Source organism: Taklimakanibacter lacteus (assembly GCA_003576695.1).
GTDB classification, from domain to species: domain Bacteria; phylum Pseudomonadota; class Alphaproteobacteria; order Rhizobiales; family Aestuariivirgaceae; genus Taklimakanibacter; species Taklimakanibacter lacteus.
The window spans coordinates 1-115,343 of sequence record QOZQ01000001.1 but is presented as its reverse complement, the minus strand read 5'-3'; the positions used below and the strand labels follow the sequence as shown (position 1 = coordinate 115,343).

The following is a 115,343-nucleotide window of genomic DNA, read 5'->3' as shown; positions in this document are numbered from 1 at the left end:
GCCGCCAACAAGAAGCCGGTGAGCCCCGAAGCCAAGGCGGCGCTCGACGCGCTGCTCGCTGGCAAGTGACATTGAACAACGGGCGCGCGGCCCATCCCGCCACGCGCCCGTTTTCATATTGATCGATCAAAGCTCCGTCCGGACATCCCATAATTCGGGAAACAGCACCACCTCCAGCATGCGGCGCAAATAGGCGACGCCCGACGTGCCGCCGGTGCCGCGCTTGAAGCCGATGACGCGCTCGACCGTCGTCACATGATTGAAGCGCCAGCGGCGGAAGTAATCCTCGAAATCGACGAGCTTCTCGGCGAGCTCATAGAGCTCCCAATGCCGCGCCGGATCGCGATAGATCTCGGCCCAGGCCGCCTTGACGCTGTCATGACGCTCATAGGGCAGGGCCTTGTCGCGCTCGAGCACTGCCGAAGCGATGGCGAAGTCGCGCCGCGCCAGGAGTGCTATCGCCTCGTCATAGATACTGGGCTTGCGGCGGATGCCGTCGAGCCAGCCATGAAGGTCTTGCCTGTGCTCATGCGGCGCCAGCATCGCGACATTCTTGTTGCCGGCGAGATATTCGATGGCGCGGTACTGGTAGGACTGCAGGCCAGAGGACTGGCCGAGGCTTTCGCGAAACAGAGTGTATTCGGATGGCGTCATGGTGCGCAGCACATCCCAGGCCGAATTGAGCTGCTCCATGACGCGCGCCACCCGCGCCAGCATCTTGAAGGCGGGCTGCAGATTGCCCTCGGCAATGGCGCGTGACGCGGCGCTGAGCTCATGAATGGCGAGCTTCATCCACAGTTCCGATGTCTGATGCTGGATGATGAACAGCAACTCGTCATGCGCCTTCGACAGCGGCGCTTGCGCCGCCAATATCTTGTCGAGCTGCAGATAGTCGGCATAGGACATGCGGCGCGCGAAATCGGTGAGCGCCCCATCCTGCTTCGGATCGAAGGGCGCTTTCGTCATGTGACGGCCGCCCGCTTCTTGAATTCGGGCCGGTCCCACAGGCGCTCGGCCAGCACCTTCTCCAATATCCGCGCCGCATCCCACACATCGGTGAAGCCGATATAGAGCGGCGTCAGGCCGAAGCGGATGATGTCGGGAGCGCGGAAATCGCCGATCACGCCCTGCGCGATGAGCGCCTGCATCACCGCATAGCCGTCCTCGCAATGGAACGACACCTGGCTGCCGCGCTCATCCGCATTGCGGGGGCTCGCGAGCCTCAGCCCATGGCGGCCGCAGCGGCCCTCGACTTCCGCGATGAAGAGCTCGGCGAGTCGCACCGACTTGTCGCGCACCGTCTGCATGTCGACGCCCTCCCACACATCGAGGGCGCAATCCATGGCGATCATCGACAGGACGCCGGGCGTGCCCGCGCGCAGCCGGTCAATACCGCGCGCCGGACGATAATCCAGATCGAAGGCGAAGGGTGCGGCATGGCCCATCCAGCCGGCGAGCGAAGGCTCGACCTTGTCCTGGAGATCGGGCCTGACATAGGCGAAGGCCGGCGCGCCCGGCCCGCCATTGAGATATTTATAGCCGCAGCCCACCGCGAAATCGGCGTTGCCGCCGATCAGATCGACCGCAAAGGCGCCGGCCGAATGGCAGAGATCCCAGATCGCGAGGCCGCCTTTCTGATGCGCCCTGGCGATGAGCTTCTTCATGTCGTGCCTGCGCCCGGTGCGGTAGTCGACCTCGGTCAGCATCAGCACCGCGAGATCGTCATCGATGGCGGCCTCGACCGCCTCGGGCGCCACGACGCGCAATTCATCATTCCCGCCCAGCGCCTTGATGATGCCCTGCGCCACATAGAGATCGCTCGGAAAATTGCCGCTGTCGGAGAGGATGACTTTGCGTCCGGGCCTGAGCTTCAAGGCCGCGGTCAGCACTTTCACCAGATTGATCGAGGTCGAATCGGCGGCGATGACGCTGCCGGGCGGAGCGCCGATGAGCTTGCCGATCCGGTCGCCCAGGCTACGCGGCAGGTCGAACCAGCCATGCGCATTCCAGCCACGGATGAGGCTCTGTCCCCATTCCTCGCTCACCGCCCCGGCCAGGCGCTTCGCCACATGACGCGGCAGGGGGCCGAGCGAATTGCCGTCGAGATAGAGCGTCTTGTCGGGGATGATGAAGAGATCGCGCCTGGCGCGCAGCGGATCGGCTACGTCGAGCTCTTGAGCTTCCTGTCGCGAGATCATTTCTTCGCCTCTTCGTCCCTGAGCGCGAAGCGCTGCAATTTGCCGGTCTGGGTCTTGGGCAATGCCTCGCGGAACTCGATGCGGCGTGGATATTTATAAGGTGCGATTTCGTTCTTCACGTGATCCTGCAGGGTCTTGATCATTTGCGCGTCGCCCTCATGCCCGGCCCGCAGCACGATGAAGGCCTTCGGCACCATGCCGCGCTCCTCATCCGCCACCCCCACCACCGCGCACTCGGCCACTGCCGGATGGGTGAGCAGCGCATTCTCGATCTCGGGTCCCGAAATATTATAGCCGGCCGAGATGATCATGTCGTCGGAGCGCGCCTGATACCAGAAATAGCCCTCCTCATCCTCTGTGAAGGTATCGCCGGTGATGTTCCAGCCCTTCTCGACATAATTGCCCTGACGCGCATCGTCGAGATAGCGGCAGCCGATCGGTCCCTTGACGGCGAGACGGCCGGGCGTGCCGCGCGGCACTTCCCTGCCCTGCGCATCGACGATGCGGGCCTCATAGCCCGGCACCGGCAGGCCGGTCGATCCGGCACGGATCCTCTCTTCCGGCGCACCGATGAAGATATGCAGCATCTCGGTGGCCCCGATCCCATCCATGAGCTTGATTCCGGTACGGGCCAGCCAGGCATCGAACACCGCCTTGGGCAAGGTCTCGCCCGCCGAAACGCATTTGCGCAATGAGCGGCACGATTGCCGGCCGAGCTTCGCCAGCATGGCGCGATAGGCGGTGGGCGCGGTGAAGGTGATCGTCGCCTTGTGCCTGTCGATCGCCCCGATCAGGTCGTCGGGCGTCGCCTTCTCGAGCAGGATGGAGGCGGCGCCGACCCGCAGCGGAAAGATCACGAGCCCGCCCAGGCCGAAAGTGAAGGCAAGCGGCGGTGAGCCGATGAAGCGGTCGCTCTCATCCGCCTTCAGCACATGCCTGCCATAGCCATCGGCGATGAGCAGCACGTCGCGATGGAAATGCATCGTGCCCTTGGGCTCGCCGGTGGTGCCGGAGGTGAAGCCGATCAGACAGACATCATCGGCTGCCGTATCGAAGGCCATGAATTCGGGTGAAGCCTTCCGCATCAACGCCTCGAGCCCCTTGGCATCGGGACTGTTGAAATAGACGATGCGCTGCAATTCCGGCGCCAGGGCCTTTGCTTTCTCCATCTCATCGCCCAGCCGGGCGTCGCACAAAGCCAGCGCGATCCTGGCCTTGCTGATCGGATAGGCGAGCTCCCTGGCACGCAGCAGCGGCATGGTGGCGACCGCGATGCCGCCCGCCTTCATCACCGCCAGATAGGCGGCGACGAATTGCGGATTATTGGCCGAGCGCAACAGCACCCTGCCGCCGCTCTTCAGCCCCAGCTCCTTCACCAGCACATTGGCGATGCGGTTCACGCGCTCCGCCATGTCGCCATAGGTCACGGTCTCATAATCGGTGATCATGCAAGGCCGCTCACGCCAACCCCTGGCGAGCCAGCGGTCGAGCAATTCGCTCACGCAATTGAGACGGTCGGGATAACGGTATTCCGGACGGTCGAAGATCAGGTCGGGCCACTGTGTGGCGGGCGGCAGATGATCGCGGGCGAAGCTGTCTTCATAAGCGCTCGGAATCATTTCGGGTCCCCGCGGGTTAGTGCGAATGATCGCGCCGCGTATTACTTTAATTCTAAAGTAATGACTTTCAATGTCAATCGCGCTTCACCCGGCGATGCGTGGCGGCGATGCGCGCCACTTGCTCATAGATGCCGGTGAGCAGCTCGAAGGTGCGCGCCGCTTCCGACAGCCTTGTGTCGAAATCGGGCACGTTGGACAATGCCTGGACCAGGAGCGATTTGCGCACATTCGCATAATGGTCGGTGACCGCGACGCCGCGCTCGGTCGCCGAATAGGTGACACCGGCACGCCCGCTGCCCGAACGGCGCACCAGCCCCGCTTTGATCAGCTTGCGCAGGCTGTATTGGATATTGGGGATGTCGTCGCGATTGGTCATCCAGGCGAGATCCTTGATGCTCTTCGCCCGGTCATGCATGCGGATGATATGGAGCAGCGCGTTTTCCGGCCCGCTCAGCGCATGCTCGATCACCGAGCCCAGGCATTCCTGCTGCCAGCGGCCGAAACCCTCATAGGCCCGCATCAGCGAATATTCCGCTTCCGTCACCTCGATCTCGAAGGCCGTGTTGGCCAGGTGCCAGCGCCGGTCGAGGCCCTCGCCGCTTTTCTTTTCCGGCTTCTTCTTCTGCGCCATGGCGAGTCTGCTCCTGCTCCGGACCTGGAGGATGGCGCAAGCACGCAGGTTGCGTCCATATCGATTTTATAATAGATTTTCTATCATAAACTATAAACAAAACCAGGAGGAAGCCGGCAATGACACGCTCGCCCAACCGCATGTTCGACAAGGATCAGTTCCTGCTCGGCACCTTCGCCTCCAATTGCTCGAGCGGCATGACCGTCACCAAGGTCGCCGAGCGCTGGGACAACAGCTGGGAGAACAATCTGAAGCTGGCGCGCCTGCTCGATCAGGCCGGCATCGATTTCATGCTGCCGATCGCCCGCTGGATCGGCTATGGCGGCGAGACGAATTTCCATCACAACGTCCTGGAGACGATCACCTGGGCGGCGGGCCTTCTCGCCCACACGCAGGACATCACCGTCTTCGCCACCATTCATACCGCCGCCAATCATCCCGTGGTGTCGGCCAAGCAGCTCGCCACCATCGACCGTATCAGCAATGGCCGCATCGGCCTCAATATTGTGGCGGGCTGGAACAAGCCCGAATATGAGGCGCTGGGCCTGACGCTGCCCGACAAGCACGAGGTCCGCTACGGCTATGCGCAGGAATGGTTCGACATCGTCAAGGCGCTGTGGCGGGAGGAGAAGAGCTTCGACTGGAACGGCACCTATTTCCAGCTGAAGCAGGTTTTGGGCGAGCCGAAGCCCTTGAGCCCGCTGCCCATCATCAATGCGGCAGGCTCGGGCGAAGGCCGCAATTTCGCGACCCGTAACGCCCATTTCCTGTTCACCCCGGCCATCGATCTCGCCCGTTCGCGCGACGAGATCGCGCAGCTCAAGGAGCTTGGCCGCGGCAATGGCCGAGCCGTCGATGTCCTCACCTTCTCGCATGTCGTCTGCCGGCCGAGCGAGCAGGAAGCGAAGGATTATCTCGAGCATTTCGGCCGCGAGCATGCCGACTGGGAAGCGGTCGACAATCTGGTGCGCCTGCAATTCGCCCATGCGCATTCCTTCCCGCATGATCTCCTGGCCCTGATCCGCGACCGCATGGCGGCCGGGCATGGCGGCTTCCCGCTCGTCGGCACGCCCGAGCAGGTGGCGGATGGCCTCATCGCGCTGCATGAGGCAGGCTTCAAGGGAACGACACTGTCCTTTGTCGATTATGTCGAGGAATTCCCCTATTTCCGCGACACGGTGCTGCCGATCCTTGCCGACAAGGGCCTGAGGCGCGAGGATCTGCGGGTCGCTGCGGCATGAGGATGCTTTAGACTTGAAATAATTTTCGCTCCGCCCCTACTATCGCTGTATATTGTGAAAGCGATGGGAATGCCGGACCAGAAAGCACTTGTCACAGGCGGCAGCCGGGGTATCGGGCGCGCCATAGCCATGGGGCTCAGCGCCAAGGGCTATGATGTCACCATCATGGGCCGCTCAGGCGAAACGCTGGCCAAGGCCGTGAAGGACGGCGTCGCCCGCAACTCGCGCGCCGTTGATGTCACGGATGAGGCCGCCCTCAGCGCCGCCATTGCCGAGACCGGCCCCTATCATATCGTGGTCAACAATGCCGGTGCGGCCGAATCGGCGCCCTTCGCGGCGACGAAGCTCGATCTCCTCCGCCGCATGATGGCGGTGAATGTTGAGAGTGCTTTCACCGCGTCACGCGCGGCTCTGCCCGGCATGATGGCGCAGCCAAGCGGCCGCATCGTCAACATCGCCTCGATCGCCGGCCTCAAGGGCTATGCCTATGTCTCGGCCTATTGCGCCGCCAAGCATGCGCTCATCGGGCTGACGCGGGCGCTGGCGGCCGAGCTCATCAAGACGAAGATCACCGTCAATGCGATTTGCCCGGGCTATACCGACACCGATCTCATCGCCCGCGCCGCCGACCGGATCGCCGAGAAGACCGGCCTCAGCAGCGACAAGGCGATCGATCATTTCGCCAGCACCAATCCCTCGGGCCGCCTGATCACGCCGGAGGAAGTCGCCAATGCCGTGCTCTGGCTGTGCTCGGACGGGGCTTCCGCCGTGACCGGCCAGGCGATCACCGTGGCCGGAGGTGAGCTGTGAGCCATCCGGAAGAGCAGGACCCGGTCTGGATCGACGCCGAAACGACCGTATCGGCGCGGCCCGCCGATCACATCATGGAATTGCGCCTGTGGCTCAGGCTTTTCTCCTGCTCGCGGCTCATCGAGAACGACATCCGCCGCCATCTCATGTCCGAATTCGATTTCAGCCTGCCGCGCTTCGACATATTGGCGCAGCTCGACCGCAGCGATGAAGGCCTTGTGCTGGGCGAAGTGTCGAAGCGCCTGATGGTCTCGGCCGGCAATATCACCAGCCTGGTGGAAGGCCTGGTGAAATCGGGCCACATCACCCGCACCACGGCGAGCGGCGACCGCCGCGCCCAGGTCATCCGCCTCACCGACAAGGGCCGGCGCGAATTCCGCCGCATGGCCAGGGTCCACAGCGACTGGATCGCCAATTATTTCGAGCGCATGCCGCAAAAGGACATCGACAGGCTGATGGAGCTGCTCGCCACGCTCAAGGATTCGACAAGGCAGAGCATCATGGCGAGGCAGGAGACATGAACCGAAGTCACGCCATCCTTCCGCCCCTTGCCGCCTACAAGGCGCAGCATGTGCTGCTCACCGTCAGGAGCGGCGTTGCCGAGATCACCCTCAACCGGCCGGAGAAGAAGAACCCGCTCACTTTCGACTCCTATGACGAGCTCACCGCCATTTTCGCCGCCGCCCGCAAGGATGACAGCGTTCATGCTTTCGTGATCTCAGGGTCAGGCGGCAATTTCTCCTCCGGTGGCGATGTGTTCGAGATCATCGGGCCCTTGACCCGGATGAGCGTGCCGCAATTGCTGCGCTTCACCGAGATGACGGGCGATCTGGTCAAGGCGATGCGCGCCTGCCCGCAGCCGATCATTTCCGCCATCGACGGCATCTGCGCCGGTGCGGGCGCCATCATCGCCATGGCTTCCGACTTGAGGCTCGGCACCGAGGCGGCAAAGGTCGCCTTCCTGTTCAACCGCGTCGGCCTGGCCGGCTGCGACATGGGCGCTTGCGCCATGTTGCCGCGTTTGATCGGCCAGGGACGCGCCTCCGAACTGCTCTATACCGGTAGGTCGCTCGGCGGCGTCGAAGGCGAGCGTTGGGGCTTCTTCAACCGGCTCGTCGACCCGGCCTCCCTTCTCGATGAAGCCATGAAGCTGGCGCGCCAGCTCGCCGAAGGCCCGACCTTCGCCAATGGCGTGACCAAGCGGATGCTGCAGGCCGAATGGGCGATGAGCATCGATGATGCGGTCGAGGCGGAAGCCATCGCCCAGGCACTGTGCATGAAGACCGAGGATTTCCGCCGCGCCTATGAGGCTTTTGCGGCGAAGCAGAAGCCCGTCTTCAAGGGCGACTAGCGAATGGTGAATTCAAACAACCCCACAACCCTCACCCTGAGGTGCCCGGCGCAGCCGGGCCTCGAAGGGTGGCAGGCGGCAAAACCTCTGTGCCTGGATCATGCTTCGAGGCTCGCTTCGCTCGCACCTCAGCACGAGGGTATTATGTGATGGGTGACAAGAGCTTCCTTGCCTGGCCTTTTTTCGAAGAGAAGCATCGAGCGCTCGAGGTTGACGTCGCCGATTTCGCCAGGTCCATCGTGCCGGGTCTCGTCGATCATCACGATCCCGACGGCACCTGCCGGAAGCTGGTCAAGGCGCTGGGCGAGCACGGGCTGCTGCGCTATTCGGTGACGGCGCCTTATGGCGGGCTTGCCGAGAAATTCGATGTGCGCTCGCTCTGCCTCATCCGCGAGACGCTGAGCCATGCCGACGGGCTTGCCGATTTCGCTTTCGCCATGCAGGGCCTTGGCACCGGCCCCGTCACTTTATTCGGGACGGAGGAGCAGAAGCGCAAGTGGCTTCCGCCCATTGCCGAGGGCAAGGCGATCTCGGCCTTCGCGCTGTCCGAGCCGGACGCCGGGTCGGATGTCGCAGCCCTCGCCTGCGCCGCCCGGCCCGATGGCAACGCGCATGTGGTGATCGAGGGCGAGAAGACCTGGATTTCCAATGGCGGCATTGCCGATCGCTATGTCGTCTTCGCCCGCACCGGCGAGGCGCCGGGCGCCAGGGGCCTGAGCGCCTTCATGGTCGAGGCCGACACGCCGGGGCTCACCATTGCCGAGCGGCTAGAGACGATCTCGCCCCATCCCCTGGCGCGGCTGCGTTTCGAGAACTGCCGCATTCCCATCGAGAACCGCATCGGCAAGGCAGGCGACGGCTTCAAGATCGCCATGGCGACGCTCGATATCTTCCGCTCCACCGTCGGCGCCGCCGCTCTGGGCTTTGCACGCCGGGCACTTGATGAAGCGCTGGTGCATGTCGCGACAAGGCGCATGATGGGGGGCGTGCTCGCCGATCTGCAGATGGTTCAGGGCCAGCTCGCCGACATGGCGCTCGATGTCGATGCCTCGGCGCTCATGGTCTATCGCGCCGCCTGGACCAAGGACCAGGGGGCGGCGCGCATCACCCGCGAAGCCGCCATGGCGAAATACGCCGCCACCGAAGCGGCGCAGCGCGTGATCGACACGGCGGTGCAGCTTTTCGGCGGTCTCGGCGTCAAGTCGGGATCGCGGCCGGAGCAGCTCTATCGCGAGATCCGCGCCTTGCGCATCTATGAAGGGGCGAGCGCCGTTCAGAAGGTCATCATCGCCCGCTCGCTTCTTCCAAGCAAAACCTGACATTTGGAATCATTTAAGATCGCTCCATGCAAATCTGCATCCGACCCAGTTTCCGTCATCCCGGCGAAAGCCGGGATCCCCTGAATTCTTTCCAAGTCGGAAGGATTGCCCGCCTTGCGACAGTTTATTGGATCCCGGCTTTCGCCGGGATGACGAATGGACGGAGAGTATTCGCGCCCGACTCATGCTTCTGTCCTGCAATGGCGGGCACCACACCATGACGACACCGGTATCGCTCTCCCATGCGGATGGCATTGCGGTCATCACCATCGACAATCCGCCGGTCAATGCCGTATCGCAGGCGGTGCGGCAGGGCCTCGCCGATTCAATGGCGAAGATTGCGGCGGATGCCTCCATTCGCGGCATCATCCTCAGCTGCGCCGGCAGGACCTTCGTCGCCGGCGCCGATATCCGCGAATTCGGCAAGCCGCCGGCGCCGCCCATGCTGCGCGATGTGATCGCCGGCATCGAGGCGCTCGACAAACCTGTCGTCGCCGCCATTCATGGCACGGCGCTGGGCGGCGGCTTCGAGCTGGCGCTCGGCTGCCATTATCGCGTGATGCACAGAAGCGCTTTCGTGGGCTTGCCGGAGGTGACGCTCGGCATCATTCCGGGCGCCGGCGGTACGCAGCGCCTGCCGCGTCTCATCGGCATTCAAGCTTCGATCGACATGATCACCAGCGGGCGCCGTGTCGATGCGGCCGAAGCCTTGAAGCTCGGCATCGCCGATGCCGTGGCCGAAGGTGATCTCCTCGGCAGCGCCCGCAAGCTCCTGATGGAGAAGATCGCAGCGCCGATCCCGCGCCTTTCGGATCGCCCGCCGGCAGCCACGGCGCCTGAAATCTTTGCCAAAGCGCGCCAGCAGATCGCCACCCGCGCCCGCGGCCAGATCAGCCCGGTCAGCGCTCTCGATCTCCTGGCAGAGACCGCTCATATGGATTTTGCACAGGGCATGGCGCGCGAGGCGGAGATCTTCGCCGGATTGCGCAACTCCGGGCAGGCGCGGGCACTGCGCCACATCTTCTTCGCCGAACGCGAGATCGGCAAGATACCCGAGGCCGATGCCAGGCCTCTGCCGGTCGCGGGACTGGGTGTCGTAGGCGGCGGGCTCATGGGCACCGGCATTGCCGCTTCTGCCCTGCTCGCCGGCATGAACGTCACCTTGATCGAGCGCGACGCAGCTTCGGCGGAAGGCGCGAGGAACCGCGCCTTGGGCTTGCTCAAGGCTTCGGTCGAACGCGGCAAGCTCGCGCAGGCGGACTATGATGCCATCGCCGCGGGCCGTTTGCATGCCAGCGCCTCCTATGCCGATCTGGCCGAGGCGGATCTCGTCATCGAAGCCGCCTTCGAGGATCTCGCGGTCAAGCAGGCGATCTTCCGCGAGCTCGACAAGGTCGCGAAGCCGGAGGCGGTGCTCGCCACCAACACCTCCTATCTCGATGTCGGCGCCATCGCCGCCGTGACGGCGCGGCCGGAACGCGTCATCGGCCTGCATTTCTTCTCGCCCGCTCACATCATGAAATTGCTCGAGGTCGTGGTGCCGCCGAAAGCGCGACCCGAAGCCGTAGCGACCGGCTTCGCGCTGGGCCGCAGGCTGGGCAAGATCGCGGTCAGAGCCGGCGTCTGCGACGGCTTCATTGGCAACCGCATACTTTCCGCCTATCGCAAGCAGGCCGATTACCTGATCGAGGATGGGGCGGCGCCGGCTGAAGTGGATGCCGCCTTCAAGAATTTCGGGCTCCCCATGGGCGTGTTCGAGATGCAGGACATGGCGGGCCTCGATATCGGCTGGGCCAACCGCAGGGCGCTGGCGCCTCGCCGCGATCCACGCGAGCGCTATGTCGAGATCGGTGATCTCATCTGCGAGCGCGGCCATCTCGGCCGCAAGGCCGGTCGCGGCTATTACAACTATTCAGGCGGCGTGCCGGTACCCGATGACGAAGCCCTCGCCATCATCGCCGCCGAGCGCACGCGCAAGGGGATCGTATCGCGGTCCTTCACCTCGGATGAGATCATGGACCGCATCCTCCTCGCCATGATCAATGAAGGCGCGCGCATCCTGGATGAGGGCATTGCCCTGCGGTCCGGCGACATCGATGTGGTGATGGTCAATGGCTATGGCTTCCCGCGCTGGCGCGGCGGCCCGATGCACATGGCCGACGAGATGGGCCTGGCCGAAGTCCTGCGCCGCATCGAGGCGCTGGCCCGCGACGATACCTGGTTCTGGAAACCCTCGGGCCTATTGAAGCAGCTTGCCGACGCCAAGCGGAGATTCGCCGACAAGGGGTAGAGCCGCTATTCGACCATGAATCGCGAGCTGAAAGGCAGGCTTGCCGCGCCTACGGCCTTAGGCGACGGCGAGGATTTGCCGGCGACAACCATCACATTCGGCAGCAGCGCGCCAAGCTTCGCGCAGAGATCGCGACAGATATCCTCCGGAATATAGGAGGACAGGATCACGGTCTTGATCTCGACGAACTGCGCCAGGGCGGCGATCGATCCGCGCATGGAGTCAATGAGCTCATCCTCCCATCTCAGCAACGCTTCGCCATAATCCGGCCAGCTCAGCGGCCTGTCCCATATGGGCTCGGCGGGAAGGCGCCCGGCGATGACACGGCGTTCGAGCGCGCTCAGTCCAATGTCGAAGCTCAGGGGCGAATTGCCATTATAGATCTGGTGGTTGAGGACGAGCCGGCTGTGCAGCTCGTGCCCGAGATAGAAATAGAGGTGATCGGCATGAGGTTTCGCCGAACCGAACATGCTTTCGCCGGCCGCCGCCGCCGTGATGTCGTTTTGCACGAACACGGCATGGCCGATCTCCTTCTCGATCTCGTCCTGGAGCGCCGCATATTTGTGTTTCGATTCCGAGCGGCCGGCTACGAGGCCCGACCGCGACTCCGGCAGAGCCAGACCGATGCCCGCCAACCGATCCTGCGTTCCCTTGGGCAGGGCTTCGAGCGCACGCTGGATCGTCTCGAGGAATTCCGGATGATTGCTTTTGCTGTTGGGCTCAGGATTGGGCAGCGTCGCATGGAAGCGGATCGTCCCCACGAAATCGATGAGGACGATATGCGAGCGCTTGTTGCCGATGCTGATCCCGACCGAATAGGCGCCTTCCGGGTTGAGCGAGACGGGAGTCGTCGGTGGTCCGACGCGACCCTTCTGCGCCTTGCCCTTGACGACGAGCCCTTCCTGCTCGAGCGAGCGGACGAGGACCGAGACGGTCTGCGCCGAGAGGCCGGTGCTTTCGCCGATCTCGAGGCGGGTGATGCCGTTGTTCTGCAGCAGCAGCGACAGGAGCAGGCGCTCGTTATAGCTGCGCACGCTGGTGGCGTTCAGGCCCGCCGCCCGGTCCGCGATCCTGAGCGGGTTCGGCGGTGCAAATCGCATGTCAGGCATTCACGTCATCTCCAGACCTGCGAAATCCTGCCGATACGAGCCTGAACTCTTCAGCGCTCATGATCGCTCCATCCGATCGTTTCAACCTCATGCGCAAGGGCCACACCCAGCGCCTCATGCGCCTCCGCATTGATATGAAAGCCATCGAGCGGATCGCAGGTGATCACCGAGCCCGCATCGAAGAAATGCACTTCCAGCGAATCGGCCATGATCTCGAATTCAAGCGCCAGCCGCCTGGACTTCTCCGGAGCACCCGAGAAGATTGGCTCCCACTCCTTGATATCATCGAGCATCGGCGGTGGCGCGACGATCATCACTTCGGACACATGCCCGCCAGGCCCCGGCGCCAGCTCCTTGATATCATGGATCAGGCAGCCGATGCCCATGGCCACTTCGGAAGGCGGCTGCTGGAAGCGCGCCTTCAGGTCGTTGGTGCCGAGCATGATGATGACGAGATCGAGCGGCGCGTGGCTTTGCAGGCAGGGACGCAGATATCGCCGGCCGTTCTTGTGCACGCCTTCGATGGGATCGTCGCGGACCGTTGTGCGTCCGCTCAAGCCTTCTTCGATGACATACCATTTGGGGCCAAGCGCCCGGGCCAGCACGCCGGGCCAGCGCTGCGTCCAGCCATAACGGTCGAGTGGGGTGCCGCCGGGAATTTGTCCATGAGTGTTCGAATCTCCGAAGCAGAGAACCGTGCGCACCGCTGATCTCCAAGAAACTTCAGTAAAATCAATAGCTAGTGGACGCTCCCCGTCAACCGGAGCGCTGCTCTGACGATGCCACCCGGGGGGCAAGGGCGCAAGCTGCCAATTATTCATTCAACATGAATAACTATTGACAAGCCTTCAGACAACGTGTTTTCTGCCCCCGAACGTCACTCCGAAGAAGTTTTCCCAGCCGCGCCGGCACATCCAAAGCGATGTCCGGCGAAGGGGAAGATGTATCCAGAACAAGGCAGGGAGCGACGGCCTGAGGAAAAGCCCATGGGAGGACTGTCTATGAGAATCCTGATGAAATCCGTGGTCGCGGGCGCCCTGCTCGCCGCGACATTCCTGGCATCGCCGACTTTTGCCGAAGACGTCCATCTGATGGATGGCGTCACCGCGCGCCAGGGCGACAACCCCGCTATCGAAGCCGGCAAGTTCAGGAGGGACCCGCCCTGGGTCATCGGCATGAGTCATTTCGGTGTCAATGCCAATACCTGGACCGTGCAGGTCGCGCATGAAACCGAGGCGGCCGCGGCGAAGGACAAGCGGATCAGCAAGTTCATCCTGCTCGATGCCGGCTTCGACCAGAAGAAGCAGGTGGCCGATATCGAGGATCTGATCGCCCAGAAGGTCGACGCCATCATCGTGCAGCCCGTCACCTCGACCTCGGCCGATGCCAGCATCCGGAAGGCGGTCGCCGCCGGCATTCCGGTGATCCTGCATACCGGCCGCATCGAGACCGACGCCTTCACCACCGAGATCCAGGGCGGTGCCGAGCATTTCGGCAAGGTCATGGGTGACTTCCTGGTCAAGGAACTGGGCGGCAAAGGCAATATCTGGGTGCTGCGCGGTCTCGCCGGCCATCCCGAGGACACCAACCGTTATAATGGGCTGCTCCAGTCGCTCAAGGGCACCGACATCAAGATCATCGTCGAGGAGCATGGCGACTGGCAGTATGACAAGACCAAGAAGGTCTGCGAGACGCTTTATCTGAACAACCCGCAGGTCGACGGCATCTGGTCGTCGGGCGCCGATATGACGCGCGCCTGTGTCGATGTGTTCAAGCAGTTTGGCGCCCCCATCCCGCCGATCACCGGTGAAGGCAATAACGGCTTCTTCGGCCAGTGGATCAAGGACGGCTTCAAGTCGATCTCGGCCGAATACAGCCCCTCGCAGGGTGCCGCCGGCATTCGCGCCGCTGTCGCCCTGCTCGAAGGCAAGGAACTGAAGAAGCACTACGACTACAACCCCGACGGCTGGGATCTCGAGAAGGTCAAGACATACTATCGCGAGAATCTCTCGGCGAATGTGTGGTGGCCGTCTGAGCTGACGGAAGAGCAACTCAAGCAATATTACGCGGTGAAGTAAGTCATCGCCAACACTTCCCCTTCTCCCGCACGCCATGCGGGAGAAGGAAATCCGGATATGCATGGATAGCGCCATGGCCAGTCTCGTCGAAATGTCGGACATCTCGAAGACCTTTGGCGGCAGCGTCGCTTTGAAGGGCGTCTCGCTTGAGCTTATGCCGGGCACCGTCCATGCGCTGATGGGCGAGAATGGCGCCGGCAAATCGACATTGATGAAGATCCTTGCCGGCGTTCATCAGCCGGATGAAGGCGAGATCCGCCTGAAGGGTGAAACCGTCGCCTTTGCCCGGCCGAAGGATGCGATTGCGGCCGGCATCTCGACCGTATTCCAGGAACTTTCGCTCCTGCCCAATCTCACGATCGCCGAGAACATGTTTCTCGGCCGCGAACCGACCGGCTGGCTCCGCACCGTCGATTATCGGGGGATGAACCAGCTCGCCAGACGCGCGCTCGGCGAATTGGGGCTCGACCTCGATCCCGAAACGCTGGTCTCCGATCTCACCATCGCCGAGCGGCAATTCGTCGAGATCGCCCATGGCATCAAGGCCGAGGCAAACGTCTTCATTCTCGACGAGCCGACCGCCGCCCTCAATGCCGCCGATGTCGAGATGCTCAACCGGCAGATCCGGCGGCTGCGCGATGCCGGCAAGGCCATCGTCTATATCTCCCATCGCATGGAGGAGATCTTCGCGATCTGCGATACGGTGACCGTGCTCAAGGATGGCGAGCTCATCGGCACCAGAACCGTCGCCGAAGTGAAGCCCGGCCAGCTCATTGCGATGATGGTCGGCCGCGAGCTCAAGGATCTGTTCCCGCCGCGCGCCACCGCCTTCGGCGAGATTGTCGTCGATATAAGCGACTTCCGGATCGACAGCGCTTCGAAGCCTTTTTCGCTTTCGCTCCGCAAGGGCGAGATCATCGCTCTGGCGGGACTCGAGGGTCAGGGACAGCAAAAGCTGCTGCGAGCCCTGATCGGCCAGTTCCACCCAGTTGCCGGAACCGTGATCCTTGGCGGAACGAAGATCGCTCTGCCGGTTTCCGCCGCTTCCGGTATTCGCCAGCTCCAGGCCGCGCGCATCGGCTTTGTTCCCGAGGACCGCAAGGACGAAGGCCTGTTCCTCGGCCTGCCGATCAGCCACAACATCACCATGGCCCTGCATGCCGGCCAGCCGCAGCTGGCCCCGGCAAAGCCCTATCGGCGCGAGATCGCCGAGACATTGACAAGCCTGCAGGTGAAATCGGCCGGCGCCGAAGCGCTCGTCAGTTCATTGTCGGGCGGCAACCAGCAGAAGGTACTGCTCGGCCGCTATCTCGCCGCCGATATGAATGTCTTGCTTATCGAGGAGCCGACGCGTGGCGTCGATGTCGGCGCCAAGTCCGAGATATACAAACTGCTGCGGCGATTTGCAGCCAAAGGAGGCGCCGTGATCGTCCTGTCGCGCGAGACCATCGAGCTGATCGGCCTGTGCGACCGCATCTATGTCATGCACGCCAACACGCTGGTCGGCGAGATGCCGGCCGCCGAGGCAACCGAGCACAGGATCCTCGATGCCGCCCTCGTCGCCTGACCGTCTGACCGGCATGAAGCCGGCATATCTCAAGCTCCTCACCGGCCAGGGCACGCGCCAGGGCCTGTGGAGCCTGCCCCTGCTGATAGCACTTGCCATCGCTCTCGGCCTCAGCCTGACGGCGCAGCAATTCACCAGTGCCGACAATCTGTTCAACCTGATCACCCAGGCCATGCCGCTGATCATCACCGCGATCGGGCAGATGTTCGTCATCGTGATCGGCGGGCTCGATCTGTCCGTCGGCTCGGTGATCAGCTTCACGACCGCGATCCTGGCACTGGACGGCCCGGCCTACCTCCTGATTCCCGCCGTCTTCCTGCTGGCGGCTGCGATCGGCGCCATCAACGGCATTGTCATCACGAGATTGAATGTCCATCCGATCATTGCAACGCTGTCGATGCAATATGTCGTGCTCGGCATCACGCGCATCCTGCGTCCCGTATCGGGTGGGACAGTCCCGGATGTGGTCATCGCTTCCGTATCGGGTTCGCTTCTCGGCATTCCTCTGCCGGTCTTCTGGGGCATCGCGGTGCTGCTCGTGGCCTGGAAGGTTCTCCACGGTTCGCGTTTCGGACTCCACCTCTTCGCCATTGGTGGCGGCATCGCCGCGGGGATGGAGAAGGTGCCGCATAATTTCGGCGTCGCCGAGCGGCGCAACATCCTCCTCGCCTATGTCACCTGCTCCTGTTTCGCGGCCCTTGCCGGCATATTCCTGGCCGGTCGCATCGTCTCGGGCGATCCCAATGTCGGCCTTCTCTTCGAGCTCGACGCGATCACCGCTGTGGCGATCGGGGGCACGCAATTGTCGGGCGGGGTCGGCGCGCTGCATGGAACCGTGATCGGCGCACTGGTCATGGCTCTTCTCGCCAATGGCATGAATCTCACAAATGTCTCGCCCTTCATCCAGACGACGATCAAAGGCCTGATCCTGCTGCTCGTGGTCGGATTGCAGTCGCGCAAGCGGATGGGCTTGTGAGATGGCCGTGACTCTCGCCGACAAGGCATGGCAACGCATCCGGCGCATACCGCCGGCCTATTTCGTCTTCGCGATCCTGCTGGTCACGCTCGCGGTCCTGCGCCCGCATATGATGAATGCCAATATCCTTGGCATCTTCATCCGCCAGATCGTTCCTTTGGGCATCCTGGTCCTGGGCCAGCTCCTGGTCATGCGGGTGCGCAGTATCGACCTCTCGGGAGGCGGCATCATCCTGCTGATCAACTACTATATTTCCTCAGGCCTGTTTCCCGGCACGTCCATGGCCCTTTTCATCGCCATGGCGATCGCGACCGGCCTGATCATCGGCACCTTCAACGGCATCATGATCGCCAAGAGGCGCGTCTCGGCGGTGATCGTCACGCTGGCGGTGAGCATCGTGCTGGTCGGCTTCGTGCAGTATCTGTCCAGCGGCAAGCCGCCCGGCGACGTGCCCGCGATATTCGCCACGGCCTACAACACCAAGCTCGCCGGCGTGCCGACACCGGTCCTCCTGTGGATCGCGCTCACCATCCTGATGGCACTTTTCCTGTCGCGCATGGTCTTCGGACGCTTCGTGGCCTCGGTCGGCGAGAATCTGACGGCGGCGCATTTTTCCGGCGTGCCGGTCGAGCGGACGGTGATCGTCGCCCATATCCTGGCCGGGCTGATGGCGGCCATTGCCGCCTTGGTGCAGACTGCCTCGATCGCCGTGGGCAGCGTGCGTGTCGGCCTCGATCTGCCCATCCTGTCGGTGGCGGCGACCATCCTGGGTGGTGTCGTCTTCGGACGTGGCGAAGGCGGCGTTTGGGGGCCTTTCTTCGGCGTCCTGTCCTTCGCTTTGCTGTTCATTCTCATGACGACATTGGGTGTCGACGAACCCGGCAAGCTGATCATCCAGGGCCTCATCATCCTGTTGGCGGCAATCTTCTACGGGATGCGCATAGCGAAGCCCTGAACCAGACAAACTTGAAAGTCGAGGAGAAGACTATGGAGCAGAAATCGATACTTTGTTTCGGGGATTCATTGACCTGGGGCTGGATTCCCGTCGAGGACGGCTCGCCGACACTCCGTTATTCGTATGCCGAGCGCTGGACCGGCGCCATGGCGGCGCAACTGGGCGAGGGCTATCGCATCATCGAGGAAGGATTGAGCGCCCGCACCACGAGCCTCGATGATCCGAACGATGCCCGTTTGAATGGCAGCGCCTATTTGCCCTCCGCCATTGCGAGCCACTTGCCGCTCGACCTCGTCATCGTGCTGCTCGGCACCAACGACACGAAATCCTATTTCCGGCGCACGCCCTATGAGATCGCCATGGGCATGTCGAAACTGGTGGGCCAGATCCTCACCGGGGGTGGCGGCATCGGCACGCCTTATCCCGCACCCAAGGCGCTCGTCGTGGCGCCGCCGCCGCTGACCGACATGCCGCATCCCTATTTTCAAGGCATGTTCGAAGGCGGCACGGCCAAGACGAAGGGGCTCGCGCAGCAATATCGCGCCATGGCCGATTTCATGAAGGTGGATTTCCTGAATGCCGGCGACTTCATCACGACGGATGGCTGCGACGGCATCCACTTCACCGCCGGGAACAACAAGGATCTGGGCCATGCGATCGCCGACAAGGTGAGAGAGATCTTCAGCCGCGACCCGGCGAGGCAGGCAGCGTGAATGATCAACCTGCCCTCGGGTGAGAAATTAGATGTGTTCCTGGCGCCGGCATTGTGCGACATTGCCGTCATCGGGGCATTTCGGCGCTCGAGGGCTGGAGCATGCTCCCGCGACATGAAAGAGCGGAGACATGGTAAGCCGCACAGCCAGGGAATCCAAGGCGGAGTTGATCCATATCGCGGCAATGAAGATCGTCGCCGCCGAAAAGGCTCAGCTTCAATCGAAGACGGCTCGCTTGCGCAAATTGCGGCTGGCTCGCGAGACCGAGGAGAACAAGAAATCTCAAGAGGCGAAGTGACGCCCGATCGGCGCGTGGTGCGGAATTGGGGAACGATGATTGAACCTGTCGAGAAAGATATCGGTCGCGAAGTGCTCTTTACGGGCACGCGTCGGCGCGGGCCTGCCGCCAATATGGGCATCATCACCGGTTTCGATCTGCATTTCGTCTATGTGCGTTACGGCCAGCACACCACCTCCGAAGGCAATCGCCGTCAGGACCTCGAATGGGTGAAACGAGCCGCGCGCGAGCCTGCCGCCGCGAACTGAACCGGGGCCGGCTGTAATTGCTTGCATAGTCGCGGGATTGCGCCCATATAGGGTCCTTCGAGTTTCGGCCGCATTGATTATCGGTCACACGCACGGGGCAAACCCGGCGTCAACTGACGACCTCTCTCCTGAACATCGATCGTTTGAGCGGACGCGATGATGCGTTTCCGCAATACCCCTGCATTTGAAAGGTTATGAATCATGCCGGTAGGAACTGTTAAATTCTTCAATACCCAGAAAGGCTTTGGCTTCATTCAGCCCGAGGACGGGAGCAAGGACGTTTTCGTCCATATCAGCGCCGTCGAGCGCGCCAACCTGGGAACGCTCAGGGAAGGCCAGAAGGTCCAGTTTGAGTTGGTCACCGACCGCCGCACCGGCAAGGCCTCGGCAGACCATCTGGAACAGGCGGCCTAGAGCATCGGACCGAAAAGTGCGAAGCGGTTTTCGGATAATCCGATGCGCAAATCAAAGAGATAGAGCGCCGAGGCGATTCGATTAGAACGTCTGGCGCTCTAGCGCGATTTGGCAGAGCAGACCGCTTATGTGCCGGCTGTTCTGCCAGCCATCTTTCACTTTAGCCGGGAGGCCTTCATGCAAGTATTCGTCCGCGACAACAATGTCGACCAGGCGCTCAAGGTCCTGAAAAAGAAAATGCAGCGCGAGGGGGTCTTCCGGGAGATCAAGAAGCGTTCGGCTTACGAAAAACCGTCCGAACGGAAAGCGCGCGAGAAGGCCGAGGCGATACGCCGGATCAGGAAGCTTGCGCGCAAGAAAGCCCAGCGTGAGGGGCTGATCCCCATGCCCAAGCCCAAGGAAAAGCCGGCACGGCCGCCCCGCGACATCTTCCGCTCATCTCCATCAGGCAACGCCGCGCCGGCCGGGGACTTGCCGGCCAAGCCGCCGGCATGACCTGCACGCTCCATCAAATCGGCCGTCGGCCGGTTCGGTCACTGGGCGTCCAGGGCTTGCCCGGGAAAGCGACATGCCATGTATGATGTGTACCGCCATGTCGACAGAACGGACATTCGTCTGACGGTGCTGCAGGGAACCGGGCTGCCAAAAACGGCATCGGTTGCAAAGTGGCGGCTGCTCGCCAATCGCAAGGTGGTCCCGAGAATCATATCGGACGAGATTGCCCGGATCGGCTACTGCGTCACCAGACCGAAGAGTTAGCTCCGGCTGCGGAGGGACTTGGGATCGTAGGGTGAATCGGCGATCACCCGCGCCTTGCGCATCTCGCCCAGGATCGGCACTTCGAGCGGCGTGCCGATCTCGCTTAGATTGATGGGAAGAAGCGCGAAGGCCAGATCATAGCCCAGCGTGTGGGAGAAGCCGCCCGAGGTCACGCGGCCCACCAGCTGGCCCTTCTGATAGACGCCTTCATGGATGATCGAGCTGGCGCCCTGGCTTTCGATGGCGAGCATCGCGAGGCGCCTTGCAACGCCCTTCTCCTTCTGCCGGACAAGCGCGTCACGGCCGATGAAGTCGCCCTTGTCGAGCGCGATGAAGCGATCGATGCCGCTTTCCCAGGCGGAGAGTTCCGGATTGAGGTCGCGGAACATCGCCTTGTACGACTTTTCCAGCCGCAATGATTCAAGCGCATAGAGACCGACGGGCCTCAGCCCATGCGCCACGCCTGCCACCAATAACTGGTCGAGCAAATGGCGCTGGTAGCACAGCGGATGATAGAGCTCCCAGCCGAGCTCGCCCTCATAATTGACCCTGAGCAGGCGCACATCGCTGGCAAGCCCGACCGTGCCCGAGCGCACCGTGAACCAGGGGAAGGCTTCGTTGGAGAGATCGATTTCGGTCAGCGCCTGCAGCAGCTTCCGCGCATTCGGCCCGACAATGGTGAAGCAGCCGCGGTCATTGGTGACATTGCGCAGCTCGACACCGCCATCCGCCGGCAGGAGCTTCGACAGCTCGTCGAAATTCCAGCGCTCGGCGCGCGGCGTCGAGATGAGATAGAACCTGTCGGGAGCGAGACAGGCCACGACATATTCCGCCTGGACGCCGCCGGTCTTCGTCAGCTGGTGGCTGAGATTGACCCGGCCCGCTTGCGGCAGCCGGCTGGCGAGAATGCCGTCCAGCCATTGGCGCGCTTTGGGACCCGACACCTCGAACTTCGTCATCGGCGTCATCTCGACGAGACCGACGGCGTTTCGCACCGCGCGCACTTCCTCGCCGATATATTTGTCGTAATCCGTCCAGCGCCAGCTATAGGCGCCGTTGACCTCGACGCCTTTGGGTAGATACCAGTTGGGAAATTCCCAGCCATTGAGCACGCCCCATTGGGCGCCGAGCTCGCTCAGGCGGTCATAGGAGGGTGCGGTCTTCTGCGGGCGCGCCGCCGGCAGGCTTTCGCCCGGATAATGCAGCAGCGCATGCGTGCCCCAGGCCTCGCGGACTTTCTCTTTCGTCCAGTTCTTGTTGGCATAGTCGCCGAAGCGCCGCGGATCGAGATCGGACGTGTCGAGACTGTTGGCGCCTTCGACGATCCGCTCGGAGAGGTAATAGCCGATGGCGCCGCCCCACAGGATTCCGCCCGGCACGCCCTCGGCCAGCCAGACATTCCTGAGCCCCCAGGCCGGTCCCATCAAAGGCAGTTCGTCGGCGGTCATCTGGAATGGCCCGCGCACATTGGCCTTGATGCCGGCACGCCCCAGCGCCGGGAGCAATTCGACGGCGCGTTCCCAGTTCACCGAAACGGAATCGAAGTCCTCTTCCAGCAGATCGGCGCCGAACCATTCCGGCACCCCGTCCTCGGCGAAGAGCTTGAGCTTCTCGGTCCGCTCATAGGGACCGAACATCAGCCCGTCGCCTTCCTGCCTGATATAGCCTTCGACATCCTCATCGCGCAGGATCGGCATTTCGGGCTGGCCTTTCTGCTTGCGCTCGACCAGCTCCGGAACGGGCTCGGTGATCCAGTATTGATGGATGATCGGGATGGCCGGGATGTCGAGCCCCAGCAGCGCGCCGGTCTGGCGCGCATAATTCCCGGTCGCGCAGACGACATGCTCGCAGGTGATGTCGCCGCGATTGGTGGTGATCTTCCACTCGCCGCCGGGCGTCCGCTCGAAGCCTTTGACTTCCGTTTCGAGATAGACCTTGGCGCCGCGATCGCGCGCCCCCTTGGCCATGGCCTGCGTCACATCCGCCGGCGCGATATGACCGTCATCCGGATTGTAGAGCGCGGCGAGCATGTTCTCGCCGCCGATGAGCGGCCAGAGCTTGCGGGCCTCGGCGGGTGTCAGAAGCTCGGCCCGCGTGCCCTGCGCCTCGGCGACACCCATATAGCTCTTGAACTCATCGAGCCGGCCTTTCGTGTTCGCCAGGCGCAGCTGGCCGCACTTATGCCAGCCGACGCTCTGGCCGGTATCGGCCTCGAGGCCTTCATAGATCTCGATCGTCCTGGCGATCATCCGCCCGATATTGAAGTTCCGTGTATAGGACGGCACCAGCCCGGCCGCATGCCAGGTGGAGCCGGCGGTGAGCTGGGTGCGCTCGAGCAGAACCACATCCGTCCAGCCGCGCCTGGTGAGGCCATAAAGGATCCCGGCCCCGACACAGCCCCCGCCGACAACCACCACCCTTGCATGCTTCTGCATCTGCCTGTCCCTCTCTCAGCAGGGGTTCCTACAATTTCTGTACATCTATGTCTACAGACGAGCCGCCTTGTGATGTGGGGCAATCCGTGCGAATCAGGTGGGCATGCTGAAAAAATCCATGCGGCCGGCGCGCAGCACGCTCAAGGCGACCAGGGACGACTGGCTCAACCAGGCTCTCGCGACCCTCATCAGCGATGGGGTCGACGCCGTCCTGGTCCTGCCGCTGGCCAGGAAACTGAAGGTCTCGCGATCGAGCTTCTACTGGTATTTCAGGAACCGCAAGGACCTTCTGGACCATCTCCTCCAGCACTGGATGTCGACCAATACCTCGGCCATCATCGAGCACGCCGGCAGGCCCTCCAGGACGGCGGTGCAAGGCGTGCTGCATATTTTCGAGTGCTGGGTGAGCGAGACGACCTACAGCCCCCGTCTCGACATTGCGGTCCGCAACTGGGCGACAAAATCGAACGTGGTCAGGGCCTTGGTCGAAAAGGCCGACGATGCCCGGCTTGTCGCGATCAAGCAGATGTTTCAGCGCCATGGCTTTGATGAGGAGGATGCGTTTATTCGCGCCCGCATCCTGTACTATGTGCAGGTCGGCTACTATGCGCTCGAGCTCAAGGAAACCATGGAAGCACGCCTTTCGCATATAGAAGCCTATTTGCGGGCGTTCACCGGCGAGGAGCCGGCTCGGGCCGATGTCGATCGCTTTCGCAATTTCGTACAGGACGCCCTGGCGACACGCGCCCAGCGAAAGCGCCGACGAGGACGCTGACGATACTTCCCTCGGTCTTCATGCCGATTTGACACCCGTCGCCTCCTTCAAAGGTCGAGCTTGAACCGACACCCGGTTTTCTGTACATATGTGTTCAGAAGATCGGACTTCCAGCCGCGAGGGTGTCATGGACATAGCCGGACCCGACCACAAGCGCAGGAGAAGGCCGCGCCCGGGCGCCTCCGGCCGCATGACCGACTATACGCGGCTCGCAAATCCTTTCGATCCGATCCGTGTCTTCAGCGACGACCAGGTCGAGGCTATCCATCAGAACGCCTTGCGCATCCTCCAGGACATCGGCATGCGCGTGCTCCATATGGGCGGCAGGGCGCGGCTCAAGGCCGCCGGCGCCAGCGTCGATGAGGAGACGATGATCGTGCGCTTCGACAAGGGCCTGGTCGAAAGCGCGCTGGCGAGCGCCCCGCGCACCATCGAGCTCGCCGGTGGAACCGCGGCCAGGAATGTCACGCTGGGCGGGCGCAATGTGGCATTTCTCTCGGTCGCCGGCGCGCCCCATGCCAGCGATATCGACAATGGCAAGCGCCCGGGCACATTGGCCGATCTCGAGAATTTCGTGAGGCTGACCCAGAGCTTCCCCATCCTGCATATGCTTGCAGCGGTCATGGAGCCGCAGGATGTCCCGGTGCATCTGCGCCACTATGCGACGATGCGGGCCGCTCTCACCTTGAGCGACAAGGTGCCCTGGGTATTCTGCCGCGGCGCCGGCCAGGTGCGCGACAGTTTCGAGATGGTCCGCATCGCCCGCGGCCTGTCGCCGGATGAGTTTTCCCGCACGCCCTGCTGCTACACGGTTATCAACACGAACTCGCCGCTGCAGCTGGACGTTCCGATGACGCAAGGCCTCATCGATTTTGCCGAAGCGGGCCAGGTTCTCATTGCGACACCCTTCTGCCTGGCGGGCGCGATGGCGCCCATCACCATTGCGGGGGCGCTGTCGCTGCAGCATGCCGAGGCGCTCGCGGCGATAACCCTGTATCAGATCGTCCGTCCGGGCGCGCCGATCCTCTATGGCAGCTTTGCCTCCAATGTCGACATGCGCTCGGGCTCGCCCGCTTTCGGCACGCCCGAGCATGTCAAGACATCCTTCGGGGCGGGTCAGCTGGCGCGCCGCATCGGTCTTCCATGGCGGTCTTCCGCCGGAACCGCCTCCAATGCGCCCGATGTCCAGGCCGATTACGAAACGCAGATGAGCGTATGGGGCGCCGTCATGGCGGGTTGCAATGTCCTGCTGCACGGTGCCGGATGGTTGGAGGGCGGTCTCACGGCATCTTTCGAGAAACTGATCACCGATCTCGAGCTCCTGCAATCCTTCGCCGAAATGTTCCAGCCCGTATCCGCCGATGAAGACGATCTCGCCTTCGACGCCATTCGCGATGTCGGCCCTGGCGGCCATTTCTTCGCGACGCAGCACACGATGCAGCGTTACCAGACCGCGTTCTACGAGCCCCTCGTCTCCGACTGGTCGAATTTCGGCCGCTGGACCGAGACCGGCGCCAAGACCGCGACCGAACGCGCCAACCGGATCTGGAAGCAGAAGCTCGCCGATTTCGAAGCGCCGGGCCTCGACATCGCGGTGATTGACGCGTTGGATGATTTCATTGCAAGGCGGACCCGCGAAGGCGGCGCGCCGATCGATGCGTAGGACAACTTCAGAGCAACCCTTTCTCAACATCCCTCACGCTGAGGTGCCCGCCATAGGCGGGCCTCGAAGCGTCCCTCAGGATAGAGCGAGAATGCTGAAGCACACCCTTCGAGGCTCGCTGCACTCGCACCTCAGGGTGAGGATACTGAGCGATCTCGCCTCACCCTGCTCTAAGGAATAACCGCCGTCGCCTCGATCTCGACCAGCGCCTTCTCCTCGACGAGCCGCGTCACCTCGACCGTCGCCATGGCCGGATAATAGGGCCCGATGATCTCGCGATAGGCGCCCCCCAGGCCCTTGGGGTCGGCCAGATATTCTTTGACCGAGGTGACATACCAGGTGAGCCGCACCAGATGTTCGGGCCTGGCGCCCGCTTCCTTCAGCACCGCCTTTATATTGAGAAGCGTCTGGCGCACTTGCGGCACGAAGCCTTCCGCGAACACGCCCTCCTCGTTCCAGCCGACGAGCCCGCCCGTGAAGATCATGCGGCCTTGCGCCAATATGCCATTGGCATAGCCGCGAGGCCTCGGCCATCCCGGCGGCTGCAGGATGCGATGCAGCGGCGGCGCCGTATGTTTCTTGATATCGTTCATGTCATGCGTTCCCCTCATTCAGCGCATGACGTTTCGGCCGCGCCTTGGTCTGCAGTTCCATCTGCTTCTGCCGCAGCCGCTCCTGCTCGCGGAAGGCCTGGTTGCGGCCGGGCAGATATTGTTGCGGCCAGCTCTCATCCTTGGCGCCATACCAGGCCTGCGCCTGATGGGCGAAATAGGGATTCCACAGATGCGGCCTGGCCAGCGCCACCAGATCCGCGCGCCTGGTGTGAAGGATGGTGTTCACTTGCGCCGGCTCGGTGATGGCGCCCACCGCCATGGTCGCCATTTTCGGCACATTGCGGATCGCTTCCGCGAAAGGCACTTGATACATGCGGCCATAGACGGGCTTCTGGTCGGGCACGGTCTGGCCGGAGGACACATCGATGAGATCGCAGCCCGCATCGCGGAACTTCTCGGCGATCACGAAAAGATCGGCCTCGGCAATGCCGCCATCCCTCCAGTCCGATGCCGAGATGCGCACCGACATCGGACGCTCCTCGGGCCAGGCTTCGCGCATCGCGGCGAAGACTTCGAGCGGATAGCGCAGGCGGTTCTCGATCGAGCCGCCATACTCGTCGGCGCGCTTGTTGGTGAGCGGCGAGATGAAGGAGGCGAAGAGATAGCCATGCGCGCAATGGAGCTCGAGCATGTCGAAGCCGGCACGCGCGGCACGCTCCGTCGCCGATACGAACTCGGCCTTGATGCGCGCCATGCCGGCGCGGTCGAGCTCCGCCGGCAGGTCGCTGATCTTCTCGAAATAGGGAATGGGCGAAGCCGAGACGAGCGGCCAGTTGTCGCTCTCTTCCGCAATGGGATGATCGGCCTCTTCCCAGCCGAGCTGGGTCGAGCCCTTGCGGCCGGCGTGGCCGAGTTGCATGCAGATCTTCGCACTTGAATTCGCATGGACGAAATCGACGATGCGCTTCCACTGCGCCTCCTGATGGTCGCTCCACAGGCCGGTGCAGCCCAGGGTGATGCGCGCATCGGGCGAGGGACAGGTCATTTCGGCAAAGATGAGCCCCATGCCGCCCAGCGCATGCGAGCAATAATGCACGAAATGCCAGTCGGTGAGATTGCCCTCCCGGTCGGCCGAATATTGCGCCATCGGCGACATCACCACCCGGTTCGCCACTTCCATCTGGCGCAAGCGGAATTTGGTGAACATCGGTGTCGGGCGCGATGTGCGGTAGTCCAGGCCCGTCTCGCGGTAATAGCGCTCATACCACTCGTCATCCGCTTTCCTGACGAAGCCCGGATCGCGGATCAGCAGATTGTCATAGGTGATCGTCTTGGCACGGCACATCACCACCATGGCGAACTGCATCGGCTCCATGTCGAAGGAGCGCTTCATATGCTCGAACCAGGCCAGCGACACATCGGCATTGTGCTGGACGACCTGGCACGGCACGCGCCGCGCCGCATCATAGGCGGCGAAGGCCTTTTTCGGGCTGGCCGCGCCATGATCCACCACCGCGCAGGACAAGGCTATGGCGCATTCCATCGCAAGCTTGGTGCCGGAGCCGATGGAGAAATGCGCCGAGGCTTTGGCATCGCCGAGAAGCACGATGTTCTTGTGGCTCCAGTTCTCGCAGAAGATGCGCGGGAAGCGCCGCCAATGCGAACGGTTGAGAAGCAAAGGATGACCGTCGAGCTCTTGCGCGTAGAGCGCCTCGAGCTTGGCGCGCGAGTCCTCCTCGTCCGTCTCCGTGAAGCCATGGGCATGCCAGCAGGCCTCGTCCATTTCGAAGACCCAGGTCGATTTGCCTTTCTCATATTGATAGGTATGGGCGCAGACCACGCCATGCGGCGTCTGCTTGAAGAAGTAATTGAACTCGCCCATCGGCCGGGTCGAGCCCATCCAGCAGAAGCGGTTGGCCTTGACCGACACGGCCGGCTTGAAATGCTCCTTGTAGCGCTCGCGGATCACCGAATTGATGCCGTCCGCGGCCACCACGATATCGGCGGATGAGCAGAGCTGCTCGATCTCGTCCGGATCGATGCGCCGGCTGAAAGTGAGCGACACCCCTTCCTCGCGGCAGCGCGCATGCAGGAGCTTCAGCAAGGTGATGCGCGACAGGCCGCAGAAGCCGTTGCCGCCACAGCGGATCTCATTGTCCTTGTAGTGGATCGCCACGTCGTCCCAATAGGCGAATTTCTCGCGGATGCGGTCATAGGACGGGAGGTCATGCGACAGGAACTCATCGAGCGTGTCGTCGGAGAAGACGACACCGAATCCGAATGTGTCGTCATCCCGGTTCTGCTCGATGACCTCGATATCCCATTCGGGCTTCGCCTTCTTGGTCAGAAGGGCGAAATAGAGGCCGCCGGGGCCGCCGCCAATCACCTTGATCCGCATCGCTCAGCTCGCGCCCGGCTATTTCGCCGGGTCCTTGGGCGACCATAATACCGTGCCGCCATCCTTTTCATATGCCATGCCCTGTGGATAGCTGATGAGCTCGAACTGCAGGCCCCAGGGTGCCATGAAATAGAGGATGGACTGGCCGGCCGCCGGCCCCTGGTCGACCGGCAGCGGTCCCATCATGGTGCGTACATTATTGGCCTTCAAATAGTCGGCCGCGGCTTTGATGTCATCGACATAGAAGGCGATGTGATAGCCGCCGATATCGCTGTTCTTCGGCGTCGCCACCTTCTGGTCGGGCGATGAATATTGAAAGAGCTCGATATTGGAGCCATAGCCGCAGCGCACCAGCGAGATCTGCTCGATCTTGGCGCGCGGGTGAACATCGAGCAGGTCCTGCATGAAGGTTCCCTTGTCGTCGGAGAAGGGACCGAAGGTCATCGCATGCTGGCAGCCCAGCACATTGGTGAAGAAATCGAGCGCCTGCTTGATGTCGGGAACCGTGACGCCGGTATGGTCATGGCCGCGCATTCCAGGCAGCGATCCGGCGGTGGCGGGCGTGATGAGGCAGAAGGCAAGCGACAACGACGCGGCAAATCTCTTCAGCATGTTGCGTTCCTCAAGGACAGGCCGGTGCCGGGCCAAGGTCCGGTGTCTGCCGAGGGGCACCTGGAATTACTATAGAACTAAACTAATTTTGGGACAATGCTTTAGGTTTGAAGTAATCAGGGATCTCCCTCCCCCTTGCGGGGAGGGTAACCGCGCTCAAGCGCGCCTGCGCCCAGATCAGTCGTTCAGGCCCGGCCCGGCAATGGCAAAGGCGACGAGTCTTTCGACGCTGGTTTCTCCGGCCGATGCTCCGGCCACGATCCGATCGGCAATGTCCTGCCGTTCATACTCGCCGATATATCCTTTATCGGTGACGACCTGGGAGAAGGCCTGCCCCATCGCTTTCAATATATAGGGCTCTCGAATGTCGCATCTCATGGGCTAGCTCCATTACAGATGAGCTGACCGTCCCTGAGTGACACGCGGATTGAAGTCTTGCGCTTCCTGTCGGCAAAGACTGTCCACAACGCGTAACCCATCCTAATGCGCAGGCGATGAATTGGTTCCAAATTCCCGAAAGCTGGTAAATTTTCGCTCAAGAATCACATGCCGCAGCGGAAGAAGACCGACTAAAGACTCTCCACCGTCTTGAGCGCGCCGGCGAGCGCCGTGCCGTCCTCGTCCTTCAGCGCCGCATCGCGCAGGCGGCGCAGCCAGTCGGCGCCATCTTGCCGCTGCTCCAGCATCGGCAGCGCCGACAGCACCCGGTCATAGCGCGTGAGGCCGCGCGCATGCGTGTCGCTATAACCCTTGATCAGCCGGCGACAGCGCAGGATCTCGACGCCGAGATCATAGTTCAGGCGCGCGACCCGTTCCGTCTCGCCGAGCCAGCGTTCGAGATGGCCCTGCTCCACCTGGTGGCGCAGCAGCCTTCGGCGCAGGCGCGACAGGCCACCCAGCACATAGAGCGTCGCGAACCAGGAGACCTTGTCGGTGCGCACATGCCGGCCACGATTGACGATGCGGTCGAGCGCCTTGAACAGACGCGGCCTGACTTCGATGAAGCGGCCAAGTCGCGCCGGCAGCATGCCGCAGACCTCTTCCATACGCGGATGCATGAATTCGGTGATCTTGAGCACCTGCTCGTCGCGCACCCGGACCTCGTCGCGCACCCGATGGAAGCGCTCGCTCTGCGTCTTGATGCGCGCCACCCGGATCACATCGTCATAGGCCATCGCATTGGCGATATATTTGGCGGCTTCGCGCGTCAGCGCCCGGTCCTTGCCGTCACCGCCCAGATCATGATCGAGCGCCGAGATCCTCACCAGCCGGCCGAGATATTCCTCGCCATAGGCGAGATCCTGGAAGGCGATCACCTTGGCGAGACCGGCATGCGCCATGTCGCGCGCCTCCGCCGGCAGTTCGCCGTCGATGCGGGCGATGAGCTCGCGATACTGCCTTGTGAGCTTCTCAGGTCCCGTAGGCACGGGCGCAGCGCTGACCGGCTCGGCCCCGGCAGGCTCGGGGACAGGCGCCAGCGCCGCGTCATAGGCCTCGCGAAAAGCCCTGAGACTGGCGGCAATCCCCTTGCCGCCGCTCTTGATCGTCTCTTCGAAACTCTCCGGCGTGAAAGGCAGGACATCGGCCGCCGCCAGCGCGCCGAACAGGCTGGCCGAGATGACGCTGCCATTCTTCACCGCGATCGCCTCGAGATCGGCGGCGACGAAACGGCGCGCCGTTTTCCGCGCCGTCTCGATGACCTTGCCCGCATCGGCAATGCCGTTGCCCGATGCCACTTTTTCCGACACCGCATAGGCGCGGTGCGAGGAGGCGATGAGCGTGGTGCGCTCCGGCGTCACCAGGCCCCGCATCATGGCGCGCCCGGCTTCCATCAGCTCGGCCGCAATGACGATATCGACATCGCCCGGCGACGGCATCAGCGCCAGCACCGGCGTTCTGCCGCGATCGGGCACCATCTCGACATAATAGATGGTGGCACCGGTGCGCTGCGCCACGCCCGGCACCGAGGTCGCCTGGGCATACCAGCCATTCGTTTCGGCGAGATGCACGATCCAGTCCGAGACGACGCCGCCGCCCTGCCCACCGACCGCCAGGATGGCGAGCTTGATGATCTGGTTCTGGCGCGGCAGCTGCATGTTCATGGTGCCGCCTCCGCTTTGGCGAAGATGAGCGACTTGCGGTCGCGCCGCCGCTGCAGGAAGCCGATCACCTTCTGCCGCAAGCCGGCCAGGAACCGGTCAAGCCGGCTGGGATTGCTGATCACATCGGCGCGGTAGAAGGAGGGACACAGCACCGCCGCATCCGCCACCTCGCCGCAATTGCCGCAGCCGACGCAGGACTGGTCGATCGCCGCCACCGGGTCGTCGCGCAGCGGATCGTCCAGCTGCTTCACACTGAGCGACGGGCAGCCCGACAGCCTGATGCAGGCATGATCGCCGGTGCACACATCCTCATCGACGCCGAAGCGGGGCTTCACCACGCGCTTGCCGTCTTGGATCGCCTTGGCGATGAGCGGCTTCTCGCGCCGCTGCTTGTTCAGCATGCATTCCGATGACGCGACGATGACCTTGGGCCCCTTCTCCCCGGTGGTCAGCGCCTCGCGCAGCGTGTCGCGCATGAGGCTCACATCATAGGTGCGGTCGATCCGGCGCACCCAGTTGACGCCCACCCCTTTCACCGCATCCTCGATCGGATGCCGGGTGGAACGCGTCTTGTTGCTGGCGCGGGACGAGAGGATGTCCTGGCCCCCGGTCGCCGCCGAATAGTAATTGTCGACCACCAGGATGACGCCGTCATTCTTGTTGAAGACGGCATTGCCGATGCCCGAGGCGAGACCATTATGCCAGAAGCCGCCATCGCCCATGATGGCGATCGAGCGCTTCTTCGCCGGCACATTGAAGGCCGACGCCGAAGCAGGCCCCAGCCCATAGCCCATGGTGGTGGCGCCGATATTGAAGGGCGGCATGATCGAGAACAGATGGCAGCCTATATCGGCGGCGACATGATGCTGGCCGAGTTCCCTCTCCACCAGCTTCATGGCCGAGAAGATCGGCCGTTCCGGGCAACCGGTGCAGAAGCCGGGCGGGCGCATCGGCACCACTTGCGCGAGATGCGAGACATCGGGCGGTGCCGTCGGTGCATTGGGCAGTCTGATCTTGGCGCTCAACAGCTCCGGCGCCTTGTCGCGCAGGAAGCCGGACAGGCCGTCGAGCATCGCCTGGCCGGTATATTCGCCGGCCATCGGCAGATAGTCCTTGCCATGCAGGCGCGTCAGCGATTCCGCCTTGTGCAGCATATGGCCGAAGGCCTGTTCGAGATGATCGGGCTGGCCTTCCTCGACCACCAGCACCGCGTCCTTGTTCTTGCAGAAGGCGAGGAACTCGTCATCGACCAGCGGATAGGTGACATTGAGGATATAGAGCGGCACCATCGAGGAGCCATAGAGATCGGCAAGGCCCAGCCGCTGCAGCGCGCGGATGACGCTGTTATACATGCCGCCCTGCAGCACGATGCCGACGCCGCCGCGTTTCGGCCCCACCATTTCATTGAGCTTGCGCGATTTGATGAACTCGATCGCCGCCGGCCAGCGCTTCCTGATCTTCTCCTGCTCATGCAGGAAGGAGGCGGGCGGCAGCACGATGCGCTGCGTGTCGCGGCGTGGCGCCTCGAGCGCGTCCTTGACCGACATCTGCGGGCGCTGATTGTCCTTGGCGATGAAGCGGCCATGCACATGGCACGAGCGGATGCGCACCTCGAGCATGACCGGCGTATTGGTCGCTTCCGACAATTCGAAGCCGTCTTCCACCGCCTTCACGATCGATTCGAGATTGGGCTTGGGATCGAGCAGCCAGATCTGCGACTTCATCGCGAAGGAATGGCTGCGCTCCTGCATGATCGAGGAGCCTTCGCCATAGTCCTCGCCGACGATGATGAGGGCGCCGCCGGTGACGCCGCCCGAGGAGAGATTGGCGAGCGCATCTGAGGCGACATTGGTGCCGACCGTCGATTTCCAGGTGGCCGCACCACGGATCGGATAGTGGACCGACGCGGCAAGGGCCGCGGCCGCCGCCGCCTCGCTGGCGCTCGCCTCGAAATGGACGCCGAGATCGCCCAATATGTCCTGCGCATCGGCGAGCACATCCATGAGATGCGAGATGGGCGCCCCCTGATAGCCGACGACATAGCCGACGCCGCATTGCAGGAGCGCCTTGGTGATGGCAAGGATGCCCTCGCCGCGGAATTCCTCGCCGGCGCCGATCTTGAGCTGCTGGACTTCTTTCGCGAAGGATCGTTCGGCCATGGGGGTCGTCCTATCTTATCCTTCCCCCTCTGCGGGGAAGGTGGCGAGCTATTTCCAACTTTCCCCCTCGCCCGTTGCGAAGCAATGGGAGAGGGTGGCCGAAGGCCGGGTGAGGGCTCTTTGCCAGCAAGGGGCTAAGCCTTTTGGAGTCTCGCGTACTTCGAGAAAGAGCCCTCATCCGCCCTCTTGCCTTCGCGAAGCCGAGGCTTCGCCCCGACAAAGCAGATAACTTCCGCTTCGGCGAAGCAAGGTCGGGCACCTTCTCCCATCCTTCGGACGGGAGAAGGGGAAATGAAACAAAGAGGTGTGCAAGACCGCTTATGAGTTTCATCATCCCTGGCTCACATTCTGCAGCATCTTGTGCAGGGTCGAGATGAACGCCTCATATTCGGCCTCGCTCACACCGTTGAACATGTCGGAATAGCGCTTGTACATCGAGGGCCAGAATTCGGCGAAAAGCTGCCGGCCCTTCTCCGTCAGATAGACCTCGCGCACCCTGAGATCGCCCTTGCGTGGCCGGCTCTTGACCAGCCCCTGCTCTTCCATCGCATCGAGCGTGCGGCTCATGGTCGACTGCTCGGTGATCGTGTGCAGCGCCAGGTCGTTGGCCGTCATGCCGGGCGTGATCGACAGCACGGCGAGCGTGCGCATCTTGGCGGTGGTCAGGTCGAAGGGCTTCAGCGCTTCCTGCAGATCGGCATTCCAGCGCGCCGAAATGCGGTTGATCAGATAGGGCGCGAAATGATTGAGCCCGATCTCGCCGATCGAGGGGATGGCGTCCTGATCGGCATTGGATGGTTTGAGCAGCGCGGTTCCGAAGCGTCCGACCATCTTATCACCTCAAAGCTTGCGCCAGCATGAAGCCCGATCCGCCGCCGAGACCGGCACCGGGATGGGTGGAGGCGCCAATATGATAGAGATTGGGAATGAAAGTGCGGTGATTGACGCTCGATTTGAACGGCCGCCACAGGAAGGACTGGTCGATGCCGCAGAAGCCGCCATAGGGATCACCGCCGACGAGATTGATGTTCATCGCTTCGAGATCGGCGGGCGAATAGGCACGCCGCTTGAGCTTGATCTCGCTGAAATTGCCGATGTGGTGGGCGAGGATCGCTTCGATGCGGTCTGCATAGGCCTCGCGCACGTCCTCCGTCCATTTGCCGTCCGGCGGAACCACGATCCTGCCCGCCGCATCGCCCTTGAGATGGCGCGGCGCTTCCGGCAGCTGCAGCCACAGGATCGCCGCCCCTTCCGGGCAGCGGCTCGGATCGAGGGCATGCGGCTGGCCGACACAGATCGTGGGCACTTCCGGCAGCATGCCGCGTTCGGCCTCGTTCGCCGCTTTCGACACGCCATCGAGGCCGGGCGTCAGATGCAGCAGCGCCACCTTGTCGAGGCCGGCCGCGATCCATTGCGGCCTCGCCTTCAGCGCGTAATGGAGCTGGAAATTGCCCTTGCCATAGCGATAGCTCTGCACCGCCTGCTTGAGGTCGTCCGGCACGGCGAAGTCCCTGAGCAGGCGCTCATAGAGCTGGTTCGGCGTGACCGAGCAGATGACGCCGGAACCGGCGGTGATCTCGCTGCCATCGGCAAGCCGCACGCCGCGCACGCTGCCGCCGCTGCCCGGCAGCAGGCTTGCGACTTCGGCTCCGGTCCTGATCTCGCCGCCTGCCGCGCCGATCATGGCGGCAAAGGCATCGAGCAGTTTCTGTCCGCCGCCCTTGACGATGGGCGCCCCCGCCGCTTCGAGCGCGAAGGCGATGACCTTGGCGATCTGCGCGGAGTAGGCACTCTCGGGCCCAAGCCCCGTATGCAGCACCCAGGGCGCCCACAATGCGTGCGTGACATCGGACCGGTAACTCGCTTCGAGCCAGGCGCGTGCCGTGACCAGCGCCTCGCCGAAGAACTGGGCGAGCGCGCGCGGCCCCCTCTTCCAGCCTTCGCGTGCCAGCAATTTCGCCGTCGGCCAGCTCCACAATTGCCCGCCGAGCAGCGCGAAGAGCAAAGGCGCGTTGCGTTCGATCCCGCCGACATCGGCGGCATGCCGGGCGCCGTCACCCGATGCGAGCTGATCGAAGGCCGCTTCATTGATGCTACGCTTCATGCTGAGGACAACCGATCGCCCATCCGGCAGAAGCACGCCTGACGGGTGATCCGTATGGCAGAAATCGAGCCCATGCTTGCCGAGATCGGCGGCGAGTGCGGCATAGGCAGGCGATGTGATGAAGAGGACGAAGGTCGTCGCCATCACATCATGGATATAGCCAGGTGCCGTGATCTCCTCGGTCCGGATGCAGCCGCCGATCCGCTCATTGCGCTCGAGGATCAGCACGCGCTTGCCCTTGCGGCCGAGCAAGGCCGCCGCGACCAGTGCATTGATGCCGCTGCCGACGATCACATAGTCAGGATCGGCCATGCTGTGCTCCAGAGTCTCTCCTCTCTTTCCCCTTCTCCCGTGCGCAGCATGGGAGAAGGTGGCCAACGGCCGGATGAGGGCTCTTTCGTGAAGTCTGCTCTAGTCTCAACGAATGTTCCTTGCTGAGGCAAAGAGCCCTCACCCGCCCTCCGGGCACCCTCTCCCATTGCTTCGCAACAGGAGAGGGGAACTAAATTTCTCAGCGCGCGACCAGCGCCAGGACGCGCAACGGGCTGCCGGTGCCGTTGACGATCTTGAGCGGCGCGGCGATCAGGATCGCGCCCTTGGGCGGCAGCTTGTCGAGATTGCACAGGCTCGCGAGCCCGTAGCGGTTCGACTTGTGCATCAGGGTATGGGCCGGGAAAGGCGGCGTCATGCCGCCGGCCGAGCCCGCATCGGTGCCGACCGTTTCGCTGCCCCAGCCAATGGCGCCTTTCGACAATATATATTCGATGCAGTCGGCAGTCGGGCCCGGCGAATGCGGCCCCTTGTCATCGGCATTGAGGAAATCCTTCTCGCTGCCATTGCGCGTGTACCAGTCGGTGCGCATCAGCACCCATGTGCCCTTGGCGATATCGCCATGCTTCTTCTCCCAGGCGCGCACGCCATCGGCCGAGAGCAGGAAATCCGGGTTCTTCTTCGCTTCGGCGCTGCAGTCGATGACATTGGCGGGGGCGACGAAATTCTTCGCCGGGATCTTGTCGGTCGAGCCGTCGCGATAATCCTTGCCGGAGATCCAGTGCACCGGCGCATCGAAATGCGTGCCCGAATGCTCACCGAGCTTGAGCCAGTTCCATGACCAGAAGGGGCCGTTCTGGTCATAGTTGGAAATATTGTGCACCTCGATCTTGGGCGTGTTCTTGCCGATCTCGGGCGGCAGTTTGATCAAGGGCGTGTCGGGGCCGAGAGGGGCCGAGAGATCGATGACCTCGACGGATCCCGACAAAAGGGCTTCGGCCAATGAAGTGAGATCTTTCTGCGCCATCCTGCTCCTCCGCTGCGGTTTTTTAATTCAGCGCGTGATCAGGAAAAGGGGATACCGGTTTTCCGTCCGATCACGCGCCAAACCTATGCCCGCATCCTATGCCCAAAGCATGCAATTGCAAGTAACATTTGGCCATAATTCCCTTTGCAGAGGAATCTCATGGACAGATTATATGCATATGCCAGTATATGCCCTGGGAAGGAAATGCATGAGCTATGACGCCATCATTATCGGCAGCGGCCATAATGGCCTGGCCGCGGCGGTTCATCTGGCCAGGCACGGCTGGAAGGTGGGCGTCTTCGAGCGCAACAAGATGCCGGGTGGCGCTGTCCAGACGCGGGAGGTGACGCTTCCCGGCTTCCGCCATGACCTCTTCGCCATGAATCTGGGCCTCTTCGCGGGCTCATCCTTCATGCGCCTGCATGGCGAGGCGCTGATGCGGCATGGACTGGCCTTCGCCGGCGCCAGTGATTGCTTCGCCACGCCTTTCGCCGATCGGAGCTGGTTCGGCGTCTCGCAGGACAGGACGAAGAACATTGCCCGCGCCACGTCTCTCTCAGCCTCGGATGGCGAGACCTGGCGGCGCATGAGCGAGAGCTTCGGCCGCGACGCGCCGCATATATTCTCGCTCCTCGGCAGCCCGATGCCCTCGCGTGATCTCCTGTCGATCGGCTGGAAAGCCTGGCGCGCGCAAGGTCTCTCATGGATCATCGACACACTGCGGCTGCTCGTGTCGTCTCCCCGCGCCTTCCTCGATCAGAATTTCGAGTCCGGGAAGATCAAGGCGACGCTCGCCGCCTGGGGCATGCATCTCGATTTCTCACCCGATATAGCGGGGGGCGCGCTCTTCCCCTATCTCGAAGCCATGGCCGACCAGGCTTTCGGCATGGCGCTGGGCAAAGGCGGCGCCGATGTCATGATCAAGGCGCTGACCGGCTATTTGCAGGAGCTGGGCGGCGAGATCCATCTCGATGCCGAGGTCCTGCGCATCGACCGGAACGGCAATCGGGCCGCGGGTGTCACGCTGGTTGATGGCCGCATATTCACGGCAAAGCGCGCGGTGATCGCCAATGCGCTCCCGCAGACTGTCTTCGGCAGATTGTTGCCGGGCGGCAGCGGCAATGCAGAGATCGACCAGCGCATGAAGAGCTTCCGGCCCGGCCCCGGCACCATGATGATCCACATCGCTTGCGGGGATCTGCCTGACTGGACGGCCGGAGAGGAGCTCAAGCGCTTCGCCTATGTCCATCTCGCCCCTTCGCTCGACATGATGAGCCGTACATATAATGAGGCGCTGGCCGGATTGCTGCCGGGAGAGCCGGTCGTCGTGGTGGGCCAGCCCACCGCCATTGACCCGAGCCGCGCGCCGGAAGGTAAGCACATTCTCTAGCTGCAGGTGCGCGTCGTTCCGGCCTCTATTCGCGGCGATGCCCTGAACCGGATCACCGGCACCGACTGGGCCGCGGTCAAGGAAGCCTATGCCGACCGGGTGATGGGCATTCTCGAATCCTATGCGCCGGGCTTCGGCGGCAAGGTCCTGGGCCGCGCCGTCTTCTCGCCGCTCGATCTCGAAAGCGAGAATCCCAATCTCTTGGGCGGCGACAATCTGGGCGGCAGCCATCATCTGAGCCAGAATTTCCTGTTCCGGCCGGTGGCCGGATGGTCGCGTTACAAAACGCCGGTCGAGGGACTCTATCTCGTCGGCGCCTCGACCTGGCCGGGCGCCGGTGTCGGCGCCGGGTCGGGTTTCATGCTGGCGAAGATGCTGGCCAAATGAGCGCTTCCCGCCAAAGCTTGCCCCGGACCCGATCCGGGGTTGCTCGACTTTGGCGATAGGAAACGCGCCAGTGAGGGAATGCGCCTGCCCTTGCGGGGGTTTTATTTTAGACCTAAAGTATCTTGCAACAGGTGATGCCCGGCAAACAGGGCGACAGGGAGAGGAACATGACGACATCCAGACGTGATCTGTTGAAATTCGGCTTGGCTGGCGGTGCGGCACTGGTGGCCGGTCTGCCCGGCGCAACTGTTTCAGCGCAAGGCTCCGAGCTCACCATCTCCTATAATGTGAACTTGCCCTCCTGGGACCCGACCGTCGGCCCCTCGGCCGTCAACCCGACCATCCAGGCGATCTATCAGTCGGTCTTCGACATGTATATCGCGCAGAATCCCGACCTCTCTTTCGCGCCGGGCCTCGTCACCAAATGGGGATGGAACGACGACAGATCGAAGATCATGATGGAAGTGAGGGACGGCGTCACCTGGCATGACGGCTCGCCCTTCACCGCCGAGGACGTCGCCTGGTCGCTTGAGCGTGCCGGCAAGCCTGAGACCGGCAACCCGATCCAGTTCGTGTGGAGCAAGATCGGCAACTTCAAGGTCGAGGGCAACAAGATCACCGCCGATGTGAAGGAGTTCGAGCCGGTCCTGTTCAAATGGATGTCCTTCCTCACCGGCTATGTGCTGCCCAAGGCCTATTACGAGAAAGTGGGCGCCGAAGGCTTCGAGAAGGCGCCGATCGGCACCGGCCCCTATATGATGGAGAAGTTCGAGCGCAACGCCTTCGTGCGCCTCAAGGCCAATCCGAATTACTGGGGCGGCAAGCCCGCTTTCGAAACCGTCATCATCAAATTCGTGCCCGATTCATCGAGCCGCGTGGCGGAAGTCGAATCCGGCTCCTCGCAGGTGACGCTCGAAATCCCCTATGACGAGTTCGACCGCCTGAAGGCCAAGGACGGCCTTGCCGGCATCACCACGCCGATCTCCGATATCGGCATGATCTTCCTGAACGACATCGATGTGATGCTCGACAAGAATGTCCGCCTCGCCGCCCATCACGCGATCGACAAGAAGCTCATCATCGACCGCCTGCTCAATGGCTATGGCATTCCGATCGACACGCTGGAGACGCCGCAATATGCGGCCTACGATGCCTCGATCAAGGTCGGCTACGATCCGGAGAAGGCGAAGCAATTGCTTGCCGCCTCGGGCTTCGGCCCCGACAAGCCGGTGAAGTTCAAGATCCAGACCACCAAGGGCTTCAAGCCCAAGGATTATGAGATGATCCAGGCGATCGTCGGCATGTGGCGCAAGGTCGGCATCGAGGCCGAGATCGAGATCTATGAGATCGCCAAGCATTATGAATTGCGTGGCGCCGACACGCTGGCGCCGGCCGCCTTCTACAACTGGGGCAATTCGATCGGCGATCCCACCACCTCGACCGGCTTCGCCATGTTCGGCCCGAGCCCGCATTCGGTATGGGACTCGAAGGACCTCATCGACATGATCATCCCGCTGTGGGGCGAGAAGGACGAGACCAGGCGCATCGAGGGCTGGAAGGCGGTCGACAAATACATCGCCGAGCAGGGCTATGTGATCCCATTGTTGCAATATGTGCAGCCGATCATCCATGCCAAGTCGGTCAAGGTCACGCCGCATGTCTCAGGCGCGCTCTTGCCAGCGCTGATGTCACCGGCCTAAATCAAAATTCCCCCTCTCCCGTCCGAAGGATGGGAGAGGGTGGCCGAAGGCCGGGTGAGGGCTCTTTGCCTCAGCAGGTATATTTTTGAGATCGAGACTCGCTGTAAGAAAGAGCCCTCATCCGCCCTTCGGGCACCTTCTCCCACGCTGCGCGCGGGCGAAGGGGAAAAATGATGCAAGGTCTGAATTGGTATGGGCCGAAATCTGCTGATCCGCATCGGCTCCACTATGGTCACGCTGTTCGGCGTGGCCTTTATCGTCTTCATCCTGGTGCGCGTCGTTCCCGGCAATCCGATCGCCATGATGCTGCCGCCGGGCGCGTCCGACGCCGACATCGCCCTCCTCACCGCCCATTATGGCCTCGACAAGCCGATCCTGACGCAATTCTGGATCTGGCTCGGCCGCGCCTTGCAGGGCGATTTCGGCACCTCCATCTCGTTGCGCCAGGATGTGATGGGGCTCATCTTCGGCCGCCTGCCGGCGACGCTGGAACTCGCGACCCTGGCGCTTCTCATCGCCGTCGCTCTGGGCGGGGCGCTCGCCATCACCGCGGCGCGCTTCCGCGGCACCGCCGCCGAGACCGGCATCGACCTCGCCAATGGCGCGAGCCTCGCCATGCCGGATTTCCTCTGGGGCCTGACCCTCATCTTGCTCTTCGGCGTCGCCTTCCCGGTCTTCGCCATATCGGGCCGCGTCTCGCCCACCCTCGATCTGCCTTTCGTCTCGGGCTTCTATCTGATCGAGAGCCTATTGCGCCTGCGCCTCGACATCCTGCTCGATCTCCTGCGCCACATGCTGATGCCGGCATTGGCGCTGGCCTTGCCGCTCGCCGCCGTCATCGCCCAGCTTCTCAAGACCTCGCTCAAGGAGGCGATGCAGCAGGACTATGTGATGCTGGCCCGCACCAAGGGCTTCTCGGAGACGCGCGTGCTGCTCTCGGAAGCCTTGCGTAATGCCGTCATCCCGACCCTGACGCTGGCCGGCGTGCAATTCACCTTCCTGATCGGCGGCACGGTGATCGTCGAGCGGCTCTTCTCCTATGAGGGCCTCGGCAATATGGCGATCGATGCGGTGATCAACCGCGACCTGCCGCTGATCCAGGGCATCGTCCTTGTCTTCGCTCTGCTCTTCGTCGCCATCAATCTGCTGGTCGATCTGAGCTATGCGCTGCTCAATCCGAGGCTCCGCCATGGCTGACGCGCGCGCCATCACGGTCAGGACCGGGCCTCGCCTGTGGCTCTCGGGCGGGTGGCTCACGCTCATAGCACTTGCCGCGATCTTCGCGCCTTTGATCTCGCCGCATGATCCCCTGGCCCAGGACCTGATGCTCGGCAAATTGCCGCCGGCCTGGATAGCCGGCCACGAGCCGGGTTATCTCCTCGGCACCGACAGCCTCGGCCGCGATGTGCTGTCCCGCCTCATCTCGGCGACACGCCCGGCGCTCATTGTCGCCATGGGCGCGGGTCTCGCCGCCTGCATCCTGGGTTCGGCCCTCGGCCTGCTCGCCGGCTTCTTCGGCGGCTGGGCCGACCGCATCATCTCGCGCATCGTCGACATCTGGATGGCTTTCCCGCCGGTCCTGCTCTCGATCCTGCTGGTCGCTTTCTTCAATCCGAGCCTGCAGTCGGTGATCATCGCCATCGCCATCATCGACTGGACCCGCTTCTGCCGCGTGGTGCGTGCCGAGACGATGCAGCAGCGCCGGATGGATTATGTCGAAAGTGCCCGCGCCATGGGCCGCACCTCCCTGGCGACGCTCTTCCGCGAAGTGTTGCCCAATGTGCTGCCGGCGATCATCGTTTTGCTGTCGCTTGAAATGGGCATCGCGGTGATCGTCGAGGCCATCCTCTCTTATGTCAATCTCTCGGTCTCGACCGACCAGGCGACCTGGGGCAGCATGATCGCGGAAGGGCGCGGCATCATCTACCAGGCCTGGTGGGTGCTGGTCTTTCCGATGATCGCCCTGTTCCTGACCGTCCTTGCCTTCAGCCAGTTCGGCGAAGGGCTGAAGGAACGTTTCGACCCGGTGCTCAGATGACGGCGCCCTATCTCGACATAGAGGGCCTGAGTGTCGCGCTCCGTGAAGGCGCGCGCCTGCTGCGCCGCGTGTCGATCAAGGTCAATCCCGGCGAGGTCCACGCGCTGGTCGGTGAATCGGGCGCCGGCAAGAGCATGATCGCGCGCGCCGTCTTCGGCATATTGCCCAATTCGATCGAAATCCTCGAAGGGCGCGTGGCGCTCGCCGGCGAAGATCTCAACGCCATGTCGCAGGGGCCGCGCCGCAGCTTCATCGGCAAGCGTGCCGCCTTCATCCCGCAGGACCCGCTCACGGCCCTCAATCCCTCGCGCCGCATCGAGCCGCAGATCACCGACCGGCTGATCCACATTCTGGGCATGAAGACGAATGAAGCGCGCGCCCGCGCTCTGGCGCTCCTCGGCGAGGTGAAGATCGCCGAGCCCGAGCGGGTGCTGCGCCTTTACCCGCATGAATTGTCGGGCGGCATGCGCCAGCGCGTCCTCATCGCCGCGGCCTTTGCCGCCGAGCCCCGTCTCATCGTCGCCGACGAGCCGACGACGGCGCTTGATGTCACGGTGCAGAAGCAGATCCTGGCGCTCATTGCCGACATGCAGGCGCGCCACGGCACCGCTTTGCTCTTCATCACGCATAATCTCGGCGTCGTCGCCAAATTATGCCAGACGGCGAGCGTGCTCTATGCTGGCAAGGTCGTGGAGCAGGCAAGCGTGCGCCAGCTCTTCGAGAAACCACAGCATGCCTATACGCGGGCATTGATGGCGGCGACACCGCGCTATGACCGCCCGGATGAGTCGCTCAAGCCCGCCTCGCCCGAGCTGCTCGCGGCACTGGCGCGCGAAGTGGCCGACACCGATGCGGCCTGGCTGAAGGAGCGCCACCATGGCTGAGGCGCTGTTCCAGGCGAGAGACCTCTATCTCACCTTGCCTGATCTCACCCGCAAGCCGCTCTTCGGCGCCGCGCCACGCATCGAGATCCTCAAGGGTCTCTCCTTCGCTCTTCCCGAGGGCGCCATCACCGGCATTGTGGGTGAATCGGGATCGGGCAAGACCTCGCTCGGCCGTACCTTGGTCCGCCTCTTGAAGCCCGATCGCGGCAGCATCGTCTTTGCCGGGCGCGACATTGCCAGGCTCGATGACGAGGCCATGCGCCCCTTGCGCCGCGATCTCCAGATCATCTTCCAGGATCCGTTCTCCTCGCTCAATCCACGCAAGACGGTGGGCGCCATCATCGCCTCGCCGCTTCTGCTGCACAACGTCGCGAGAGACGGAAGCGAAGCCCGAAAGCTCGCCCATGAGGCTCTCGCGCAGGTCGGCCTGCCTGAGAGTTTCGCCGGCCGCTATCCGCATGAACTATCGGGCGGCCAGCGCCAGCGCGTCGGCATTGCCCGTGCCGTGGCGCTGAAGCCTCGCTTCATCCTGGCGGATGAGATCGTTTCCGGACTCGATGTGTCGAGCCAGGCGCAGATCCTCGATCTGCTCATGGATCTGCGCCGCCGGATGAGCTTCACCATGGCCTTCATCAGCCATGACCTGTCGGTGGTGCGGCGGCTCTGCGACCGCGTCATCGTCATGCGCAAGGGCGAGATCGTCGAGGATGCCGCAACGGCGGCGATCTTTGAAAAGCCGCAGCATGCCTATACAAGGCTGCTGCGCGATTCCATTCCCTTGCCGGAAGTCAGCGATGGCTGGCTCAAGGAGAGCTGAGATGCAGGCTTTCATTGTCGACTATATCCGCACCCCGATCGGCCGCTATGGCGGCGTGCTGTCTTCGGTGCGCACCGACGATCTGGCCTCCCTTCCCATCCGCGCCCTCATCGAGCGGCACAAGAACATCGATGCGGACGCCTATGACGAAGTGATCCTGGGCTGCGCCAATCAGGCGGGCGAGGACAACCGCAATGTGGCGCGCATGGCCTCCTTGCTGGCGGGCCTGCCCGACACCGTGCCCGGGCTGACCGTCAACCGGCTCTGCGCGTCGGGGCTCGATGCGGTCATCGCCGCCGCGCGCCAGGTCAAATCGGGCGAAGCCGATCTCGTCATTGCCGGCGGCGTCGAATCCATGTCGCGGGCACCCTTCGTGGTGCCCAAGGCCGAGACCGCTTTCGCGCGCGGGACGGAGATTTATGACACGACCATCGGCTGGCGCTTCGTCAATCCATTAATGAAGGCGCAATATGGGATCGATTCCATGCCGGAGACGGCCGAGAATGTCGCTGCCGACTACCAGGTCTCGCGCGCCGACCAGGATGCTTACGCGGCACAAAGCCAGGCCCGCGCGGTCAAGGCACAGGAAAGCGGCCGCTTCGCGCAGGAGATCATCGCCGTATCAGTCCAACAGAAGAAAAGCGAGACCCTGTCGGTCGCCGTCGATGAGCATCCCCGTGCCGGCACGACGGTCGAGAAGCTGGCGAAACTGCCGACCCCTTTCCGCACTGCGGGCACCGTCACGGCCGGCAATTCGTCCGGCGTCAATGACGGCGCCGCCGCCTTGCTGATCGCGTCGGAGACGGCGATTGCGAAATATGGTCTCACACCATGGGCGCGCATCACCGGCGCGGCCAGCGCCGGTGTGGCGCCGCGTATCATGGGCATGGGGCCGGTTCCGGCCGTCACGAAACTGCGTGAGCGGCTCAGTTTGAGGATTTCCGATTTCGACGTGATCGAGCTGAACGAGGCCTTCGCGTCGCAGGTTCTTGCCGTCACCCGCGCGCTCGGCATCGATGCCGGCGATGAGAGCTTCAATCCGAATGGCGGCGCCATCGCGCTCGGCCATCCGCTTGGCGCGTCGGGCGCCCGCATCGCCGGCACCGCCGCGCTCGAGCTCAAGCAGCGCGGCGCGAAACGCGCTCTGGTGACGCTCTGTGTCGGTGTCGGCCAGGGCGTGGCACTGGCGATCGAGAAGGCCTAGACCGCGATGCGTTTCTCCCTCCGCCGCGCGTAGCGCGGGGAGGGAGATTTCGTGCGCGAACTAAACTTATCGTTCTTTAAATCACAATCGGCCCGGTCTTGAGCCGCGTCAGCACTTCGGGTCCCTTGTCCGTCAGCAGCACTGTATTGGACAGGAAGTCGTCGCCTTTGCCGCTGCCCATGAGCCAGGACAGGATGTGGAAGCTCATGCCGGTCGTGATCTCGAGATCGGAATCATGCCTGAGCCCCGTCACCGAATTGCCGCCGGTCCAGGAGGGCGGCTGGCCGATGCCGACGCAATAGCCGCAATGATGACGCCGGTAATGCTTGAGGCCCGCCTCATCGACCACTTGCTGCCAGGCCGCGTAGACGGATCTGGCCGTCGTGCCGGGCCTGATCGCCGCCACAACCGCGTTGAAGGCCTGCCGCACGATCGTGGCGATGTGGCCGTCATCATCGCGAATCTCGCCAATATGGACGAGACGACCAAGCGGCGCATGATAGCGCGACACGCAACCCGACAATTCGAGAAAGACCGGCTCGCCTTTCTTGTAACACCCATCGCCCCAGGTGGCATGCTCTTCGCCCAGCCGATGGCCAGGCCGGATGAACGGCCCGAAGCCCGGCGGATGGCCGCCGGCACGGATCATCTCGGCAACACAGGCGGCGGCGACATCGCTTTCACGCGCGCCATCGGCAATGGCGGCGATCGCCGCTTCCGCCGCCTTGTCGCTGATCGACGCCGCGCGCCGCATCAGCGCTTGCTCTTCACTGCTCTTCACCAGCCGCATGTGATCGACGAGGCCTGATACATCGGACCATCGCGCTTCGACCTGCTCCCGCAGCGATGCGGCGAGGCCGAAGCTCAGGCCCGATGTCCAGAATTCGAGCCCGATCGCCTTGCCGGCGAGCTTCATCTCATCGAGCACCCGCGCCGCCATGTCGGCGGCCGTCTCGCTGTCGGGATGGCCGCGAAACCGCGCCGACGCTACCTGCTTCTCGACCGAGACCCGCTCCATGGCACGGGTGACGAGCACATTCTCTCCCGCTGACGGCACGATGAGAAGATGCGGCGCGAAATAACCCCAATGATCGAGGCCGGTCAGATAGAAGACATTTTCCGGGCTTGCGAAGACCGCCGCATCGAGCTTGCGGCGCTCGAGCTCGGCGCGCACCCGCGCGATGCGCTGCTCGATTTCCCACGCGCTGAAGGGATTGGCATGCATGTCAGTCGATGACGATCAGCTCGCGCGCGGCATCGCACAGGCGCTCGCCGCCTTTGTCCGTCACCACGAAGGATTCGGAAATGGCGACGCCATAGTCTTCCAGCCACATGCCGGACTGGATATGGAAGCACATGCCGGCCTTGAGCTCGGTCTCATCGCCGGGCCTCAGGCTCACGGTCCGCTCGCCCCAGTCGGGCGGATAGGCAAGGCCGATCGAATAGCCGACCCGGCTTTCCTTCTTGAGTCCGTGCCTGCGCAACACCGCCTGCCAGGCGGCTTCGACTTCCGCCGCTTTTTTGCCGGTCCTGGCTGTGGCAAGTCCGGCATCGACGCCTTCGACGACGACCTTGGCGAGATCGGCGATCTTTTGCGGCGGCTTGCCCAGATGCATGGTGCGGGTGAGCGGCGCGTGATAGCGCCGCCGGGCGCCGGCGATCTCGAGCATCACCAGGCCTGATTTCGGCAAAGGCTCGTCCGTCCAGGTGAGATGCGGCGTGCTGGTGCCCTCGCCCACCGGCATCAGGGGACAGATCGCGGCATAGTCGCCGCCAATGCCGTCAACGCCCATCGTCTGGGCATGATAGATATCGGCAATGACGTGATATTGCGGCACGCCGGGCTTCATCTTTTCGACCGCACGGTTGATCGCATGGGTGCAGATGCGGCCCGCTTCGCGCATCAGCGCGATCTCGGCATCCGATTTGACGAGCCTGGCCCAGTTGACGAGATCGCCATTGTTGCGGAACTGGGCATCGGGCAATCCCTGGGTCAGATGCGCATGGCAGCGCGCCGTATAATAATGTGCATCCATCTCGACGCCGATGCGCGCTTGCGCCCAGCCGCGCGCGCGGACGAGCTCGGCGAGCTCGTCATAGGGATGGCCCACCGCATGCTGGATCAGCTTCTCCGAGAAAGGAATGATATTACGGGCCGGAAGATAGGTGGTGAGATGGGCGCTCTTGGCGTCCTGGGCGCGCCCGAACCAGATCGGCGTCTCTTCTTCCAGATGGACGAGCACGCATTGCGGCACATAGAAGGACCAGCCGTCGAAGCCCGACAGCCAGCACATATTGGCCGGGTCCTGGCAGATGATGAGGTCGAAGCCCGCTTTTTCCATGCGGGCTTTGACGTCCGAGAGCCGCTTTGCATATTCGGCGCGCGAGAAAGCTGTTTTGCTCAATTTCCGCCTCTATCCCTGATTTCCGGCCATAATGTGCACAACAAAGGGCTATAGCGACCTTTGCAAGCCGAGTTTTGTTTATTTTGCGCGATATTACATCTTCCCTTGCAGCATGTCCAGATAAGATGTATACAACAAGACGCGCCCGGCAAGAATGAGCCGAAGCTCATCACCAGTCACCGGGGCTGAAATCGCTCATGTTTCAGGGAGAAACGCATGTCCAGGACGATCATCACCCGCCGCCATCTGCTGCAAGGGACCGCCGGCCTCACGCTCGCGGTTTCGAGCCTTGCGCTGGCTCCTTCCGCCTTGGCCGAAACCACGCTCGAGCGCGCCAAGGCGCAGGGCTTCATCCGCATCGGCTTCGCCAATGAAGCGCCTTTCGGCTTTGCGACGCCCGACGGCAAGCTGACCGGCGAGGCGCCCGAAGTCGCCAAGGCGGTGCTCGCCAAGATGGGCATCGCCCAGGTCGATGGCGTGCTCACCGAATTCGGCTCGCTCATTCCGGGCCTCAAGGCCGGCCGCTTCGACATCATTGCCGCCGGCATGTTCATCAATCCCAAGCGCTGCAACGAGATCGCCTTCTCGGAACCCTCCTACGGCATCGGCCAGGCCATGCTGGTGAGGAAGGGCAATCCCAAGGCCATCAAGGACTATTCGACTTTCAAGGACAATAGCGCGCTCAAGCTCGCCGTCATGGCCGGCGCCGTCGAAGTCGGCTACGCCAAGGATGCCGGCGTCGCCCAGGATCAATTGGTGATCCTGCCCGACCAATCGAGCCTCGTCGCCGCCGTCCAGTCCGATCGCGCCGATGGCGCAGCGCTCACCGCGCTGTCGATCGCCGACATGGCCAAGAAGGGTGAAGGGGTGGAATCGACGACGCCCTTCGGTGAGGTCGCCGGCAAATCGGTGAAGGGCCATGGCGGCTTCGGCTTCCGCAAGGAGGACACCGACCTCTATGAAGCCTTCAACAAGGAGCTGAAGGCGTTCCTCGGCACGCCGGAACATCTCGCCCTCGTCACGCCTTTGGGCTTCGGCAAGGATTATCTGCCGAACAAGACGATGGAACAGCTTTGCAAGGGCGAATGATCTCTCATGCAAAGGGTGAGGTGATGCATTCATTCCCCTCACCCTGAGGTGCGAGCGCAGCGAGCCTCGAAGGGTATGTTGCAATAGTCTCGCTTTATCCTGACGGGCGCTTCGAGGCCCGGCTGCGCCGGGCACCTCAGCGTGAGGGACTTCGAGAATGAAAGGGCACGCGCATGGGCATTCGCACGCTCATCGTCATGCTGGTGGCGTCCATATTGCTGATCGCCTTTCTGGCGCTGAAGCCGGCCTATAGTCTCTTCCTGCCGGGATTGCTGGAGGGCGCCCTGCTCACCGCCAAGATCACGGTGCTGGGCTGCCTCCTCGCCGTCGCCATGGGCGTGCTCGCGGCCCTCGGCAAGCTCTACGGCCCCGCACCCATACGCTGGCTCGCCAATCTCTATATCGAGATCTTTCGCGGCACCTCGGCGCTGGTGCAGTTGTTCTGGCTCTTTTTCGTGCTGCCGCAATTCGGCATCAGTCTCGAGCCCTTCACGGTCGCGGTGCTGGGCCTCGGCCTCAATGTCGGCGCCTATGGGGCCGAATGCGTGCGCGGCGCCGTCACCTCGGTGGCGCGCGGCCAGTGGGAAGCGGCGACCGCTCTCAACATGACGCGCGCCCAGATGCTGCGCCGGATCATCCTGCCGCAGGCCTTCATCGCCATGATCCCGCCCTGGGGCAATCTCTTCATCGAGCTCCTGAAGTCGACGGCGCTCGTCTCCCTCATCACCTTGTCCGACCTCGCCTTCAAGGCGCAGCAGATGAACCAGACGACGATGAAGACCATACCGATCTTCACCCTTGTCCTCCTCATCTATCTTGCCATGTCGCTCGTGATCACCATCGGCATGCGCTATCTCGAGGGCCGCATGTCGAAGGGCCTGGCGCGCGGGAGGACGGTGTGATGTGGGACTGGGCCTTCACCCTCGAAATCCTGCCGACCCTCGCCAAGGCGGCCGTCATCTCGATCGAGGCGACGCTGATCGGCTTCGTGCTCGCGGCCGTCCTCGGCCTCGTGCTCGCCCTTGTGCGCATCGCCATTCCCTGGACCGCCTGGCCGATCTCGGTCCTGGTCGAGCTCATCCGCTCGACGCCGTTGTTGATCCAGATATTCTTCCTCTATTTCGTCTTCCCATCCTTCGGCGTGACGCTCGATGCCTTTACCGCCGGCGTCCTGGCGCTCGGCATCCACTATGCCGCCTATTGCTCGGAGGTCTATCGCGCAGGTTTCGACAATATCCATCGCGGCCAATGGGAGGCCTCGACCGCGCTCAATTTGAGCGCCTGGACGACCTTCAAGGATATCATCATCCCGCAAGCCATCCCGCCCATTGTCCCGGCGCTCGGCAACTATCTCGTCGCTCTGTTCAAGGAGACGCCGCTCCTCTCCGCCATCGCCGTGCTCGAGCTGATGCAGACCGCCAAGATCATCGGCTCGGAGACCTTCCGCTATACCGAGCCGATAACCCTGGTCGGCATCTTCTTCCTCATCATGAGTCTCGTTTCCGCCGCCTTCATCCGTGCCGCCGAACGCCTGCTCAACCGGAGACCCGCGCGATGACCGACAAACCGATGGTGCGTTTCGACAAGGTCTCGAAGCGCTATGGCCCGCTGACGGTGCTCGATTCGCTCGAGCTCGACATCCATCGTGGTGAGAAGGTCGCCATCATCGGCCCGTCCGGCTCCGGCAAGACCACGGTCCTGCGCATGCTGATGACCCTCGAGACGATCGATGACGGGGTCATCTGGGTCGAAGGCGAGCCCTTGACCCATATGGAGCGCAACGGCCGGCTGGTGCCTGCCGACCAGGCCCATATCCGCAAGATCCGCAGCCAGATCGGCATGGTCTTCCAGTCCTTCAACCTCTTCCCGCATATGACCGCCATGGCCAATTGCATCGAGGCGCCGATGACGGTGCTGGGCATGAAAAAGGCGGAAGCGGAAGCGCGCGCCGCCGAGCTCCTGGAGATGGTGGGCCTTGGCCAGAAGAAGGCCCACTATCCCTCCCAGCTCTCCGGCGGCCAGCAGCAGCGCGTCGCCATTGCGCGGGCCCTTGCCATGCGCCCGAAAATCATGCTGTTTGACGAGGTGACGTCGGCTCTCGACCCGGAGCTCGTCGGCGAGGTGCTTCAGGTGATCCGCAGGCTCGGCAGCGAACATGATCTGACCATGCTCATGGTCACCCACCAGATGGGCTTCGCCAAGGAATTTGCCGACCGAATCTGCTTCTTCTATCAAGGCAAGATCTGCGAGCAGGGCCCGCCCAAAGAATTCTTCGGAAATCCGAAGAACGAGCGGACCAGGCAGTTCCTGCACGCCGTCCTGGAGGCCGGATGAGCTTTGCCGCCGATAATGACGACAGACCGCTGACGCTGGCGCGCGAGCGTTTCGAGCGCATCTATAACACCATCCGCGACCGCATCTGCCTCATCGAATATGAGCCGGGGGCCAGGCTTGCCGAGGAGGAGCTGGCGCGCGAATTCGGCGTCTCGCGCACGCCTTTGCGCCGCGTGCTGGCGCGCCTCGAAGGCGAGGGCCTGCTGGAGAGCCGGCATGGCGTCGGCACTTTCGTCATCGATGTCGATCTCGACGCGCTGCTGCCCGTCTACCGCCTGCGCATGGAGCTTGCCGCCCTCATGGGCAAGCTCGATCCCTTGCCGCGCTCGACCGAGGATCTGGCCCGCGTCCGCGCCTTGCTCGGCCGCTGCGATGAGCTCATCAAGGTGCCCGAACCCAAGGCCTATGCCCGCCTCAATATGGATTTCTTCCATGAGCTGGCGGCCATGATCGGCAACGCGCCCTTGCGCGAGATTTCCGAGCGCCTCTATTTCCTCACCAATCGCGTCTGGCTCAGGGCCGCCCCGCATCTCGATCTGTCCGATGAGGTCTCGGTCTTCCGCCGCGAGGTGGCCGATATCCTGGCCGCCATGGAGCTCGGCGACTGGGAAAGCGTCGGCTATATCCGCCGCAGCCACATCTCCATGTGGGTCAGGCGCATGCAGCAATATCGAAAGACCTGAAATGAAGCCGAGCCCGATCAGCGCGACCGTCGATTTCGACAAGGACGGCGTCCAGCACGGATTTCTCCGCCTGCCTTACAGCCGCGACGATTCGGCCTGGGGCTCGGTGATGATCCCGATCACGGTGGCGAGGAACGGCAAGGGTCCGACGGCGCTCCTCACCGGCGCCAATCACGGCGATGAATATGAAGGCCCGGTGGCGCTCATGGACCTCGCTTACCGGATCGACCCGGCGAAGCTCTCGGGCCGCGTCATCATCGTGCCGGCCATGAACTACCCGGCCTTTCGCGCCGCGACGCGCACCTCGCCGATCGATCGCGGCAATATGAACCGCTCCTTCCCCGGCCGGCCCGACGGCACGGTGACCGAGAAGATCGCCGATTATTTCGAGCGCATCCTGGCGCCCATGGCCGATCTCGTGGTCGATATCCATGCCGGCGGCAAGACGCTCGATTTCCTGCCCTTCGCCTGCATCCATCATCTGCCCGATAAGGCCTTGGAGAAGCGCTGCCGCGCCGCCTTGCGGGCTTTTTCGGCGCCCTATTCCGTGATGCTGCTCGAGATCGACAGCGTCGGCATGTTCGACAATTCGGTCGAGGCGCAAGGCAGGATCTTCCTGTCGACCGAGCTTGGCGGCGGCGGCTCGTCCTCGGCGAGATCCAATGCCATCGCCAAGCGTGGCTTGAGCAATGTGCTCATCCACGCCGGCATCCTGAAGGGTGAGGTCGAGACCTCGCTCTCGATCATGCTCGACATGCCGGATGGCGACTGCTTCACTTTCAGCGAGCATGACGGCCTCTTCGAGATCTGCGCCGATCTGGGCGCCGAGGTGAAGCAGGGCGATCTCCTTGCCAAAATATGGCCCGTCGATCGCACCGGCGTGGCGCCTGTCGATTATCACGCGAAACGGGACGGCATCCTCACCGCGCGCCACTTCCCCGGCCTCATCAAAAGCGGCGACTGCATGCTGGTGATCGCGGTCAGGGAGGGATAGATTTCGCTTCGATTCCATCTTTATCGGAAAGCGACATCGAATGACTCAAGATCCCCTCGCGAAGCTTCCCCTGGGCAGCACCGGCATCTCCGTCAGCAGGCTCTGCTTTGGTCTGGCGCCCCTTGGCGGCATGCCCGACACTTACGGCCATGACGTTGCGGTTGAGCAGGCGCGCGCCACGGTGCGCGCCATTTTCGATGGCCCGGTGAATTTCATCGACACCTCGCGCAATTATGGCTTCGGCCGCAGCGAAGAGCGGATTGGCGACGTGATCCGCGAACGGGGCGGACTGCCGCCGGGCTTCGTCATCTCCACCAAGCTTGATCGCGACATGGAGACCGGCCGCTTCGACGGCGCCCGTGCCCGCCGATCGCTGGAAGAAAGCCTGAAGGCCCTGAATGTGGGGAAGATCCAGCTTCTTCATGTGCATGACCCCGAACACGCCGCGAGCCTCTCCGAGGTGACCGGGCCAAAAGGGGCACTGGCCGAGCTCTTCCGCATGAAGGAGGAAGGGCTGGCCGAGACGGTCGGCCTCGCCGCCGGGCGCGTCGACATCATGATGCCGCTGCTGCGCGACTGGGATTTCGACGCCCTCATCACCCATAACCGCTTCACCCTTGCCAACCGCAATGCCGAAGAGATGATCGCTTTTGCCGGGGAGAAGGGAATCGCCGTTCTCAATGCCGCCCCTTATGCGGGCGGCGTCCTCGCCAAGGGCTCGGCATCGCATGCGCGCTATGTCTATCAGGAAGCGTCACCTCAGATGCTCGAGCCGATTGCCAGGATCGAGCAGGTCTGTGCCCGGCATGGCATCCCGCCCGGCGCCGCGGCCCTGCAGTTTTCGCTGCGTGATGATCGCATCGCCTCGACGATCTGCGGCATCAGCCGGCCCGAACGGATAGCGCAGACGCTCGACTGGGCGAATTTTCCGATCCCCCAAGCCGCCTGGAACGAGCTGATGGCCCTTCCCTTTGCGAGTGACGATCCGGAAGCAAGCCGGGTTTACAAGCCGGGGTAGTCCTAACTGTCACCCGACACATTCCCCTCCCCCCTGCGGGCAGGGCAATCGCATATGAAAATTCTTGAACCAGGCAGGCTGTCTCCAATTTTCCCCCTCGCCCGTTGCGAAGCAATGGGAGAGGGTGCCCGAGAGGGCGGGTGAGGGCTCTTTGCCTACAACAAGAACAGCTTTTGAAGGTTTCGCGGGTTTCGAGAAAGAGCCCTCATCCGGCCTGTCGGCCACCTTCTCCCATGCTGCGCACGGGAGAAGGGGAACTGGAGGGAGTAATTTCTCCTTTCCAAGAGCCTCGCAAAATTCCATATGCGATAGCCCTCCCCGCAAGGGGGAGGGTTAAGTCAGATGACATCCCGCCTTTCGCAGCCCCTCCAGATATTCATCCACAATCTGCCGATAGCGCACCGGGCCGAAGCTCGGGAAATGGCCGCCATGCACGACACTCACCCCAAGCGGACGCAAGCGCTCGAAGGTCGCCCGGTAGTCGCCACGGTCGGAATGATAGGCATCATCGATCAATGGTCCGTCATAGACGATGTCGCCCGACAGGAAGATGCCGGTCCTCTTCTCGAACAACCCGATCCCGCCCGGCGAATGGCCGGGCGTGTGCACCACTTCGAAGGCACGATCGCCGAGATCGATGATCTCGCCATCCTGAAGCAGTCGCTCCGCCGGCGCCGGCTCGATGCGGTAGCGCTCGCTCTGCCAGCCCTTAGGCATGCGGTCGAACATCTCATCCGTCGCATATTTGTCGGCAAGGGTCAGCTCGTTGCGCGGATCGGCCAGGATCGCCGCCTCCGCCGCATGAACGGCACGATGGGCGAACTCATGATGGCAGCCGATATGATCGAAATGCGTGTGGCTCGCCACCGCGATGAGCGGGCGTTCCGTCACCAGCCGCACATGCCGGCTGAGGCTCACATGGCCGAGGCCTGAATCAAACAGGAGATCGCGGTCGCGTCCGCGCACATGCCACATATTGCAGCGGAAGAAGGGCTTGATCCACGGCTCCTGGATGAGCGTGACGTCATCCGCCATGCGGATCGTCTCATACCAGTCCTGCGGCGCGACGCGCTCCCGGCTCATCGCGTCAGGACCAGCACATGCCTGGGGTCGCAGGCGAAATTCATGCTTTCGCCAGCTTGCACGGCGGCATCGGCGGGCAATCGCGCCAGCAAGGTCAATGCCGGATCCTTCGCAAGCGCGGCCGTGACCCGCTTGAAGCTGCCCTGGAAGACGACATCGCGGACCGTTGCCTGGCCAAAGGACAGCGGCGCATTGCCGGTGACGACATGCTCGGGCCGTATCGCCAAGGCGATCTCGGAACCGGCTTTGGCGGATGTCGCCAGAGCCCATTCCCCGAAGGGCGTTGCGATCCGGTCGGCCGCGCCGACCTTGCCCGCGAAGATGGTGCTCTCGCCCATGAAGGTGGCGCTAAAGCGGCTGGCCGGCCGCGAATAGACGCGTTCCGCCGGGCCCTCATCCTCGATGCGGCCGTGATTCATGACGACGCAGTGATCGGCGAGCGCCATCGCCTCTTCCTGGTCATGCGTCACATGGACGAAGGCGGTGCCGACCCGTTTCTGGATCGCCTTGAGCTCTTCCTGCATCTGCCGCCTGAGCTTGAGGTCGAGCGCGCCGAGCGGCTCATCGAGCAGCAGCACCGACGGCTCGACGACCAGCGCCCGGGCGAGCGCCACGCGCTGGCGCTGGCCGCCCGACAGCTGATGCGGTTTCTTGCCGAAGGCTTCCGGCAGGCCGACCAGCTTCAGCACCTCTTGCGCGCGCCGGTCGCGCTCCGCTCCGGCGACGCCGCGCATGCGCAGGCCGAAGCCGACATTGGCGCCGACCGTCATATGGGGAAACAGCGCATAATCCTGGAACACCGTCGTGGTCGGCCGCTTCGCCGGCGCCAGGCTGGTGCAGTCCTTGCCTTCGATCAGCACCTGCCCCGCGCTCGGCACCAGGAAGCCGCCCAGGATCGACAGCAAGGTCGTCTTGCCGGAGCCCGAGGGGCCGAGCAGGATCGTATAGCTCTTGGGCGCGATATCGAGCGAGACGTCATCGAGCGCACGCATGCTGCCGAAATGCTGCGAGACATTTTTGACCTGGACCAGCGGGTTCATCTGCGTTGCTTCCGGAAAAGGGTGAGTTCGAAGAGAAGGACGAAGACGATCGAGACCAGGAAGACCAGTGATCCCACCGCATTGGTCTTGGGATTGAGGCCGGAGCGCAGGAGATTCCAGATCTCGACCGGCAAGGTGGTCTCGAAGCGGGTGAGCAGGAAGGAAATGACGAACTCGTCCCAGGAGAAGGTCATCGACAGGAAGAAGCTCGCAAACAGTGCCGGCCACAGCATCGGCGCGGTGACGAGAGTGAGCACCTGCCACTCCCTGGCGCCCAGATCGCGCGCCGCGCGCTCGATATTGGCCTGGTGCTCGCCCATCTGGCTGTAGAGAATGGCGAAGCACAAGGGCAGGTTGATCACCACATGACCGATGCCGGCCGAAAGCAATGATTTGGGAATGCCGATCGCATTGAAGAGCACCAGCAAGCCCATGCCGATGATGAGATAGCTGACCGTCAGCGGCAGGGTGATGAGGCCGCGCAGCACAGCCGAGGCCGGGATGTAAAAGCGCGCAAAGCCCCAGGCGGACAGGAAGCCGAGCAGCGTCGCCAGCGCCGAGGAGATGACGGCGACGATGAGCGAATTGCCGAGCGCCGAGGTGAGCCGGCTGTCGGCAAGCACCGTCTCATACCAGCGCAAGGACGGGCCGGTGAAAGGCGGGATCGGAAAGGACGTCGCCTGGAAGGAGAACAGGACGAGCGTCACCACCGGCAGGAAGATGAAGCCATAGATGAGGATGGCATAGATGATCGTGGCGAGCCGGATTGTGCCGCGCATGGATCAGGCCCGCTCGATCTTGAGCCAGCGGGCTGAGGCGAGATAGGCGACCGTCACCACCGCCATGAGCAGGATGGAGAGTGCGGAAGCGAGCGGGAAATCGCCGCGCCGGCCGATCTGCAGCATGATGAGCTGCGGCATTAAGAGCTCGTTGTTGCCGCCCAGGATCTGCGGCGTGATGTAGTCGCCGATCGCCAGCACGAAGGTGAGGAAGGCGCCGACCATGATGCCGGGAAAGGTGAGCGGCAGGACGACATGCAGGAAGGTCCTGACCGGCCCGGCGCCCAGATCGGCGGCGGCCTTCCGGTAGCTCGGGCTCAGCTGCTTCAGATTGGCGAAGATGGTGAGCGTCAGCAGCATGACGAAGAAATGCACGAAGCCCGTGACCGTGGTGAAGCGCGTATTGGCGAGCTGGATGGGCTCGGCGATCAGTCCCAGTTGCACCAGCGTGTTGTTGACGACGCCCTTCTCGGCCAGCACCAGGAGCCAGCTATAGGAGCGCACCACATAGGAGGTCCAGAAGGGCAGCACCGCCAGGATCAGCGCCAGCCGCTGCCAGCGCTCGGGGATCTGCTCGGCAAGGATCCAGGCGAAGGGATAGGCTAGCAGGATCGAGACGACCGTCACGATCAAGGTGACTTCGAGCGAATTGACCAGCGCCTGAGTGTAGCTCGGATTGGCGAAAAACTGCTGGTAATTGGCGAAAGTGAGGCCGCCGCCGCCATCATGGCTGGTGAGGCTCACCACCGCCATGGCGATGAAGGGTGCGGCAAAGAAAGCGAGTGTCCACAACAAAGCCGGGCCTGTAACTAGCCAGGGCAGTGCGCGACTGGTACTGGAGCTCTGCGTCATTGCAGGAGTCTATCGAACCTCCCTCCGCCGCGCATAGCGCGGGGAGGGTGGCGCGGAGCGCCGGGTGGGGTCTCTCGGCAAGGAGGTGTTCAACGATTGGTCTGAACGCTTGCAAGAACTCTGCATGAGAGACTTCCCTTGCTGAGACACCCCACCCGTCGCGCGTTCCGCGCGCCACCCTCCCCGCGCTATGCGCGGCGGAGGAAGGATGCTGCGATGATCGATCCTACTGCGCCTGCAGCATCTCGGTCCACACATCCTGCATCTGCTTGTCGAGCTTCTCATCGGGCGCGGGATAGAGCTGCGCCCGCGCCAGGAAGTCCGGCTGGTCGTCATAGCGCAGCACTTTCTTCTGCTCGTCGGTGAGCGCCGCCTTCTGGTTGGCCGGCATGCCCCAATAGCAGGAAGATGTCGCAAGCCGCGCCTGGCCTTCCGGGCTCAGCACATATTGAATGAATTTGAGCGCGGCATCCTTCTTCTGGCTGGCCGACAGCATGGCGAGCGACTGCGACCACAGGATGCCGCCTTCCTTCGGAATAGAGAAATCGAGCGCCGGATTCTCCTTGGCGAGCCCGGCGGTCACCCATTCGCCGCCGCCCACCAATATGTCGACTTCCCCGGTCGCCAGCGCCGTCTGGCTGGCGGTGACCTCACCGACGAGCTTGGCATTCGCCTTCATCTTGAGGAGCACCTCCTTGATGGCGGGCAGGTCCGCCTCGGTGAGCTCCGCCGTTTTCTTGCCGGCGGCCAGGGCCGCCATGCCGATCACCGGCAGGTAGTAGTCATAGATCGCGATGCGGCCTTTATATTTGTCGCCCACCAGCGACTGCAGGCTCTGCATGTCGGCGGGATCGACCTTGGTGTTATTGAAGCCGATCGTGTTGTAGCCGAATTTCTCGGTGATGCCGTAGCGCTTGCCGTCGATCTTGGTGAAGGCGTCGAGCGTCACTTCCTTATAGAGATCGCCGAAGGGCAATTTGTCCTCAGGCAGCGGCTCGAACAGCTTCTTGTCGACGCCGCGGCGCACATCGACGGAATCGATCACCATGACGTCCCATTCGCCGGGCTGCGACTGGTCGAGAATGGCGAGGCCCGCGCCCGTACCTTCGAATTCCTTCACATTCACCTTGATGCCGGTCGCATCCTCGAAGGGTTTCAGGAAATTGGGATCGGAATGATCGCACCACACCAACGCGTTGATGTCCTCGGCGAAGGCCGGCGACAGCGCCAGGCCGATAAGCGCGGTTGCCGAAAGAGCGAGCTTCCTGAGAGCTCCTGATAGAGATTTCATGGCCGTAGCCTCCCTGGTTTTTATGTTCTGAGAAGAAAATTGAACCATTTCTAAAGTTGAGTCAATTCTAAAAATCTGGCAGAATGCCCAAATGACAGGCTTGAGAGCACGCCAGAAGGCCGACCGGCACCAGCGCATTTTGCAGGCCGCCTCCGAGCTTTTCCGCTTATCGGGTTATGAGGGCGCCAAGATCGAGGCCATCGCCGCCATGGCCGAGGTCTCGATCGGCACGATCTATAATTACTACCAGAACAAGGGCGATCTCCTGGTCGCCATCGTCGCCATGGAAGTGAACGAAGTGCTGAATGCCGGCAGGAAGGTCATCGACAATCCCCCTGGCAATGTGGAGAAGGCGGTCGACAAGCTCGTCATCAGCTATATCGAGCATTCCCTCGTCTATCTGAGCAAGGAGATGTGGCGCCAGGCCATGGCGATCTCGACCCAGCAGCCGGAAAGCCCCTCCGGCAGGACCTATTCCGACCTCGACCGCGCTTTGACGGACCAGACCTGCGCGCTGCTCACGCGGCTGCAGGGTCTGGGCCTGGTTCGCGCCGATATCGATGCACGAAGCGTCGGCGAGATGATCTTCAACAACACGAATATGATGTTCAGCATCTTCGTGAAGGACGAAGCCATGACCATCGCCGAGCTGCGTTCCGCGATCCGGCGCCAGAACAAGCTGCTGCTGGAAGCGGCTGCGAATTCGGCCAACTAATATTCCCCTCCCCGCAAGGGGGAGGGGAAACAAATGAGACATTCCGGTTTCTGTCACAGAACTTTTACATAGGGCTGTTTGATAGCCCCATGGAAGTCGAAGATTCCCGTGAAGCTCTGCCTGCGACAGCTGCGCGTCGGAAATGGATGTCGCTGCTCGCTTCCGCCCGGCCGGCACGTCTCAACGCCTTGTTCCCGCGCGATGAATTTCCGCAATTCGTCTATCTGCGCAAGCCCGAGACCGGCCTTGTGATGGTACGCGGCCGCCAGGGCGGCACCGGCAGCCCGTTCAATATCGGCGAGACGACGATGACGCGCTGCACCATACGTCTCGCGGACGGCACGGTGGGCCATGCCTTCGTCATGGGCCGCTCGCATGAGCACGCGGTGACGGCCGCGGTCTGCGATGCCGTTTTGCAGGGCCCGCAAGGTTCCGATCTCGCCGAAAAGCTGGTGGCGCCCCTGGCCGAGGAGCGCAGTGAGCGCGAGCGCCAGCGGGCGCTGCAGAACGCCGCCACGAAAGTCGATTTCTTCACGATGGTGCGCGGCGATGACGATTGAAGCCATGACCGGCTTTGCCGACCAGGCGAGGGACAGCGCCCGCGCCTTCCGCCGCATGCTCGACGCCATGGCGCGTCCGGGACGCATCCTCAGCCTTGAACCCGATTTCGACGTCCCCGCCCCTTTATTGCCGGCAGCGGCGGCGATCTGCCTGACACTGTGCGACTACGACACGCCGCTCTGGCTCGATGCGAGCCTGAGCGAGCCCGCTATTCTCGATTTTCTTCGCTTCCAGACGGGCGCTCCGATCACGGCCGACATCGCGCCGGCGCGCTTCCTCCTCTGCACGCCGGGCTCCGCTCTGCAAGCATTGGCCGGCGCCCATCGCGGCGATGCGGAATATCCCGATGCCTCGGCGACCTTGATCATCCAGGTGCCCTCGCTCTCGGCAGGCGGGAGGCTGATCCTCGAAGGCCCCGGGATCGATGGTGAGCAGGACTTCAGGACGCTCGGTCTCGATGCGGCTTTCTGGGACACGATGCAAGACAACCACCAGCTTTTTCCTCTGGGATGCGATGTGTTCTTCGCCTCGGCCTCAGGGATATCGGCCCTTCCCCGTTCGACACATATAAAGAGAGAAGGTCACGCCTGATGTATGTCGCGGTCAAAGGCGGCGAGAAGGCCATCGATGCGGCGCATCGCCTCTTGAAGGAGGAGCGCCGTGGCGACCCGGCCATCCCCGAGATCACCGTCGAGCAGATCGGCGGGCAGCTTTCGCTTGCCGTCGACCGGGTGATGACCGAAGGCTCGCTCTATGACCGCGAGCTGGCGGCGATCGCCATCCGCCAGGCGCGCGGCGATCTCATCGAAGCGATCTTCCTCATCCGTGCGTCCCGCACCACCCTGCCGCGTTTCGGTTATTCGACACCCATCGAGACGTCGGAGATGCTGGTGCGCCGCCGTATCTCGGCGGCCTTCAAGGACATGCCCGGCGGCCAGATATTGGGCCCCACCTTCGATTACACCCATCGCCTTCTCGAATTCGGAGCGGAGACGCAAGCCGCCGAAGCGCCGGTCGCGATGGCGCCGGCCGATATCGACCGCGCCATGCCGCGCGTCCTCGATCTCATCGGCGCCGAGGGCCTGATCGAGCCCGCTTCCGCCCAGCCGAGCGAGCCCCAGGATCTCACCCGCGAGCCGCTCAGCTTTCCGGCCGGCCGCGATCTGCGCCTGCAGAGCCTGGTGCGTGGCGATGAAGGCTTTCTCCTGGCGCTCGGCTATTCGACGCAGCGCGGCTATGGCCGTTCGCATCCTTTCGCCGGCGAGATCCGCTATGGCGAAGTGTCGGTGAGCTTCGTGCCGGAAGAGCTCGGCTTCGAGATCGAGATCGGCTCGATCGACATCACCGAATGCGAGATGATCAACCAGTTCAAGGGTTCGGCCGAGGTGCCGCCGCAATTCACCAGGGGCTACGGCCTGAGCTTCGGCCAGTGCGAGCGCAAGGCCATGTCGATGGCGCTGGTCGACCGCGCGCTGCGGGCCGCCGAGCTCGACGAGGAGCAGACGGCGCCGGCCCAGGATGAGGAATTCGTGCTCTCCCATGCCGACAATGTGCAGGCGACGGGCTTCGTCGAGCATCTGAAACTGCCACATTATGTCGACTTCCAGGCCGAGCTCGAGCTGCTCAGACGCCTGAGGCGCGAGGCCCAGGGCCTCCATCAGGAGGCGGCGGAATGACGACCGGCTACAATTTCGCCTATCTCAACGAGCAGACCAAACGCATGATCCGCCGCGCCCTCCTCAAGGCGGTGGCGATCCCCGGCTACCAGGTGCCTTTCGCCAGCCGCGAAATGCCGATGCCCTATGGCTGGGGCACGGGCGGCGTCCAGGTGACGGCCTCGATCCTTACCCCCGAAGACACGCTGAAAGTGATCGACCAGGGTGCCGACGACACGACCAATGCGGTCAGCATCCGCAAATTCTTCAAACGCACCGCGGAAGTGGCGACCACCGAGGAAACGGCCAAGGCCTCGATCATCCAGACCCGCCACCGCATCCCGGAAGCGCCATTGCGCGAGGACCAGATTCTCGTCTTCCAGGTGCCCATCCCCGAGCCCTTGCGTTTCCTGGAGCCGCGCGAGACCGAGACTCGCAAGATGCATGCGCTGGAAGAATACGGCATCATGCATGTGAAGCTCTACGAGGACATTGCGCGCCACGGCCATATCGCCACCTCCTATGCCTATCCGGCCAAGGTGAACGGACGCTATGTCTTCGATCCTTCGCCCATTCCCAAATTCGACAATCCCAAGCTCGACAGCTGCGCCGCCTTGCAGCTCTTCGGTGCCGGCCGCGAGAAGCGCATCTATGCTGTGCCGCCTTATACGCAGGTAAAGAGCCTCGATTTCGAGGATCATCCCTTCACCATCCAGAAATGGGATGAGCCCTGTGCTTTGTGCGGCGCCCGCGGCACCTATCTCGACGAGATCATTCTCGACGACAGGGGCAAGCGCATGTTCGTCTGCTCCGACACCGACCATTGCCGCAAAGCGCGCAGCGGCGAGGAAGCGGCATGACCCGACCACTGCTTGCCGCCGACAACATCACCAGGCTCTATGACGGGCGCGTCGCCTGCGAGCGCGTGAGCTTCGAATTATGGCCGGGCGAGGTGCTGGCGGTCGTCGGCGAATCGGGCTCCGGCAAGACGACCTTGCTCAAATGCCTCTCCATGCAGGTGGCCCCCACGGCGGGCCGCGTGCTCTATTCGCTCCGCGATGGCCGTACCGTCGCGCTCGCCGATCTGAGCGAGGCCGAGCGCCGCTTCCTGATGCGCACCGACTGGGGCTTCGTCCACCAGGATCCGCGCGAGGGCCTGCGTATGGGCGTATCGGCCGGCGCCAATGTCGGCGAGCGCCTGATGGCGGTGGGCGAGCGCCATTATGGCCGCATCCGCGGCACCGCGCTCGACTGGCTCGCTCGCGTCGAGATCGCCGAGGACCGCATCGACGACAGCCCGCGCCATTATTCGGGCGGCATGCGCCAGCGCCTGCAGATCGCCCGCAACCTCGTGACGGCGCCGCGCCTTGTCTTCATGGACGAGCCGACCGGCGGCCTCGATGTCTCGGTGCAGGCGCGCCTGCTCGATCTTCTGCGCGGCCTGGTGCGCACGCTCGGCCTCTCGGTCATCATCGTGACGCATGATCTCGCCGTCGCGCGCCTGCTCTCGACCCGCATTCTGGTGATGCAGCAGGGCAAGGTCATCGAGACCGGCCTCACCGACCAAGTGCTCGAGGACCCGCAGGCGCCCTACACCCAGCTTCTCGTCTCTTCCGTTCTGCAGGTGTGACCGATGAGCGCCGTCCTCAGGATCAAGGGCCTTGCCAAGCAGTTCCGTCTCCATTTGCAGGGCGGCGTGCGCATTCCGGTCTTCGATGATCTTCATCTCGATCTCGACGCCGGCGAAGCGCTGGCCGTCACCGGACCATCGGGCAAGGGCAAGAGCTCGCTGCTCAAGCTGATCTATGGCACCTACAAATCGGGCCAGGGCCAGATCCTCGTCCGCCATGACGACGACTGGATCGATCTGGCTGAGGCCGAGCCGCGCCAGGTTCTGGATGTACGGCGTCGCACCATTGGCTATGTCACGCAATTCCTGCGCGTCATTCCGCGCGTGCCGGCACTCGATATCGTCGCCGAGCCTTTGCTCGAGCGCGGTGTGCCGGCGGAGGAAGCCCGCGCGCGCGCCGCCCGGCTCCTCGGACGGCTCAATATCCCCGAGCGCCTGTGGTCGCTGTCGCCCATGACCTTTTCGGGCGGCGAGCAGCAGCGCGTCAATATTGCACGTGGTTTCGCCGCCTCCTATCCGATCCTGCTCCTCGATGAGCCGACCGCTTCGCTCGACCAGGAGAACAAGGCGCGCGTCCTCGCCATGATCGATGAGGCGCGGGCCCAGGGCAGCGCCATCATCGGCATCTTCCATGATGCCGCCGACCGCAGGGCCGTCTGCACGCGCGACTTCGATCTCGACCGTGACGCGGCCTGATCACGCCACTGAATAGCGGTCGATCGCCCACAGCCACGTTCCATCGCTCTGCTGGCGCGCCACTTCGGCGGTGATGCTGCCATCGGGCAAATGCGTGGAAGTGAGCGCCAGGCCGCCATTGATCACCGCCGGACTCTGCCTGCCTTTGGCGAATTTCTTGCCGCTGGCCCGGAAATCCTCATAAAGCGCCCTGATCGCATCATGGCCGACAGTCAACGGCCCCTCGCCCGTATCGATGATGGCGTCGGGCTCGAACAAGGCCACCATTCCCTCCACATCGCCGGCCCATTGCCGCTCGATCAGAAGCCTTTCCAGATCCTGGGGATCGCGTGCCGGCTCGCGCTTTCTGTCCTTGCCTGTCATTCTCGCCCCTCACGGAAATTTTGAAGCAAAGACACAAGATTAGATGAGGCCGCGATCTGGTTTCAACACCCTTGGCCGGACTGACACAAAGCCTTCAGAAGACTGTCATGAAAGGCCGCTAGCTGTTTCAAAACGATAAAGGGGATGCCGTTGAGCGCGATCCGTATCGAGCGGCTGAGCAAGACGTTCAGCAGCGGAAAACGTGGCCTGGATGATATTTCGCTGACCGTCGGCAAAGGCGAGATGGTCGCCCTGATCGGTGCGTCGGGATCCGGGAAATCGACTCTCATTCGCCATATTGCCGGCCTCGTCACCGCCGACCGGGCCAACGGCAGCACCATTTCCGTCCATGATCGCGCCGTTCAGGACCAGGGCCGTATTGCCACCAATGTGCGCGACATCCGCCGCGAGATCGGCGTCATCTTCCAGCAGTTCAATCTCGTCGGCCGCATGTCGGTCCTGACCAATGTGCTGACGGGCGTTCTCGGCAGGATCCCGGCCTGGCGCGGCAGCGTCGGGGCATTCCCGCTCACTGAGCAGCGCGCCGCCATGGCGGCCCTGACGCGCGTCGGGATCGCCGAAACGGCGCGCCAGCGCGCCTCGACCCTGTCGGGCGGCCAGCAGCAGCGCGCCGCCATTGCCCGCGCCCTCGTCCAGGGAGCCCGCATCCTGCTCGCCGATGAGCCGATCGCCTCGCTCGATCCCGCTTCCGCCCGCCGCGTCATGGAGACGCTCGAGACCATCAACAGCCAGGACGGCATCACCGTCGTCGTCGCTTTGCACCAGGTCGAATATGCGCGCCGCTTCTGCCAGCGCACCATTGCCATGCAGGCGGGCCGCGTCGTCTTCGACGGCCCGAGCAGCCAGCTCTCCAATGAGCGTCTTCGTCAGATTTACGGATCGGCCAGCGAAGAGCTGATCCTGCCCGATGCGGGCGAAGTCCGCCGCCCTGCCCCGATCCCGGAAGGGCTCGCGGCCGCCGTCGCCGCATAGTCGCGTAAAGCGTCAAACATTCTTTGTCAGGAGAAGTCAGATGAGAAGGATTACACGACGGCTCGCCATTGCGGCGGCAGCTTTGTTCATGGCCAATTCGGCCTGGGCGGAAACCAAGGAAATCAATTTCGGCATCATTTCGACCGAATCGACCCAGAATCTCAAGCAATACTGGACACCGTTCCTCGCCGACCTCGAGAAGGACACCGGCATCAAGGTCAATCCGTTCTTCGCCTCCGACTATGCCGGCATCATCGAGGGCATGCGCTTCGGCAAGGTGCAGATGGCCTGGTATGGCAACAAATCCGCCATGGAAGCCGTCGATCGCTCCGAGGGCGAAGTCTTCGCCCAGTCGGTCGATGTCGAAGGCAATCCCGGCTACTGGTCGCTGCTCGTCACCAATGTCGACAACACGAGCATCAACACCGTCGATGACGTGCTGAAATGTGACAAGACCATGAGCTTCGGCAATGGCGATCCGAACTCGACCTCGGGCTTCCTGGTGCCGTCGGTCTTCGTCTTCGGCAACAAGGGAGTCGACCCCAAGACCTGCTACAAGGCCGTCACCAATGCCAATCATGAGACCAATCTCATGGCAGTGGTGAACAAGCAGGTGGATTTCGCCACCAACAACACCGAGAACATGCGCAACTTCGCCAAGTCGCATCCGGAAGAGCTGAAGAAGATCAAGGAAATCTGGCGCTCGCCCCTGATTCCGTCCGATCCCATCGTCTGGCGCAAGGATCTCGACCAGGCGACGAAGGACAAGATTCTGTCCTTCTTCATGACCTATGGCCGCCAGGGCTCGGTCGAGGAAGTGAAGGCCGCGCGCACGACCCTCAAGGGTCTGGGCTGGGCGCCGTTCAAGCCCTCGTCCGACGCGCAGCTCTATCCGATCCGCATCCTCGAGATCTCCAAGGCGATGACCAAGGTCAAGGGCGATGAGGCCCTGAGCCAGGCCGACAAGGACGCCAAGATCAAGGAGCTCGAGGCCAGGAAGGCCGAGTTCGAGAAGCTGATGGCCGAGGTGCCGCAGACCTGATTTTTTCGAAGCGATGAAGAGCATCAAGCATCTTCCCCTCTCCAGTTGCAAAGCAATGGGAGAGGGGAAAATCGGATAGGGTGGACACGATGACAACCGCAACATCGATCCATGTACCGCCCGTGCCGGCTGCGCAACGCTATGGACAGCTGGCCTTCTGGTCGATCCTCGCCGTCCTCCTGGCCTGGAGCTTTTACCCGGCCGAGATCTACAAGGCGCCTTTGCTCGTCACCGACGCCGGCAACATGGCGCGCTATGCCTCGGGCTTCCTGTCGCCCAATTTCGCCGACTGGAAGATCTACGCCGCCGAAATGCTGGTGACGGTGAATATCGCCATCTGGGGCACGTTCCTCGCCATCCTGTTCGGCATCCCCTTTTCGCTCCTCGCCTCCAACAATGTGGCGCCGGCCTGGGTCGTCCAGCCGGTGCGCCGCCTGATGGATTGCTGCCGCGCCATCAACGAGCTCGTTTTCGCCGTGCTGTTCGTCGTCGCCGTGGGCCTGGGGCCTTTTGCCGGCGTCATGGCCGTCTTCATCCACAATCTCGGCATCATCTCGAAGCTGTTCTCGGAAGCCGTCGAAGCCTCCGACCCCCGCCCGGTCGAAGGCATCCGCGCCACCGGCGCCACCAGGCTGCAGGAAGTGATCTACGGCATCGTCCCCCAGGTGATGCCGCTCTGGCTGAGCTATGGGCTCTACCGTTTCGAATCCAATGTGCGCGGTGCCACGGTGCTCGGCATTGTCGGCGCCGGCGGCATCGGCCAGCTCCTCTTCGAGAATATCCGCGGCTTCTACTATGCCGAGACGGCGGCGATCATGATCGTCGTCGTCATCACCGTCGCCATCATCGACATCATCTCGCAACGCCTGCGCAAGGTGCTGGTATGACCATGCGCTACGCCCTCTATTACGCGCCGGCGCCCGACACGCTGTTCCACCGCCTCGGCAGCGAGTGGCTTGGCCGCGACGCCTGGACCGGCGAGGCCCTTCGCCAGCCGGCCATCGAAGACCTCGCTTCATTGACCGCCGAGCCGCGCCGCTATGGCTTCCATGCCACGCTGAAGGCCCCCTTCGAGCTGGCGAAGACACGCCGCGAGCTCACCGCCTTCGCGCGGGATTTCGCCGCGCGCCAGGCGCCGGTGATGCTGCCGAAACTGCGCCTCGCCGTTCTCGACGGCTTCCTCGCGCTGATCCCCGATGTCGAGACTGACCAGCTCCAGCAACTGGCCGCCTGCTGTGTCATGGATTTCGACAGTTTCCGCGGTCCTTTGCACCAGGACGAGATTGCACGCCGCCACCGGGCGGGCTTGAGCCAGCGCCAGAACCGCCTGCTCCTGAACTGGGGCTATCCCCATGTGCTCGACCAGTTCCGCTTCCACATGACGCTGAGCCGCAAGCTCGGCGCCGCCGGTCTGGTGCGGCTCAAGCCGGAGGCCGAGACGCATTTCGCCCCCGTGATCGGGGTCCCGCTCCGGCTCGAGGCGATCACCATCTTCTGTGAAGCCGAAGCCGGCGCGCCTTTCCGCGCCGAGGAGCGCTTCACGCTGACCGGCCGGGCCGACAGGGCCTGGCCTGAAATCTGGAAATTGGGTGTGAGATGACGAAAGAATGGGTCTTCGGCAATGCCAGGATCGTGACGGCATCCGAGATCATTGCCGGCGCCGTCCTGGTGCGCGATGGGATGATCGCGGATATTTCGCAAAGCGGTGCTGCCAGGATCGACAGCGATCTCGATGGCGCCTATCTTCTGCCGGGTCTTGTCGAGCTTCATACCGATCATCTCGAGAGCCACTATCGGCCGCGCCCCGGCGTCGCCTGGCCGGCGATCGGCGCGCTCCTCGCCCATGATGCGCAGATCGCTGCGGCCGGCATCACCACGGTCTTCGATGCGCTGCGGGCCGGCACTTTCGATGCCGAGACCGGCGGCCTGCGCCGCGCCAATGGCGAGCTCTCGCAAGCCATCGCACAGGGGCGCAAGACCGACATGCTGCGCGCCGATCATCGCATCCATCTGCGCTGCGAGCTCCCCTGCCCTGATACATTCGAAACTGCCGAAGAGCTTGTCGAGGAAGGCCTCGTCGATCTGCTCTCGGTCATGGATCACACCCCGGGAGAAAGGCAATTCGTCAGCCTCGACAAGTTCCGCGAGTATTATCTCGGCAAGAAGATCATGAGCGCGGAACGGCTCGAAGTGTTCATCGTCGAGCGCCGCGAGATGAATATCCTCCATTCCGACCGCAATCGCCGCGCCATCGTCAATCTCGCCATTGCCAAGGGATTGAAGCTCGCAAGTCACGACGACGCCACGCTGGAGCATGTCGCCGAAGCGCTCGCCGATGGCGTCACCATTTCGGAATTTCCGACCACCGAGGAAGCGGTGCGTGCTGCCCATACCAACGGCCTCGCCGTGCTGATGGGAGCACCCAATCTGGTGCGCGGCGGTTCCCATTCCGGCAATATCCCGACCGCCGACGTCGCCAAGGCCCAGTGCCTCGATCTGATGTCGTCGGATTATGTGCCGGCCAGCCTGCTGCATGCCGCCTTCGCACTGCCGCAGAACGTACCTTCCATCACCTTGCCCGAGGCCGTCACTGTGGTGTCGCGCAACCCGGCGCGCGTGATGGGACTCGACGACCGCGGCGAAATCGCTCCCGGCAAGCGCGCCGATCTGATCGAAGTGCGCCTGATGGACGATCATCCCGTGGTCCGCACCGTCTGGCGCGCCGGCCAGCGCGTCGTCTGACCGCAATGCGTTTGCCCGGAAAGCTGGTTCTCGTCGTCGGCCCGAGCGGCGCGGGCAAGGACAGTCTCCTGCGCGAGGCTGCTCGGATCCTTGCCAAGGATCCGCATTTTGTCTTTCCCCGCCGCGTCATCACCCGTCCGAGCCACGATGAGGCGGAGGCGCATGACAGCCTGACGGCCGATGAATTCCACATCGCCGCGCGGCAAGGCTTGTTCGCGCTGTCCTGGCAGGCGCATGGCCTTCACTACGGCATCCCGGTCTCGCTCGACGATGATCTGCAGGCGGGGCGCACCGCTGTCGTCAATGTGTCGCGCGCCATCCTTGCCTCGGCATCCGAGCGTTATCCCGACATGGCGGTGCTGCATGTCACTGCGTCGCCTTCCATCCTTGCCGAACGCCTGGCCCGGCGCGGGCGCGAGACCGCGGCCGATATTGCGGGCCGCCTTGCGCGCGAGCCGGAGCCCACCCCGGCGCATGTCGAGGCCGTGACCATCCTCAACGATACGACGCTCGCGGCCGCCACCGGCAAATTCGTTTCGGCTCTCCTCTCTTTCTCGAAGGTCCCCCATGCCGCAACTGTCTGAGCAGCCGTTCTTCCACGAGGGTGCCATTGTCACCGGCTCGAGCTTCGGCCGCTATGTCGAGATCGGGGCCGGCGCCCGTATCGTCGAGAGCGTCTTCGGCGATTACAGCTACACCGACCGCTTCGCCGACATCGCCTATTCGACGCTCGGCAAATTCGCCAACATCGCGGCCTTCGTGCGCGTCAATCCGAGCGAGCATCCCTATCAGCGCGCTTCATTGCATCACTTCATGTACCGCTCGGAATATTACTGGCCGGAGGAGACGAGCGAGAAGGCGATCTTCGATTGGCGCCGCTCGCGTGGCGTCCATATCGGTCATGACACCTGGATCGGTCACGGCGCCGTCGTCATGAAGGGCGTCACTATCGGCAATGGCGCGATTATCGGCTCGCTGTCGGTCGTCACCAAGGATGTGCCGCCCTATGCCATCATGGTGGGCACCCCGGCACGCTTCCTCAAATGGCGTCATCCGGCCCCCATCGCCGAGCGTCTCGAGGCGCTTGCCTGGTGGGACTGGGACCATGAGACCCTGCATCGGGCGCTGCCCGATTTCCGCTCTCTCGCGGTCGAGGACTTCCTCGAACGCTATGAATCGGAACCGTTGCAGAAGACCGGCTAGCGCCGGCGCTCATTCCACCTGTCTATTCCTGAGATGACGCTGTCGCGGTCCGAGTGACCGGCCCTTGACGCTTGGTCGAGGCAGATTATAGTGCGTTCCGACATATAAGATTGAAGTCCGACATTGCGGAAAATCGGGCCACGCCCCAGCCGCATAGCGCCGACAAGGGATGCGTCATGGGCTTGCTCGACGAAAAGACATGCCTCGTCAGCGGCGCAGGCCAGGGACTTGGACGTTCCGTGGCGCTGGAGATGGCGGCCGAGGGCGCTGCCGTCGTCCTTCTCGAGCGCAATGCCGCAACGCTGGCGAGCGTTGCCGCCGAGATCGAAACCCGGGGCGGCACGGCGCTCGCTTATGAGCTCGACGTCACCGACTATGACCGCTATGGCGCGGTGGTCGCCGATGTCATGGCGAAGTGCGGGCACATCGATGTGCTGGTCAACAACGCCGCCATCAACCCGCCGACCCGCACCATCCTGAACGACACGCTGGAGGACTGGCGCCGCACCATTACCATCAATCTCGAGGCCGTCTATATGGGCAGCAAGCTGGTGGCGCCCCATATGGTGAGGCAGCAGGACGGCCGCATCATCCACATCGCCTCGATCCAGGGCTTCGCCGCGAGCGGCGATTGCGGACCTTACAACGCCGCCAAGGGCGGCATCATCGCCTATACCCAGTCGATGGCGGTCGAGCTCGGGCGCTACAACATCCTCGTCAATGCGGTGGCGCCGGGCTTCATGGTGACGCCGATGTCGATCGTCAACGGCGTCGATGAGACGACGACGCCGGATTTCATTGAATGGTATGTCACCAGGCGCAAGATCCCGCTCGGACGGTCGGGCCTGCCCGAAGATGTGTCAGGGACCGTGATCTTCCTCGCCTCCGATTATTGCCGCTACATGACCGGCCAGTTGCTGGTGGTCGATGGCGGCCTGATGAGCACGTTCTGATCAACGCATATGACAAGGAAACAGGGAAGGCATCGTCATGAGCAAGAGCAGGATACCCAATATCTCGCGGCGCGATTTCGTCAGGACATCGGCCGTCTTCGGCACCGCCGCCGCGTTGGGCGGCGTCCTGCCGCCCTTCGCCCGGGCACAGGAGAAGACCCTCGATATGTGGTGGTGGGGCGAGCAGGAGCTCCCCGGCCTGCAGAAATTCGTCGACGGCTCGATCGCCGCCTACAAGGATGCGGCGGTGAAGTCGATGCTGCAGGACACCGCCGTGGTGATCTCGCAGTTCCAGACCGCCGCCGCCGCCGGCAAGGCGCCCGACATCCAGTATCTGTGGAACGGCGTCTATCACATGGAAAGCGTGTGGCTGGGCTATCTCAAGGGCCTCAAGGGCCTGGTGAAGGACGATATCCTCGCCGCCTCGAACCCGACCGCGCTCAGCCGCTTCGGCGGCAATATCTACCGCGTCGGCTGGTATCCGCTGCCGATGTTCTGGTGCTACAACAAGACCTTGTTCGAGAAGGCGGGCCTCGATCCGGAAGCCCCGCCCAAGACCTGGGACGAGCTCCTCGCCGCCTGCGAGAAGCTCAAATCCGCCGGCATCGAGCCTTTGGGCGGCGGCATCCAGGACGGCTATTGGAGCGAATGGTACATCACCCATTCGCTGCCGCAGAATCTCGACAGCTTCGGCGAGGCCGTCGAGCTCTTCATCGGCGACAAGGATTTCCGCGATCCCAAATATCATGAGCATTGGAAGAAGCTCGAGGAGCTCAAAACCCGCGGCTATCTGAACAAGGACATGTCCTCGTTGGAACTTTATCCGGGCATCGATCTCGTCGCCGCCGGCAAGCTTGCCATCGGCCAGTCGATCGGCACTAGGCTTCCCGCCGACAGCAAGGCGACCGGCGGCAAGATCGGCTACATGACCATGCCGCTCTTCGGCAAGGGCAAGCTCGCCGGCGTTCCGGTGGTCGACGTCCAGGGCCTGGGCATTTCGAGCAATGCCGAGGATCCTGCGGCCGCGGCCGCCTTCCTCGAATATCTGAATTCGCCCGAAAGGCTGAAGGCCTTCTGGGATGCGACCGGCTGGCTGCCCTCCAACACCACCTTCGATGCCAGCGTCATCGCCGATCCTTCGGTGCGCGGCCTGTGGGAGAATTGGGGCCTCAAGCCCAACATCTCCAATGTGACCAATCTGGTGCCCGGCCAGTTCTATGAGCGCGCCGCCATCCCGACCGGCCAGCAGATCGTCCAGGGCTCGATGACCGGCGAGCAGGCGGGTGAGCTTGCCGCCAACACGGCCAAGGAATGGCGCGACTTCAACCCGGACATGGTCGAGAACTATCGCAAATGGGCGGTCGATCTTTCCGCGCCGATGTGAGCATTCGTGACGGTGAAAATCCGCTCCCACAAAATTCCCCTTCTCCCGTGCTGTGCACGGGCGAGGGGGAAATTACTGATATATCCGCATGACCAACTCTCTGAGCATCAGGCTAAAGCCCTATCTCTATGTGCTGCCGCTGGTCGCATTGCTGGCCTTCGTCTTCGGCTATCCGCTGCTGCGCATCTTCGAGTTCAGCTTCAAGCTGGTGCGCGGCGTCGATGGACCGTGGATCGGCCTGCGCAACTATGAGCTGATCCTTTCCCAGTCGCTGTTCTGGGAATCGGTGCTGCACAATATCCAGCTGCTGCTGGCGATCCCCGCCATGGTGGTCATCTCGCTGCTCATTTCCATCCTGCTGTTCGAGCGCATCGCCGGCTGGCGGCTTTATCGCGTCATCGTCTTCGTCCCCTTCGTGCTCGCCATTCCGATCATTGCCGTGGTGATGAAACGCATGTTCCAGTTCTCGGGGCCGGTGAACGAGGTGCTGCGCTGGGCGAGCCTCGATTTCCTGGCTCTCGACTGGATCGGCTCTTCCGATGTGGCGCTGTGGACGGTGATGATCCTCATCGTCTGGCGCGAATCGGCGCTCGGCATCATCCTGTTCCTCGCCCGCCTCCTCAGCCTCGATGAAGCGGTGCTCGAGGCGGGCAGGCTCGACGGCGCCAATTGGTGGCAGCGTGTATGGCACATCATCCTGCCGCAGATGCGTGGCGTCATCGAATTCTATGTGGTGGTGAGCGTCATCACCATGCTGGCCTCGGTCTTCGCCTATGTCTATGTCATGGGCGGCGGCCGCGGCGGTCCCGGCACCGCCACCATGGTGGTCGAGTTCTACATCTTCAACGCCTTGATCCGCACCAGCCTGCCGGGCATCGCCTCGGCCGCCTCGGTGCTGCTGTTCCTGGTGTCAGTCCTGCTCATCTTCCCGATGTTCCGCGCCCGCCGCCGCGCCCGCGAAGAGGAGGCTTAGAAATGGTCCCGGCCGCACACTCCACTCACAGGCGCCGGTTCGCCTTCACCGCCGGCGATGCCGTCAAGCAGGGCGTGCTCATCGTCGCTTCCTTCATCGCTTTGGTGCCGACGCTTTACATGATCGCCACCGCGCTCAAGAGCGATGCGGAATATGCCGTCGACAAGCTGGGCCTGCCGGATGCGCCGGTATTGGAGAATTTCCGTGCCGTGCTCATCGACAGCCCCTTCGCTCTGTGGATGCTGAACAGCTTCATCCTCGTGGCCGGCTCGGTGCTCGTCAGCATCGTGGTGTCCTGCCTCGCCGCCTATGCCATAGCACGCATGGAATTCCGCGGCCGCGACACGCTGCTGGCGCTCTCGACCTCGCTGATGGCGGTGCCGCCCATCGTGATGATCGTGCCCCTCTTCGTGCTCTATACCCAGCTCGATCTGATCAGCACCTATCAGGGCGCCATCATCATCTATGCCGGCCTGATCACGCCCTTTTCGGTCTATCTGCTCACCACCTTCTTCCGCACCGTGCCCAATGAACTGTTCGAGGCGGCGCGCATCGACGGCGCCGGCGATTTCCTGATCCTGTGGCAGATCGTCCTGCCGCTGTCGCTGCCCGCCCTCCTCACCTTGGTGGTGGTGAATTCCCTCTATGTCTGGAACGACCTTCTCATCGCCATCATCTTCCTCCAGGAAGACGCGAAGCGCACCTTGATGGCGGGCATCAGCGTCTTCCAGGGCCGCTATAACAACCAGGTGCCGCTCACCATGGCCGGCATGGTGATCGCCAGCGCGCCGATGTTCATTCTTTACATTGCCTTCCAGAAGCATTTCATTCGCGGCCTGATGGCAGGGGCCATCAAGTGATCGGAACCACCGGCCATGAGCCTTTCGTCGGCGCTTACCTTGTCCAGCCGAAACTTGCGCGTGACCGTCAATCCGCGCGTCGGCGGCACCATCACCTCCATCATCCACCGCGACAGCGGGCTTTCGGTGCTGGGCAATGTGCCCTGGCCGGTCATCGACGCGCCGATCGACAGCGGTGCGGCACGTGACGAGCCCGAATGGCTCACCCGCTATACGGGTGGCTGGCCCCTGCTCTTTCCCAATGGCGGCGATGCCTGCCAGGTCGATGGCGTGTTTCATGGCTTCCATGGCGAGGCGTCGATCTCGCTTTGGGAATCGTCCCTCACCGCCGCCACGCTCATCCTGACCCGGCGCTTCGCCACGGTGCCGGTCGAGATGCGCCGCGAGATCGCGCTCGACGGCGACATGCTGGTCGTGCGCGAGCATCTACACATGCGGGGCGACGATCCGATCGAGGTCATGTGGGGTCATCATCCGACATTGGGATCGGACCTTCTGGCCGGTCCCATCGAGATCACGACCGGCGCGCGTCATGTGACGGTCGATGCGACCTATGACCCTCCGGCCAATCCGTTGCGCCCTGGCGCCAACGGCACCTGGCCGATGATCGCCGGCAAGGACGGGACGGTCGACCTCAGCCGGCCTTCGGGTCCGCTCGCAAGCCTCGTTTACCTGCATGATTTCGATCGCGCCTGGATCGCCGTGCGGCGCCACGACGATGCGATCGGTGTCGCTTTGTCCTGGGACAAGCATCGCTTTCCCTGCGCCTGGCTGTGGTGCGAGCTTGAAGGCAATCCCGATCCGCCGTGGAACAGCCGCACCCGGCTCATCGGCATCGAGCCCAATACGACCTGGCCGGCCGCGGGCATGGAGAAGGCGAAGGCATCAGGCGGCACGCTGCTGCGCCTCGCCAAGGGCGATGAGCTTGACGCCACGTTGCTGCTCCATGTCTTCCGGCCCGACGGCCCGGTGCACAGCCTTGATCCCGCCGGACGCGCCAGGATCCGCTGAAGACCATCACGGCAATTTGCGTGGCGGGACATCTGATCGTCGCCACGGCGGCGACGGCACGCTGAACAGCGCAGCCGCAGCGCTCGTCGAGACCCGCCTGCCCTTCGGCATGCTGCCCATGGGCACGGCGAATGATTTCGCCCGCACCATCGGTGTCCCGCGAGATCGTCAGCGAAACACCGGCGGCATTCCGCATCGACTGCAAGGCTGTTAAGATGTTTGCCGCACGCAATGAGTCGCACGCGCCCCGCAGGATCGCCGGGGAATTCACGATTGTGTCAGCGCGTATGATTGCTGACCAGAAAATTGATCCAAAACATAAGCTTAGTCTGAGACGCCAAGGAATGATTAACCTTCATTGCAGGTCTGCGCCGGTATCCTTATTTTAATCATATTCACCGCTAATTAGAGGAGGGAGAGTGGAGAGGATCTGGCTCATGCTGAAACGGTGGAAAGTCGAGGCGCTTCTCGCAGCCGTCCTGCTGCCGCTTTTCGCCGCCGGCACATTATATATGAGCGGACAGACGACCTTCGCCTCCAAGCTCTGGACGGATGCAAAATCGCGCAACATCCCGCGTGAGCTTTTCGACCTGGCGCTCGGCGTCTTCGGATCGGGCTCCGATGTTCTCGACAAAGCGCGCAACCAGCCCGAGGTCCTGTCGAGCGTCGAGGATTACATCAAGCTGCGGGTGAGCGCGACGCGGATCGCGACCGGCCGCGACAAGCTCGGCGAATGGAAAGACACCATCGCCGACATCGAGAAGAAATATGGCGTGCCGGCGCGGACGCTGGTCGCCATCTGGGGCATCGAGTCCAATTTCGGCAGGACGATGGGCGACTACAATGTGCCGCATTCGCTCGCGACCTTGTCGGAAGGCGGCTACCGCACCGACTATTTCCGCGAAGAGCTGCTGGCGGCGCTCGAAATCCTGCGCGACGGCCATATTGAAAAATCAAAGATGGTGGGATCCTGGGCGGGCGCCATGGGCCAGACCCAGTTCATGCCGTCGAGCTACAAGGCCTATGCGGTCGACTATGATGGCGACGGCAAGAAGGACATCTGGAATTCGGTGCCGGACTCTCTCGCCTCGACCGCCAATTACCTCAAGCGGAAAGGCTGGCAGCGCGGTTCGGACTGGGGCTATGAGGTCAAGATCCCGGCCGGGTTCGATTTCGGCAAGGCCTGGAAGAAGGACGGCGTGACGCTCGGCGATTGGGCGAAGATGGGCATTGCCCGCATCGACGGCAAGCCGTTTCCGCAACCCGGCGAGACGGCGCGCTTCTATCTGCCTTCGGGCGGTGAAGGGCCGGTCTTCCTGGTGCTCAAGAATTTCGACGTGATCAAGCGCTACAACAATGCCGATTCCTACGCGCTCGCCGTCGCTCATCTCGGCGACCGCATCACCGGCGCCACCGAATTCGTCGCCGCCTGGCCGGCCGACATGAAGCCGTTGTCGCGCGCCGAACGCCAGGAGCTGACCTCGCTCATCGTCGCCCAGGGCTTCAAGGTCGGCAAGGCCAGTGGCCATATGAGCCAGAACATGCGGCTCGCCATCATCAAATTCCAGAAGAAGGAAGGCCTCCTGCCCGACGGCCATCCCTCGCCCGCTCTGCTGCAGCGCCTGCGCAGCGTGAGCTCGCTCGCCTCCGGGCAGAAGACGTAAAGTCGCTCGCAAGACGCTTGTCCGGAAATACGGAACCCCGTACAGTATTTCAAACATGACGGACCGGGCGCCGGCACATCCATGCGGGTGGCCCCATCACCAGTGACCGGGAATCAGGATGGCTCCTTCGGATAAGCGTGGCTTGAAGCCCTTGCGCGAGGTCGACGCCGAGGACGAGGCCACCGGCTCGCGCAGTGTCAGACGGGCCCTCGATATCCTGGAGCTGATGCTGAAGCACAATCAACCGGTGACCGTGGCGCAGATCATCGCCGAGCTGGCGATCCCCAAATCGACCGCCTATGAGCTGGTCCGCACCTTGTCGGACGGCGACTATCTGGAACCCGCCGGCAAGGGTTCCGGCCTGTTTCTCGGCCGCCGCCTGTTCGAGCTCGGCATGGCCTATAGGAGCCATGTCGATCTCCTGCGCGACGGCAGCCGCATCGCCGAGGAGTTGCGCGACGCCACCGGCGAGACCGTGCAGCTCTCGGTGCTCGAGAACGATCTCATGATGGTGCTGTTCAAGGAGGAAGGCATCCGCCCCTTGCGCATCATCAGCCATATCGGTTCGCGCGTGCCGGTCAACTGGGCCGCCGCCGGGCGGCTATTGGTCTCGGACATGGACGACAAGGCGCTGGCGGCGCTGCTCTCCGCCACCATCCGCCAGTCGCCGACCGGGCGCGCCATGCTCGACGTCAGGAAGCTCATCGCCCAGATCCGCAAATTCCGCCGCCAAGGCTATGCGACCGAGCTCAACGAAACCAACGAGCATGCCGGCTGCGTCGCAGCCCCTGTGATCGATGCCCGGGGACGCTGCATCGCCGCCTTGAGCATCGTGGCGCCCGAGCAGCGCCTCGCCAGGCCCAACCGCGACCGGCTCATCGAAGCCGTGATGGCGGCGGCCGAGAAGCTGTCGCGCCGCCTCGGCTGATCCTCGATTCTCCCTCCGCCGCGCGAAGCGCGGTGGAGGGAGATTTCGCGCTGGCGCTATTGACGGCAGGTCCGGGAGCCCTATTGTGGCGTCTCCATTCCTGAACAACATTCCGATATTGCGGACATCATGAAAATCGAAGCCGTCGATTTCTTCTATCTGTCCATGCCCGAGGTCACCGATGCCGGCGACGGCAGCCAGGACGCGCTGGTGGTGCGCGTCGCGGCCGGCGGTCTTGTCGGCTGGGGCGAGTGCGAGGCCTCGCCCTTGGTGTCGATCGCCGCCTTCGTGACGCCCATGTCGCATGGCGCCTGCAAGCCGGTCAGCGCTGTCGTTCTCGGCGAGACCCTCGAAGGCCCGGCCGATATCGCCCGCCTCGCCGCCAGGGTGGAGCTCGAATGCATGGACCTTCTGCAGGCGGCCCATACTTTCTCCGGCATCGAGATGGCGCTGTGGGACCTTCTCGGGCGCAGGTTCGACACGCCCGTCTACCAGCTCCTCGGCTACAAGCAGGCTTATCCCAAATTGCCCTATGCCTCGCAGCTTTTCGGCGATACGCCGGAGGAGACGCGGGCCGGCTGCAGGGCGGCGCGCGACAAGGGCTTTCGCGCCGTCAAATGCGGCTGGGGTCCGTTCGGGCGCGGATCGCTCGCCGATGATCGCGATCATTTGCAGGCGGCGCGCGAGGGGCTCGGCAAGGAGGGCACCTTGCTCATCGATGCCGGCCAGATCTTCATCGAGAATGTCGACGCCGCCGCGGCGCGCCTGCCCATGCTGGCCGAAGCGGGCGCCGTCTGGCTGGAAGAGCCGTTTCTCGGCGGCGCCTATGAAGCCTATGCGGCGCTGGGCCGGCAGGGCGGCAGCGTGCGCATCGCCGGCGGCGAGGCCTCGCATAATTTCCACATGGCGCGCCAGCTCATCGACTATGGCAAGGTCTCCTATATCCAGATCGATTGCGGCCGCATCGGCGGCATAGCGCCGGCCAAGCGCGTCGCCGACTATGCGGCTCGGCATGGCGTGACCTATGTCAATCACACCTTCACCTCGCATCTGGCGCTGTCGGCGTCGCTGCAGCCCTATGCCGGCCTCAAGGACCATGTGATCTGCGAATATCCCTTCACGCCCAAATCGGTGGCCTGGGACATGACCGCGAACCACATCCTTCCCGATGCCAATGGCGAGGTGACGCTGCCACAGGCTCCCGGCCTCGGCATCACGGTGAGCGAGGCCGGCATGGCTAAATATCTCGTCGATGTCGAGATCTCGGCCAAGGGCAAATTGCTCTACCGCACATCTAGGCCTTGACCGGTGCCTCGCTTCGGGCACCGACGGCAGGATTGATGGAGGCGACGGCATGACAATGACCGACTGGCAGATCGGCTCACCGACCCATGACCGGCTGGGAGAGAGCATCCTGTGGCATGCGCAGGAAGAGGCGCTCTATTGGATCGATTTCTACGGTCCCCTGATCCATCGGCTCAAGCAGGGCGCGCTGACGACCTGGCAGATCGGCGTCGGCAAGATGATCGGATCGCTCGTCTTCGTCGACGATGGCCGTCTTCTCCTGGCCGTCGACCGCAGCCTCCATCTCTTCGACCCGGCCACGCGCGAAACCGTGTTGTTCGCCGATGCGAGCCCCGGCCCGGACAAGGTCGCCTATAATGACGGCAAGATCGACCGCGCCGGGCGCTATTGGCTCGGCACCTATGAGATGAGCGAGACCGAACCGCTTGCGGCCTTCTACCGCGTCTCGGCCGGCGGCGTCCTGACCATGGCCGATGATGGCTTCGTCGTCTGCAATGGTCCGGCTTTCTCGCCCGACAACCGCACTCTCTATTTCAGCGACAGTGTCGGGCGGCGCATTCTCGCCTATGACCTTGATGCCGGCGGCAACCTCTCGCGGCGCCGGACCTTCGCGCAATTCCCGGCCGATGGCGGACTGCCCGACGGGCTTGCGGTCGACAGCGGCGGCGATCTGTGGTGCGCGCTCTACGGTGCCGGCAGGATCGTACGCATCGATCCGGCGGGCGAGGTGAAACTGTCCTTGCCGGCGCCCGAGCCCAATGTGACCAGCCTGTGCTTCGGCGGCGCCGATCTGAAGACCCTCTTCGTCACGACCGGCTGGAGGAATGGCACGACGGCACAGACCCGGGAGAAGGACACGGGCGGATGCATGTTCATGCGGCCGGTCGATCGTGCCGGCCTGCCGGAGCCCGTCCTCGCTCTGAGTGCTGCGCGTTGAAGCCGGATTGCTTCTTCAGCGCGCGCTCGGCGCTCCTGCGAAAAAGTCGCTAAAATTGCATCTATTCCATTAACTCTCCCGTGGTTCTGCAGCGCTTCGCGCTTGCCTCGCAAACCGCTTGGATTTAGCTTCATCAGGCGTTGCTTAGGTAGGACCATGACAACAACGGCGGTGGTTCATTTTGCCGGGGCGCTTCTCGGTATTGCGTTGATTTCTCGATTGCCGGTCTGGTTTCTGCAGGCCTGGCGGGAGAAGAGTCTGTTGCGGCTCTTCGCGGCTCATCTCTTCACCTATGTCATTGTCGCCGTCATTTCGGCCTTTGCTCAGGCACGGGGCATCGACCCGCAATGGAGGACGGCGTTCGTCGATCTTGCGCTGCCGGCGCTCCTTGTTTTCCTGATCGACACGGTCCTGATGCTGAAGCGCGACAGCGGCACGGAAGGCCTGGAGGCGCATTGGTTCCTGCATTCGGCCGGCAAGCAGAGTGGCCCGGTGCCCGCCGATGCTGTCACCGCGGCGCTTGCCGATGGATCGCTGAAGGCGTCGGACTGGGTCTGGCGCGCCGGCTTCGCGGAATGGGCGCAGATCAGCTCCGTCGATCTTACCGGCAAGGACGGCACGCCGCAGGCCGCAGCGGCCGATCCGCAGGCAAGCGGAAATTATCTTCACCGCCACTGGCAGGGAGCGCTCTCGCTTCCCCGGAGCTATTGGGCCGGCGGCCTGTCGATCGCGGCCTTGTTCATCCTGCCCTATCTGCTGCTGATGCGGCTGACGCTGACCGATCATCCGCGCCTGATCGGCGCGGCAGTGACCGGCCTGTGGCTGACGCTGCTTGCCGCCATGCTATGGCTGAGCGTCGGCATATTCCGCTCCGCCGATCACCATGCGCGCACTCACCCCGCGCGCCATTGGGGCAGCGCCGCCAAGCTTTCGATCGTCCTTGGCTGCCTCGCGGTGCTCTCCATCTTCGCGCGCCTCGGAGTTCCCCAGATCCGCGACTTCGCCGACGCGATGTCGGGGTCACGCCAGACGCTCTATGCGCTGCAGCTGCGCCGCGACGATACGGAGCTGGCGCTCAGCGGCCCGATGGAAAGCGGATTGTCGGAAGCCGTGGCGCGCAGCCTGATGGACCATCCACGCCTCGCGACCCTGGCGCTCGACAGCACGGGCGGCGACCTCAACGAGGCCGACAAGCTCAAGGCCATCGTCCTCGGCCGTGGGCTGAACACCTACGTTCCGGCCACCTGCACAGGCGCCTGCGTGACGGTCTTCGCCGCCGGCAGGACGCGCTGGCTCTCCCGCGGCGCGTTCCTCGCTCTGCACAGGCCCGCCATCGCCGACGCCACGCCGGCCGATCTCGCCGCCGCGGCGGCGAAGACGAAGGCGTTCCTGGAGAGCCGCGGCATCACCGCCCAGTTCGTCGACAAGGGCCTCGCGGCGACGCAAGAAGCCGCATTCCGCCCGAGCCATGCCGAATTGTTCGAGGCCCGCCTGGCCACATCCTATGCGACCGACGCCGAGGTGGCGAAAGGCGGCATCCCGGTCCGGGAGATCCGGGACGCCGAGGCTGCGGTGGACAGGACCGCGCTCTACCAGGTGATCAGGGACAAGCATCCGAAAGCCCATGCCGAGCTTCTGGCCATCGTCCGTGACCGCATCCTCAAGAACGAGTCGCCGGCTCGGATGCGCCGGCGCGTTTCCGCGGCCATCGCGCCGATCGTGAATGACAGCATCTCCTCGGCCGCGGAGCCCGCTTTGCTCGCCTTCTACCAGATGGCGACCGACGAGGCGGAGGCCTTCGCCAGGGTCGACGCCAGGAGCTGCGAGGCCTTCCTGAAAGGCGACACCGGCGGTTTCGATGCCGCTCTGCTTCCGCTCGCGCTGCAGGAGCGTGAGTTCCAGGCGACGGCAGACTTGATCCGGTCGGCCGGCAGCTATGCCGGCAGGCCGATCGAGCAGAGCGAGGTGATGGGCCCGCTGGCCCAGGTGGTCGCGGCCGCGCAGACGAAGGGCTTCACCCAGGCCGACTTCCAGCAGGCCATCCAGTTCAAGCTCGATCCGGCCCGCAACTGCCAGGGCACGATCCTGCTGTTCAGGTCGCTGTTCGTCATGAACGCGCCCGATCGCACTGCCTTGCTGCGCTACATGGCGCAGCAAGCCACGACGCTCTGAACCCGTCCGAGCCATGCAGAAGCGCTGAAACGCGACGGCAACAGGCTCCGGCCTTGTAAAATTCCGTTCCGGCACCATATAGGGGTTCGTCGAGTTTCCGCCCGCTAGCCTTGTCGGGCGAAATTACCCCTGAGGCAAGGCCTAGGCGGGCGCGGCAGCGCGCTCGCATAAGTCAATCACGCAATTGGCGTTTGAGCTGCACGGGCATGGTCGCCCCTGTCGGCAGAGCAGACCGCGGATGTACCGGCTGTCCTGCCGACGGATACCGGAAAAATGATCCGCATCGCAAGGAGCAGGCAGATGGCGAAGCAAAGCGCAGGCGAATCGAGGGCCGAAGCCACTCACATGGCGGCGATGCGCATCATCGATGCGGAAGCGCAGCAGCGCCGCCTGAAGACGAACCGCCTGAGAGAGCTTCGTCTGGCGCAGGAAGCGCTGATGCAGGATCCTCCGGTGAAGTCATCGCCCGCCAAGCGTAAAGCGAAAGGGTGACGGCACCGATGGCCTATCCCCCCAACTACAACCAGAATCGCAGGGACCGGGAACGCGCCAAGAACCAGAAGGCGCAGGAGAAGCAGGCCCGCCGGGAAGAGAAGAGCCGCGAGCGTAAGGCAGGCCATGGCGAGGACAAGGCTTCCGATCAAACCCCCGGCACGGAGCAGAAATAATGGGCAAGAAACGGCAACGCGTCGAGACCGGCTTTGTGCTGTTCGATATCGTCTACGAGGACGGCACGCGCAGCTCGCATCGCAAGATACCGGCATCGGAGATCGGCGGACTTGATGGCGACAGCAACGTCAGATCATTGCTCGAGGAGCAGGACCGCCGCATCGCCGAGAAGTCGGGCGCCAGGCGCGGCCCGATCAAGACTATCAATCGCTCCCCAGGCCAGTAGGCCGGTCAGGGCTTGAGCACCGTCTCGGCGAGCCTCACCCAATAGCTGACACCGACCGGAATGGCTTCGTCATTGAAGTCATATTCGGGATTATGCACATAGGCCGTGTCGCCATTGCCGAGAAAGATCATCGTGCCGGGCCGTTTTTCCAGCATGAAGGCGAAATCCTCCGCTCCCATGATCGGCTTGGCATCGGTCTCGATGCAATGGGCGCCCATGACCTCGCGCGCCGCGGCGATGGCGAGGCCGGTCTCCTTCTCGGTATTCACGGTCACCGGATATTTGCGGACATAGGAGAGGCTCGCCTCGCCGCCCAGCGCGCGGGCGACATTCTCCACCGTCTCGCGGATGCGGATCTCCGCACTCTCGCGCAATTCCCTGGACAGCGTGCGCACCGTGCCGCCAAGCTCGGCCGCGGGCGGGATCACATTCATCGCGTCGCCGGCATGGAACTTGGTGATCGAGACCACCAGCGACTCGATGGGATCGGTATTGCGCGCGACGATGCCTTGCAGCGCCGAGATGATCTGGGCGCCGATGAAGATGGGATCGATCGTCTGATGCGGCATGGCGGCATGGCCGCCGCGCCCCTTGATGGCGATGGTGATCTCGTCATAGGCGGCAAGGAAGGCGCCGGTGCGGATCGCGAACCGGCCGACCGGCAGGCCGGGCTCGTTATGGAGGCCGAAGACCTGGCTGATGGCAAAACGCTCCATCATCCCGTCGGCCACCATTTCGAGGCCGCCGCCTCCGCCCTCTTCGGCCGGCTGGAAGATGACGGCGACCGCACCTTTGAAATTGCGGGTCTCGGCGAGGTGGCGCGCGGCGCCGAGCAGCATCGCGGTATGGCCGTCATGGCCGCAGGCATGCATGCGGCCCGGAATCTGCGACGCATAGGCGAGGCCGGTCGCCTCGACGATCGGCAGCGCATCCATGTCGGCGCGCATGCCGATGACCGGGCCTTCGCCATGCCGGCCGCGGATGAGGCCGACAATGCCGGTGCGGCCGATGCCGGTCGCGACCTCGTCGCAGCCGAATTCCTTAAGCTTGCCGGCGACGAATTTCGCCGTTTCATGGACGTCGAACAGAAGCTCAGGCCGCATATGCAGGGCCTGCCGCCAGGCGGCGATTTCGGGCTGCATGCGGGATGCGGCATTGAGAAGGGGCATGAGATCGTCCTGTGGTGGGAAGCAAAACGGGAAGGTTGTAGTCTAGCCCCCTTCCCGCCGGCGATCTACCAGGACACCTTGAATTCCAGGCTGCCCTTATAGGCATCGCTGTCGCGCTCGAGCGAAGTCGTATAGCCGCCGAGGAGGCCGAGCGAATGCGCCGACCCCGCATCGGATTGCAGGATGGAGACGCGCCCGATAAAGCCGAGGCGCGTATCCTCGCCGTCGAGCTCGCCGCTGGCCGAGGCCCCCGAGACCGGATCGACGGAGGCGACCGTCGAGTCGCCGTCGAATTCATGCTCGATCTTCACCGTGCCCGAGAGCAGCCAGGCATCGAAATAGGAATCGGCGATCGGGCTCGTATAGTCGCCGCGCAGGCCGGCATAGCCCAGCGTGCTTTCGACCGGGTCGAACTCGCGATCGGCGCCGTCCGAGCCCCGATAGTCGTCGATATCGACGACATTCCAGATCAGGCCGGCATGTGGGGTGATCTGGAACCGCTCCGATGTCCGCAATGATTTGCCGGCCTCGATGGACGCACCATAGGACCAGCCATCGGTGTCGCCTTCAGCCCCCTCGTCCGCACCATCCGCGTCCTCGACGTCGAGGTCATAAAGGGTCACCTGCAGCATCGCATCGACATAATAGCCGTCTTCGTCGTCCCAGTCGGCGGCAAGGCCGCCGCCATAGCCGAAGAAGTCGACCTTGGCGCCATCGGCATGGCGCAGCGCATCGATGCTGGTGAGATCGCCGCTCTGGATATGGGCGAACGGGCCGAAGCTCAGGCGGCTGTCACCATCTTCGAAGCCCATGCCCTCATAGCCGGCCTGGATCAGCCAGTGATTGAGCTTGTAGCCGTCATCGCCATCATCGGCGGCGCGCCGGGCATGGCCGCCTTCGACGCGCGTCCACATGAAATTGTCGCGGCAGGGTTCGCCGCGCCTTTCGGCATCGCTCGGGCACCCGCAGCCATTACGGTACGCTTCTGTGTCGTTGCGATCGTTCGGGAAGCCACCGCCTGAATCGCAATGCGACGCCTGAGCCCTTGGCATGCCGAGGGGAGACGGCAGCATGGGATGCCAGAGCGTGGGGGTGAAGAAATTGACCAGATACCAGTCGCCCCCGGTTGCGCCCCAGAACAGATCATAGGTCCAGGCGCCGGCCCGCACTGGTCCTGCAAGCGCGAAAGCATCATCGACCGAGGCCCCGCTATTGAGGACTTCGACGACGAGAATGCCCTCGCCTTCGTCAGCGACGCCGTTGTTGTTGAGATCGGTCGAACCGCCGGCGCCGCCGGCATTGGCGATCGACAGCAGCGTCGGCCCGGCGCCGAGCTCGGTGCTGTCGACGACCAGCACATCGGATATGGAATTGGCAGCCCCGCCTTCATTGAGCACCGTGTCGAGCCGGAGAGCGCCGCCTGTCCGGAACACGCCGCCGCCATCGCTGCCCGCATCGTCTCCGCCGGAAATGACCAGCACGTCGCCGGCGACCGGCCCCGTGCCGCCGGTCTCGCCATCCTGCAAGGTGATGACGCCCGAATTGATGAACAGCGGCAGGTTGAGGAGCTGCGCCTGCTCGACCCCGGAAAGCCCGATGTCATAGGCGCCGGCGCTCACGCCCGTCGGCGTATATTGATCGGTCGAATCGATGCTGCCGGGATCGGTGACGGTGAGGAGCCGCAAGATCCCGTCATTGCCGAAGCTGGTGGCGGCATTGCCGCCGAAGTCGGATATCGCGACGCGTTCGGTGTCGCGCACACCATCGCCGTCCGTATCGGCGAAATGACGTGTATCGAAGGTGGCGGTATTCGTGAAGGCGACCTCGCCCGTTCCGAGCTCGACAAAGCCGGTCACGAGATTGTTGTTCTCTATGGACAGGCCGCCGCCCGCTTCGGAATAAGTCGTGCCCGGAAAGGGCTGGACCGGATTGGGGACGCGGGTGAACCGCTCTGCCGCGGCAATGGCACGGTCCGACAGGGCGCCGATTGCGCCATTGTTCGTCAGGCTCGACGGCGCAAGCACGCCACCACCAATGATGACGCCGGCTGCGGCGACACCGGTCTTGGCGCTCACGCCGGTCGCGGCAACCTGCCAGCCGCCGGTGATGATTGCGCCTTGAGCGATCACAAGATCGACGGACCCGGCATTGGCGCCGGAGGCGATCGCGACGACGCCGGAGCTGAACTGGCCCGTGGCGCTCACCCTGCCGGCCGTCGCCGTGACATTGCCGAGCGTGCTGTTGGCGACAAGGCCGGGCGAATCATCGCCGGTGGTGATCAGGCTGGCGAGGCTCGAATCCACTTCGATGCGGGCGGCGCCGAAAGCGCTGACCGAGGCGGCCGGCGACAGCGTGCCCTGCGTCTGCACAGTAGAGTTGTTGTTGACGGTGAGGCGGGCCACGGCATTGACGTCCCCGCTCAGATTGGTCAGCGATATGCCGACGCTATAGGTCCCCACAGGCACGCCGAAGCCGAGCGCGAGCTCACCGGTCGCATCGGTGGTGATATTGCCGCCACTGATGATCTCGCTCAGCAAGCCGGCATTGCGGGTGGTGATGCCGGCGGATGCGATGCCATGAGTGGTGATGGTCGCCTGGGAGTGGACGATCGTGTTGCCGTTGCCACTGCCATTGGCCAGGAAATCGCCGCCGATGCTCGAGCGCGCGATGATGCCGTCGCCCATGAGGTTGTTGGTGACGATGGTCGTGCCGGCAGAGGCATAGACTTCCGCCGAACCCGCCAGAGCAGGGTCGGCACCGGGTTCGGCCGCGATGACCCTTATGCCGTCGCGGTCGTCATTGAGGCCATCGACTGTGATACTGACCGTGCCCACCGTTTCGATGCAGCCATTGCCGTTGTTCGCCGCATAGGGTCCGGCTCCACCAGGTGCGGGAACGATATGGATGCCATCGCCGCCCGTCGACGCGTCGGTGTGATTGCTGTGGATCACCGTGCCGTCGGGAACGACCACGCCGGTGCTTGATAACGTGACGTAAGATTGGCCGCTGGGCAGTGGCTGCGCCGGAAAGACGGCGAGATTGGTGGTGCAGGCCGCCTCGGCGCTTTCCGTTGTCAGGCCGAAACCTGACGCAATGGCAAGCGCAAACAGAGCCGTCGAACTGAAATAGCCCCAACGCCGATCAATCCGTACCACGTGCCGCCCCCTTGCCGTGAACCGAAGAATGAATCGGCAGAAATCATATCACACCTGCGGCGGCGCACAATCCCAACTGTTGTAAAATTACAGCATCAGGGTGATCGCCGATACAGCCGAGAGATGGTGAGAATTGAATGCAGTCTGCCCGCGCAGGTCGGGCCGGAGACAACGGCAGGATGCGGAGCGCGCTGCCGGTGACCCGCGCAGCGCGCTTGTTGCGGCCGTCATCCACCGATCAGCTGCGCCGCCTTCTCGGCGATCATCACCACCGGCGCATGGGTGTTGCCGGAGACGATCGTCGGCATGATCGAGGCATCGGCGATCCGCAAGGCGCCGATGCCATGCACCTTGAGGCTGGGATCGACCACGCTCTGCCGGTCGGTGCCCATCCTGGCGGTGCCGACGGGATGGAAGATGGTGGTGGCGATATCGCCCGCCGCCCGCGCCAGCGCCTCTTGCGTCGTGATATCGGCACCAGGCTTGAACTCTTCCGGCCGGTAGCGCCTGAGCCGCTCGGTCTGCATCAGCCGCCGCGCGATGGTGATCGAGGCCGCCGCCACCTCGCGGTCGCCTTCGGTCGAGAGGTAGTTGGGCGCGATCACAGGATGCGCCGAAGGATCGGCGGAGGCGATACGCACATGCCCGCGCGATTCGGGCCTGAGATTGCACACCGACACCGTGATCGCCGGGAAGCTGTGCAACGGCTCGCCGAAGCGCTCGAGCGACAGAGGCTGGACATGGAACTCGATATTGGGCGTGGCGAAGCGTTCGTCCGAGCGCATGAAGATGCCGAGCTGGCTCGGCGCCATCGCCATCGGCCCCGTTCGCCTGAACGCATATTCGAGCGCGATCAGCGCCTTGCCGGAGAGTTTCGCCTGCCGCTCATTGAGCGTGGCGGCGCCCTGGATCCTGAACGCGGTGCGGATCTGCAGATGATCCTGCAGGTTTTCCCCCACGCCCGGCAGCTCATGCCGGACCTCGATGCCATGCTGCCTCAGGAGCGGTGCGGGGCCTATGCCCGACAACTGCAGCAGCTGCGGCGTGCCGATGGCGCCCGCCGCCAGGATGAGCTCGCCTGAGACCGCAAGCTCCGTCGGCTCATTCTTCACCGTGAGCTCGAGCCCCGTGGCGCGCTTGCCGTCGAGGATGATGCGCCTCGCCTCGGCATGGCTGAGGATGGTGAGGTTGCGGCGATGGCGCACCGGCTTGAGAAAGGCGCGCACCGAGTTGAAGCGCAGGCCCGCTTTCTGGTTCACCTCGAAATAGGACGAGCCGAAATTGTCGCCGCCATTGAAGTCGTCGATCCGCGGCACGCCCAGCTCCTCGGCGGCCTCGCGCACCGCATCGAGGATCGGCCAGGACAGTCTCTGCCGCTCGACCAGGAGCTCGCCATCCTGCCCGTGGAACGGCCCATCGAGGCTGTGATGGCGTTCCGACTTGCGGAACAGCGGCAGCACCTCGTCCCAGCCCCAGCCCGGATTGCCCAGCTGCTGCCAGTGATCGTAGTCGGCCGCCTGCCCGCGCATATAGATCATGCCGTTGATCGACGAGCAGCCGCCCATGACCTTGCCGCGCGGATAGGCCAGCGCGCGGCCATTGAGCCCGGCCTCGGCGACGGTGCTGTAGCCCCAGTCGGTGCGCGGATTGCCCATGCAATAGAGATAGCCGATCGGGATATGGATCCAGTGGTAGTTGTCCGATCCGCCGGCCTCGAGGAGGAGCACGCGGTTGGACGCCTTGGCGCTCAGCCGGTTGGCCAGCACGCAGCCGGCCGAGCCCGCGCCGACGACCACATAGTCGAAAGTCCCAAGATGCCGGCGCTCTCTCACATGATCTCCGATCGATAGGCCTTCCAGCGCTGCGGCAGCATTTCTGCCAGATCGAGATAGAGCTTATAGCGCGCCGCGGCGAGCCCGCCAGCCTCGATGCGCGGAACATAAAGCTTTCTTGGACGCACCATGGCCGTCACACCTGCCTCCAGGCTTTCAAACAGCCCACCCGCCACGCCGGCCGAGATCGCCGCACCGAGCGCTCCCGTCTCCTCGCATTCGGCCACCGTGACCGGAACGCCGATGCCATCGGCGAACATCTGGCACCAGACGTCGCTGCGCGCCCCGCCGCCGGACAGCGTCGCCTGGTCGAACCGGCCGCCTGCCGCGCGTAGGCGGTCGATATGCCGGCGGTGCTCGAAGACGACGCCTTCATAAAGCGCATGCAGCATGTGAGCCTTGCCGTGCCATCCGGTCAGACCGAGAAAGGCGCCGCGCGCATCGGGCGTCGTCGCCGACCCGTACAGGAAGGGATGGAACAGCGGCAGGTCGCGCTGGGCCATGACCGACGACACCATCTCGTTGCAGCGCGTGAAGGCCTCGGCGTCATGGCTCCCCATGATCTCGCGGGCGAACCATTCGAGATTGACCGCCGATGTCGCGCTCGATTCGACCGCGACATAACGGTCGGGCCGCCAGGTCGCGGCGTGAAAAATCCGCTCGTCGATCAACGGCTGCTCGAGAATGATCTGGTTGATCCCCCAGCTTCCGGCCACGATCGCCGCCTGTCCGGGCATGCTGGCGCCGGCGCCGAGGGCGCTTGCAATGATATCGAAGAAGCCGGCGGCGACCGGCGTGCCTTCCACCAACCCGCTGGCGCGCGCCGCTGCGCCGCTGACCTTGCCCGCGATCTCATCGGAGGCGACGGGTTGCGGCAGCAGGGCAGCGGCATCTTCGAGCCCATAGGCCGCCAGCAGCGCCGCATCATAGCGCCGCGCCGGCAGGCGCATCAGGCCGCAGCCGCTCATATCGGAGAAATCCGTTCCGCGCTGTCCCGTCAGCATGAAGGCCAGGACGTCCTTGCACAGGAAAGCGGTTCCGGCATTCCGGTAGATGTCCGGACGATTGCGTTTCACCCAGGCGAGCAAGGTTGCGGTCTGTGCCGGCCATGGTTTTTGCAGGCAGAGCGCATGGGCTTTCAGCCCCGCGCCACTGGCAAGAAGTTCCTCGGCCAGATCGGCGGCGCGGGTGTCGAGGGATTGAATGCCGAGCAGCGGCCGGTTCATCCGGTCGAGCAGATAGAGGCCGTTGCCATGGCCGGAAAGGCCGATCGCGGCAATATCATTCCCTTGCGCCCGCGCATCGGCGAGGCATTGCGCGACGACATCGACCGTGTGGCGCCACAGCTCGGTGATGTCGCGCTCGACATGGCCCGGCCGCGGCTGCTCCGACCGCCCATCGCGCGCCGCCTTGGCCTGGACATGGCCGTGGCGATCGAACAGGACCGCCTTGACCACAGTATTGCCCGCATCGATGCCGAGCAGCAGGTCCTTCATGCACCGGTCTCATAGAGATGCCATGCCGCGGCATCGCTGGCGCCGTCATGGATCATCGCCATAAGCGCCCGGACGACGCGCGCCGGCGCGTCATGCTGATAGATGTTGCGGCCATATACCATGCCATGTGCCCCCTGCTTCATGAGCTCGTGGGAATTGGCGAAGACCTGGCGCAAATCGGCCTTGCCGCCGCCACGCACCAGCACCGGACAGCGCGCCGCTTCGATGACACGGTGGAAGTCCCGCGGATCGCTGGTCGGATCGGCCTTGATGATATCAGCCCCCATCTCGCGGGCAAGCCGCACCAGCGTCACGATCTTGTCGGCATCGCCGTCCACCAGATAGCCGCCGCGCTCGCTGTTCGCCTGCATCACCAGGGGCTCGATCATCAGCGGCATCGCATATGTCTCGCAATCCCGGCGTATCCGCGCAATGTTCTCGACACATTGGCGGAACAGGCCGGGCTCGTCCGGCAGCATGAACAGGTTGACGACCACGCAGGCGGCGTCGAGCTGCACCGCCGGCAGGACAGGGTCCTGCGTATTCTGCAGCACGGCCCACATCTCGCGATGACGCAGCCGGTTATAGGGATTGCCCATATCGACGCGCAGAACCAGCGCCGGCTTGGCCTTGCCGGGAATCTCCCGCAGGAGGTCGGCCTGGCCGAAATTCATCTGAATCGCGTCGGGGCCGGCGGCCGCCAGCATCCCGACCACACGCGCCATGTCCTCAAGCCCGTCCAGGAAGGTCGGCTCGTTGCAAACGCCGTGATCGATCGCCACATCCAGGCATTTACCGGCTCGAAACAGCCGGTTCATGCGCACTTTCTTGCTGTCGTACATCGGATAGTCCTTCCTTGACATTGCGCCGGCGGAGCATCTCCGCCGTAACACCGTGATCCTGGGCCAGGCGCGACAACAACGAGGCCTTCTCGGCGGCGATTCGCGGGTTGTCCCAGGCAAGCGCCGCAGCCATTATGGCGGCGATCTCCTCCAGTGCCGCAAGCGAAAGCTCGCCGGTCATCGCCACGGCCATGCGGCGCAGGACAAGATCGGCAAGCGTCGCCACCTGCTCCTGCGCAATCAGCCATTCGATCTCACCCCGGCTGTAATCGGGCAGCATTGCCAGTCTGTCACCGGATGCTCGCCGGGTGCACAACGCCGCGGCGCGTGTCCCGTAGCGCTCGAGGAGACGGTCAACCCGTTTCAGGCTCAGGCCGCTCTCTGCGGCCATCGCCGCGATCCAACCGGCCTTGCGGCTTTCATCTGCGGGAAAGCCTTTGCCGCCGCCAATGGCGAGCGTCTCGCTCGTGCAGCGGCGCGGCACGCCCAGCCGCGCCAGCACGGCATCGGCGGCTTCGGCGCCAAAGGCGCGGAAGGTCGTCCATTTGCCGCCGATGAGATTGAGGACGGGAAAGCTCGCTCCGGCATTGGCGGACAGCCATTCGCAGCGATGATCGCGCGATATCTCGGCATTCACTTCCGTGGCGCTGGCCGGCAGCGGCCTGACGCCCGCGAAGCGATAAACGATGTCGGTTTCGTCAATCGCGATCGCTGGAAAAATCTCGCGCAGCGAATCGAGAATATAGGCGCTCTCCGCCGCCTCGCAGCGCACATTGTCAGGCGTGTCGATGCGGATATCGGTCGAGCCCGCGAGCACTCGCCCCAGATGACGGAAGACGATGCAGACACGGCCGTCGCGATTGGCATAGTAGACCATCGTGTCGCCCAATGCGCGATAGAGCGCCTCATTGGCGATGACCAGATGCGAGCCCTTGGTGCCACCGATCAGCCGGGAGGGCCGCGCGGCGAGCATATTATTGGTCATGTCGATCCAGGCGCCCGTGGCATTGACGATGATCCTGGGTGCGAGAGTGAATTGCGCGCCTGTCAGGCTGTCCTTCAGGATGACTTCGCCCCCAGCCCCTGCCGCCAGGCCGACATGGTTGAGAGCGAGCACGCCGGGTGCTGCCTCTTCCGCATCGAGAATGAGCTCGATGCCGAGCCGCTCCGGATAGGTGATGCGCGCGTCATGATAGAGGGCGCCGCAGATGGCATCGGATCTGAGCGCCGGCCAGCGCGCTCGAAGCTCGCGTCGGCCGAGGAAGCGATGCTGTGCCATGGCGCGCCCCGAGCCGGCATAGAGGTCATAGAGCGTCAGCCCGAGCCTGATGATGAGCGAGCCACGCGGACCGGGCCGCGCCTTGCCGCCGAAGAAGCGGCGGGCAGCGGAGGCGATGCCGGAGAACCGGTCGGCGATGGGAATGAGCGTCGGCAGCGGCTTGACGTAATGCGGCGCATTGACAAGCAGCGCATCGCGCTCGCGCAGCGACTCGCGGACCAGCCCGAACTCGCCATTCTCCATATAGCGCAAGCCGCCATGGATCATGCGCGACGGCGCCGAGCTGGCGCCGCTCATGAAGTCGCCGCGATCGACCAGCACGACATCCACGCCCTGCAATGCCAGCTCGCGGAAGACGCTGATGCCGTTGATGCCGCCGCCCACGACGAGGACGTCGGGGCGCTGCTTGCGGCGCAGCTTCTCCAGCCTGCGAAGGCGTTCCTGGGTCATGGGGAGCGGACGACAGGGTTCAGGCGGCTGCGGCGACCGGCGCCAGGTGACGCGCGATCGCTTCATCGATGCGCAGAAGTTCATCGGCCCCGAGCTCGACTGCCGCGGCGCCCGCATTCTCGCCGGCCTGGTCGCCATCACGGGCGCCACATAGCGCATAAGTGATGCCGGGCTGCGCGATCGTCCAGGCGATCACCACTTGCGCCAATGTCACGCGCCGGGCTGTCGCGATGGGCTCGATCTCGGCCATGAAGGCGGCGACGCGCTCGAGATTGCCGGCTGCGAAACGCGGATTGGCCTTGCGCTGGTCATCACCCGTGAAGCTCCGCTCCGGCCCGATCTTGCCGGACAGGAGGCCGAGCGCCAGCGAGGAGTAGCTCAGCGTCGCAATGCCATGCTGCCGGCAGATCGGCAGGAGCGTGCTCTCGATCTCGCGGTCGATCATGCTGTAGCGCTCCTGGATGGCATCGACCTGGCCCGCCCCCACATAGGCTTTCAGGTCTTCCGGACTGACATTGCTGACGCCGATGGCGCGGATCTTGCCCTGCTGCTTGAGGTCGAGGAGGCCGGCCATGGTCTCGGCGACCGGCGTCGTCGGATCCTGCCAGTGGGTGATGTAGAGATCGATATAGTCGGTACCGAGCCGGCGCAGGCTCTGCTCGACCTCGTGCTTGATGGACTCCCGCCCGAGATGGCGATGCACGCGCTTGCCATATTCATCGAAGAAGTGATTGCCCTTGTCGGTATGCCAGACAAGGCCGCATTTGGTGGCGATGACGACCTCCTGCCGCCGCCCGGCGATCGCCTTGCCGACGATCTCCTCCGCTTTTCCGAGGCCGTAAGCGGGGGCCGTGTCGATCAGCGTGACGCCCCGGTCGATCGATGCGCGGATCGCGGCGATCGATTTGTCCTCGTCGCTGCCACCCCACATCCAGCCGCCCATGGCCCAGGTGCCGAGCCCGACGGCGCTGGCGGCGACGTCCGATTTGCCCATTGCCCGTGTCGACATGCTGCTTGCCATATGCCTATCCTTTCAAGATATCGATGATGAGACTGCCGGTGGCCTCGTCGGTGGCGAGAACCTTGAGGAAGCCGCCGCGCAGCACGCTGGCGATGGGCTCCGCCTTGCGCGCCCCGGCCGAGATGCCGATCGTCAGCGGCACCGCCTTGAATTCTTCCAGGCTCAATCCGATCACGCAGTCATTGAGGGCATAGTCGCAGAGCCTGCCCTCGCCATTGATGAGATGAGCGACGAGCTCGCCGGCGGCGCCGATGCGCGCCAGCTCGGCCTTCGATTGCGAGCCCTGCGGCAGCAAGCTGCGATAGGTCGATTCCTCGGGCAGGACGGAGCCAATGCCGACCAGCGCGATCGCGGCATCGCGCGCCCGCGCCAGGATTTCGCGCACCGACTGGACCTTGAGCAGCACATCGCGCTCGGCGCGCGAAGCGGCAAAGACCGGGGCGTGAATCTGGAAGGCGCGCCCTTGCAGCTTGCGCGCCAGCTGGGCCGCGTGGTGATTGACGTCGGTGAAGTGCTTGCCCTGCACCCCGCCGGTTGCCGGCACCACCATGACGTCATAGGCGCGCGAAGGTGCAAGTGCGGCGATCACCGCGCCCACGCCCTGCCCGCCGGATACGCAGATCGTGTCGCCATCCTTGAGCTTCGACAGCAGGAAATCGGCCGCCGCGCGACCGGCATTGGCGAGATTGACCCCCTCCTGCTCGGAGGCCGAAGGCGTCACGATCGCCTCGCTGATCCCGCTCATGGCGACAAGGCGCTGCTCGATCTCGAAGAGCGGCTGCACCGGCGATGACACTTTGATCTGCACATAGCCGCGCTCGTGGCCTTCCTTGACCAGTCGGTTGACGGTCGGATGCGAAAGGCCGGTGCGCTTGGCGATTTCCGCCTGGCTCAAACCCTCGACATAATGCATCACCAGCACCCGGTGAATCTTGCGCGCGCGGTCGAAATCGTCGGCCTGGTCGTTACCTGCCATATGACATCCTATTGCCCCGCCGGACGCGGGGCGCCGGCCATCCTGCGGTTGTGCAGCACATGATCGAACGACACGGCGGCGAGCAGTATCAGGCCGCGTATCGTGTCCTGCCAGTAGGGCGAGACGTCGAGCAGAATGAGCGAGCTGGACACGACCGACAAGAGCGCCATGCCCAGTATGGCGCCGAGGATGGAGCCCGAGCCCCCTTTAAGGCTGGCGCCGCCGATGACGGCCGCGGCGATGATATTGAGCTCCATGCCGAGGCCGAAAGTGGGGGTCGCTGCGCCGAAGCGCGCCATGTAGATGACGCCGGCGACGCCGGCGAGCGTCGCGCACAGGACGATGCAGAAGAACTTGACGCGATCGGTGCGGATTCCCGAATACTGCGCCGCTTTTTCGTTGCTGCCGGTGTAGAAGACCTTGCGGAAGACGGTCGCCCGGCGCAGCAGGAAATCGAAGATGGCCACCACCACGGCGAATATGATGATGACCACGGGGATGCCGTAGATATTTCCCTGGCCGATGAATTTGAAGCTCGCGGGCAGCGAGAACAGCGACAAGGGTGTCCCGCCCGTGATGGCAAGGCACAGGCCGCGCACGATGACCATGAAGGCAAGCGACACGATGAAGGAATGAAGTCCGATGCGGGTGACGCACAGCGCCATGAAAACGCCGATCATTGCGCTTGCGGCGATGGCAAGCAGGCTGGCGCTCCACGGGTCGAGCCCCGCCAGGAAGAAAAAACCGCCGACCACCATTGAGAAGCAGACCACCGAGCCGACCGAAAGATCGATGGCGCCGACGATCAGCAGCACCGTCATCCCGACCACGACGATGCCTTCGATCGAGAAGGACAGCAGCATGGCCCGGAAATTGGTCCAGGTGAGGAAGTAGGGCGAAGCGAAACTCATCACGGCGCACAAGGCAAGGATGATGAGGACGAGGCCAAGCTCGCGCATATTGCCGAGCCCGCGCCATCCGGCGCTGCGGCCGCCGCGGATATGGGGCGCTGATCCGCTGATCTCGTCCATGGTGCTCATGCCTCTCTCCCATCCTTGCGGCCCACCCCTGAGGCGAGGCGGATGATCTCTTCCTCGGTCATGGCGCTGCCTTCGACCTCGCCGGCGATGCGGCCTTCGCGGATGACGATCGCCCGGTCGCACAGGCCGATCAGCTCCGGCAGTTCCGATGAGATCACGATGATGCCGGTGCCGCTTTCGGCGAGGTCGCGCAGGATCCGATGGATCTCCGCCTTGGCGCCGACATCGACGCCACGGGTCGGCTCGTCGAGCACGATGACCTTGGGCCGGACGGACAGGAGCTTGGCGATGGCGACCTTCTGCTGATTGCCGCCGGACAGTGTCGAGACCGCATCGTCGAGCGAACCGTATTTGAGCTTGAGCGCGGCGCCGAGCCGGGCCGCCTGCGCCCGCTCGCGCGAAGGGATGACGAAGCCGGATCGGCCGGAGACCTTCTCGACCGCGAGCGCGGATATATTGGCGGCAATCGGCAGATCGACGAACACGCCCGCACCCTTGCGGTCTTCCGAGAGATAGACGACGCCCGCGGCGATGCTCTGCGGATAGCTTGCGGGCGTGATGTCGCGGCCCTCGAGATGGACCTTGCCCGAGCTGATCGGCCGCAGGCCGCACAGGCTGAGGGCGATTTCGGTGCGTCCCGCGCCGATCAGCCCGGCAATGCCGAGTATCTCCCCCTTGCGCAGGCTGAAGCTCACATCGGAGAACCGCTGGCCGTCGCAAAGGCCTTCGATCGCGAGCATGACGTCGGCGGTGGCACTGGCGCGGTTCTTCGCCGGATAGAGATCGCCCAGATGGCGCCCGACCATGCGGCGCACGATGTCTTCGGGATCGGTCTGCGCAACATCCCGTGTCGAGACATGCCGCCCGTCGCGCAGCACCGTGACGCGGTCGCAATGATCGAAGATCTCGGCCATGCGGTGGCTGATATAGATGATGCTGATGCCGCGCTGCTTGAGTCGCGCCATGATCTGGAACAGCTTTCCGGCTTCGCGTTCGGTCAGGGCGGCAGTCGGCTCATCGAGGATGAGGATGGAGCAGTCGAGCGTCAGGGCCTTGGCGATTTCGACGATCTGCTGCTCTGAAATCGACAGGTCGCCGGCCTTGCTGTCAGGGTCGACATCGCCGAGACCGGCCAGCGCCGCCCTGGCGTGCTCGCGCGTCTCTGCATAGTTCATCAGGAAAGCGCGGCGATGATTGGTCGCCGCCATCGAGATATTCTCGGCGACGGTGATATCGGGACATAGCGCGATTTCCTGATGCACAAAGCCGATGCCGAGACGCTGCGCCTGTGCCGGCGAGGCAATGTCCGCCTTGCGGCCGTTGATCAGGATATCGCCCGCATCCGGCCTGAGGATGCCGTCGATGATGTTCATCAGCGTCGACTTGCCGGCGCCGTTCTCACCGACCAGCGCATGGATCTCGCCCTTGCGCAGGCCCAGGCTGACATCGTTCAGCGCCTGCACCGGGCCAAAGGCCTTGGTGATGTTCCGGGCTTCGAGGGCGAGGGATTCTGACATGGTGGAGCCGAAGAGGAGGCGGGCGGGACGCCGGGACGTCCCGCCACGGTCTTCGTGTTATTCCTCTATTCCCTTGGTGCCGCGCCGCTTCAGATAGGCGTCCCAGTAGAAGTCGTCGGCATTGTCCTTGGTGACGACGGCGAAGCCATTGTCGACCACCGGCAGGCCCATCGGGTTGTAGCCGGCGCGCTTGTAGTCGTTCATCGGATCGATGAGCTCGGGATGCGCCGCCATGTAGAGCAGCATGAAGCCCATATAGCCCTGCATGCCCTGGTTGGGATTGATCGCCCCATAGACCTGGCCCTGCTTGATCATGTCGAGGATCTTGCCGTTCACATCGGCATTCATCACCTTGATCTTGCCGCCGAGCTCCTGGGCGGCCTGCGCCGCGCCGAGCGCCGAATTGGCTTCCGGCATGAACAGCGCGCCGAGATCGGGATGCGCCTGGGCCATGGTGAGCACCGCATTATAGGCCTTTGTCGGGTCCTGGTTCGAGGCGGCGCGGGCAACAAGCTTGATGTCCGGATGTTTTTCTTCCATGCGCGCAATGAAGGCGGCGACGCGCTTGTCGTGATTGTCCTGTCCGGGATTCTCCAGGATGCCAAATTCGCCCTTGCCCCCCAGTGCCGCGGCGATCACGTCGGCGGCATAGGCGCCCTCGCGATTGTTGTCGGAGGTGACATAGGAGATCCGCTTGCTGTTGGGCGAGTCGGCCGCGAAAGTGACCACCGGCACGCCGGAGTCGACCGCCCGGTTGATCGGTTCGATGAACGGATCGGAATTCATCGGATGGACGAGGATTCCGGCCGGCTTCTTGGCCAGCACCTGGTCGAAACTGGCAATTTGCTTGTTCACGTCATATTCGGGCGTGCCGGTATAGGCTGTCTTGCAGCCCATCGATTGGGCAGCCTGCTTGAACATTTCATAGACCGGGAACCAGTATTCGACGCCCGAGACCATCACATTCATGTAATAGGTCTCGCCGTCCTTGCAGCGGAAGCGATCGGCACTTTCCTCGGCCTGCAACTGCGTTGCCGAGAGCACGACCCCGGCGGCGAGTGCCGCGATGAGCGACTTTATATGCATTCTTTCCTCCCAAGACCTGCATGCACGCCATTCGGCCGCATGCCTGTGGTTGACTGAAATAAATTTCAATAGATGATATTTATTTCTCTCAAGAATTAATCGCGGTTCTGCAGCGAGTCAAGCTGCTTCGCGAAGCCACATGCTTCGGGAGATCACGTTGGATCGGGGACGGAAAATTGCTGGATCAGGCGAGGGACCCTGTGCGCCTGAGATCAGGCTTCCAGCACGTCCCTCAGCACCAGGGCATGATTGCGCTCGGCATCGGCGGCCGCATAAAGGAGTGTCGCGCGGCGCCGGGCGATCCTCGCCTTCAGCTCCGCCAGCATGGCTTCATGCTGCCGCAGCTCCGCCAGATAGCGCTTGCGGAACTCGCCCCATTGGCTGGTGTCGCGGTGGAACCATTGCCGGAGCTCGGTGGACGGCGCGATTTCCTTGGCCCACAGATCGATCAGGGCGCGCTCCTTGGAGATGCCGCGCGGCCACAGACGGTCGACCAGGATACGCATGCCGTCGGACGCTGCGGGCTCGTCATATATGCGCTTGATCTGGATGGTGGGCATGGCGCGCAGTCTGGAGGCGGTCCCTTCCCCAGTCAATCCGGACCGGCGCAATTGAAATGGCCCTGCCCGGATCCAGGCAGGGCCGTCCTCACCACTCGACCGGCATTATTCTCGTGGCTGCGTTCAGGGGAAGCGCAGCCAGGTGCCAACGAACACCTCGAGACTGTCGTCATCGACCGCGCGGATGCCGTCATCGTCGATGAGCGCATCCTTGAAGTCGATATAGGTGGCGCCGGCGCCGAGCGTCACCTGGCTCACCGGATCCCAATAGACGCCGCCGCCGATGCCGAGCGCCTCGCCCGCCTCGTCATAGTCCTCATAGCCGACACCGAGCTCGATACGGGTGTCTTCCGAGAGATTGGCAAGGATGCCGGCACTGCCCGCCCAGAAACCTTCATCGGCGGTGATCGGCGAAAGATTGGCGGCATAGGAGCTGGTGCCCTCGCCGACGACCGCCGCCGCGAGGAGCTGGAAGCTCTCGGTGAGGCCGACCGCGACGCCGCCGCCCAATGCCCAATCGTCATTATCGCCGAAATCGTCGGATTGCCACAGCCCGACGACCTGGCCGGTGAGATTGTCGGTGGAATACATCGCATAGCCCTGCACCACCGGCACGTCGCTGTCGCCGAACTGGTCGCGATCGGCATCCTCGAGCGCGATCGCGAAGGACAGCGGGCCGTCCGAATAGGTCAGGCGCATCTGCTCATTATAGGGATTGGACGGTCCGAAAGTACGGGTCGGCGCGGTGGCGGCAAGCCAGTCCCAGCTCGTCTGCAGCACCGCGGTGTTGTCGTTATATCCCGCCATCAGCTCCCAGTTGGGCGCGAATTTCCACCAGCCATAGGCCTTGTTGACGCGGGCCTCTTCGGAATAGTCCGAGAAATCCCCGCCGCCGCTGGTCTGGAAGCGGAAATAGCCGCCGACCTCGCCGACCGCGGTATCGGCCTTGCCTCTCACGACGAGACGGCCGCGGACATTGATGTCGGCATTGTCGTCATCCTCGAAATCCGAATAGAGCAAGGCGGTGCGGATCTCGCCCGACACCGAGACTTCCGCCGCGGGCGCGGCATCCGCCGTCGGCAGTACCGAGAGCGTGAAGCCCTGGTCCGCGCGGGCCCTGTCGGCGCTGCGCTCGGGCAGGGCGCTCTCGAAATTGCCCTGGCCGCCGCGGATCGACAACAGGCTGTAGCCCGACGGCATCGACGCCTGCGGCTGCGCCTCGAGCTCCGATACCCGCGACTGCAAGGCTTCGATCTCGGCCTTGAGCGCGCCGAGATCGTCGGCGTGCGCCATGCCGGCGGTCGCCATTACGGCCCCTCCCGCCAGAAGCATGAATTTCATTGCCTTCATTTTCAGAGTCTCCTTCACGACAGGCATACCTGTTGTGATTTTGATACATTGAATCGGAACGATGGGATATTGATCCGCATGAGAACGGATTACAATTCGTCGAGGCCTGCAGGGGAGAGATTAATTTTCTCTGTGCGATTCCTGTAACAGGAACCGCGAGGTGACTTGGTTATCCCGGATGGTCCTGTCGTCGTGTCACCAGGGGCCGGAACGGCTCTGCGTCAAGCATTATTCCGCTTACGGACGATATTGGATACGGACGCGGTATTTCTCATGAGGAGGTCCGAGGTGCCGTTGAAATGGGATGCCAAACGCAAAGGCCCCCGCTGCGGGTGCAGCGGGGGCCCTTCATAGGGGATCGGAACTCAGGACCCGGAAGTGGGAACGACCGGAACTAGGTTACAATCCGTATCTTGCGATTACGGGAAGCGCAGCCAGGTGCCGAAGAACACCTGGAGGCTGTCGTCGTTCGGGGCATCGACGATGTCGACGGCCGCCACCGCGGTGTTCGGGTCGACCACGCCGAAATCCTTGGTGTCGTCGCGATCGATATAGGTCGCGCCGACGCCGAGAGTGACCTGGCTGACCGGATCCCAGTAGACGCCGCCGCCGAAGCCAAGCGCGGTTCCGGCATTGTCATAGTCCTCATAGCCGACGCCCAGCTCGAGACGGGTGTCTTCCGAGAGGTTGGCCAGGAGACCGACGGACCCCGCCCAGAACTCCTCGTCAGCCGTCAGCGGGCCGACATTGTCGGCATAGGAGGACGTGCCTTCGCCATAGACGGCGCCGGCCGTCAGCTGGAAGCCCTCGGTGATGCCGATCGTCGCACCGCCGCCGATCGCCCAATCGAGATCGTCGCCGATGTCGTCATCCTGCACCAGGCCGGCCAGCTGGGCCGTGAAGCTGTCGGTCGAATACATGACATAGCCCTGCACCGCCGGCAGGTCCGAGGTATCCGCAGACGAGGCCGTCGCGATATCGTCGATCAGCCCGTCGCCATCCGTGTCGACGCCGCCGGCCACGCTGCCGCTGTCGGGATCTTCAAGCGCGATCGCGAAGGAGAGCGGACCGGACGTATAGGTCAGCCGGATCTGCTCGTTGGCGGGGTTCGACGGGCCGAAGGAAAGCGTCGGTCCGGTCGCCGCCAGCCAGTCCCAACCCACCTGCAGGGCACCGGTGTTGTCGTTGTAGCCGGCCATCAGCTCCCAATTCGGAGAGAACTTCCACCAGCCATAGGCTTTGTTGATCTTGGCGGACTCGTTATAGTCCGAGAAGTCGCCGCCGCCATTGGCCTGCAGACGGAAATAGCCGCCCACTTCGCCGACCGCGGTGTCGGCCTTGCCCTTGATGAAGATACGGCCGCGGACATTGATGTCGACATTGTCGTCGTCCGACTCGTCGAAGTCGCTGTAGAGCAAGGCGGTGCGGATTTCACCCGACACCGACACTTCCGCCGCCGGAGCGGCGTCGGCCGTCGGCAGGACCGACAGCGTGAAGCCCGAATTGTCACGCACCTTGTCGGCGTTGCGCTCGGCAACGACACCTTCATAGGTGCCCTGGCCATCGCGGATCGCCATGAGGCTGTAGCCCGACGGCATCGACGCCTCGGGCTGGACCTCGAGCTGGGTGACCCGCGACTGCAGGGCCTCGATCTGCGCCTTGAGAGCGCCGAGATCGTCGGCACGGGCAGCCGTGGCCGTCACGGCAAGCGCCGCACCGCCCAAGAGTGCCCACTTCATTGTCTTCATGTTGTTCTCCCTCAAAACAGCAACGCTCACTGTGTTTCGCTATTGCTACCAAGATGCCCGGATGGAGCATCGCCAACCCCCACTCAGTGAATCGAGGTCGGGACGATACTTATCCGAGGTGAGGGCGAATACAATCATGCGCGGCGCGGCGCGGCGCGATTAATTCCCGTTGTGCGCTTTTTGTAACAGGAACATCGATGTAACTTGGAGGCATCCGAACGGAGATATGCCCGCAGGTAAGTCGCAATGATGTTTTCCGTCACGTCACACGCAAGTCGAAATCGACATCATCCGCTTGCGGATTATCGGCTCGTCCACGGTGACATGGATGTAACCGTGGCGCACTGGCGCCGCGCCGCACGAAATCGTGATCGCCGCGCTACTGGCGCGTCGCTTGCGATTCGAATTCCACGCGCGCCGCTTCGAAATCGGCGCGGTATTCGATCGTCCAGTCCAGTATTTCCATGGCGAAATTCAGGAAACGCTGGCCGAGCTGCGTCAGGCTGTATTCGACGCGCGGCGGAACCACCGGATAGGCCTTGCGCAGAACCAGACCGTCGCGCTCGAGCTGCTTCAATGTGCGCGTCAGCACGCGCGACGATATCGGCCGCGCTCCTTCTATTTTCCGCTTCAACTCGGTGAAGCGGACGGGCTCGCCATTGATCATGTAGATGATGAGCACGCTCCACCGGTCGCCAAGGCGTGACAGGATCTCACGCGCAATGACGTATTTGTCATCACTTTCTTCCGCGCGCTTTGGTGACATTTATGTGCCTTCTTGTGCCCCGAATCTCATTTCATATATCTCACTGAAGATCTTGGCATATAGGGAGTTGGCGCCATGCTCACAATGGCGAATGAAGCAAAGCAGCTAAGCCGCGAAACGTTACAATGTGTTTCAGAGAACCGCGCCATCATCCGCGAGCTCCTTGATCATGTGGGCGACGAGCTGACGCTCAGGGTTACCTGGCGTCTCGCCGAAGCGCCGGCCGGACTGCGTGAGCTGCGCCGTCTTGTCGATGGAATTTCGCAGCGGAAGCTCACGCTTTCGCTGCGCCAGCTGATCCGCAATGGTCTCGCGGTGCGCCGGCACACCGAGACCTTTCCATCGCGGGCGGAATACAGCCTCACGCCGCTTGGCGTCATGTTTCTCGAGCAGGTGAAGGAGCTGGTGCGCTGGGTCGACGATCACGGCAAGGAAATCCAGTCCGCGCGCACCCGCTTCGAGAAGCGCAGCTACAAGTGGTTGGGTCTTACCGAGGCGCAGCTCTAGCATCGCGCACCTGCTCGCTCTCGTTACATTTTCTTAATCCGCCGCCGCCTGCGGACTGACTTCCATGCCGGGGAAGATCTTCTGCAGGTTTCCGACGATCACCTGGTCGCTTTCGGCGACGCCGCTGCGCACCGTGGCGAAGTCGCCGTCATTGTGACCGAGCGATACGAGCTTCTGCTCCACCTTGTTGCCGGCACCCACGACATAGACGAACTTGCCGAGCTGGCTCGAGCCGATCGCCGCCTGCGGCACCAGCAAGGCATCGGCCTCTTCTCCGACATGCAGCCTGATGCGGACATACTGGCCCGGCATCAAGGTGAGATCCGCATTGTCGAGCGTCGCGCGCGCCACGATGGTCCCGGTCGACTGGCTGATCGCATTGTCGAGGAAGGTCAGTTCGCCGCGGTAGCGGGCCGTGTCGCTGCCGGGCAGGAAGACATCGCCCGCCACGGCGCCCGATGCGCGCGCATTCTGGATCTCCTGCAGCTCCGTCTCGCTCGGATTGAAGGTGACATAGATGGGCTTCAGCTGGATCAGCGTGTTGAGCGGCGTTCCGGCCGAGGGGCTGATCAGCGTGCCGGTCGGCGCCTGGTTGCGGCCAAGCCGGCCGGCGAAGGGCGCGCGGATCTCCGTATAGGAGAGATTGAGCTCCGCCATGCGCAGGCTGGCGCGCGATATCGCGAGCGCCGCTTCCGCCTGGCGCACCGCGCTCAGGCGCTGGTCATGGCTGTCCTTGGCCAGATAGCCGCTATTGGCGAGCTTGTCGCCGCGATCGAGATTGGCGCGCAGATAGTCGAGCGAGGCCGCGTCGCGCTGAACTTGCGCCTTGGCCTGATCGAGAGCGGCCCGATAGTCGCGCTGGTCGATCGTATAGAGAAGGTCGCCTTCCCTGACATCGGCGCCGTCCGGCGCCGACTGCTTCTCCAGATAGCCCGGGACCTTCGCCTGCAGCGTGACATCGCGGACGGCCTCGGTGCGTGCCGAATAGTCGAGATAGATCGGGATCGTCTTCTTGACGATCTTCTTCACCGGCACCGGCAGCGCCGCCATGGCGGGGCTGGGCGCCGCGGCGCCGCTCTCCGGCTGGTTCCAGACCTGCAGATAGACCCCGGCCGCCGCGAGCGCGGCCATCAGGGTGACACCGAATCCGACTTTCCAAATGCGCATGGCCGATCCTAACCGCCCGCCGGGTCCGGCAGCGCCGGATGCTTGCGGGCTTCTTTGCTGGAGAGGGATTCCCGCCACTGCTCAATCACGGCATAGAAGACGGGAACGAAGATGAGGGTGAGCACGGTGGCGGCGAGCATGCCGCCGAACACCGCCGTGCCGATCGACTGCCGGCTTGCGGCGCCGGCACCAGAGGCCTTGAGCAGCGGCACCACGCCCAGGATGAAGGCGAAGGCGGTCATCAATATGGGCCTGAGCCGCAGGCGCGCGGCTTCCGCCGCGGCCGCGATGATGTCGAGCCCCTCCTCGCGCCGGCGCTTGGCGAATTCGATGATCAGGATGGCGTTCTTGGCGGCAAGCCCGATGAGCATCACGAAGCCGATCTGCGAATAGACGTCGATCTCCATGCCCCTGACCCAGATGGCGAACAGGGCGCCCAGCAATGCCAGCGGCACCGAGAGCAGCACCATGAAGGGCATCGACCAGCTTTCATATTGCGCGGCGAGAATGAGGAAGCAGAAGACGATGGCCAGGCCGAAGACCAGCGTGGCGATCGATCCGGCGCGGATCTCCTGATAGGTGATGCCGGTCCATTCGAAGGTGAAATCGCGCGGCAAAGCCTGCGCCGCCACCCGCTCCATCGCCGCGACCGCCTGGCCCGAGCTGTAGCCAGGCGCCGCCACGCCGTTGATGAGGGCGGCGCCATAGTTGTTGTAATGGGTGACGACTTCCGGACCGGTGACCGGCTTGAGCTCGCCCAGCGTGCTCAGCGGCACCATCTCGCCGGCGCTGTTGCGCACATAGAGGCGCGAGATGTCGGTGGCGGACGCCCTGGCATTCTGGTCGGCCTGCAACGTCACGCGGAAGGTGCGGCCGAACAGGTTGAGGTCGTTGATATAGAGCGAGCCCAGATAGATCTGCAGCGTGCTGAACACGTCGGGCAGGCTGAGCCCCAAGAGCTTCGCCTTGTTGCGGTCGAGGTCATAGACATATTGCGGCGTCGAGGTCGAGAAGGTGGTGAACAGCTGATAGGGATCGAGCTCCGGCTGCTTGCGCGCCTCGGCGAGCAGTGCCTGGGCCGCGTCGTTGAGCGCCTGGCTGCCGCGCCCCGCCAGGTCCTCGAGCTGGAATTCGAAGCCGCCCGTCACGCCCAGCCCCTGGATCGCCGGCGGCTCGATGGCGAAGACGATGGCATCGGGGATCTGCAGCAGCTTCGGACGCACCGCATTGACGATGTCGGTCGCCGTGAGGTTTGGCCGTTCGTCCCAGGCGGTCAGGATGCCGAAGACGATGCCGGTATTGGACTGCGCCGCATTGGTGAGGAAATTGAGCCCGGTGATGGCGCCGGTGATCTGCACGCCGGGCTCGGCCTCGATGATCCGCTGCACCCGCTTCGACACCGCTTCGGTGCGCGACAGGGCCGCGCCGTCGGGAAGCTGGACCAGAGCGAAGAAATAGCCCTGGTCCTCGATCGGCAGGAAGGTCGACTGGATGCGCAGCGACAGCATATAGGTGGCGACAAGCGCCAGCGCGAAGAGCCCGAGCAGCGCATAGCGCCAGCGCACGAAGCCGCGCACGCTGCTGGCATAGACATCGGCCAGCCAGTGGAAGCCCGAATTGAACCAGCGGAACAGGAAGAAGGTCATCTCGCCGCGATGGCGCAGGAAGGCGGCCGAGAGCGCCGGGCTCAGCGTCAGCGAGTTGAAGGCCGAGATGCCGACCGAGATGGCGACAGTGAGCGCGAACTGGTTGTAGAGGAGGCCGGAGACGCCCGGAATGAAGGCGACCGGCACGAACACGGCCATCAGCACCGCCGTGGTGGCGATGATCGGCCCGGTCACTTCCTGCATCGCCTTCTTCGCCGCTTCCAGGGGCGCGAGGCCCGCTTCCAGCTGGCGCTCGACATTCTCGACGACGACGATCGCGTCGTCGACCACGAGGCCGATGGCGAGCACCATGCCGAGCAGGCTCAGCATGTTGAGCGAGAAGCCGAGCAGGTACATGACGGTCAGCGTGGCGATCAGCGACACCGGGATGGCGATCGTCGGGATGACCGTGGTGCGCCAGTTCTGCAGGAAGATGAAGACGACCGCGACGACGAGGGCCAGCGCCTCGAGCAGCGTCACCACCACATCGCGCATCGCCGCCGACACGAAGCGCGTGGTGTCGTAGTTCATCCCATAGGCGATGCCCTTGGGAAAGCGCTTCGACAGCTCCTCCATCTTGCTCTTCACCTGGTTCTGCAGGTCGAGCGCATTGGAGCCGGGCGTCTGGAAGACTCCAAGCACCACCGTCTCCTTTTCGCCGAAGCGGCCGGAGGAGGAATATTGCAGGGCGCCGAGCTCGATCTTGGCCACATCGCGCAGGCGCACGATGGCGCCGTCGCGAAGGTCGGTGCGCAACACGATATCGCCGAACTGGTCGGGATCGGAAAGGCGTCCGACCGCATTGACCTGCATCTCGAAGGCGGTGCCCTGGGGCGCCGGCGACTGGCCGATCTTGCCGGCCGCCACCTGAACATTCTGCTCGGCGATGACATTCTGCACATCGACCGCGGTGATGCCGAGCTTGGCCATCCGGTCGGGATCGAGCCAGACGCGCATCGAATAGCGCCGCTCACCGAAGATCTGCACATCGCCGACGCCGGGCAGGCGCTTGATCTGGTCGAGCACCTGCAGATAGGCATAGTTGCTGAGCGTCACCGGATCGACCGAGCCGTCGGGCGAGGTCAGGTCGACGATCAGCACGAAATTGGGATTCTGCTTGACGACCGTGACGCCCGACTGGTTGACCAGCGCCGGCAGCGAGGAGGCGGCCTGCGACACGCGGTTCTGCACATCCATGGCGGCGGTGTCGAGCGAGTAGCCGACCTGGAAGGTGACGGTGATCCTGGCCGAGCCGTCATTGGAGCTGGTCGAGGACATATAGAGCATGCCCGGCACGCCATTGATCTGCTGCTCGAGCGGCGTCGTCACCGTGTCGGCGACGACCTGGGCGCTGGCACCCGGATAGCTGGCGCTGACCACGATCTGCGGCGGCGTCACATCCGGGAACTGCGAGACCGGCAGCAGGAAATAGCAGATGGCGCCGGCCAGCGTCATGATGATGGCGATGGCGGACGCGAAGATCGGGCGCTCGATGAAGAAGCCGATCATGCGGAACCTGATGTCAAAGGACCTGCTATGGATCGAGCCATTGGATATCCCGTCATCTTCTGGAGTGCTGCATGTCCGGAGAGCCCGGGCGGCCCTCTCGCTGCCGTCCGAGCCCTGTCCCCGGATCATTCCTGGCCATGATCGATCTGACTTGAAATCGACCGTGGTCATATGTTACTAGTCAGTCACACACTATGTTACCGGACAGTAACAGCTGTCAAGAGTAGAGTGATGGGACCCAGCGACGCGACCAGCCTGAAGCCCAGGGACCGCATTCTTGACGCGGCGCGCGACCTCTTCCGCAAGCACGGCATCAGGGGTGTCGGCGTCGATGCCATCGCCAGCGCCGCCGACAGCAACAAGATGACGCTGTACCGGCATTTCGGCTCCAAGGAGGATCTGATCGTCGCCTGCCTGCAGGCGGCGACGCGCGAATTCGACCAGTTCTGGGACGAGATTCGGGCCCGCCACCCCGACGATGCCGAAGCCCAGCTCGCCGACTGGATAGACCAGGTGGCGCGGGGCCTGCGCGAGGCGGTCGACTGCAATTGCGAGATGATCGCCGCCGCTTTTCAGCTGGTGCCGGATGACGGCTCGGCCCTCAAGGTCATCAACGACTTCAAATCCCGCCAGCGCGAGCGGCTGGCCGGGCTTTGCCGCGCGGCCGGCGTCGCCGATTATGAGCTGCTCACCACGACACTGGTCCTGCTGATCGAGGGCGCGCGCTCCAACCGCCAGAGCATGGGCGCCGAAGGCCCAAGCGCCCAATTCGCTTCCGTCGCCCATGCGACGGTGAAGCTGTTCAAGAGCAGGTAGCTCCCACAATCTCTTGCAGACATTTCTCCACTGCCGCGAGGGAGTCAGGGCTTACCTCGCCCCGCGTGAGCGGGGAAAATGAATTCGGTGTCGAACTCGTCCAATCATTTCCCCCTCTCCCGTCCGAAGGATGGGAGAGGGTGCCCGACCTTGCTCCGCCGAAGCGGAAGTTATCTGCTCTGTCGGGACGAAACCTCGGCTTCGCGAAGGCGAGAGGGCGGGTGAGGGCTCTTGTCACGTGCCCCAAAAGCACCGAGGTTCCGCGATAACGTTGGCATACACCTGAGCAGGTCGGACCGAAGAGCCCTCATCCGGCCTTCGGCCACCTTCTCCCATGCTGCGCACGGGCGAAGGGAAACCGAGGTGAGTTCTGAGTCTCGGTTGTCAAAGATAAGGTTATATCCCTGCTCTTGCGGGCATTCTACGAATGCCTCGCACTTTTTCCCCGGACAGCCCTGCGCTCACGCGGGGCGAGGGAAAAGGCCCAAGCGCCCAATTCGCTTCCGTCGCCCATGCGACGGTGAGGCTGTTCAGGACGCAGGCCGCGGGGCCCGCTACTTGATCCTGTTATAGGCGTCGGTGAAGCCTTCCAGCGACATGGGCAGTGTGACCGGCTTCTTGTCGAGATACTGGAAGGTTACGTTGAGCTTGCCGCCATTGAACAGCTGCTTGAGCAGCGTGTCTGAGATCGGGAAACCGACGAAGCATCCCGTCTGGTTGCAGGTTTGAAACGACTGGTTCTGCGTCATGTCGCCATCGACATCGACATTGACGCCGGCCGGCAGGAACAGGTTGAGCGGCAGCTGGATCATGGTGACGGGCTTGCGGGTTTCCGACGGCACCCGGATCGAAACAAGGCCGATCAGCTGCCCGTTCTCCTTGGCGATGGCGCGCTGTTCCATGGCGCATTCCTGCGGCTGGCCGCGTCCGGGAGAGGTGCAGCTCGCGATCCATGCCACGCGCGGCGGCTGAGCTTTTTGCGGCGCCGGCTGCGCCTGCTTCTGATCGGCCGGCTGCGTTGCCTCTTGCGCCGCCGCGTCGGCAACGCCTGCCGGCACCAGGCCGGCCAGAAGAACGGCAAGGCCGCTGAGGCGCGTGAATCGTCCCATCAAGGATACCCTTCCAGTAAGGTTGCGTCGCGGCATTTGAGCCTGTCCGTCGGCCGGATGCAACCGTCAGGATTCGAAGGGCGTCCGGTTCCAGTTCTTGTAGATGAGATAGCGCGCATTCTTCCGGCCGATGGCGCCGAACCATTGCGGACAGAACGGTCCCATCCAGATGACATCGCCGGCCGCGACCGGATACCAGGAATTGTCGAGCCGGTAGACACCGCCGCCATCGAGCATCAGCAGGCCATGCTCCATGAAATGCGTCTCGACATAATGCAGCGAGGCGCCGGGCGTGAAGCCCATGATATTGACCTCGCAATCGAAGCCGAGCTCTTCCGGCAGCAACTTCTGCAGCGGCAGATTCTCGTCGCCCTTGAGCCGCGCGACCGGCAGGCTGCGCGCATTGTTGATGACGGGACTGGGCGCCGGCGTCCCCGCGAGCGGCACATAGTTGCGCTCGATGACGATGATCCGGGCGCCGTTGGCCGAGGAGATGGTGTGCGCGCTGTTGGCGGGAAGATAGGCATAGCCTTCGACTGTCAGCTCATGCGCCTTGCCGTCGAGCGTCAGCTTAACCGCGCCATCAAGGACGAAGAAGAACCGCTCGATGCCGGAGGCGGGCGCCTGGCCCGAGGCGCCGGCCGCGACATCGACGAAATATTCGGTGAACTTCGCCCCCATTTGCGGCGCGATCACGATGATGATGCCGGAGCCGGGCCAGCCGGGCAGCGTCGTGCGCTCATGGCTGTCGGGGCAGATCAGGGCGTGGCGCTGGCCGACCGATGAGCGGGTTTCGCCGAGTGACTGTCGCATGATGACCTCTGGATTTCTCGCCTTGGGGGTAGTTCCTGGGCTGGGGAAAGTCAACTTCGGGCCTGGAATGATCGTGATCAGGGGTGCCTTGCGCCGTCCCCGACCGGCACGCTAACAATGCCGCATCATGGCCGATTATCTTTCGGAATCCGATCCGGGCACGCGCATCCTGCGCCGCTGCGATGAGCTTGCCGCCATCAGCCGGCCGGGCACGGGCGTCACCCGGCTCTATCTCACCGGCGAGCACCGCGCCGCCATGGAGCTCGTCTCGCGCTGGATGCGCGAGGCCGGCATGACGGTTCACACCGATCACGCCGCCAATGTCATCGGCCGCTATCCGCCTGCCGCCGGCGGCCGGAACGGCTCGCTCCTTCTCGGCTCCCATATCGACAGCGTGATCGACGCGGGCAAATATGACGGCCCGCTCGGCGTCATCGCCGCCATCGATTGCATCGCGGTCCTCAACGGCGAAGGCCGCCGCCTGCCCTTCGGCATCGAGATCCTCGCCTTTGGCGATGAGGAGGGAACGCGTTTCGGCACCACGCTGATCGGCAGCCGCGCCGTCGCCGGCACGCTGACGCCTCAGGATCTGGCGATCAGGGACAAGGACAATATCTCGGTCGAGACAGCGCTCAGGACCTTCGGCCTCGATCCCAACGCCCTTGCCTCGGCGGCGCGCAGCCCCGGCGACGTGCTGGCTTATGTGGAGCTCCATATCGAGCAGGGTCCGGTCCTCGAAGGCGAGGATTTGCCGGTCGGCGTCGTGACCGCGATCAACGCCCAGACCCGCAAGGTGGTGACGCTCAAGAGCGAGGCCAATCACGCCGGCACCGTGCCGATGCGCCTGCGCCACGATCCGTTCCTCGCCGCCGCCGAGATCGCGCTGGCGCTCGAAAAGACCGCTTCCGGCATTCCCGATGCCGTCGGCACCGTCGGCCAGGTCGATGTGCGGCCGGGCGCTTCCAATGTGATCCCCGGCAGCGTCACCATGAGCCTCGACATGCGCGCGCGCACCGATGCCCTGCTGCGCCGGCTCACCGCGGCGATGGACGGCGAGATCGAGCGCATCGCGCAAGCGCGCGGCGTCGGCCTCGAGGTCGAGCCGATGCTCGAGACCAAGGCGGCGCCCTGCTCGCCCGGCCTGATCGGCCAGCTCGACCGCGCCATTGGCGGAAGCGGCATCAAGCCGTTGCATCTGCCGAGCGGCGCCGGCCATGACGGCATGGCGATGAACGCGCTCGGCCCCATTGCCATGCTGTTCGTGCGCTGCAAGGGCGGCGTCAGCCACTCGCCGCTCGAATCGGTGACGGCCGGGGACGTCACCATCGCCGCCAATGTGCTGCGCGATTTCATTATAGGCTTCGATCCAGAGAAATCATGACCGACACGACTGAGACAACACTGACCGCGCTTGCCGGGCGGGCGCCGGTCTTTTCCACGACCGATGCCGCGCGGATCGCCCGCGACCTCTATGGCGCCGAGGGACCGATGCGGGCGCTCGATGGCGAGCGCGACCAGAATTTCCATGTCGGCGGGGCCGATGGCGGCATCGTTCTCAAGATCATCGATCCGACCGAGGACCCCGATGTCGTCGATCTCCAGATCGCCGCCCTCCTTCATGTCGCCTCGGTCGACCCGTCACTTCCGGTGCCGCGCATCCTGCGCACCAGGACCGGCGAAGACCGGGCTGTCGTCAGGAGCCCGGACGGCACGCCGCATATTGTCCATGCCCTCTCCTTCCTCAAGGGCGATCTCCTGGAGAACCGGCCAGCCGGCGAGGATCTGCTGCGCGAGACCGGCCGGATGGTGGCGAGACTGGGCCTGACGATGCGGGGTTTCTTCCACAAGGCGGCGGACCGGCCTATCGCCTGGGATCCGCGCCAGGCCGTGGGCTTGCGCCGGCACACATCCCTCATCGCCGACCGGGAGACGCGCCAGCTGGTCGAGCTCGGCCTCGCCCGCTTCATCGCCCGCCTGCCTGATCTTCGGCGCCTGCGCGCCCAGCTGATTCATCATGACTGTCATCCGGGCAATATCCTCATCGATCCCGCCAATGAGAGCGTCAGCGGCCTGCTCGATTTCGGCGACATGATCCATGGTCCCCTCGTTTTCGATCTCGCCGTGACCGCGGCCGAGACTCATGGTGAAGGCTTGTCCGCTCTCGACTCCGCGGCAGCCGTCATCGCGGGCTATCGCGACATCACCGCGCTCGAGGATGCCGAATATGCGGCCCTCTATGACACGATGCTCGCCCGCCATGCGGTGACGCTGGCCATCCATGCCTGGCGGGGGCGCCATGCGCCGGAATCGGCCGACAAGCTCGCCCGCTATTGCGCCACCAACACACCCTCCCTTGCCGAGCTGGTGAAGGCCGGTCCGGAAAAATCGCTGGCCGCCTTCCGGCGGAAGCCTGGCGCGGCATCGACCCGCAGCCTGATCGCCCGCCGCATGTCGGCGCTGGGCAAGGAGCTCGAGCTCACTTATGCGAAGCCGGTTCATGCCATCAAGGGCGAGGGCGTCTTCCTGTGGGAGCCGGACGGCACCAGGCTGCTCGATTGCTATAATAATGTGCCCTCGGTGGGCCATGCCCAGCCCGATGTCGCCGCGGCCATCGCCCGCCAGGCGGCCGAGATCTGCTCCAACACCCGCTATCTGCATGAGACCGTCGTCGCCTATGCCGAGCGGCTGATCCGCACCATGCCTGCGGGGCTCGACCGCTGCCTGTTCGTCAACAGCGGCAGCGAGGCCAATGACGCGGCCTGGCGCATCGCCAAGGCGGTGACCGGCAGGACCGGCGCCATCATCATCGCCAATGCCTATCATGGCATCACCGACGCAACGGCAGCGCTCTCGCCCTATTCGGGTCCCCTCGCTCTTCCCTCGCCGCCCTATGTGGAAACCATCGAGCCGCCCGACATGTATCGCGGCCGCTTCCGCGACGATCCCGATGCCGCGAGGCTCTATGCCGCGGATGTCGATCGCGCCATTGCCGCTCTGTTGGCACGCGGTCATGGCGTTGCCGCCTTTTATATAGATTCCGCCTTCTGCGCCCATGGCATTCTCGATGCGCCGCAGGGCTGGCTCCCGGCTGTGGCCGAAAGGATTCGCGCCGCGGGCGGCCTCATCGTCGCCGATGAGGTGCAGTCCGGTTTCGGCCGCATGGGCGAGGCCTTCTGGGGCGTGGCGCGCCAGGGCGTGGTTCCCGACTTCATCACCTCGGGCAAGCCGATGGCCAATGGCCATCCGGTCGGTGTGGTCGTGACGACCGAGGCCATCCTCTCGGGCTTCGCGCGCCGCGTCGATTTCTTCTCGACCTTCGGCGGCAATCCGGTCTCGGCCGCGGCAGCCCTTGCCACGCTCGACGTGATCGAGCGCGACAGGTTGCAGGACAACTGCCTGAAGACCGGCACTTATTTCCGCGGCCGCATCGAGGCGCTGATGCAGCGTCACGGCGCGATCGGCGAGGTGCGCGGCGCGGGCCTGATGACCGGCGTCGATATTGTCGGCGATCGCATCACGCGCGAAGCCGCACCCAGGGAAGCGCGGCGCATCGCCAACCGCATGCGCGAGCGGGGCGTCCTGGTCGGCATCGACGGGCCGCTCGGCAATGTCCTGAAGGTGCGTCCGCCGATGCCTTTCAAGCCGGAGCATGCCGACATCGCCGTCGCCGTCATGGATGAGGCGATGGAGGCTGGTTGAAGGCCGCCGGGACATCGCGCTTGCAATTGCGGGCGAAGCTGATGCAGTTGGGAAATGCCAGGCTGGAAGAGTGCCTGTCCCGTCGACAAGGCGGCGGGACTCACCCATGTTTCTAGGACTTTAGGCCTCGGCGGGCACGTTCCTGATCCGCGGCCGTCAATTCCCTGCTCCGCGAGGGACACGGGCGCCAACCCTTTGATTTTGCTCAGGGCGGATCGCGATTTATGAAATTCCCTGTAATTCCCTGTAAATCCCTGTATCCGCTCCCGACAAGGCCGCAGAAGGCTCAGGAAACATTACCCAGGCCTGTCAATAGACCACTCGTAATTCATTACTGAGTCAGAAGGTCACGGACTAAAGTCTCAGAGAATCAGTTAGTTGTGGGATTCCTGTCGAATGGAGGCTGCGATGGATCTCCGAGGAACTAACGACAGTGAGTCTCGAT

104 protein-coding genes and 2 pseudogenes (1 of these 106 running past the window's edge) are annotated in these 115,343 nt (G+C 63.6%); 63 read left to right on the top strand and 43 right to left on the bottom strand.

The genetic code is table 11. From position 1 onward, the window contains the following. Nucleotides 1–69, top strand: the end of a protein-coding gene (locus DT068_RS27875; RefSeq protein ID WP_162913922.1) for a hypothetical protein. 783 nt of this gene lie to the left of the window's left edge; 69 of the gene's 852 nt are visible here — the last part of the coding sequence; the start codon falls outside the window, past its left edge; its stop codon occupies nt 67–69. A 57-nt stretch (nt 70–126) separates the two neighbouring features. Here the strand turns inward: DT068_RS27875 and kynA are convergent, their stop codons facing one another. The 4 genes from kynA to DT068_RS00505 form a co-directional block, all read right to left on the bottom strand. Continuing rightward, nucleotides 127–966 carry a tryptophan 2,3-dioxygenase gene (gene kynA / locus DT068_RS00520; protein WP_119387814.1) on the bottom strand — a complete coding sequence of 280 codons (840 nt, stop codon included), beginning with the start codon at nt 964–966 and terminating at the stop codon, nt 127–129. Next, nucleotides 963–2,198 carry a kynureninase gene (gene kynU / locus DT068_RS00515; RefSeq protein ID WP_119387813.1) on the bottom strand — a complete coding sequence of 412 codons (1,236 nt, stop codon included), beginning with the start codon at nt 2,196–2,198 and terminating at the stop codon, nt 963–965. Before kynU ends, kynA begins: the two co-directional genes overlap by 4 nt. Then, nucleotides 2,195–3,817, bottom strand: coding sequence for a benzoate-CoA ligase family protein (locus tag DT068_RS00510; protein ID WP_119387812.1), 1,623 nt, complete (start codon nt 3,815–3,817; stop codon nt 2,195–2,197). Before DT068_RS00510 ends, kynU begins: the two co-directional genes overlap by 4 nt. Nucleotides 3,818–3,890: 73 nt before the next feature. Next, on the bottom strand, nt 3,891–4,448 hold the full coding sequence (locus tag DT068_RS00505; protein WP_119387811.1) for a winged helix DNA-binding protein: 558 nt from the start codon (nt 4,446–4,448) through the stop codon (nt 3,891–3,893). Between the two features lie 119 nt (nt 4,449–4,567). Between DT068_RS00505 and DT068_RS00500 the strand changes: the two genes are divergently transcribed. The 6 genes from DT068_RS00500 (at nt 4,568) to DT068_RS00475 (ending at nt 11,459) form a co-directional block, all read left to right on the top strand. Next, nucleotides 4,568–5,689, top strand: a complete 1,122-nt coding sequence (locus DT068_RS00500; protein WP_119387810.1) for an LLM class flavin-dependent oxidoreductase — start codon at nt 4,568–4,570, stop codon at nt 5,687–5,689. Between the two features lie 63 nt (nt 5,690–5,752). Then, nucleotides 5,753–6,499: an SDR family NAD(P)-dependent oxidoreductase gene (locus DT068_RS00495; protein ID WP_119387809.1), complete on the top strand. Its 747-nt coding sequence runs from the start codon at nt 5,753–5,755 to the stop codon at nt 6,497–6,499. Continuing rightward, on the top strand, nt 6,496–7,020 hold the full coding sequence (locus tag DT068_RS00490; RefSeq protein WP_438816391.1) for a MarR family winged helix-turn-helix transcriptional regulator: 525 nt from the start codon (nt 6,496–6,498) through the stop codon (nt 7,018–7,020). Before DT068_RS00495 ends, DT068_RS00490 begins: the two co-directional genes overlap by 4 nt. Next, a complete protein-coding gene (locus DT068_RS00485; protein WP_119387808.1) occupies nt 7,017–7,850 on the top strand; it encodes an enoyl-CoA hydratase family protein in 834 nt (277 codons plus the stop codon). The genes DT068_RS00490 and DT068_RS00485 overlap by 4 nt, the downstream gene beginning before the upstream one ends. A 149-nt stretch (nt 7,851–7,999) precedes the next feature. Continuing rightward, nucleotides 8,000–9,169 (top strand): acyl-CoA dehydrogenase family protein, encoded by a 1,170-nt coding sequence (locus DT068_RS00480; protein WP_119387807.1) that lies wholly within the window; start codon nt 8,000–8,002, stop codon nt 9,167–9,169. Nucleotides 9,170–9,386: 217 nt separating this feature from the next. Next, nucleotides 9,387–11,459 carry an FAD-dependent oxidoreductase gene (locus tag DT068_RS00475; protein WP_119388277.1) on the top strand — a complete coding sequence of 691 codons (2,073 nt, stop codon included), beginning with the start codon at nt 9,387–9,389 and terminating at the stop codon, nt 11,457–11,459. A 5-nt stretch (nt 11,460–11,464) separates the two neighbouring features. Here the strand turns inward: DT068_RS00475 and DT068_RS00470 are convergent, their stop codons facing one another. Both DT068_RS00470 and DT068_RS00465 read right to left on the bottom strand, forming a co-directional pair. Further along, complete coding sequence (locus tag DT068_RS00470; RefSeq protein ID WP_368904351.1) at nt 11,465–12,568, bottom strand: ROK family transcriptional regulator; 1,104 nt, start codon at nt 12,566–12,568, stop codon at nt 11,465–11,467. A gap of 50 nt (nt 12,569–12,618) precedes the next feature. Then, entirely contained in the window at nt 12,619–13,272 is a 654-nt protein-coding gene (locus DT068_RS00465; protein ID WP_119387805.1) for an SGNH/GDSL hydrolase family protein, read from the bottom strand. 309 nt (nt 13,273–13,581) lie between these two features. Here DT068_RS00465 and DT068_RS00460 point away from each other — a divergent pair, with 309 nt between their 5' ends. The 8 genes from DT068_RS00460 to rpsU all read left to right on the top strand — a co-directional run bounded on the left by DT068_RS00460 (nt 13,582) and on the right by rpsU (nt 20,312). Next, the gene (locus tag DT068_RS00460; protein WP_438816390.1) at nt 13,582–14,646 is read left to right on the top strand and encodes an ABC transporter substrate-binding protein; all 1,065 of its coding nucleotides are present in this window, start codon (nt 13,582–13,584) and stop codon (nt 14,644–14,646) included. A gap of 73 nt (nt 14,647–14,719) precedes the next feature. After that, entirely contained in the window at nt 14,720–16,213 is a 1,494-nt protein-coding gene (locus DT068_RS00455; RefSeq protein WP_119388276.1) for a sugar ABC transporter ATP-binding protein, read from the top strand. Nucleotides 16,214–16,217: 4 nt separating this feature from the next. Beyond that, entirely contained in the window at nt 16,218–17,189 is a 972-nt protein-coding gene (locus DT068_RS00450; protein ID WP_438816407.1) for an ABC transporter permease, read from the top strand. 1 nt (nt 17,190) lies between these two features. After that, nucleotides 17,191–18,144, top strand: a complete 954-nt coding sequence (locus tag DT068_RS00445; RefSeq protein ID WP_119387803.1) for an ABC transporter permease — start codon at nt 17,191–17,193, stop codon at nt 18,142–18,144. Nucleotides 18,145–18,176: 32 nt separating this feature from the next. Further along, entirely contained in the window at nt 18,177–18,857 is a 681-nt protein-coding gene (locus DT068_RS00440) for an SGNH/GDSL hydrolase family protein (RefSeq protein WP_119387802.1), read from the top strand. After that, nucleotides 18,858–19,403: a hypothetical protein gene (locus DT068_RS27870; RefSeq protein WP_162913921.1), complete on the top strand. Its 546-nt coding sequence runs from the start codon at nt 18,858–18,860 to the stop codon at nt 19,401–19,403. Nucleotides 19,404–19,604: 201 nt separating this feature from the next. Next, complete coding sequence (locus DT068_RS00430; RefSeq protein WP_119387800.1) at nt 19,605–19,817, top strand: cold-shock protein; 213 nt, start codon at nt 19,605–19,607, stop codon at nt 19,815–19,817. Between the two features lie 177 nt (nt 19,818–19,994). Then, a complete protein-coding gene (gene rpsU / locus DT068_RS00425) occupies nt 19,995–20,312 on the top strand; it encodes a 30S ribosomal protein S21 (RefSeq protein WP_119387799.1) in 318 nt (105 codons plus the stop codon). Between the two features lie 260 nt (nt 20,313–20,572). Here rpsU and DT068_RS00415 read toward each other — a convergent pair whose 3' ends face one another. Beyond that, nucleotides 20,573–23,011, bottom strand: coding sequence for a GcvT family protein (locus DT068_RS00415; RefSeq protein ID WP_119387797.1), 2,439 nt, complete (start codon nt 23,009–23,011; stop codon nt 20,573–20,575). Nucleotides 23,012–23,114: 103 nt separating this feature from the next. Here DT068_RS00415 and DT068_RS00410 point away from each other — a divergent pair, with 103 nt between their 5' ends. Continuing rightward, complete coding sequence (locus DT068_RS00410) at nt 23,115–23,786, top strand: TetR/AcrR family transcriptional regulator (RefSeq protein ID WP_119387796.1); 672 nt, start codon at nt 23,115–23,117, stop codon at nt 23,784–23,786. 127 nt (nt 23,787–23,913) lie between these two features. After that, on the top strand, nt 23,914–25,449 hold the full coding sequence (locus DT068_RS00405) for a trimethylamine methyltransferase family protein (RefSeq protein ID WP_119387795.1): 1,536 nt from the start codon (nt 23,914–23,916) through the stop codon (nt 25,447–25,449). A 170-nt stretch (nt 25,450–25,619) separates the two neighbouring features. On the opposite strand, the gene DT068_RS00400 is transcribed toward DT068_RS00405, so the two are convergent. The 9 genes from DT068_RS00400 to DT068_RS00365 all read right to left on the bottom strand — a co-directional run bounded on the left by DT068_RS00400 (nt 25,620) and on the right by DT068_RS00365 (nt 36,675). Continuing rightward, nucleotides 25,620–26,042: a RidA family protein gene (locus tag DT068_RS00400; protein ID WP_119387794.1), complete on the bottom strand. Its 423-nt coding sequence runs from the start codon at nt 26,040–26,042 to the stop codon at nt 25,620–25,622. Nucleotide 26,043: 1 nt separating this feature from the next. Continuing rightward, nucleotides 26,044–28,401 (bottom strand): oxidoreductase, encoded by a 2,358-nt coding sequence (locus tag DT068_RS00395; protein WP_119387793.1) that lies wholly within the window; start codon nt 28,399–28,401, stop codon nt 26,044–26,046. An 18-nt stretch (nt 28,402–28,419) separates the two neighbouring features. Further along, entirely contained in the window at nt 28,420–29,013 is a 594-nt protein-coding gene (locus DT068_RS00390) for a VOC family protein (RefSeq protein WP_119387792.1), read from the bottom strand. A gap of 177 nt (nt 29,014–29,190) precedes the next feature. After that, complete coding sequence (locus DT068_RS27865; protein ID WP_162913920.1) at nt 29,191–29,391, bottom strand: hypothetical protein; 201 nt, start codon at nt 29,389–29,391, stop codon at nt 29,191–29,193. Nucleotides 29,392–29,582: 191 nt separating this feature from the next. Continuing rightward, on the bottom strand, nt 29,583–31,115 hold the full coding sequence (locus tag DT068_RS00385; protein WP_119387791.1) for an indolepyruvate oxidoreductase subunit beta family protein: 1,533 nt from the start codon (nt 31,113–31,115) through the stop codon (nt 29,583–29,585). Next, nucleotides 31,112–33,274 carry a thiamine pyrophosphate-dependent enzyme gene (locus DT068_RS00380; RefSeq protein WP_119387790.1) on the bottom strand — a complete coding sequence of 721 codons (2,163 nt, stop codon included), beginning with the start codon at nt 33,272–33,274 and terminating at the stop codon, nt 31,112–31,114. The genes DT068_RS00385 and DT068_RS00380 overlap by 4 nt, the downstream gene beginning before the upstream one ends. A gap of 330 nt (nt 33,275–33,604) precedes the next feature. Continuing rightward, nucleotides 33,605–34,105: a MarR family winged helix-turn-helix transcriptional regulator gene (locus tag DT068_RS00375; RefSeq protein ID WP_119387789.1), complete on the bottom strand. Its 501-nt coding sequence runs from the start codon at nt 34,103–34,105 to the stop codon at nt 33,605–33,607. Between the two features lie 4 nt (nt 34,106–34,109). Further along, nucleotides 34,110–35,690 carry a phytoene desaturase family protein gene (locus tag DT068_RS00370; protein WP_119387788.1) on the bottom strand — a complete coding sequence of 527 codons (1,581 nt, stop codon included), beginning with the start codon at nt 35,688–35,690 and terminating at the stop codon, nt 34,110–34,112. Between the two features lie 199 nt (nt 35,691–35,889). Next, nucleotides 35,890–36,675, bottom strand: coding sequence for a cyclase family protein (locus DT068_RS00365; protein ID WP_119387787.1), 786 nt, complete (start codon nt 36,673–36,675; stop codon nt 35,890–35,892). Between the two features lie 208 nt (nt 36,676–36,883). On the opposite strand from DT068_RS00365, the pseudogene DT068_RS00360 reads away from it, so the two are divergent. The 7 genes and pseudogenes from DT068_RS00360 to pcaF all read left to right on the top strand — a co-directional run bounded on the left by DT068_RS00360 (nt 36,884) and on the right by pcaF (nt 45,095). Further along, nucleotides 36,884–38,452: pseudogene (locus DT068_RS00360) on the top strand (phytoene desaturase family protein). Nucleotides 38,453–38,619: 167 nt separating this feature from the next. Continuing rightward, nucleotides 38,620–40,152: an ABC transporter substrate-binding protein gene (locus DT068_RS00355; RefSeq protein WP_119387786.1), complete on the top strand. Its 1,533-nt coding sequence runs from the start codon at nt 38,620–38,622 to the stop codon at nt 40,150–40,152. Nucleotides 40,153–40,344: 192 nt separating this feature from the next. Continuing rightward, complete coding sequence (locus DT068_RS00350) at nt 40,345–41,349, top strand: ABC transporter permease (RefSeq protein ID WP_119387785.1); 1,005 nt, start codon at nt 40,345–40,347, stop codon at nt 41,347–41,349. Continuing rightward, entirely contained in the window at nt 41,342–42,190 is an 849-nt protein-coding gene (locus DT068_RS00345) for an ABC transporter permease (protein ID WP_119387784.1), read from the top strand. Before DT068_RS00350 ends, DT068_RS00345 begins: the two co-directional genes overlap by 8 nt. After that, nucleotides 42,187–43,074 carry an ABC transporter ATP-binding protein gene (locus tag DT068_RS00340; RefSeq protein WP_119387783.1) on the top strand — a complete coding sequence of 296 codons (888 nt, stop codon included), beginning with the start codon at nt 42,187–42,189 and terminating at the stop codon, nt 43,072–43,074. The genes DT068_RS00345 and DT068_RS00340 overlap by 4 nt, the downstream gene beginning before the upstream one ends. Then, nucleotides 43,067–43,891: an ATP-binding cassette domain-containing protein gene (locus DT068_RS00335; RefSeq protein WP_119387782.1), complete on the top strand. Its 825-nt coding sequence runs from the start codon at nt 43,067–43,069 to the stop codon at nt 43,889–43,891. The genes DT068_RS00340 and DT068_RS00335 overlap by 8 nt, the downstream gene beginning before the upstream one ends. A gap of 1 nt (nt 43,892) precedes the next feature. Further along, entirely contained in the window at nt 43,893–45,095 is a 1,203-nt protein-coding gene (gene pcaF / locus DT068_RS00330; RefSeq protein ID WP_119387781.1) for a 3-oxoadipyl-CoA thiolase, read from the top strand. A gap of 76 nt (nt 45,096–45,171) precedes the next feature. Here pcaF and DT068_RS00325 read toward each other — a convergent pair whose 3' ends face one another. Together DT068_RS00325 and DT068_RS00320 are read right to left on the bottom strand one after the other, a co-directional pair. Continuing rightward, a complete protein-coding gene (locus tag DT068_RS00325; protein WP_119387780.1) occupies nt 45,172–46,320 on the bottom strand; it encodes a M24 family metallopeptidase in 1,149 nt (382 codons plus the stop codon). 1 nt (nt 46,321) lies between these two features. Then, entirely contained in the window at nt 46,322–47,500 is a 1,179-nt protein-coding gene (locus tag DT068_RS00320; RefSeq protein ID WP_119387779.1) for a M24 family metallopeptidase, read from the bottom strand. A 216-nt stretch (nt 47,501–47,716) separates the two neighbouring features. Here DT068_RS00320 and ehuB point away from each other — a divergent pair, with 216 nt between their 5' ends. The 7 genes from ehuB to DT068_RS00285 all read left to right on the top strand — a co-directional run bounded on the left by ehuB (nt 47,717) and on the right by DT068_RS00285 (nt 53,618). Further along, the gene (gene ehuB / locus DT068_RS00315; RefSeq protein ID WP_119387778.1) at nt 47,717–48,589 is read left to right on the top strand and encodes an ectoine/hydroxyectoine ABC transporter substrate-binding protein EhuB; all 873 of its coding nucleotides are present in this window, start codon (nt 47,717–47,719) and stop codon (nt 48,587–48,589) included. Nucleotides 48,590–48,762: 173 nt separating this feature from the next. Continuing rightward, a complete protein-coding gene (gene ehuC / locus DT068_RS00310; protein WP_119387777.1) occupies nt 48,763–49,491 on the top strand; it encodes an ectoine/hydroxyectoine ABC transporter permease subunit EhuC in 729 nt (242 codons plus the stop codon). Continuing rightward, the gene (gene ehuD, locus DT068_RS00305) at nt 49,488–50,147 is read left to right on the top strand and encodes an ectoine/hydroxyectoine ABC transporter permease subunit EhuD (RefSeq protein ID WP_119387776.1); all 660 of its coding nucleotides are present in this window, start codon (nt 49,488–49,490) and stop codon (nt 50,145–50,147) included. Before ehuC ends, ehuD begins: the two co-directional genes overlap by 4 nt. Further along, a complete protein-coding gene (gene ehuA, locus DT068_RS00300) occupies nt 50,144–50,923 on the top strand; it encodes an ectoine/hydroxyectoine ABC transporter ATP-binding protein EhuA (RefSeq protein WP_119387775.1) in 780 nt (259 codons plus the stop codon). Before ehuD ends, ehuA begins: the two co-directional genes overlap by 4 nt. Then, nucleotides 50,920–51,606, top strand: a complete 687-nt coding sequence (locus DT068_RS00295) for a GntR family transcriptional regulator (protein WP_119387774.1) — start codon at nt 50,920–50,922, stop codon at nt 51,604–51,606. Before ehuA ends, DT068_RS00295 begins: the two co-directional genes overlap by 4 nt. Further along, nucleotides 51,593–52,600 (top strand): N(2)-acetyl-L-2,4-diaminobutanoate deacetylase DoeB, encoded by a 1,008-nt coding sequence (gene doeB, locus DT068_RS00290; protein ID WP_438816405.1) that lies wholly within the window; start codon nt 51,593–51,595, stop codon nt 52,598–52,600. The genes DT068_RS00295 and doeB overlap by 14 nt, the downstream gene beginning before the upstream one ends. A gap of 40 nt (nt 52,601–52,640) precedes the next feature. After that, nucleotides 52,641–53,618, top strand: coding sequence for an aldo/keto reductase (locus DT068_RS00285; protein ID WP_119387772.1), 978 nt, complete (start codon nt 52,641–52,643; stop codon nt 53,616–53,618). Nucleotides 53,619–53,951: 333 nt separating this feature from the next. Here DT068_RS00285 and DT068_RS00280 read toward each other — a convergent pair whose 3' ends face one another. The 5 genes from DT068_RS00280 to DT068_RS00260 form a co-directional block, all read right to left on the bottom strand. Continuing rightward, entirely contained in the window at nt 53,952–54,701 is a 750-nt protein-coding gene (locus tag DT068_RS00280) for an MBL fold metallo-hydrolase (protein WP_119387771.1), read from the bottom strand. Further along, nucleotides 54,698–55,741, bottom strand: coding sequence for an ABC transporter ATP-binding protein (locus DT068_RS00275; protein WP_119387770.1), 1,044 nt, complete (start codon nt 55,739–55,741; stop codon nt 54,698–54,700). Before DT068_RS00275 ends, DT068_RS00280 begins: the two co-directional genes overlap by 4 nt. Continuing rightward, nucleotides 55,738–56,520, bottom strand: a complete 783-nt coding sequence (locus DT068_RS00270) for an ABC transporter permease (RefSeq protein ID WP_119387769.1) — start codon at nt 56,518–56,520, stop codon at nt 55,738–55,740. Before DT068_RS00270 ends, DT068_RS00275 begins: the two co-directional genes overlap by 4 nt. A gap of 3 nt (nt 56,521–56,523) precedes the next feature. After that, nucleotides 56,524–57,372, bottom strand: a complete 849-nt coding sequence (locus DT068_RS00265) for an ABC transporter permease (RefSeq protein WP_119387768.1) — start codon at nt 57,370–57,372, stop codon at nt 56,524–56,526. Between the two features lie 226 nt (nt 57,373–57,598). After that, nucleotides 57,599–58,663: a polyamine ABC transporter substrate-binding protein gene (locus DT068_RS00260; protein WP_119387767.1), complete on the bottom strand. Its 1,065-nt coding sequence runs from the start codon at nt 58,661–58,663 to the stop codon at nt 57,599–57,601. A 91-nt stretch (nt 58,664–58,754) separates the two neighbouring features. On the opposite strand from DT068_RS00260, the gene DT068_RS00255 reads away from it, so the two are divergent. From DT068_RS00255 to phnL, 7 genes are all read left to right on the top strand, one after another. Beyond that, nucleotides 58,755–59,378 carry a TetR/AcrR family transcriptional regulator gene (locus tag DT068_RS00255; RefSeq protein ID WP_119387766.1) on the top strand — a complete coding sequence of 208 codons (624 nt, stop codon included), beginning with the start codon at nt 58,755–58,757 and terminating at the stop codon, nt 59,376–59,378. An 89-nt stretch (nt 59,379–59,467) separates the two neighbouring features. Next, complete coding sequence (phnG, locus tag DT068_RS00250) at nt 59,468–59,938, top strand: phosphonate C-P lyase system protein PhnG (RefSeq protein WP_119387765.1); 471 nt, start codon at nt 59,468–59,470, stop codon at nt 59,936–59,938. Beyond that, nucleotides 59,928–60,530 carry a phosphonate C-P lyase system protein PhnH gene (gene phnH / locus DT068_RS00245; RefSeq protein ID WP_119387764.1) on the top strand — a complete coding sequence of 201 codons (603 nt, stop codon included), beginning with the start codon at nt 59,928–59,930 and terminating at the stop codon, nt 60,528–60,530. Before phnG ends, phnH begins: the two co-directional genes overlap by 11 nt. After that, the gene (locus tag DT068_RS00240; protein ID WP_119387763.1) at nt 60,530–61,615 is read left to right on the top strand and encodes a carbon-phosphorus lyase complex subunit; all 1,086 of its coding nucleotides are present in this window, start codon (nt 60,530–60,532) and stop codon (nt 61,613–61,615) included. The genes phnH and DT068_RS00240 overlap by 1 nt, the downstream gene beginning before the upstream one ends. After that, the gene (locus DT068_RS00235; protein WP_119387762.1) at nt 61,612–62,454 is read left to right on the top strand and encodes an alpha-D-ribose 1-methylphosphonate 5-phosphate C-P-lyase PhnJ; all 843 of its coding nucleotides are present in this window, start codon (nt 61,612–61,614) and stop codon (nt 62,452–62,454) included. The genes DT068_RS00240 and DT068_RS00235 overlap by 4 nt, the downstream gene beginning before the upstream one ends. Beyond that, on the top strand, nt 62,451–63,224 hold the full coding sequence (gene phnK / locus DT068_RS00230; protein WP_119387761.1) for a phosphonate C-P lyase system protein PhnK: 774 nt from the start codon (nt 62,451–62,453) through the stop codon (nt 63,222–63,224). The genes DT068_RS00235 and phnK overlap by 4 nt, the downstream gene beginning before the upstream one ends. A 3-nt stretch (nt 63,225–63,227) precedes the next feature. Next, nucleotides 63,228–63,920, top strand: a complete 693-nt coding sequence (gene phnL, locus DT068_RS00225) for a phosphonate C-P lyase system protein PhnL (protein WP_119387760.1) — start codon at nt 63,228–63,230, stop codon at nt 63,918–63,920. On the opposite strand, the gene DT068_RS00220 is transcribed toward phnL, so the two are convergent. Next, nucleotides 63,921–64,283: a YybH family protein gene (locus DT068_RS00220; RefSeq protein ID WP_119387759.1), complete on the bottom strand. Its 363-nt coding sequence runs from the start codon at nt 64,281–64,283 to the stop codon at nt 63,921–63,923. Between the two features lie 144 nt (nt 64,284–64,427). On the opposite strand from DT068_RS00220, the gene phnC reads away from it, so the two are divergent. The 21 genes and pseudogenes from phnC to DT068_RS00120 all read left to right on the top strand — a co-directional run bounded on the left by phnC (nt 64,428) and on the right by DT068_RS00120 (nt 83,345). Next, entirely contained in the window at nt 64,428–65,276 is an 849-nt protein-coding gene (gene phnC / locus DT068_RS00215) for a phosphonate ABC transporter ATP-binding protein (protein ID WP_368904349.1), read from the top strand. A 40-nt stretch (nt 65,277–65,316) separates the two neighbouring features. Beyond that, entirely contained in the window at nt 65,317–66,318 is a 1,002-nt protein-coding gene (gene phnD, locus DT068_RS00210) for a phosphonate ABC transporter substrate-binding protein (RefSeq protein WP_119387758.1), read from the top strand. 89 nt (nt 66,319–66,407) lie between these two features. Next, the gene (gene phnE / locus DT068_RS00205) at nt 66,408–67,205 is read left to right on the top strand and encodes a phosphonate ABC transporter, permease protein PhnE (protein ID WP_119387757.1); all 798 of its coding nucleotides are present in this window, start codon (nt 66,408–66,410) and stop codon (nt 67,203–67,205) included. Beyond that, entirely contained in the window at nt 67,202–67,918 is a 717-nt protein-coding gene (locus DT068_RS00200) for a DUF1045 domain-containing protein (protein WP_368904348.1), read from the top strand. Before phnE ends, DT068_RS00200 begins: the two co-directional genes overlap by 4 nt. Continuing rightward, nucleotides 67,915–69,060: an alpha-D-ribose 1-methylphosphonate 5-triphosphate diphosphatase gene (locus DT068_RS00195; RefSeq protein ID WP_119387756.1), complete on the top strand. Its 1,146-nt coding sequence runs from the start codon at nt 67,915–67,917 to the stop codon at nt 69,058–69,060. The genes DT068_RS00200 and DT068_RS00195 overlap by 4 nt, the downstream gene beginning before the upstream one ends. 5 nt (nt 69,061–69,065) lie before the next feature. Next, nucleotides 69,066–69,644 carry a phosphonate metabolism protein/1,5-bisphosphokinase (PRPP-forming) PhnN gene (phnN, locus tag DT068_RS00190; protein WP_119387755.1) on the top strand — a complete coding sequence of 193 codons (579 nt, stop codon included), beginning with the start codon at nt 69,066–69,068 and terminating at the stop codon, nt 69,642–69,644. After that, nucleotides 69,628–70,263: an LbetaH domain-containing protein gene (locus DT068_RS00185; protein WP_119387754.1), complete on the top strand. Its 636-nt coding sequence runs from the start codon at nt 69,628–69,630 to the stop codon at nt 70,261–70,263. Before phnN ends, DT068_RS00185 begins: the two co-directional genes overlap by 17 nt. A gap of 176 nt (nt 70,264–70,439) precedes the next feature. After that, a complete protein-coding gene (locus DT068_RS00180) occupies nt 70,440–71,216 on the top strand; it encodes an SDR family NAD(P)-dependent oxidoreductase (protein WP_162913919.1) in 777 nt (258 codons plus the stop codon). Nucleotides 71,217–71,253: 37 nt separating this feature from the next. Next, on the top strand, nt 71,254–72,600 hold the full coding sequence (locus DT068_RS00175) for an ABC transporter substrate-binding protein (protein WP_119387752.1): 1,347 nt from the start codon (nt 71,254–71,256) through the stop codon (nt 72,598–72,600). A gap of 88 nt (nt 72,601–72,688) precedes the next feature. After that, entirely contained in the window at nt 72,689–73,573 is an 885-nt protein-coding gene (locus DT068_RS00170) for a carbohydrate ABC transporter permease (protein ID WP_119387751.1), read from the top strand. Between the two features lie 2 nt (nt 73,574–73,575). Then, nucleotides 73,576–74,433 carry a carbohydrate ABC transporter permease gene (locus DT068_RS00165; RefSeq protein WP_119387750.1) on the top strand — a complete coding sequence of 286 codons (858 nt, stop codon included), beginning with the start codon at nt 73,576–73,578 and terminating at the stop codon, nt 74,431–74,433. A gap of 15 nt (nt 74,434–74,448) precedes the next feature. Beyond that, nucleotides 74,449–75,444 (top strand): aldose epimerase family protein, encoded by a 996-nt coding sequence (locus tag DT068_RS00160; RefSeq protein ID WP_162913918.1) that lies wholly within the window; start codon nt 74,449–74,451, stop codon nt 75,442–75,444. A 46-nt stretch (nt 75,445–75,490) separates the two neighbouring features. Further along, nucleotides 75,491–75,610, top strand: a pseudogene (locus DT068_RS28250) (diacylglycerol kinase family protein); the annotation flags it as partial. 271 nt (nt 75,611–75,881) lie between these two features. Beyond that, a complete protein-coding gene (locus DT068_RS00150; protein WP_162913917.1) occupies nt 75,882–77,108 on the top strand; it encodes a lytic murein transglycosylase in 1,227 nt (408 codons plus the stop codon). Nucleotides 77,109–77,226: 118 nt separating this feature from the next. Further along, nucleotides 77,227–78,036, top strand: coding sequence for an IclR family transcriptional regulator (locus DT068_RS00145; protein ID WP_119387746.1), 810 nt, complete (start codon nt 77,227–77,229; stop codon nt 78,034–78,036). A gap of 129 nt (nt 78,037–78,165) precedes the next feature. After that, nucleotides 78,166–79,341 (top strand): mandelate racemase/muconate lactonizing enzyme family protein, encoded by a 1,176-nt coding sequence (locus DT068_RS00140; RefSeq protein ID WP_119387745.1) that lies wholly within the window; start codon nt 78,166–78,168, stop codon nt 79,339–79,341. 49 nt (nt 79,342–79,390) lie between these two features. Continuing rightward, nucleotides 79,391–80,278 carry an SMP-30/gluconolactonase/LRE family protein gene (locus DT068_RS00135; protein WP_162913916.1) on the top strand — a complete coding sequence of 296 codons (888 nt, stop codon included), beginning with the start codon at nt 79,391–79,393 and terminating at the stop codon, nt 80,276–80,278. A 156-nt stretch (nt 80,279–80,434) separates the two neighbouring features. Continuing rightward, nucleotides 80,435–82,450, top strand: a complete 2,016-nt coding sequence (locus DT068_RS00130; protein WP_119387743.1) for a GYF domain-containing protein — start codon at nt 80,435–80,437, stop codon at nt 82,448–82,450. Nucleotides 82,451–82,750: 300 nt separating this feature from the next. Next, nucleotides 82,751–82,942 carry a hypothetical protein gene (locus DT068_RS00125; protein ID WP_368904347.1) on the top strand — a complete coding sequence of 64 codons (192 nt, stop codon included), beginning with the start codon at nt 82,751–82,753 and terminating at the stop codon, nt 82,940–82,942. Between the two features lie 8 nt (nt 82,943–82,950). Beyond that, entirely contained in the window at nt 82,951–83,118 is a 168-nt protein-coding gene (locus DT068_RS27860) for a hypothetical protein (RefSeq protein WP_162913915.1), read from the top strand. Further along, nucleotides 83,118–83,345: a hypothetical protein gene (locus DT068_RS00120; RefSeq protein WP_119387741.1), complete on the top strand. Its 228-nt coding sequence runs from the start codon at nt 83,118–83,120 to the stop codon at nt 83,343–83,345. Before DT068_RS27860 ends, DT068_RS00120 begins: the two co-directional genes overlap by 1 nt. A 5-nt stretch (nt 83,346–83,350) precedes the next feature. Here DT068_RS00120 and DT068_RS00115 read toward each other — a convergent pair whose 3' ends face one another. The 15 genes from DT068_RS00115 to DT068_RS00045 form a co-directional block, all read right to left on the bottom strand. Continuing rightward, entirely contained in the window at nt 83,351–84,514 is a 1,164-nt protein-coding gene (locus DT068_RS00115; RefSeq protein WP_119387740.1) for a M20 aminoacylase family protein, read from the bottom strand. 65 nt (nt 84,515–84,579) lie between these two features. Continuing rightward, nucleotides 84,580–87,669 carry an autotransporter outer membrane beta-barrel domain-containing protein gene (locus DT068_RS00110; protein WP_119387739.1) on the bottom strand — a complete coding sequence of 1,030 codons (3,090 nt, stop codon included), beginning with the start codon at nt 87,667–87,669 and terminating at the stop codon, nt 84,580–84,582. 227 nt (nt 87,670–87,896) lie between these two features. Next, the gene (locus DT068_RS00105; RefSeq protein WP_438816404.1) at nt 87,897–89,513 is read right to left on the bottom strand and encodes a GMC family oxidoreductase; all 1,617 of its coding nucleotides are present in this window, start codon (nt 89,511–89,513) and stop codon (nt 87,897–87,899) included. Continuing rightward, nucleotides 89,498–90,997, bottom strand: a complete 1,500-nt coding sequence (locus DT068_RS00100) for an FGGY-family carbohydrate kinase (protein WP_119387737.1) — start codon at nt 90,995–90,997, stop codon at nt 89,498–89,500. Before DT068_RS00100 ends, DT068_RS00105 begins: the two co-directional genes overlap by 16 nt. Then, nucleotides 90,994–91,839: a class I fructose-bisphosphate aldolase gene (locus tag DT068_RS00095; RefSeq protein ID WP_119388272.1), complete on the bottom strand. Its 846-nt coding sequence runs from the start codon at nt 91,837–91,839 to the stop codon at nt 90,994–90,996. The genes DT068_RS00100 and DT068_RS00095 overlap by 4 nt, the downstream gene beginning before the upstream one ends. Beyond that, complete coding sequence (locus tag DT068_RS00090; protein ID WP_119387736.1) at nt 91,790–93,568, bottom strand: glycerol-3-phosphate dehydrogenase/oxidase; 1,779 nt, start codon at nt 93,566–93,568, stop codon at nt 91,790–91,792. The genes DT068_RS00095 and DT068_RS00090 overlap by 50 nt, the downstream gene beginning before the upstream one ends. 19 nt (nt 93,569–93,587) lie before the next feature. Then, nucleotides 93,588–94,589, bottom strand: coding sequence for an aldo/keto reductase (locus tag DT068_RS00085; protein WP_119387735.1), 1,002 nt, complete (start codon nt 94,587–94,589; stop codon nt 93,588–93,590). 4 nt (nt 94,590–94,593) lie between these two features. Then, on the bottom strand, nt 94,594–95,565 hold the full coding sequence (locus tag DT068_RS00080) for a sugar-binding transcriptional regulator (protein ID WP_119387734.1): 972 nt from the start codon (nt 95,563–95,565) through the stop codon (nt 94,594–94,596). A gap of 8 nt (nt 95,566–95,573) precedes the next feature. Next, complete coding sequence (locus DT068_RS00075; RefSeq protein WP_438816403.1) at nt 95,574–96,524, bottom strand: ABC transporter permease; 951 nt, start codon at nt 96,522–96,524, stop codon at nt 95,574–95,576. 77 nt (nt 96,525–96,601) lie between these two features. Further along, a complete protein-coding gene (locus tag DT068_RS00070) occupies nt 96,602–98,122 on the bottom strand; it encodes a sugar ABC transporter ATP-binding protein (protein WP_119387733.1) in 1,521 nt (506 codons plus the stop codon). A 57-nt stretch (nt 98,123–98,179) separates the two neighbouring features. Continuing rightward, nucleotides 98,180–99,208, bottom strand: coding sequence for a substrate-binding domain-containing protein (locus DT068_RS00065; RefSeq protein ID WP_119387732.1), 1,029 nt, complete (start codon nt 99,206–99,208; stop codon nt 98,180–98,182). A gap of 212 nt (nt 99,209–99,420) precedes the next feature. Continuing rightward, nucleotides 99,421–99,768, bottom strand: a complete 348-nt coding sequence (locus DT068_RS00060; protein WP_119387731.1) for a DUF488 domain-containing protein — start codon at nt 99,766–99,768, stop codon at nt 99,421–99,423. 123 nt (nt 99,769–99,891) lie between these two features. Beyond that, on the bottom strand, nt 99,892–101,118 hold the full coding sequence (locus tag DT068_RS00055) for a hypothetical protein (protein WP_162913914.1): 1,227 nt from the start codon (nt 101,116–101,118) through the stop codon (nt 99,892–99,894). 419 nt (nt 101,119–101,537) lie between these two features. Further along, nucleotides 101,538–102,866 (bottom strand): porin family protein, encoded by a 1,329-nt coding sequence (locus DT068_RS00050; RefSeq protein WP_119387729.1) that lies wholly within the window; start codon nt 102,864–102,866, stop codon nt 101,538–101,540. 379 nt (nt 102,867–103,245) lie between these two features. Further along, entirely contained in the window at nt 103,246–103,632 is a 387-nt protein-coding gene (locus tag DT068_RS00045) for a winged helix-turn-helix transcriptional regulator (RefSeq protein ID WP_119387728.1), read from the bottom strand. Between the two features lie 75 nt (nt 103,633–103,707). On the opposite strand from DT068_RS00045, the gene DT068_RS00040 reads away from it, so the two are divergent. Continuing rightward, the gene (locus tag DT068_RS00040; protein ID WP_119387727.1) at nt 103,708–104,139 is read left to right on the top strand and encodes a winged helix-turn-helix transcriptional regulator; all 432 of its coding nucleotides are present in this window, start codon (nt 103,708–103,710) and stop codon (nt 104,137–104,139) included. A gap of 33 nt (nt 104,140–104,172) precedes the next feature. Here the strand turns inward: DT068_RS00040 and DT068_RS00035 are convergent, their stop codons facing one another. Further along, on the bottom strand, nt 104,173–105,306 hold the full coding sequence (locus DT068_RS00035) for an efflux RND transporter periplasmic adaptor subunit (protein WP_119387726.1): 1,134 nt from the start codon (nt 105,304–105,306) through the stop codon (nt 104,173–104,175). Between the two features lie 8 nt (nt 105,307–105,314). Next, nucleotides 105,315–108,461, bottom strand: coding sequence for an efflux RND transporter permease subunit (locus tag DT068_RS00030; protein WP_119387725.1), 3,147 nt, complete (start codon nt 108,459–108,461; stop codon nt 105,315–105,317). Nucleotides 108,462–108,692: 231 nt separating this feature from the next. Between DT068_RS00030 and DT068_RS00025 the strand changes: the two genes are divergently transcribed. Beyond that, nucleotides 108,693–109,277 carry a TetR/AcrR family transcriptional regulator gene (locus DT068_RS00025; protein ID WP_119387724.1) on the top strand — a complete coding sequence of 195 codons (585 nt, stop codon included), beginning with the start codon at nt 108,693–108,695 and terminating at the stop codon, nt 109,275–109,277. Nucleotides 109,278–109,831: 554 nt separating this feature from the next. On the opposite strand, the gene DT068_RS00020 is transcribed toward DT068_RS00025, so the two are convergent. Further along, the gene (locus DT068_RS00020; RefSeq protein WP_162913913.1) at nt 109,832–110,386 is read right to left on the bottom strand and encodes an invasion associated locus B family protein; all 555 of its coding nucleotides are present in this window, start codon (nt 110,384–110,386) and stop codon (nt 109,832–109,834) included. A 66-nt stretch (nt 110,387–110,452) separates the two neighbouring features. Next, on the bottom strand, nt 110,453–111,199 hold the full coding sequence (allE, locus tag DT068_RS00015) for a (S)-ureidoglycine aminohydrolase (RefSeq protein WP_119387722.1): 747 nt from the start codon (nt 111,197–111,199) through the stop codon (nt 110,453–110,455). A gap of 127 nt (nt 111,200–111,326) precedes the next feature. On the opposite strand from allE, the gene DT068_RS00010 reads away from it, so the two are divergent. After that, the gene (locus DT068_RS00010) at nt 111,327–112,580 is read left to right on the top strand and encodes an allantoate amidohydrolase (RefSeq protein WP_119387721.1); all 1,254 of its coding nucleotides are present in this window, start codon (nt 111,327–111,329) and stop codon (nt 112,578–112,580) included. After that, a complete protein-coding gene (locus DT068_RS00005; protein WP_119387720.1) occupies nt 112,577–114,898 on the top strand; it encodes an aminotransferase class III-fold pyridoxal phosphate-dependent enzyme in 2,322 nt (773 codons plus the stop codon). Before DT068_RS00010 ends, DT068_RS00005 begins: the two co-directional genes overlap by 4 nt. The last annotated feature ends 445 nt before the right edge of the window (nt 114,899–115,343 follow it).

Bases quoted from the DNA above. Each gene is read 5' to 3' on its own strand.
- DT068_RS00255 (WP_119387766.1), top strand. From the start codon at position 58,755: ATGACAGGCTTGAGAGCACGCCAGAAGGCCGACCGGCACCAGCGCATT.
- DT068_RS00275 (WP_119387770.1), bottom strand. From the start codon at position 55,741: ATGAACCCGCTGGTCCAGGTCAAAAATGTCTCGCAGCATTTCGGCAGC.
- DT068_RS00095 (WP_119388272.1), bottom strand. From the start codon at position 91,839: ATGTACGACAGCAAGAAAGTGCGCATGAACCGGCTGTTTCGAGCCGGT.
- phnN (WP_119387755.1), top strand. From the start codon at position 69,066: ATGCGTTTGCCCGGAAAGCTGGTTCTCGTCGTCGGCCCGAGCGGCGCG.
- DT068_RS00085 (WP_119387735.1), bottom strand. From the start codon at position 94,589: ATGGCAAGCAGCATGTCGACACGGGCAATGGGCAAATCGGACGTCGCC.
- DT068_RS00400 (WP_119387794.1), bottom strand. From the start codon at position 26,042: ATGAACGATATCAAGAAACATACGGCGCCGCCGCTGCATCGCATCCTG.
- DT068_RS00355 (WP_119387786.1), top strand. From the start codon at position 38,620: ATGACGACATCCAGACGTGATCTGTTGAAATTCGGCTTGGCTGGCGGT.
- DT068_RS00350 (WP_119387785.1), top strand. From the start codon at position 40,345: ATGGGCCGAAATCTGCTGATCCGCATCGGCTCCACTATGGTCACGCTG.
- DT068_RS00115 (WP_119387740.1), bottom strand. From the start codon at position 84,514: ATGCCCCTTCTCAATGCCGCATCCCGCATGCAGCCCGAAATCGCCGCC.
- DT068_RS00135 (WP_162913916.1), top strand. From the start codon at position 79,391: ATGACAATGACCGACTGGCAGATCGGCTCACCGACCCATGACCGGCTG.
- DT068_RS00150 (WP_162913917.1), top strand. From the start codon at position 75,882: ATGCTGAAACGGTGGAAAGTCGAGGCGCTTCTCGCAGCCGTCCTGCTG.
- DT068_RS27865 (WP_162913920.1), bottom strand. From the start codon at position 29,391: ATGAGATGCGACATTCGAGAGCCCTATATATTGAAAGCGATGGGGCAG.
- DT068_RS00480 (WP_119387807.1), top strand. From the start codon at position 8,000: ATGGGTGACAAGAGCTTCCTTGCCTGGCCTTTTTTCGAAGAGAAGCAT.
- DT068_RS00100 (WP_119387737.1), bottom strand. From the start codon at position 90,997: ATGAAGGACCTGCTGCTCGGCATCGATGCGGGCAATACTGTGGTCAAG.
- DT068_RS00200 (WP_368904348.1), top strand. From the start codon at position 67,202: ATGACCATGCGCTACGCCCTCTATTACGCGCCGGCGCCCGACACGCTG.
- DT068_RS00415 (WP_119387797.1), bottom strand. From the start codon at position 23,011: ATGCAGAAGCATGCAAGGGTGGTGGTTGTCGGCGGGGGCTGTGTCGGG.
- DT068_RS00070 (WP_119387733.1), bottom strand. From the start codon at position 98,122: ATGTCAGAATCCCTCGCCCTCGAAGCCCGGAACATCACCAAGGCCTTT.
- ehuA (WP_119387775.1), top strand. From the start codon at position 50,144: ATGACCGACAAACCGATGGTGCGTTTCGACAAGGTCTCGAAGCGCTAT.
- DT068_RS00090 (WP_119387736.1), bottom strand. From the start codon at position 93,568: ATGACCCAGGAACGCCTTCGCAGGCTGGAGAAGCTGCGCCGCAAGCAG.
- DT068_RS00055 (WP_162913914.1), bottom strand. From the start codon at position 101,118: ATGAAGGCAATGAAATTCATGCTTCTGGCGGGAGGGGCCGTAATGGCG.
- DT068_RS27870 (WP_162913921.1), top strand. From the start codon at position 18,858: ATGATCAACCTGCCCTCGGGTGAGAAATTAGATGTGTTCCTGGCGCCG.
- rpsU (WP_119387799.1), top strand. From the start codon at position 19,995: ATGCAAGTATTCGTCCGCGACAACAATGTCGACCAGGCGCTCAAGGTC.
- DT068_RS00180 (WP_162913919.1), top strand. From the start codon at position 70,440: ATGGGCTTGCTCGACGAAAAGACATGCCTCGTCAGCGGCGCAGGCCAG.
- DT068_RS00175 (WP_119387752.1), top strand. From the start codon at position 71,254: ATGAGCAAGAGCAGGATACCCAATATCTCGCGGCGCGATTTCGTCAGG.
- DT068_RS00430 (WP_119387800.1), top strand. From the start codon at position 19,605: ATGCCGGTAGGAACTGTTAAATTCTTCAATACCCAGAAAGGCTTTGGC.
- DT068_RS00025 (WP_119387724.1), top strand. From the start codon at position 108,693: ATGGGACCCAGCGACGCGACCAGCCTGAAGCCCAGGGACCGCATTCTT.
- DT068_RS00385 (WP_119387791.1), bottom strand. From the start codon at position 31,115: ATGAACATGCAGCTGCCGCGCCAGAACCAGATCATCAAGCTCGCCATC.
- phnG (WP_119387765.1), top strand. From the start codon at position 59,468: ATGGAAGTCGAAGATTCCCGTGAAGCTCTGCCTGCGACAGCTGCGCGT.
- DT068_RS00455 (WP_119388276.1), top strand. From the start codon at position 14,720: ATGGCCAGTCTCGTCGAAATGTCGGACATCTCGAAGACCTTTGGCGGC.
- DT068_RS00285 (WP_119387772.1), top strand. From the start codon at position 52,641: ATGACTCAAGATCCCCTCGCGAAGCTTCCCCTGGGCAGCACCGGCATC.
- phnC (WP_368904349.1), top strand. From the start codon at position 64,428: ATGCCGTTGAGCGCGATCCGTATCGAGCGGCTGAGCAAGACGTTCAGC.
- DT068_RS00335 (WP_119387782.1), top strand. From the start codon at position 43,067: ATGGCTGAGGCGCTGTTCCAGGCGAGAGACCTCTATCTCACCTTGCCT.
- DT068_RS00365 (WP_119387787.1), bottom strand. From the start codon at position 36,675: ATGGCGCAGAAAGATCTCACTTCATTGGCCGAAGCCCTTTTGTCGGGA.
- DT068_RS00495 (WP_119387809.1), top strand. From the start codon at position 5,753: ATGGGAATGCCGGACCAGAAAGCACTTGTCACAGGCGGCAGCCGGGGT.
- DT068_RS00370 (WP_119387788.1), bottom strand. From the start codon at position 35,690: ATGGCCGATCCTGACTATGTGATCGTCGGCAGCGGCATCAATGCACTG.
- DT068_RS00185 (WP_119387754.1), top strand. From the start codon at position 69,628: ATGCCGCAACTGTCTGAGCAGCCGTTCTTCCACGAGGGTGCCATTGTC.
- DT068_RS00405 (WP_119387795.1), top strand. From the start codon at position 23,914: ATGGACATAGCCGGACCCGACCACAAGCGCAGGAGAAGGCCGCGCCCG.
- DT068_RS00325 (WP_119387780.1), bottom strand. From the start codon at position 46,320: ATGCATGCCAATCCCTTCAGCGCGTGGGAAATCGAGCAGCGCATCGCG.
- phnL (WP_119387760.1), top strand. From the start codon at position 63,228: ATGAGCGCCGTCCTCAGGATCAAGGGCCTTGCCAAGCAGTTCCGTCTC.
- DT068_RS00375 (WP_119387789.1), bottom strand. From the start codon at position 34,105: ATGGTCGGACGCTTCGGAACCGCGCTGCTCAAACCATCCAATGCCGAT.
- kynU (WP_119387813.1), bottom strand. From the start codon at position 2,198: ATGATCTCGCGACAGGAAGCTCAAGAGCTCGACGTAGCCGATCCGCTG.
- DT068_RS00060 (WP_119387731.1), bottom strand. From the start codon at position 99,768: ATGCCCACCATCCAGATCAAGCGCATATATGACGAGCCCGCAGCGTCC.
- ehuB (WP_119387778.1), top strand. From the start codon at position 47,717: ATGTCCAGGACGATCATCACCCGCCGCCATCTGCTGCAAGGGACCGCC.
- DT068_RS00240 (WP_119387763.1), top strand. From the start codon at position 60,530: ATGTATGTCGCGGTCAAAGGCGGCGAGAAGGCCATCGATGCGGCGCAT.
- pcaF (WP_119387781.1), top strand. From the start codon at position 43,893: ATGCAGGCTTTCATTGTCGACTATATCCGCACCCCGATCGGCCGCTAT.
- DT068_RS00040 (WP_119387727.1), top strand. From the start codon at position 103,708: ATGCTCACAATGGCGAATGAAGCAAAGCAGCTAAGCCGCGAAACGTTA.
- ehuC (WP_119387777.1), top strand. From the start codon at position 48,763: ATGGGCATTCGCACGCTCATCGTCATGCTGGTGGCGTCCATATTGCTG.
- phnH (WP_119387764.1), top strand. From the start codon at position 59,928: ATGACGATTGAAGCCATGACCGGCTTTGCCGACCAGGCGAGGGACAGC.
- phnE (WP_119387757.1), top strand. From the start codon at position 66,408: ATGACAACCGCAACATCGATCCATGTACCGCCCGTGCCGGCTGCGCAA.
- DT068_RS00395 (WP_119387793.1), bottom strand. From the start codon at position 28,401: ATGCGGATCAAGGTGATTGGCGGCGGCCCCGGCGGCCTCTATTTCGCC.
- DT068_RS00125 (WP_368904347.1), top strand. From the start codon at position 82,751: ATGGCGAAGCAAAGCGCAGGCGAATCGAGGGCCGAAGCCACTCACATG.
- phnD (WP_119387758.1), top strand. From the start codon at position 65,317: ATGAGAAGGATTACACGACGGCTCGCCATTGCGGCGGCAGCTTTGTTC.
- DT068_RS00510 (WP_119387812.1), bottom strand. From the start codon at position 3,817: ATGATTCCGAGCGCTTATGAAGACAGCTTCGCCCGCGATCATCTGCCG.
- DT068_RS00390 (WP_119387792.1), bottom strand. From the start codon at position 29,013: ATGCTGAAGAGATTTGCCGCGTCGTTGTCGCTTGCCTTCTGCCTCATC.
- DT068_RS00340 (WP_119387783.1), top strand. From the start codon at position 42,187: ATGACGGCGCCCTATCTCGACATAGAGGGCCTGAGTGTCGCGCTCCGT.
- DT068_RS00005 (WP_119387720.1), top strand. From the start codon at position 112,577: ATGACCGACACGACTGAGACAACACTGACCGCGCTTGCCGGGCGGGCG.
- DT068_RS00035 (WP_119387726.1), bottom strand. From the start codon at position 105,306: ATGCGCATTTGGAAAGTCGGATTCGGTGTCACCCTGATGGCCGCGCTC.
- DT068_RS00345 (WP_119387784.1), top strand. From the start codon at position 41,342: ATGGCTGACGCGCGCGCCATCACGGTCAGGACCGGGCCTCGCCTGTGG.
- DT068_RS00260 (WP_119387767.1), bottom strand. From the start codon at position 58,663: ATGAAATCTCTATCAGGAGCTCTCAGGAAGCTCGCTCTTTCGGCAACC.
- DT068_RS00045 (WP_119387728.1), bottom strand. From the start codon at position 103,632: ATGTCACCAAAGCGCGCGGAAGAAAGTGATGACAAATACGTCATTGCG.
- kynA (WP_119387814.1), bottom strand. From the start codon at position 966: ATGACGAAAGCGCCCTTCGATCCGAAGCAGGATGGGGCGCTCACCGAT.
- DT068_RS00030 (WP_119387725.1), bottom strand. From the start codon at position 108,461: ATGATCGGCTTCTTCATCGAGCGCCCGATCTTCGCGTCCGCCATCGCC.
- DT068_RS00460 (WP_438816390.1), top strand. From the start codon at position 13,582: ATGAAATCCGTGGTCGCGGGCGCCCTGCTCGCCGCGACATTCCTGGCA.
- DT068_RS00140 (WP_119387745.1), top strand. From the start codon at position 78,166: ATGAAAATCGAAGCCGTCGATTTCTTCTATCTGTCCATGCCCGAGGTC.
- DT068_RS00270 (WP_119387769.1), bottom strand. From the start codon at position 56,520: ATGCGCGGCACAATCCGGCTCGCCACGATCATCTATGCCATCCTCATC.
- DT068_RS00195 (WP_119387756.1), top strand. From the start codon at position 67,915: ATGACGAAAGAATGGGTCTTCGGCAATGCCAGGATCGTGACGGCATCC.
- DT068_RS00010 (WP_119387721.1), top strand. From the start codon at position 111,327: ATGGCCGATTATCTTTCGGAATCCGATCCGGGCACGCGCATCCTGCGC.
- DT068_RS00485 (WP_119387808.1), top strand. From the start codon at position 7,017: ATGAACCGAAGTCACGCCATCCTTCCGCCCCTTGCCGCCTACAAGGCG.
- DT068_RS00075 (WP_438816403.1), bottom strand. From the start codon at position 96,524: ATGCGCGAGCTTGGCCTCGTCCTCATCATCCTTGCCTTGTGCGCCGTG.
- DT068_RS00295 (WP_119387774.1), top strand. From the start codon at position 50,920: ATGAGCTTTGCCGCCGATAATGACGACAGACCGCTGACGCTGGCGCGC.
- DT068_RS00235 (WP_119387762.1), top strand. From the start codon at position 61,612: ATGACGACCGGCTACAATTTCGCCTATCTCAACGAGCAGACCAAACGC.
- DT068_RS00470 (WP_368904351.1), bottom strand. From the start codon at position 12,568: ATGCCTGACATGCGATTTGCACCGCCGAACCCGCTCAGGATCGCGGAC.
- DT068_RS00475 (WP_119388277.1), top strand. From the start codon at position 9,387: ATGACGACACCGGTATCGCTCTCCCATGCGGATGGCATTGCGGTCATC.
- phnK (WP_119387761.1), top strand. From the start codon at position 62,451: ATGACCCGACCACTGCTTGCCGCCGACAACATCACCAGGCTCTATGAC.
- DT068_RS00145 (WP_119387746.1), top strand. From the start codon at position 77,227: ATGGCTCCTTCGGATAAGCGTGGCTTGAAGCCCTTGCGCGAGGTCGAC.
- DT068_RS00220 (WP_119387759.1), bottom strand. From the start codon at position 64,283: ATGACAGGCAAGGACAGAAAGCGCGAGCCGGCACGCGATCCCCAGGAT.
- DT068_RS00265 (WP_119387768.1), bottom strand. From the start codon at position 57,372: ATGACGCAGAGCTCCAGTACCAGTCGCGCACTGCCCTGGCTAGTTACA.
- DT068_RS27860 (WP_162913915.1), top strand. From the start codon at position 82,951: ATGGCCTATCCCCCCAACTACAACCAGAATCGCAGGGACCGGGAACGC.
- allE (WP_119387722.1), bottom strand. From the start codon at position 111,199: ATGCGACAGTCACTCGGCGAAACCCGCTCATCGGTCGGCCAGCGCCAC.
- DT068_RS00500 (WP_119387810.1), top strand. From the start codon at position 4,568: ATGACACGCTCGCCCAACCGCATGTTCGACAAGGATCAGTTCCTGCTC.
- DT068_RS00170 (WP_119387751.1), top strand. From the start codon at position 72,689: ATGACCAACTCTCTGAGCATCAGGCTAAAGCCCTATCTCTATGTGCTG.
- DT068_RS00120 (WP_119387741.1), top strand. From the start codon at position 83,118: ATGGGCAAGAAACGGCAACGCGTCGAGACCGGCTTTGTGCTGTTCGAT.
- DT068_RS00440 (WP_119387802.1), top strand. From the start codon at position 18,177: ATGGAGCAGAAATCGATACTTTGTTTCGGGGATTCATTGACCTGGGGC.
- DT068_RS00445 (WP_119387803.1), top strand. From the start codon at position 17,191: ATGGCCGTGACTCTCGCCGACAAGGCATGGCAACGCATCCGGCGCATA.
- DT068_RS00130 (WP_119387743.1), top strand. From the start codon at position 80,435: ATGACAACAACGGCGGTGGTTCATTTTGCCGGGGCGCTTCTCGGTATT.
- DT068_RS00050 (WP_119387729.1), bottom strand. From the start codon at position 102,866: ATGAAGACAATGAAGTGGGCACTCTTGGGCGGTGCGGCGCTTGCCGTG.
- DT068_RS00280 (WP_119387771.1), bottom strand. From the start codon at position 54,701: ATGAGCCGGGAGCGCGTCGCGCCGCAGGACTGGTATGAGACGATCCGC.
- DT068_RS00165 (WP_119387750.1), top strand. From the start codon at position 73,576: ATGGTCCCGGCCGCACACTCCACTCACAGGCGCCGGTTCGCCTTCACC.
- DT068_RS00065 (WP_119387732.1), bottom strand. From the start codon at position 99,208: ATGCATATAAAGTCGCTCATCGCGGCACTCGCCGCCGGGGTCGTGCTC.
- DT068_RS00160 (WP_162913918.1), top strand. From the start codon at position 74,449: ATGAGCCTTTCGTCGGCGCTTACCTTGTCCAGCCGAAACTTGCGCGTG.
- DT068_RS00410 (WP_119387796.1), top strand. From the start codon at position 23,115: ATGCTGAAAAAATCCATGCGGCCGGCGCGCAGCACGCTCAAGGCGACC.
- DT068_RS00020 (WP_162913913.1), bottom strand. From the start codon at position 110,386: ATGGGACGATTCACGCGCCTCAGCGGCCTTGCCGTTCTTCTGGCCGGC.
- DT068_RS00080 (WP_119387734.1), bottom strand. From the start codon at position 95,565: ATGGCAGGTAACGACCAGGCCGACGATTTCGACCGCGCGCGCAAGATT.
- DT068_RS00505 (WP_119387811.1), bottom strand. From the start codon at position 4,448: ATGGCGCAGAAGAAGAAGCCGGAAAAGAAAAGCGGCGAGGGCCTCGAC.
- DT068_RS00380 (WP_119387790.1), bottom strand. From the start codon at position 33,274: ATGGCCGAACGATCCTTCGCGAAAGAAGTCCAGCAGCTCAAGATCGGC.